Origin of the sequence: Mesorhizobium sp. M0968 (assembly GCF_040319065.1) — a bacterium.
Taxonomy (GTDB): domain Bacteria; phylum Pseudomonadota; class Alphaproteobacteria; order Rhizobiales; family Rhizobiaceae; genus Mesorhizobium.
Genome location: NZ_JAMYNL010000011.1, coordinates 1 through 115,106 on the forward strand (window position 1 = coordinate 1; position 115,106 = coordinate 115,106).

Sequence of the window (115,106 nt, forward strand, 5' to 3'; positions counted from 1 at the left end):
GCCAAGATCGGAAGGGCTAGTGCAGCGCTCGGCGAGATCAAGCTTGAGGGGGCGTGTTAAAACGTTCGAAACGAGGTCGCGATAGTGGAATGCCGAGAACACTCCTCCCTGATCACTGAGCAGTGCGTGCGCAGGCACCGGCAGCGCCAAGCCGGATGGAAGAAAGTTCGTCCCGACAGCGGCAAGGCGCACCAGCGACGAGGAGAGGTTCCTGTCAGCGTTCCAGTCAGCCCAGCCCAACGAGGGAACTTACATGGCGCGACGCGGCGTATCTGACGCCTCCGACGGGGCGTTCGGCGGCAATTCAGGCATTCATGATGCTCAAAATCTCGCGTGGAAGCTTGCCATGGTCATCCGTCGAGAAGCGGGCTCTGCCCTGCCTGACAGCTATGACACCGAGCGTCGGCCCCTTATTCACGGCACCCTCGCACAAGCACTCGCGCGGCTTCAGAAATGGTTCAAAGATCCGGCAAAAGCCTGCCGCCGCAGGTCGATCTGGTCGAGGGATTGCGAGGCCGTCAGGTAGCGCTGGCCCAACACAACGCCTTCCGCAGTCATCGTGAACACCGCAGCCGGGGCGTTGGCGCTGGCCTCGCTTGTTGCGCAGGTTTCGCCATCCACCCGCACCTGACACCCGTCCGTGCACCCGAAACTCAAAGGTCTCGCCCAGCCGTGCCCGTTCGGGCCGGAACCGTGGACGCGCGTTATGCCGATCTGACCTTGCCTTCCACGAGGCGGTCAGCGCGCGGCGTCTTTTGGCGAAAGGCGTCGCGAAGTTGATACTCGCAAAATCGTCTAAATCACGCTCGCGAACTGGTCGATGCAGCGACCAGAAGACGGCAGCTGCCGCCGTAGAAATGCGAGCAGTTTCAAATCGAAGGGTGGCCGATGGCGCTTGCTCCGCGGTGTCGACTCCATCAGGCTTTCAAGCGAGCGATCCTGGCGGTGTCTGCCTTCGAAACATCCGGCAATCTGGCGTTCACTTGACACCAAGGGCGTCCTTGAGTTCTGCCAATTTTTTCATGCAGCCTTGCTCGTCGCCAGCTTGGGACATCTTGTGAGCTTCCGCCATTAGCTGGCTAGGATGTTCGGCATTCTGGGCGTTACGGTTGCCAATCACTTGCTCCTGATGAGGTGTGGTTGGCTTCACATTTCCCGCCGTTGATCCGGTGATTTCAGGATTACCCCCCTGCTGCTTGCCGGCCATGACCTCCTCTTGGTGCTTCGTCGCCGGGATGCCTGATTTATTTGGGCTCGCGCCCGTTTCGGCGGTGATGACGTTCGGCTCAAGCACTTTCAACTCTTGGCCGCAGTCGGCAAAGCCCGGCGACCCGAAAGCAAGGACGAGCGCCGACGCGCTTACTATTCGTATAAACATGTGAACCTCCGATAGGCTTTTCCGTATGTCGAGGAAACGGCCACATATCCAAAGAGTTCCTGGCGGGGCCGGTCCATAACAAGGTAATGAGGATATATTCCATCGACCCTGATAGTGATCCCACAGGTGCTTTCGCATGTCGCCCTGAAGCCGCCCAGCACGGAGGTTAAACATACCGTTGGAAAATACCGCAACCATCTTTCATCTTGCCGCGTATGGTCCGATCATCTGCCGGTGCAAGTTTGAGGACATGCAATGAAGAAGGTCGCTGCTCTCCTGGTACTTTTCCTCGTTACCATGCTGCCCGCCGTGGCAGCCGCGCAGTCCTACGTGCCGGAGCTTGGGCCATCGCCGCCGCAGGATGCTATGCAGCTGTATCCCGGCGGTGTCGAGAAGGCGCTGGCCGCGCTGCCGGACATCGTCAAGAAAGTCAAGGAAGCATCCGACGTTCCCGGCTTCGCCGTGGCGGTGGTGCATGGCGGCAAAATGATCTTTGACGAGGGCTATGGCCTTCGCGACAACCGGGACGACACTTCTAAGGTCAGCAGCACCACCATTTTCCAGGTCGCCTCGGTGTCGAAGTCGATCTCGGCCACGGTGGCCGCGATCGCCATGACGAAGGACCACAGCTTCGACTGGGATACCCCGATCGGCAAGGTCTGGGACGGCTTTCGCCTCAATCTCGACTATGTCTCGGGCAACGCCACCATCGGCGATTTCTTCGCCCATCGCTCGGGCCTGCCGATGGCGGCGGGCGACGAACTCGAGGATCTCGGCTTCCAGCGCAAGCAGATCGTCGGGAGCCTGTGGATGGTGCCGCTCGATCCCTTCCGCATCTCCTATCACTACGCCAATTTCGGCACGACGATCGGCGCCGAGGCAGTGGCCCACGCCGAGAAACAGCCTTGGGAGCCGCTGGCCAAGAGCCTGTTGTTCGATCCGCTCGGCATGCGCTCGAGCAGCTATCGGCACGAGGACTTCATTGCGGCCGGCAAGAACCGCGCCCTGCTGCATGCGCGCGTGGCGGAGAATGTGTTCGAGCCGCTCTATGACCGCGACCCCGACCAGCAGGCGCCGGCGGGCGGCGTCTCCTCCAGCGCCCAGGATCTTGCCAAGTGGATGATCCTGCTGCTTGGCGACGGCATCTATAGCGGCCAGCCCATGATCGACCCCAAGATCCTGCAGCCCGCCATCACACCGCAGAGCGTGACCTACCGCGGCGAGACGCCCGATACGCGGGCCAGCTCCTATGGCTATGGCTTCAATGTGGGGGTGAACGCCAATGGGCGCACCACCATGGGCCATTCCGGCGCCTTCCTGCTCGGCGCCGGCACCACCTTCCAGATCTTGCCCTCGGCCGATGTCGGCATCGTCGTGCTCACCAACGGCTCCCCCGTCGGCGCCGCCGAGGCGGTCGCCGCCAGCTTTATGGACATCGTGCAATATGGCCAGGTCACCCGCGACTGGTATCCCTACATCAAGCCGCGGTTCATGGCCTACTACAAGCCGGTGGGCGATCTCGCCGGCAAGGACAAGCCGACGAACCCCGCCAAGGCGCGCAGTCCATCCTTCTACGAGGGCCAATATACGAGCAACTATTTCGACACCGCCACCGTGCGGGCCGATGGCGACAAGCTGATGCTCGAACTCGGCCCGAAGCCCATCCAGTTCACGCTCGAGCACTGGGACGGCGACACCTACGCCCTCACGCCCCGCGGAGAGAACGCGCCGACCGGCTCGCTGTCATCGGTGAAGTTCGTTGGTTCCCCCGGCGGCATTCGCGCGCGAGTGATGACGGTGGACTATCTCAATGAGAACGGGTTGGGGCATTTTCAGAGGTAGGGGCGGAGGCGTCGGGTGCTCCATACACCCTATGCCGTCGAAAAGGCGAACCGGCCGTCTGCAAGGTGATGCCTGAGATGGCGGATTTGTGACGGTTCGCTTCCGGGCGTGGAAATCAGGAAGCCGGCATTTGCTCGCGAGCTTCCGACAAGCTACGTCGGCTTTGGCCAGCCGCTGATCCGAAGCAGACCGACGGCTCGCGGTCGGTCGTTCCGTTGCTCCGGCTTGGTGGACGCTTCTGGCGCTACAGCCATCTTCGCCAAGCGATACGGATACGTGCTGCATCTTCACACCAACCCTACCCTGAAATCCTCCAGAACCTGAGCCAGCCCTCGCGCGCCGAGAAGGGTCACAACACGCTTCGTCTGAAGCTTCGGTACCGCGCGATCGTAAATGGCAAGATTGGTCGCCTCATTGAGGCGGGAGGAATAAATGATCCCGTCGGGCTCAGATGGATGCTCGTGAAACGCCAGTGACCACCGGCGTGCCAGATTCTGGCGCTGTGCGCGAACGACATCGGTCGGCACGCCCATTCGAACGGCATTGTCGCCTCTGAGATCGACCAGGTGCAGGTCCGCGTTGGTCGTGATCTGCGCATAGCGCCGTCGGGTCAGTTCCACCTCCTCTATTGGAAGATCGTCAAGGATTGCTTCGCGGCGGTCGCGGAGCACGGTCTCGAGGAAGCGCACCTTCAGGGAGTTGCCGAGGTAAAGAATGCCAAACCGATTGGCGTCAAGACGGCGTCGAGGATCGCTGAAGCGGCTCGGCGACTTCCAGTACCCCAATGGATCAGGATAGGTGCTCCAGTAGATCCGACCGAACGTCCGACCGCGCGGTATGGTCTCGATTTCGAGCTTTGCGCGCCCGAAATCGGCTGGAGGTGGAACGCCGGGCATTCAGTCGAAATCGCCCCTGGCCATGCCTTCCGCCGCGGCCAAAACCGAGGCGTCATCGCCTTGCTGAAGGGCTCGAAGGCCGGTCCGGCCATCGAGGGCGCCATGGCGCGACACCAGAAACCGGTAGACGGCCCAGGCACTGTTGCCCAACATGGCATGCAGCGCCTGCAATGCCCCGAACGGACGACCGTCCTTGTCGAGTTGCCAGACAGGAAAGCGGAAGCCGCGTTTGGCGCCATCGATGCCGAGCACCTGCCCACTCTGCCGCCTGGCGTTGACTGTCACGCGCGAGGTGCCAAGCAACTTGGCGAAGGCTTCAGCGCTCAGCATCTCCTCGCCGGCGACAATTTCGGCGACACGCTTGTGGCCACGCGCGCGCGCTTCGGCGAGAGCCGCCTCGAGTTCGGCATCGGGCATGCCTGTATCCTCGACGGGAAACACATCCGAAGCGATCGGTTGCTCTTCGACCGGCGTGATCGTCTGCGCATCGGCCGCCGGATCGACCTCTACCCGGAATGATACGCGGTGGCCGATCTTGCGGCTGCGTGCGATCGCTTCCTGATAGCGTTCGAGCAATACCTTCTTGAAGTCTGCCTGTGCCGGCAGCTTTGTGGTGAAGCTCAGGCCGGCGACTCCCGCATGCGATGCGGTCCCGCTATGATTGATGCGTTTTGGAGCGGCCATGATGAGAACCTCCTGCTGTCACCAATATGGTTACAGAACGAAAGTTCGTAAATTTAGATAATTCCGTAAAGTTCGTGTGGTCGTTTCAGCCAGCTACATCACACGACGCCCCATGCCCGAAACCTTCCCCCTCCCTATGATCTCGCGCTGCCCAAGCTCGCCGACCAGATTGAGCGCCCCTGTTTTTGTCACCTTTAGCCGCTCCTGGATCATGCCTCCCGAGACAAGTGGCCGCGACAGCACGAGTTCGACCACGTCGGACAGTTTGGAGCTGGCGCGGCGATCGCGGAGTTTCGCTCCATCTGGCTTTTCGCCATCACCAGCCGGTCGTGCTCCTTCAGCCCCACGAGTGCGGCGTCATGGATCGCATCGAGGGAGGCCAGCAACCGGTCACTGCGATTGTGTGCTCGCCGACGCTCGCGCGGAATGTTTTTTTGGCACCGAGATGCCGGCAGGCGAGATGGTTGGCGGCAAGACCTTCCTGCCGCAGCAGCGCACCCCGGGCGGCCAGCGCCAAAAAAACCGTCGCGGCTGAGCGCCCAGTCCGGTCGGTGACGTGGTTGCGATCCCGGCCGCGGTACGGAGGGGGGTCACCGACGACCGTATCAGCGATACACGCACTTCCTTAGCAGGCGGCCCAGCAGCTTGGGTTAGGGGGCCGCTGAGCCTGACCAGCGAGCCTTCGGGAATGCCCGACTGGCTGGTTAGTACATTAGATAAATATAATGTATTCGAACAATGTGAACGAAGTACTCGGCGGTAAGAAATTGACTGGCACGATTCACTTACCGCGCGCTTTTGCCTTGGGTTCTGGCGAGCTTTCGGACGGGTTTGCAGCCAATTTTGCAGATCGCCGATCTGTTACCCACAGGGACTTTTTCCTCGCCACCAAATCGTCACGATCGCCCTCAGGGGTCGCTCGGCTATGCATGGCAGCTATGGCGAAGTCGGCTCTGTTGGTTCGATAGTCTTCTTTTTGGACAGTCATCGTTTTCTCCCAGTTTCATAGCCCCTCTTTTGCCCTTGCGGGGAGATTAACTGCCTGTGCATTACGCGAGTCAATCGATGGAACGACCACTCCGCAGTCGCGAGGGCGGGAAGCAGGCCGACAATTTTAACGTTGGAGAGGCTTACAGAGTGCCGGCAACACAGCCGCCCTTTCGTCGGGCTGCGTTGATCGCGTCCATGTTGCCCTTCAGCTCGCCGATCTGGGCTTCACCTGCCTTGATGTCTGTGTTGTCCATCATAGCGATCGAGCACTGCCGCACCGCGACCCTTGGCGGTCACGTGGAGGCCTGCGAGGATGCGGCCAGTGGGTCCCAAGCCAGTCCGCACGATAACAGCGACGCATCGGGAAATTTGGCCAGGCCCTCAAGAATTGTGTCCGTCGCCTTCACCAGGCTCTCGGGCGTGAACTGCCCAAAAAAGAAATTGGATCGAAGCAGAAGTCGTACTCTCCAAGATCCGGTGTGTCCTTTTCCCAGACCTTCTTCTTCGATTTCGATGCCAAGGCTGGTACCGCTTGCCCCGCCTGAGCACGCGCCCGTCTTTGGACACCTTCGCCTTTGAATGGCTGTTATGGCGCGAGGCAGACAGCCGATTTGCACGCGATAGTAGATCGCCGCCCTCTGCGAGTGCCAGGCAGCATGTTCGTTCGAGGCGTGACGCCCAAAAGCGGACGGCCCGCGGTCAGGCCAGCCGCTTGAATGGCGTTTCGGCCCAAAGCACAGGCTCCGTTATGCGGTAGAATTGTCGCGTCGCGATCAAGGCTGACGGGCTGACATCAACCATCAGACCGATGATCGTCATATCACCATGCGCGAGCGCAGGCCCAAGCTGCTTCGGATTCCAGCCAATCGATGCGAGGCGGTCGAACCAGTACTCCTCGCACACGATTGTCAGATTGCTGATATGTCGCTGGATACAGAATTCCAAAATTCCGCAGTAGATCACGCCGGCTGCCTGGCAAGGTCGGCCGGGCTCACGAAGATCCCGCGCCACGAAGAACCTGGTCCATTCAAAGATATTGGGTCGGCGCGGAACGCCGCCCTCGGCGAGTTGCGGAAAGGTTTCGCTCATCAGATGGGGCCGAAGGCTCGGCACGAAACGGGATCCGGCAACGACGCCTCTTCCTGGCTGGATGCCGAGCAGATGAATCGCTTCTGGAGTATCGAACGCGTCGATCTCGCGACCGTCGGGGCGTCTCAGGTCCTGCCATCCACGTTCATCGACATAGATTTCATGCCGCAGGCGGAAGTAGCTGTCGAGATCCCCTCGATAGGCAAAGCTGTTTGACGCGTCGACGACATGGACCTGAATCATTGCGGTTCCTCGAGATGGAACCCCATCCGACCACGCGACGATTGCCCGGGAAATACCCAGATCTGGGGATGGATCAAAGTTCGATTTCGTGCCTGCGAAACGCCTCGACGATCGCGTGCACAACGTTGGCGGTACTGAGCTTCTGCTTGATGTTGCGCAGGTGGGTCGTCACAGTGTTTTCCGAGATGCCAAGTATTCGGGAAACCTCCCACGCGGTCTTTCCTCCCGCGACCCACTGCAGGATTTCACGCTCTCGTTGGGAAAGCTTCTGTCTCGGCCGCCTGCGCGAGTTATCAACGAGGCGTTCGGCAGCCGAATAGGCATGGCGCGCAAGGGCATGAATGGTGCAGCGCACCGTCGGCGCCAAATCAATTTCATTTCCGGCAACCGTTACACAGGCCGGATCGCCAAACGCGGGCTGGATCGGGATACAGATCCCGTCGCAAAGCCCAAACTCTTTCGCTTCATCCATCACCCTCCTGGCATTTCGGTCCGTCAAGCCATGATGGACGTCCCGCCAGAGGAAGGGCCCGATCGCACCACGGCACACAGCAACACAAGGGTCATGGCGATAGTGTCCGGCAGCCATATAGCGGTCGTACCATTCCTGCGGCCAACCGTTAACAAGGATGTGTCCATCCAGTGATCCGGTGTCCTGGCGTGGCAATTCGGTGACGAGACAGGCTGCGTAGCCGTGACATTCGATGCTCTTGCGCAGTTGCCGAATGATCTCGGGGGCGCTGGTTGCACGGTCAATCTGCGCGGTTGCTTCAAAGATTTGTATTAGCTGCTCCTGTAAGACGCCCCCGTGAACCGCCGCCATTGTAGGCCCTTTCAATGTACTGAGACAAAGAAAACAAAATAAATAACTTAGGTCCGACCGCAACGTCCGGCATGACTTTTGCCTACTATAGTAGGTGGCACTAAAGGGCGCGTTCTGACTGCCTCGCTGCATGAGGCTGAGGTCTGTTTTTGCTCGCAATCTGAGGTTGCTTCGCCAAGGCACCGGCTTGTCGCAGGAGCAGCTCGCGGACCTTGCCGGCCTCGACCGCAACTATGTCGGCAAGCTCGAGCGGGAGGAAAACTCACCGACCGTCGATACGCTGGAGGTACTGGCGTTGGCATTGCAAGTTGACGTGGAGCAGCTCATCCGTCGAAACGCGCCGTGATGCGCTGGTCAGCAGGCCGCCGAGAGCATCAGGATTTTCCCTTGCGCCGCTCACGCGGCGCCACAGCACAATCACCAGCTGGGGCTCGGGCGTTTTTGCCGGGCCGTTTCGTCAGCTCCTCAATGTCGACGCTCAAAGCGGTGGCAAGCTTTGCGAGCGACAGGAGTGTGGGATTGCGACGGCCGGCCTCGAGACCACTCAGATAGGCGCGCGTGAATCCTGAACGGAACGACAGTTCCTCTTGAGAGAGGGCCTGTGCGCGCCGAATCCTCTGTACGTTGAGGCCGACAACCAACCGTAGGTCCATGACGACATGGTCGTCGATGGGCACACTTTAGGACGACACACTATAATGAACATTCGTCATTGACAGGCGCGGCCATTGCTGCTTTTCTCATCATATTAAGGAACGCCATTCCGAAATAAGGAACGCCAGTGACAGGAAATCTTTCGTTGGAACGTGGGCTTGCGGTTCTCAATGTCCTCAAGGAAGCGGACGAAGCTGTCGGGGTGCGCGAACTCGCCCGCCGGCTTGAGCAGAGTGCTCCCGCCGTGCAGCGAATTCTGAACACCCTGGCAGAGCAGGGCTATGTCGAGCAGTCGCCAGACTCGCGACGTTACCGGCTGGGTCACTCCGTGCTGGCGCTGGCGCGGAAGGTCCTGGGCAGAGATCGCCTGGTTGGTTTGGCTGAAATCGAACTGCAGGCGCTGGCCTCCCAAGGGTGCTTCAACGCATTCCTCGGTATCAGGCGGGGCAGCTGCGGAATTTATCTTCTGACCGTGCAAAGCAAGAGTCCGGTCGTCATTCGTTCTTCACCTGGCGAGACCTTCCCCTTGCACTCCACCGCATTGGGCAAGGCGCTCCTGATGGAGCTGAGCGGCGAGGCGGTCATTGCGATTCTTGGACGAGGTCCACTGGAGCAGGTTGCCGTACGCACAGTCACCGATCCGCACAAGCTCGTTGGTCAAATCAGAGCGTCCGAGCCCATTGGTTACACAACATCCCTGGACGAGAACTTTACCGGGCTGATTGCGGTCGGCGCACCGCTTCGCGATGCATCAGGCACAATCATCGCGGCTATAAGTGCGGCCTACCCCCGGTCAGTGGGACCGCATGTGGAGATCGCTGAGATTGGGGAGGCAGTAATGGCGGCTGCGGCGCGCATTTCCGCCGGCCTCGGCTTTCTGGAAGCAAAACAGGCCCGGGATTCCCATCATGCTGCTTAACGAAGCGCGCCTGAAACAATGGATGACGGCAGCCGGGCTTGACGCAATTATAGCGACTGCCCCGGAAAACGTGACCTACATGAGCGGCTTCTGGGCTCTGCCGCAATGGATCCGTCGCGGCCCGCAGGCTTATGTGGTGTGGCCGGCTCCTGACAAGGGCACGCCTGAAATCATCGCCAGCTCCAGCACGCTCGACCTCGTAGCCGATCAGGAACTGTGGGTAAGCAAGGTCCGGCGCTACGGCGACTTTTACGCCGATGTCGGTTCCTCGACGACCGTGGACCTCGCCAATGAACGGCACCTCCAGCTTCGAGACCTGCCGAGGCATGGCAATGCCATCGCGGCTTTGGTCGCCGCATTGGAAGAAGCTCAGCTCGGCCGTGGGCGGATCGGCATAGACGAGGCCGGGCTCGCACCAGGATACCAGGAAGCCCTCAGAGCCCATTTTCCCAATGCGTCGTTCCTACCAGCCACCGCATTGCTTCGCGAGGTTCGTGCCGTAAAAACGGCAGATGAAATCGAACGGCTCGGCCAAGTTGCCCAGATTGCCGAACGCTCCATTCAAGCAGCACTCGGCGTTGCTCAGGAAGGCGCCACCGAAGCAGATCTGGCGCGCGCTTTTCATGTCAGGACGGTCGAGGAAGGCGCCCTGCCCGTACTGGGATGCATCGGCTTTGGCGAGCGCAGCGCGCTCATGAACGTCCAGCCGTCTGACCGCAGGTTGCGCGCTGGAGAAATCATCCGCTTCGACGTCGGTGGCCGGTTCCGGCACTACCGCGCCGACATTGCCCGCATCGCCACGCTGGGCGAGCCGCCGCCGCAGGCGCATCGACTTCAGCAAGCGCTGCTGCGCGGCGTTCAGCATGCCTGCGACATTATCCGTCCGGGCATGGCAGCAGCACAGCTCTTCGAGACGGTCGTGCGTGTGGTGAGGCGCGAAGGAATTGCCCGCTACGAGCGCGATCACGTCGGACATGGCATCGGCCTTGATGGTTATGATGCGCCGACGCTCTCGGCGCGCAGTACAGACATCCTTGAAGAAGGAATGGTGCTGTGCGTGGAGACCCCCTACTACGAAATCGGCCGCTGGGGACTCCAGGTGGAGGACATGGTGGTTGTTCGCGAGCGCGGAGTGGAGCGGCTGACGCAGACGCACGATGCAATCACGCGGGTGCCGTTATGAGCCGCGCGGCAGGGTTTTCCTGTATTCGATGCGGCGCCTTGTTCCGGATCGATACCAAAATCGACTCACGCGGCTGCCCGAAATGCTGTGCCGAAGCACCGGCCAATCTTAAGGTCGTCTACGATCCGTCCGGAGCTACATCGGCCGCTTCCGCAGTGGGTGCCGCCCTGCCCTCGCTCTGGCGCTATGCCGACATGCTTCCTTGTGGACTCAGCGATGCAATCTCCTTGGGCGAGGGCCTGACGCCGTTGCTGAGCGCCGAGAAGCTGGGAAAGCAGCTCGGCGTCCCCAAGCTGCTTATCAAGGACGAGGGCGCAAACCCTACCTGGTCCCACAAGGACCGCTTCTCGACGGTGGCGGTGTCGATGGCACGTTTGAGTGGCGCACGCGTGGTGGCGACTGCTTCGTCGGGGAACGCCGGGGCCTCACTTGCCGCCTATGCTGCACGGGCGGGCCTGAAATGCGTCGTTGTCACATTCTCAGGCACCGCCGGCGCAATGTTGGCGCAGATCCGCAAATACGGCGCAAGCGTCGTATCCCTGGCCGACAAGTCCCATCGATGGCCATTGCTTGCCGCTGGTACCGAGCGCCTCGGATGGTTTGCAACATCACCGTTTCACAGCCCCGTGGTGGGCAGTCATCCTGTCGGGATCGAGGGCTACAAGACCCTGGCTTACGAAATCGTCGAACAAATGCACGGTGCAGTGCCGGACTGGTGCGCCTTGCCTGTTTGCTACGGGGACGCGCTTGCCGGGCTGTGGGCCGGATTCAAGGATCTTCTCAGCCAAGGCAAGATCGAGCGGTTGCCGAGACTCGTGGCGGCGGAAGTGCATGGATCTTTGGCCAGAGCCCTTGCCGGCAAGGGAGATCTGGTTGCCGAAGTCCCCGCAAGCTTCGACACGCTTGCCATCTCGATCGGCACCACACGAAGCACGTTTCAGGCGCTCAACGCCCTGCGTGAATCTGGCGGCACGGCAATGCCGGTCGGCAATATCGGCTTGATAGCGATGCAGCAGCAGCTTGCGGCCACCGAGGGTGTTTTTGCCGAGCTAGCCTCGGTGACGCCATTTGCAGCTATCGAATCCTTGAGGCGAGAAGGCACCATCGCGCGGTCGGACAGCGTCGTTGCCATCGTGACAGCGAGCGGCCTCAAGGATTTGGATCGTTCGACCGGTCCGAACAAAGCACAACCATCGTTTCAGTCAGTTGCCGAAGCGTGGGAATACGTTGCCGAGGGCCGTGACTATTTTACGCCCTCACTTGAACGGCGCGCGACCAAGATGTCCTGAAGAGAAGATAGAGGCGATCATGAACGGATGCGATTTTTTCTGATCGATTGATGATCTCGTCCACCATTGGACGGTATTGCGACTTTTCTAAAAGCTATCCAGGAGAGGCAAATTCAACTCGCTTAGCGAGCGGAATCTCGATTCAAACATGATGTAAGGGGAATGTTCATGCTTCGGAAAACGCTCATCGGCTGGCTCGCAGCCCTCAGTGTCGCAATGGCAACTCAGACGATGGCTGAGGAAACGCTCAGAGTCGGCGTCACGCCAACCGGAGTGCCGTTCACGTTTGTCGACACCGCAACCCAAAAGCCGACAGGCGCGATGGTCGATCTGGCAAGTGCGATTGCCGCGAGCCTTGGCACGACCGCCGATTTTCAAATAAACGCTTTTCCAGCCCTGATCCCGGCACTAACGACCGACAAAATCAATCTGATTTCCGCCAGCATGTTCATAACGGACAAACGAAAGCAGGTAATCGATTTCAGCACGCCGGTTTACGCCTATGGCGAGGCGATGTTTGTTGCTGCCGGCGATAGCAAAAACTACACGATCGAGGAACTCAGAGGTGCGACCGTCGGGGCGCAGATCGGCTCGACCTACGCTGATGCTCTGGAAGCGCTTGGCGTCTTCGGTCAAGTCAAGCTCTACGACTCAATCGCTGACATGATGCGCGATGTGGTTCTGGGCCGCATCAAGGCCGGTTTCGGTGACGCCCCGATCGTCGCATATCAGCTTTCAAAGAATCCCGGCCTGGGTGTTCGCCTCGTCGACGGTTATCAGCCGATGAAAAAAGGCGAGGTCGCGTTGGCAGTTGCCAAGGAAAATCCACTGCTTCTCGAAAAGGTGAATGCCTCCATCGCCAAGCTGAAGGAAAGCGGCGAATTAAGCCGAATATTTGCCAAATATGGCCTTTGAGGCCGACCCGCACGGACCTCGACAGAAGCGCCGGCTGGCAGGACCAAAGGATCGCATCGGAATGACCGGCTTTGACGGCCGGGGTACGTGCCAAGAGGAAGCCGGCCATGACCAAATTCATCGCGCATGCAACGGAATATCTGCCGCTTCTTCTTAACGGCGTTTGGCTGACCGTCATGATAACCCTTCTTGCGCTGTGTCTTGCGACGGCGCTCGGCCTTGTTTGGGCGCTGTTCAGGACATCGGGGATACGCTGTCTCGCCGTGCCGACGCGGCTCCTTGTCGACTTCGTGCGCGGCATACCATTGTTGGTGGTTCTCTTTTATATCTACTTCGTCGCGCCCGAGATCGGCATCAACCTGACTGCGCTCCAGGCTGGCACGATCGGGCTGGGGCTGGCGCACTCCTGCTATCTCGGGGAAACCTTCCGGGCTGGCATCGAGGCGGTCGATAAGGGTCAGGTCGAAGCGGCAAAATCGATCGGCATGAAGCGTCCGTTGATGATGCGCCGCGTCGTGCTGCCGCAGGCATTCAAGATCATCCTGCCGCCTTACGCCAACAATATGGTCATGCTGCTGAAGGACTCCTCGCTTGTCTCGGTGATTTCGGTTCAGGAGTTGACCATGCAGGGCAAGATGCTTGCGTCGTCCACATTCGACAACATGACAGTTTTTACCTTGGTGGCACTGCTTTACCTGTGCCTGACGGTTCCGCTGAACCTGTTTATGCGTAGAATCGAAAGCTATCTTGGGGCGGCGGGATGATCACCTTTGAAAACGTGCACAAGTCCTTCGGCTCCCACGAAGTCCTCAAGGGAATCAACGCCGAGATCGCCAAAGGACAGGTCGTATGTCTGATTGGGCCCTCGGGTTCCGGCAAATCGACGCTTCTGCGATGTGTGAACGGGCTTGAGACCTATCAGCGCGGTCGCATCAGTATCGACGGCACCGTGGTCGATGCCGCCTCGCCCCAGGTTCACGCCATCTGCACCCGCGTTTCCATGGTTTTCCAACGTTTCAACCTGTTTCCGCACCGCACAGCCCTGGAAAATGTCATGGAAGGGCCGCTCTACGTGCTGAAGGAAAATAGGAACCAGGTCCGGGAGCGGGCCACGGCATTGCTCAATCGCGTCGGGTTGGCCGAGAAGACGAATGCCTATCCCGCGTCATTGTCGGGGGGTCAACAGCAGCGCGTGGCCATCGCCCGTGCCCTGGCGATGCGCCCACAGGCCATTCTTTTCGACGAGCCCACCTCCGCACTTGACCCGGAAACGGTCGGCGAGGTCCTGCAGGTCATGCGCGCGCTCGCATACGAGAACATGACCATGCTCGTGGTTACGCACGAAATTCAGTTCGCCCGCGAGGTTTCCGACAGCGTCCTCTTTCTCGACGGCGGCCGGATCGTTGAGCAAGGGCCGGCCAAGGAACTGCTTCGAAATCCGAGACACGAACGCACTAAGGACTTTCTTCATCGGGTTATGCACCCCGTCTGAGTGTTGGCCAGCGCTGCCTTGTCGCGTCAAGGCTCCGAATTCAGACCTGTCGCTCCGCAGGGGACGGGCCCTCAAACTCTGCGAGAACGCCGCTTAAAGTTCTGCGGTTCCAAGGGAATCTCGTCCATGCCGTCTCTTCGGCCGGATGAATTTGCGTGAGAACAGTTGGTTCAAGAGGAATTGAAATTGGCCAATCCTTCAAACCGGCGAGCCAGTCGGGGTTGTAGACTGTATCTGAATGACGATGCCCTTCATCTGGCATTATCACGACGGTGGAGGCTTCCGGATTGTGCCTGGCGAACCAGGCGCCGACCAAGGCTGCGGCGCCGCTGGTCGGCCCCATGAACAGCCCGTGATCGCGAAACAGCCCATGCGCCATTGCGTAGGCCGGCAATGCGCCCACCCAATGAATATCGTCGATCATCTCATGACGAACATTTTCCGGCAAAACACTGTTGCCCAGCCCGCGCAACATGCGACGTCCGACAGGCTGGCCAAAGAGCATGCTTCTGTGGGTATCGACTGCAATCATCCTGAGATCAGGAAAGAGCTCACGAAGGAAGCCTCCGGTTCCACAAAGCGATCCCCCAGTGCCCACGCAGCCGACGAGGCAATCGATACGGCCGAATGATCGAACAACGAGGTCGGCCAGGCGCGCGTATGCCAGGCGGTTTTCCGGACTGTCGTATTGCCGAGGCCAATACGTGCCCGGGCTATCTTGCAGCGTCTGCTGAAGATACTGGAGCCGACCGTGCTGATTGCCGTCTCCTTGAGGATCGTCGATGGCCATGACTTTGGCACCAAGCTGTTCCAGTCGTCGCCTGAGTTTCAGGTCGATGAGGCTGGAGGCCGTGACGAGCGTAAGCCCATAGCCACGGGCGGCAGCCAGCATGGCGATGGCCAGGCCGAACGTGCCCGACGTCGTTTCGATGATGTGACCTTCCCGCCTGAGGCGCCCTGACGCTTCCGCCTGATCGACCATGAATCGGGCGGGCATCAGCTTCATAAGGGAAAAGCAGGCGGCGTTGAGGTTAGGTGCGAGTTGGGCAAAACGCGGCGTCTCGTAGGCGCGTAAATAGTCTTGCGCCGCGCTCACTGGATTAGCCTCGTTTCGGCATTAAGGGCAAACGTATGGACGCCTTGGAGACCTGTGCCGCTCACCTGCCTTGCGAGCTCAGCAGCGCGCATGGCCGCCCTGGGCGCAGTCGCATCCAGAAGGATGCCAATCAACGTGCCACTGTGGGCCACCTGCACACCGCACGCGTCATGCGCCCGCGCTATATCCAAAACGGTGTTGAAGGATGCCTTCGGCAGGTGCTTCTGACTGATACTGGCGCTGATGGTTGCGACACGTCCAAGCAAGCGGGGATCTTGTTGCCGGATTGAGCGATACGCCAATCCGCGCAGAACACGGAACAGCCCGATTTCCTCACTATCATAGCGTGCTCGTCGCATGCCTAGCGTGTCGATGGGCCGGGCATTGCCGTCCCTGAAACCCACCACGAGAAAGGGCGGGAACTCGCCTCCGAAATGTTCGATTGTACGGCCTTCCCGGTGAGCGAAGAGGAGAGCTTGATCGCAGTAAGCGATGGCGTCGCTTGCGCTTTCCGCGGCAACGGCCAGTCGCGCAACAGTTGACTGGCGCAGCGTGACGCGCGCCGAAGCCGCGACCGCGCGGATCGAGGCAATGACGTCTGCCGTGGAGGAACCGTAGCCGTGCCCTACCGGGATAGAGCTTTCGATCGTCAATTCTCCCCCTCTTCCAGCTACCCCGACATGCTCGAGCGTGAGGGCCGCCGCGCGCGCCGCTTTGATCCGGTTTGCGGGTCGCGGCCGAATGCCATCTTGTTCATCCGGCCAGAAGGTCGCTAGCGACCCTTGCGACGTCAGCGGAAGCGTGACGAGTCCGCGACAAAGCCGTCCCTTGTCCGCTTCAAAGACGCCTTGGAGGAATTCCCCGTAGTGGGCGTGTGCCCGACCGATTCCTACCACCAGAGGCCATGCGACAGTCTCGTTTTTGATGTTGCTCGAATGTGTCTGCTGGCCGGATCTCGGTGTGCTTGTCTGTGTCACCGCATCATCTCCTCAGCATGGCACTGGGCGATGATGCGTGCGACTGACCCGTGCTGTCACTCGCCAAATCTTGGTAGTGCCATTGGCAAGCACATCATGCAAAGATACGGACAAGATTCCCCCACCAATTGGAGCCTCCAATACTGGAGTAGACACAGCAGCACTCGTTTCGGGAACGGTTGGCCTTGCGGCCAACCATTCCGAAACGAGTGCGGCCATGCACGGTGTTTTCAGTATTTCTCTTGTAAGGAGGGTTGGATTGCTCAGCCTGAGTCAATACTGAGATCTGGCGATAGCCCAGAGCGGCCTCACCCAGGCGTCGGCGCTTTTAGCTCCTTGCCTCTGCGCGTCTTGCCCGCTAGGCTGCGGGTGTCCTTGCAAAACTGGAACTATACTCCATAATTGCAAGGATGATTGAACGTCGCATCAGCACTGAACTGACCGAGATGCTGGACAGCATGCCCGCTGTGGCGACCTTGCCCAGATCTGCCAGAATAGCGTCCATCGGCGTGCTGGCGAGCTCGGGCCAAAGCGGCACGAGTTGATTGCATTCACATAAGCGGCGTGATGACGGTCGTGATGGATCATCGATCGCCACTGCAGACCATACCCTACTCCAGACCCTACTCCAGTTGTACCGGAAATAGCGTCGGTAGACATTGGGCGGCCCGGACGTGTTAGCGCACATCCGGGCCTAATTTCACCACCTAGCGGTGGGCGTCGTGATCACTTGGCGGATTTTGGGAAGTCCTTTCCTCTCAGGCGCAAATGGCTGAGCTTTTTGGTGTTTCGCTGAAGACAATTAGCGAACACCTCCAGAACCTCTTCAAGTCGGGCGAGTTGTCCGAAGAAACAGTTCTCCGGAAATCCCGGATAACTGCGGCAGACGGGAAGGCCTATCTAACGAGCCTCTATGATCTCAATGCCATCATTGCGGTGGGCTACAAGGTCAACAGCAAGAAGGCGGCGGAGTTCCGAAAGTGGTCGGCCACCGTTCTCAAGGGTTACATTCAGGACGGTTACGCGCTTAACGGAAAGCGGCTGAATAGCGATCCGAGGGCGCTTCTGAAGTTGGCCGAGAGGTCCGGGCCATCCGGACTTCCGAAACGAACCTTTACACCCAGGTTCGCGAGACATTCGCGGAGTGCTCTATAGACTACGATCAGGACGATCCGGCGGCGCGGACTTTCTTCGCAACCAGCCAGGACAGTTTTCATTTCGCGGCTTCTGAGCAGACAGCTGTCCAAATTATCATGTCAAGAGCCGACGCGACCAAGCCAAAACATGGGCCTGACAGCCCTAGGCAACCGCAAGCCGACAGCTGCGGATGTGACGATTGCTAAGAACTATTGTTCCCCGGATGAACTCCGCAAGATGGAACTCATAGGAGAGGCTTGGCTGCTCTATGCCGAAGGCATGGCGATCCAAGGCAAGCAGGTATCGATGCTGCGGCTTCTGGAAAGCTGAAGGAACTCGTCGCACAGTACGAATTTCCAGTCTTTCCTGGTTACAAAAGTGGCGGTCCACGTCGGCCAGACGCAGACAAGTTCGCGAAGACGCAACTTGAATTGTTCAAGAAAACCGGCATCCGGTTGCCGCGTCCAACCGCATAACCTGTCGGCCCGCCGCCTTCGGGGTAGCTTTCCTTGAGGCGGCGGTTTCCTCGCCGGTACGACTGCCAAAATGGCTGGACTTAAATTTGCTACGGTCGCATTCTCCCCTTGGGGAGAGGGGCGTGGGCAAACGTCGCTATCAAGACAATGAGTACAATCGCCGAAGGTATGGCAGGCGCCATCGTTCGCGTGACACGCCGTTATGGGCAAAGATCGCGACTGGCGGCACGATCCTGGCTGGCCTGCTTGCCTTTGAATTTGGTTTCGCCGCTGTAGGCTGCGGCATCAAGGGCAACATCAGCTACAACACTGGCGAGAAAATCTATCACGTTCCGGGACAGGAATATTATTGGGAGACGCGCATCAATCTGCTGAAAGGCGAGCGCTGGTTTTGCTCGGAGGAAGCCGCGCGCAAAGCGGGATGGCGGAAATCCAGGGTTTAGACAGGGGTCCAACGCGCGGACGCCCATCATGCAAGGTCACATCTTTGTTGATCTTAAGCGATGCGCTCACCGCACCATACATCAAATGCGTTTCCGCTTTTGTGGGCGCTTCGATGCCCTTTGCGCGGAGTAGGACCAGCGCTATCTCCTCAGCACTCATTGGCGCCGTGGCGGTCCTCAGAACGTCGACGGCGGCACGCATGAAACAGCGGGTTTGGATTGTTGCGACGCTTGACGGAGATGGCGCGGGGCATTGAAGCCAGGTTCCAACAGATGCAAGACCGCCTCGACATGCTTCATCTCTTCAATGAGCTTCGCGGCCTGCTTCTCGTCGCGCCTGATTTTCGCGCCGATCTCACCGTGAAGGCGGATTAGCGCCTAGAGCGCTGGTTTGTGATCCCTGGCCAAAAGGTAGGCCAAGATCGGGGCCAATTCTTGTGGCGGTTGCGCCATAATACCGCAAAACTGTACGCCAACTCCGCCTCGGCAGCCGTAGTGCCCGCGATCAGGAAGCACAACGAGTGGGGCCCAAACGCCCGCGATGGTTTCATTGTTCACAGCACGCCACCTTCACTTGAATATTTTCAGAACATGCGAATCGCTCAACACAGCCGTGTAGGGCCCATCCGTTAGAACTCCCGGAGCGCCATTGATTGCGGACCGCGGATTATAATAGGCGCCGGTACCCTCAGTGATATCGACATCGAACGAGTATGCCCAATCAAGATTCGCAAGCTCGGGAGTTGGGTACTTCTCCACTGACCTCTTGCACAAAAGAGCCGTTCAGTAGGCTAGCGCGGACCCCGTTGTGAACGACCTGGCAGGTCACGCTACTAAATGGCTCGGCACTTTTTTGACCGAGCGCATCACTAACCTCCGGGGCCGCATCTCGCAGCGCGATTACCAGATCGACCAACTCAAATCTTGCCGTTTGATGAAGAAGCGGAGGCGCCGCTGGTTCCCAACATAGGCACCACGGCAGTCGGCGGAAACGACGGGCCGACCCCTGTTGGCAGATAGCAGACCGGCGCAGGCCCAGCACGCAATCGGGCCCGCCGCCCCGGCAAAGGAGCTGTTCGCGGTAGATTATGGGCAAACGTGGACGTCTTTCTACGCGGTCGCGTCCGTCTCACTTCCTCATCGACCTCGCGCACCGAAGAACCTCGACGAGCGGAAGCTCGACCACGACAACCATGCCCAGCACGACGGATCAGGGCACCGGCACGACGAACAGCGGGACCAACATGTCCGGCGATCAGGGCACCGACAAGACGACCACCAGCGGCACTACAAATCCGAACTCGGCCAGGGACTGCGCGCCCGGCCAGCAGACTGGCAGCGCGCAGCAGGCGGCGCCTAGTCAGCGCAGAACACGGCAGCCAACACCGCCGCGCCGGGCCAGGTGAAAAAGACCGGCGAAGGTTGCTGATTGGCACATCGGCTCAGGTTGGAATCACGGGCGTGTGGCTGGCTGGTCTCGGCAGACCACGACCAACTCGGTTGGCGAGCAAGTTGCCGCCAGCCGAGCATCAGTTCAGGAATCTCTACGCTTGAACGCAACGCAGCGGCGAGACCGAACCGCCAGGCTGCTCCTGGCCAAGAGCAGCTCGCTTTAGGTTGTAACCGCCACTGCATAGAGAGCGATTTGTCAACACCCGTTTCGATGTTCCGCATAAACCCGTTCGGTCGTGTGTTCCGCTCACGTAATCCGAGCTCGACCGCAAGCCGGCGCATGATCGCTGGGCTTGTCCCACCACCCGCAATATGCCGAAGGCGTCGTCTTCGGCCTCGACGGCGATGCGGGCGTCCCGGTTTATGGAGGGTGTCGCGGCTTGAGAGTTCGATTGCGACCTCACCGGCCCTGCATATCGTCGCGCACGAATCTCTTGTCGTCGAAGCGGTGGTGATGACGGAGGCACAGGGTGGCGACGCCTTGATCGATGCAGGATCTACCATGGACCGCGACCGTCGGGAGGAGTTCCTCGCCGGGTTCCTCACCCTTGCCGTCTCGTTAGGGCCTGAACTGCACCGCTATTGCTCGCGTCTCATGGGGTCGGTCATCGACGGCGAAGACGTTGTGCAGGATCTTTGCTCGAACCCTCGTTGCGCTCGACCAGGTGTGCAAGATTCCGCAGCTGCGACCCTGGTTCTTCCGGATTGCCCATACCCGTGCGCTGGACCTGCTGCGCAGCCGTGCGATCCGCGCAGCAGAGCCTATCGAGGCGGCCCTTGAAGTCGTTGTCGACGCCGCTCCGGACCCCGTGAAGATTTTGATGCAGCGATCCAAACTGCGGTGTCTCGCTTTACGGAACTCCCGATCCTCCAGCGCAGCGTCTTTATCCTGAAGGATGTGCTTGACGAGCCGCTGGCTGAGATCGCCGGTCTGCTCGATATCAGGGTCGATGCCATGACGGGGCGAATCTCCTGCTGCTCCGCTGACTCGACGTTATATCAGGGGGCGCTAATTATCGGTCCTCGGGTCAAAAACCTGAGAAGGCCGACATGCTGAAACCATCGTGGAACAACGCTCGAGGAAGCCGACTTCTATCTCTTTTTCGCAGCTATGCTGATCGTATCACAACGCGGCGGGTCACACGCAAACTTGATTCGTACGGAGATTGGCTGAGAGCCCTCACCCTGACACTCTTCCCGACGAGGAAGGCTCATCACTGCAATGCCTGCGATCGCGGTGTGGCGGCTTTTTACCGTTTCGGGCGATACACGCTTATTTGCCCGCTTTGTCATGCTCTGGATCGTGAGCGGTTCTTGATTTGTGCTCTAGACCGTAAGCTTCTCCGGCTTCCGGCGGGGCCGCTTAGAATTCTCCAGATTGCGCCGAGCGAGAAGGGGCTTTCAAAGAGACTATCTCAGGCGGGCAACCTCATTAAAGGCGATATCGAGCCCGGACGGTACGGCCCCGATACCGTGCAGGTTGACCTAATGAACATGAACGGCATCAGCGATCTCGATATTGTCGTCTTGTGTCATGTCATGGAGCACGTACCTGACGATCGGCATGCTTTTCGGCAAATTTGGTCATCCCTTAAGCCTCGAGGACAGGTCTGGATCCAAGTACCGCTTATCTATCGTCAAACGCTCGAAGCGCCGCCATTCATGTCACGGAGCGAGCGCGACGAGCGCTTCGGCGGATCAGATCACGTGCGAGCCTACGGACCCGATATCAAGGAACGTATCGAGGACGTGGGTTTTACGGTCGCTCGAATACATTCAGACCGTATACCTGCCGCCGATCGCGAGCGTCTTGGGCTTCTCCCCGATACTCTCTTTATTGCCGAACGGCCCGAGTAACACAATTCGGATTGAGAGCGCGACGTTCCCGACGCCATCCTTGGTGGCGATCATCGCTACTGTGGGCAGGCGCATCACCTGTGACCTCTGCCTTCGGAGGGCAGCTCTCGCCCTCGATGTCGGGCGCTGGCGCAGCGAGTGCAGTGTCATGCTCCACCGCAGGTTGCACAAGCTATCCCCTCCTGGACTTCACTCGACCTGTAGGCTTGGCCGGATAAACGCGGCCGACACCCGGATCAGAGGCCGATGACTTCAACCCCCTGTCGGCCCATTCTTGGGGATTTGCGGGGCATAGACCACGCGACCACCCAACTTTGGATAGGGAGGTCCGGTGCCGTACGTGCCATGCTTTTCAAGCGTCCGGGGGAAAGGCCGACAAGTTTGGCGGCCTCCTCCGTCTTGAGCAGACGAGGGGGAAGGTGTCTGATCGTGACATGTTTTCTCCTTTCTGTTCGCACCAGATGCAGGTGCGCCGAGGAGAGGCTTACAATTTAGCGAATGCTCCAATCGCCGCTGGTTGCGCCCTCTCTGCACACGCCCCCGGACAAGTTTACTCGCCGTCGCACTATGAAGTGGTGCTGCGTGGTCAATTGGCCATGCGGCTGTGACGGGGCACCTACTGCGGCAATCATCGAGTGCTCATCAGGCTTTGGCTCGGTGTTTCGGTGTTTCGACGAAACAGAAACAAAAGAAAAGGTGCAAACCCGTGTGCACGGCATGTGCACATCGCTCGCTAATTATTTGTTTCCGCCCAGTCCATCATCGTCCCGACTCGCTTCCGAGTTTCGTGGTGCTCGATCTCGATTTGCTGTCAGGCCGCTTGGCCGATAGCAAAAGAATGCCTTCTCAATGGGGGCGTCTTGCGATGTAGCGGCCTTCCGCTACCATCTTCAAACCGTGCGGCCCGGAGACATGGGTAACGGTTGTACCTAAGACATGGGTGACACCCTCGTGCCGAAGGGGTTGTCGTAGGTCTGCAAGGTCCTCTGTTCCAAGTCGATATATCTGAGATCATAGTGCATGAAGGAGACGAGCCAAATGCCGTCGTCGACTTCGTGATTCCGAGCCTCTGGCCGGCGAGCACGGTGGAGATGTTGATCTTCTTGCTGTGCATGCAGATGCCGCCGCAGGGCGGCGCTCCTTCTCCTTGTGTCTCGCCGCCGCCACGTCATTGCCAGGCAGCCGGAGGGCAACGGCCCGTGGCCAACTCAGTAGTCCGCGTCCGATCCCACGGCTGATCTCGCAACGCGGTCGACCTTTCCGCGCGCATAGCTAGGCATCTTGACTGCAATGATGGAGAGAATGCCGATGATTACGCCGGCGATTACATCTATTAAATGATGACCGCCTTCAGGCAGAGTGGCCACGATCATGGCGGCATTCACCATAGCCAACACGACAAAGAGTGGCCGGATGGTCCGCGCGGCATAGACCACTGCCAATCCAAGTGCCGTGTGGAACGACGGGAACGTTACGAGCCCTGTGCCTTTAGTCATAATCAGATCAAACGGCTCGCCTGATCGCAGCGCCATAAGCACATGATGGTGCCACATTCCGGCATTAGTGGTGAAGTTCGAAAATTGCCCCGGCGCCGGCTTGAAATAGGCATAAGCGCCTTCTGCTGGCGCCAAAGCCATCATCGCGCCCGTGAAGACCGAAGCAACCGCTAGAAGAGCGACAAACTCCAGTGCTCGTTCTCGTTGGTTTCTCACCGCGAGGAATAACAGAACGAACGGCATTTGGAACGCGAGCGCGTGATAAGCAAAAACCAGGACGGATGCTGTAATTGGCTTGTTGGTCGTGGCGAGGAACCACTGCCAGTCGAAACCGAGGGCGGAATCGATAGAAGCTAGAACCGGGTCCGCCAGAGGCCTTGAGGTGGCCGACGCCAGGTACATGAAGACGGTCGTGGTGATGGCGAGCGGAATGAAAGCTGCTGCGGAAACGACCACAATTCTCAGGCAGCCACAAAGATATTTGATTACGCTCGCAATTGGGCTTGTATCAGATCGCACCCTATGGAGCGCAACTGCGGATGCCATCCAAAATGCACTGAGGACAAGGGCCACCTTGCCTATATCAATCCAGTTCCTCGGTGAAAAATCGACTGTAGAAAGTGGCAGCCACAAAATGTCAATCAACCCGAAAAGAGCTGTAACCAAGGCAATAATTACTAAGTGGTTTCGAGTAGACTGCGGATCAGCATGGGGCACAGTCACTGCCACCAGTACAATGAGGATAAAGATGGAATGAGCATTGGCGTGGTCTGCCCATACGCGTCGTATTCGGGGAACACCGCTCGCAAGACCCTCTCCTCGTTCACGAGCCGCCGATATTGGAAAGCGAGGGCAATGGCGCAGATTGCGACGGTTGCCCATGTCGCATTGCCGAGAAGAATGCCGAGCAGGACGATCGCTTCGCAGACATAGAGCGGGTGGCGCACGATCTGGTAAGGGCCTGCCGTGACGAGCCGTCTGGCCTGCGCAGTGATGCTGAAGGATCTGCCGAGCCACCACAGGCACAAGATGCAAAGCGCGAAACCAACTATGGTGGTCAGGTCCGCAACAAACTCGATCTGCGGAGCTGCCTGGATGCGAGGGACCGCGATCAAAGTTGCGGTGGCAAAGCATCCGATGAGCGCGGAGATTCGCGGTTCAATTCCCTGCGCTGTTCCCAGGGGCGGAAGACGCGCCACTGTCATTCCAACGATGAGCACGAGAAAGCCGGCAGCGGCGACATCTGCGGTGAGATCGATAATCCACGCCACTGTCCATTCTGCGCCGGCAAGAGCTACCAAGAACGTTTCGGCCTTCAAAGTCGCGCAGAACGTGAAGTAGAGTGTCATCGTTGCACGCCCGACGAAATCACGTATCTCTGGTGGAGGGAGCTTCATTGGTTCTGCCCTTCGGGATCACTGGATAGGCGAGTTGCTCGACGTAAGTTGATGGAATCGGATCATCGACGCCATAGCGCTCCGGGACAGCGTTACCGGGCAGGTACATGGTTCCGAGGAGCGCATCGATCAATGAAAGTTGACCTGCGAAGTTCTTGTCGTATGCCGCGCGCTCGTGAGCGTGATGCCAATGATGGAACTGGGGTGACGCGATCAACCACCGAAGCGGGCCGATGTTCAGCCTGACGTTGGCGTGCAGCAAAAGTCCGTGGACGTGAAAAATTATTGCAAACAGGGCGATCGCCGGACTGCTGAAACCCAGCAGATATACAGGCACGAGCGACGCGCTCTTTGTCAGAGCCTGGTCAATAGGATGAATCCTGTGCGCCGCCAACCAGTCCAGTTCTTCAATGCTATGATGAATCGAATGGAAGCGCCACAAAAAGGGAACGGCGTGAAAGGTGCGGTGGGCCAGGTAAAAGCCAACGTCCGCAATGACAATGATCTCTGATACCTGGAGCCAAACAGGTTGCGATGATACTGCGCTGCCGACATAGGCCGGCACCAGCCGCCCCACCGTACTCGTTGCTAGCGTGATAGCCGCGATCAGGCCAAGGCTTATCGGGATGCCATTAAACAGCGCATAGATGAGATCGTTGAAAAAGGCTTTCCTGAGTATCTTTTGATGGGGGCGCAGAGCGAACAGGTATTCGATCGGAACGAAGATCAGAACCGCAATTAAGAGCGCTTTGATATTCAGAATGTCCATACGGCGTCCCGCCGGCAAGACGCAATCCAAGCACTTCGCCAATTTGAGCGCAAGCTAATGGTTCTCGGAGATTAGTTGAAAAGGTAATTTGCGTGCCAAACATGTCAGGCTGAGAGCCCGCCTAGTGGATGGAATCTAACACTTGGTGCCCGCGTTTGACGGCGGCAATGATCTTGTCGGGGTCGGCGATCCAAGAGAAGGGTTTGGGTTGCTGGTTGTGCTCTACGAAGCGGTTGATTGCCGCTTGGAGGTCGAGAACGGAATGGAAGACGCCGCGCTTGAGGCGACGCTTCGACAACTTGGCGAAGAAACCCTCGACCGCGTTGAGCCACCGGTGCGGTCGAGCGCCTGGATCTGGCTCTTCTCGTCGACCGACAGCACGATGCGTGAGCCGGCGGATCGACATAGAGGCCGACGACGTCGCGCAGCTTGTTGACGAACTGGGGATAGTTGGAGAGCTTGAACTGGCGCCAGCGGTTGGGCTGCAGCCCGTGCGCCTTCCAGATGCGACGCACAGCGCTTGCGCTGATGCCAGCCGCTTGCGCCATCATGTCGGCGGTCCAGTGCGTCGTCTCGTCCGGGAGATTGACAAGCGTCAGCGCCACCACGCGCTCGGCCACCTCGGGTCCGAGCGCGTGGTCGGCGTCCTCGGCGATTACGGCGGCTGATGATCCTCGAACCAGAATGATGACTGGCGTCGCGAGATAGTTCCCACCGACGGCAAGGGAAAATGCGATGTCATGACGATACGTCTATTGTCCGAGCAAGCCTCCAGGAATGCCCACCGCGTCCGACGTGCCTGGTCAGGGTCCGTGTCGTAACGAAAGCTCCAGTCGGGGTATATGCATTGCATCGGCCAATGCATGAGATCGCCGGAAAACACTGCCCCTACGCCTCGAGATCTCAGGCCGATGGCTACGTGCCCCGGGGTGTGGCCCGGCGTCGGCTCCAGCCACACTTCGCCATCGAGTTCATAATCCATATCGACAAGCACAGCCCGACCAGCCTCGACGATTGGCAGCACATTGTCCTCATAGGTCCGTTCGTCGGCATCGCCGGAGGCGGCCTGTGCGGCCTCGAACTCGCGCCGCGCCATGATGTAGCGGGCGTTCGGGAATGTCGGTATCCAACGCCCGTCCACCAATCGTGTGTTCCAGCCGCAATGGTCGATATGAAGATGGGTGCACAGCACATAGTCGATCTGCTCGGGAGCAACACCTGCATTCGCCAGGCGCGCCAAAAAGGTGCCGTCATTGCGGCGATGCCAATGCCGGAAGTATGCGCACGTCTTGTCGTTGCCGACGCAACTGTCGACCAGAATGGTGTGGTGGCCGGTACGAACCAGAAAACTCTGGATGGGAAGAATAAGCCGGCCGGTTGCCGGCGATATCAATCGGGGCGTGAGCCAATGAAGATGCGGTTCCAGTGCTTCGTCGGTGCAGTCGGGGAACCATTCCGACGGCGTCCGCAGAGGGTCGCACATCTCCAGAATTCTGGTTACCCAGATATTCCCGATTCTCCAATCGTCCATTGATGCGATCCTTCTTCGATCGAGGACGGATCGCTAGCTATAACATTTGCGGCAAGATGGCGTCAGACCTTTCTTCCGATAGGAAGACGGAGGCGCTCGCGATGTGGCCGGGCTTACGATCGGGTACCAATCGTTAGATCTTAACCACTAGAACCGTGCGTTGCCATAGATCTGTAGCGCCAGCGTGCAGATAGCAGCGATCGAGATCGGCACGCCGAAGGGGACGACGCCTTTGCGGTCCAGATGCTGAACGTAGACGCGGAAGGCCCCTTCGGGCAGCATCAAGGGATTCTTCACGACTAACGCGGTCGCAAAGGCGAAGACCAGCAACAGCACGGAAAACACCAGGAGCCCGCCGCCGCCGATCAGAAACGAAACCACCGCCATCAGTTTGACATCGCCAGCGCCGACCTTGCGCATGGCCCACAACAAGAAAAGCGCCACGAACAGCAGTAGGCCGGCAACCGCGCTCAGGCCCATGTCCCACCACGACCCGCTGAGGATCGACATAACCTGCAGCGAACCCAGCCCAAGACACAAAAGCAGCAGCACGTCACAGTTAGATATTTTTTGGGTCGTGAAGTCGAGCCATGCAATCCTTGCCAGCAAAGGAACCGCTAGCCCCTTCATCAGCAGCGCTCCGGCAAGCAACATGCTAGCGCCTTACCGTTCGAGATTCTTCACGCTGGACGACAGGAGTCGCAAATTGTTGCCGACGGTCGGGTCATTGGGAGCCAGTTCGTATGCTTTGAGGAAATTACTGCGCGCGTCCTGCAGCTTGCCGCGCAGCAGATAGGAATAGCCGACATTGTTGTAATATTCGGGCGTTGGCCCAATGAGCCGGAAGGCCTGGCCATAGGCCCTGTCGGCGAGATCGAAGCGGTGGATGCGGTCGCTGCAGGCGGCGAGGCCCAGCCATGCGGCACCGTCGTTGGGGGCGAGTTGCGTCGCCTTGTAGAACAGGGCGCCCGCATTGCCATAATTTTCCGAGCGGAACTGGTTCTTGGCTTCGGCAACGGCTTGGTCGGAGGCATAATATTCGACGTCGCTGACCGTCTTCAGTCCGTCGAAGGCATCGCCGAAGGCAGTAAGCTCCACTTTCGCCGGCTCGTTAGTGCGGACGACCCCCGTTGGGTCCGTCGCAGTCGACTGACAACCGGAAAGCACGACAACCAGCAAACTGGCAGCGGCAACGAGGCACATTGGCCTTTTCATTTTATCCCCCAGGGATCTTGCCGATCCCGTCCCCTGACCAAAGCACATCCCTGTCTAGAAGAAAATGCCCTTCATTCGAATGATCACCGGAAGCATCACGACCATCATCACAACAGGAAAGATGCATAGCCCCAGCGGTATCATCATCTTGACAGGCAAAGCATTGGCGCGTTCCTCGGCGAAGAGAATTCTTTGTCCCCGCATTTCGTCGCTGTAGACGCGCAAGGCGTCCGTCAAACTGGTACCGAGCTCTTCCGATTGACGGAACAGCACAGCCAGCGCGCGCGCCTCCTCCAGTCCAACGCGGTCGGATAATTCGCGCAGGGCCTCGCGCAACGGCTTGCCCGCGCGCAACTGAAGATTCATGATTGCGAGTTGGATGCCGAGCCATCTATGGGTGCCAGCCAGTTCGCTGCCGACACGCTCGACAGCCGCTTCGAGGCTCATGCCGGCATCGGCACAGGTGATCATCATGTCCATGAAATCCGGAAAGCCGCGACGATATATCTGTTTTTGTCCCTTTTCGAACCGATCGAGAGCGATGCTCGGAATCACGATGCATCCCAGCCCAAGCAGGGCAGAGCCTGCAAAGGCGACAAGACCGGGAAGTTCGGGTGGCAACATCCGCGACAGGAGCGCATACGTCACGGAAAAGCCAAGACAGACCGCGCCAAGGCGTGACAGAGTATAGATAAATGGCGCGCTTGACTGATAGAAGCCGGCGCGAAAGAGTTTTGCGTCCAGCGCGCTGGGCTCGTCACGTTCCTTTTCGATCGATCTGAAATAGGCGTCGACCGGCCGCTGTGCTGAAATCTTGGCCAGTTCTTCCTGGCCCAAAAGCGAGCGGCGGTTGGGAATGCCCTCTGCCAGCAGGCTTTGCGCAACCAGTTTCCTCGTCTGCAGCGCCGGCAAGACGACGAGCGCGCCCACCAGAAACAGCGCTACGGCCGCCAGGAAGACGGCGATGGACACCAGAAGGCTCAGATCCTGGGTCACAACTTCTATAGCTCCGATCGCTCAAAAATCGAAATTGACCATACGGTACATGATGAAGTCGCCGAGCAGCGCCCAGAACCCGAAAACCAAGAACACCGGCATGATCAACGGGCTGCCCCATACATCACCGTAGTAGCTGGGGGCTAGGCCCGTGAGGATGGCGAGCATCAAAAGAGGAAACAGGGAAATGATCCACGCGGACATTCGCCCCTCGGCAGAGAGCGCCCTAATCTTCAACCTGAGTTTCTGCCTTTCGCGCAGCACCACTGAGAGATTCGACAGAATTTCGGTAAGGTTGCCGCCGGTCTTGGCCTGAATCGACAGCGACACCGACAGCAAATGCAGACCTTCGAAACCGACGCGCTGCGAGAGTTTTCGCACCGCGTTTTCAAGGCTGAGGCCAAAGGTGATCTCGTCGGAAACAATGCCGAATTCGGTGCCCAGCGGATCAGGCATTTCTCGTGCGACAAGGCTTATAGCCACGGAAGTCGGATGACCGGCACGCAGCGAACGCACGATCATCTCAAGGGCATCCGGCAATTGCTTGGCGAATTTCTGGATTCGCCTGGCGCGCGCGCGGCGGAGAACCAGAAACGGCAGGAGGAATACGATGAGCAGAAAGATGATAAACGAAGCCACGGCGGAGAAGTGCAGCAGGAACGCAAATACCAGTGCCAGGGCCAGTCCACCGAGAGCAAATGTCGCGACGAACGACAGCGGATTTCCGGTAACGCCGGATTGCGTGTACAGCCTGTTCAGGCCAACCGCATTGAACAGAAAGTCGCCCGAGCTGGTAAGCCCACGTTCTTGCAGCAATCGCTGCAAGGTCTGTTCGGCCGGAGCGTCGTCGGCGAGCCGCTTCAGTCGACGGTTGATCGTGCTGACCGTTGAGCGCCGCTTGGAGTAAGTCACATACAGAGCCTCGGCCGCGAGGATGAGCGACGCAGCCGCCAGTACATAGATGAAGTAGAGCAATGTCTGGCCGGTCAACATTAGAGCGGGACCTGTGGGTTGAACGCGTCCTTGGCGAACTGATGGCCAAGGGTCGCCGCTTCCTGGGCAAAGCGCGGACGAATGCCGGTCGCCCGAAATTCACCAACGATCTGGCCCTCGGCAGTCACATCGCGGCGGACGAAATGGTAAAGTTCCTGAACCTGTACGACATTGCCTTCCATACCGGTGAGTTCTGATATGGAAACAACCCGCCTTCCACCATCGGAAAGCCGTTGCGTCTGCACAATGATGTCGATGGCCGAGGCAATCTGAGCCCGTATTGAATCGTGGCTCATCGGCATGCCGGCCATACCGACCATCTGTTCCAATCGCGATATCGCATCTCGGGGCGTGTTGGCATGAATGGTGGTCATTGAACCTTCATGGCCGGTGTTCATAGCCTGCAGCATGTCGAAGGCTTCCTCGCCGCGCACCTCGCCGACGATGATGCGATCCGGCCGCATGCGAAGCGCATTTTTTAGCAATTCGCGCTGGCGAACTTCGCCCTTTCCCTCAACATTGGGCGGACGCGTCTCGAGACGGCCCACATGCGGCTGCTGCAGTTGCAGTTCCGCTGCGTCCTCGATGGTGATCAGGCGCTCCCTGGCTGGGATGTAGCTCGACAGGGCATTGAGCAGGGTCGTCTTGCCGCTGCCTGTGCCGCCCGAAACCAGGATCGACTTGCGGGCCTGCACGGCAATGCGCAACAGGTCGACCATCGGTTGCCGGATCGAATTAAACGCCATCAGACGTTCGAGCGAATAGGGGTTCTTGGAGAACTTGCGAATCGAGACCAGCGGGCCATCCACCGAGATCGGCCGCACAGCTATATTGACTCGCGACCCATCTTCCAGCCGCGCATCGACCATTGGCGCCGATTCATCGACGCGCCGGCCGATAGCCGAGACGATCTTGTTGATGACACGTAGCAGATGGGCTTCATCGCGAAAGCGGATCGCCGTCTCCTCTATGACTCCACGCCGCTCGATGAAGACTCGCTTATGGGTGTTGATCAGAATATCGGAAATCGAATCATCCTTGAGCAAAGGCTCGATCGGACCCAGCCCGAGCATCTCGTCAGCGGTGTCGCTGGTCAATTGGTCAAGTTCGCGGGCGTTAAGCGGCACGTTGCGAGCACGAACGAATTCCCGCACTATGGGGCGGATCTCGTTCAGGATTTCCTCCTTGGACGCACTTTCAAGGGCCGTCAGGTTGAAGCGATCAATCAAGTGGCGGTGGAGCTCGACCTTGAGCGTAAGGAAATCGTCCCCCGGCGATTCGAATTCCGCAGAACGGGACAGTACGGGGACTGCCGGCACGATCGGATCAAGCTTCGGCTCGACCCGCGGCTCGCTTGGCCCTTTCGTGAATCGGCCCAGCATTTTGCGCTACCCCTTTGGACACGCCTTGGGGGGAATACCCCCGCAAGACGGCAGGCACCGAGCACGTTCCCGAACTCAATACTTCTTGCATATTTAACATCCAGGTCGAAAAAACATCTCATCTATTCGAACGAGGCGTCCGGCCGTAAATATACAAGGGTCCTGCCAAAACATCGCCCTGCGTCTTTTTGGCCACGATGGCCCTTACGGGCCCTGGCAAGCCCTTGGATATAATGGCATATGCCTATCTGCTAATATCGCCTCGCTTCTGCCACAGACGCGGCGAAATTGTGAACGGATGGTCAAAGACGGGCGAAAAGCAGGCAGAATCAACGTCTTGCTGCAGAGAGACCTCGAAACGATATTACCATTTCAGGCATAGCACAGGTATAAATAAGTTAAAGAACCATTAGGATATTTGACTCTGCTTTTTATCGGCCCCTAGGATTAGGTCGACGGAGGATGCTCAGGTATGCGATTTCATCCTTGGCTCGTCTCGTCAGGGTTTGAACCTCCAAAGGGAGAAATTGGCATGAAAAAGCTCATGACGATGACCCGGCAGTTCCGCGACGACGAACACGGCGCCGCCATGGTCGAATATACCATCCTGCTCGGCATCATCACCGTGGCGGTGATCGCCACGATCATTCTTGTCGGTGGCTGGGTCAGCACCCAATGGACGGGGCTTTACGCGTTGTTGCCGTGATAGCTTAGTCCTATCATCGACGCCGGGGAGGTCCCCGGCGTCGATCCAGGTGGTGGGTGAACGGAGTCTGGCGGGAAAAGAAAGTGCGTGCAAACACTGTCATCATGATCGTTCTCGCCGGCGTATTCGGCGTGCTCGCAGTGGTTCTCGCCAATATCTGGCTGACCAGCCAACGCAGCGCTATGGCGAAGACGGACGTGCCGCGCGATACCGTCGTGGTGGCGGCCGTATCTTTGAAATTCGGCGACACGCTGTCGGCCGACAAGCTGCGTGAAATCACATGGCCGGCGGGCGCGGTTCCGGCCGGGGCTTTCAAGACGACAAAAGATCTACTCGCTGGCGAAGGCACAAAGCAGGCGCTGCAGGCGATCGGCGCCAATGAACCCGTTCTCGCCACCAAGATTACCGGCCCCGGCCAGCGCGCCACGCTTTCGGCGGTGCTCGGCGAAGGCATGAAAGCTGTTTCCATCAGAGTCAACGATGTGCTCGGCGTCGCAGGATTCGTTTTCCCAGGTGATCGGGTCGATGTGCTCCTGACGCGCACCGTGCGCAACCCTGGAGATGCAGACCAGAGTTTCGTCGACGTGCTGTTGCAGAGCATGAAGGTGCTCGCCGTCGACCAGGTCGCCGATGAAAGCACCGACAGCCCGACGGTGGTGAAATCGGTGACTGTCGAGGCTAGCACCAAGGACGCCCAGAAGCTGACGCTGGCCGCCGGCGCCGGCCAGTTGTCGCTCGCGCTTCGCCAGGCAGCCGCCGGCAAGGACGAGATCACCCAACGCATCACGCTTTCCGACCTGACCGGCGAAACGCCGGCCGATGTCGCAGCCAGGCAGGCCGAACTCGCCAGGCAGGCAACGGCCGATGCTGCTGCGGCAGCCGAGCGCAAGCGCGCGGACGACAAGATCAATGGCCTGACTCGGGCCGTCGAACAGGTCGGAAACCGGCTCGACGACTTGAGCAAAGCAAAGCCTGCTCCGGCCGTGACCTCGGCACCCGAAGCGCAAGAGGTCGTTAAGGAAGTGATCAAATATGTGCAGCCGGAGCCGTCAGCCCGTGCGACTATCGGCGTTTTTCGGGGCGTGAAGCTCGAAAAATATGACGTACCGCGACAAAGATAACTCTGGTATGTTGGCATAAAGAGCGTCCGAAGAGCCGCCAAAGGGGGGAATGTAGATGCGAACGGTCCGGGAAACACTGGCAGCCGCCGCGCTGGCCTGTTCGGTGATATTACTGCCGATCGGCCTTGAGGCTACGGCAGCCGATCGCCGTATCGACGTGTCGAACCCCAAGGTCCATCGTGTCTTCCTGCCCATGTCGCAATCGCTGACGATTGAGGTGAATGCCACTCTTGGCGATATCGTCGTCGCCGACGAGAAGATCGCAGATGCCCAGCCGATGACCGACAAGACGCTCTACGTCATTGCCAAGGGCGCCGGTACCACAACCGTCAATCTCTTTTCCGAAGACAAGCGCTCGCTTGGCGTAATCCAGATCGAGGTCGGCGTCGACGTCAACGATATGGCGCAGGCAATTCGGCAGGTAGCGCCCAGATCGCGGATCGATATCGGCTCGGTCAATGGCAAGGTCCGGCTCGGCGGGCATGTGAAGGACGGCGCGACGCTGGCGTCGATCCTGGAAGTGGCCCAGCAATACGGTCCCGACGCGATTATCAATGCCGTTACCGTTGATGACAGCCAGCAAGTGAATCTGGAAGTGCGCGTGCTCGAGGCCAAGCGCAATGCCGGTCGCGACCTTGGTGTGTCGATCAGGAGCACGAACAACAGCGGAACGACCCGAACTGGAACGGGCATTGCCGCCGTCGATGAAGATAACGTGGTGCTCGGACCGGGCGGTCTGCTCACTGGCCTGCTCTCGAACACCAATCCGTTCGCGGCGCTGATCACTCGCGTCATCGACAGCAACATCAAGGTCGATCTGATCATCGAGGCGCTTGAGGCAAAGGGTGTCGTGCGCATGTTGGCCGAGCCCAATCTCACCACGCTTTCCGGCGAGCCGGCCAGCTTCAACGCCGGCGGTGAAGTACCCATCCGCAGCCTCGACAGGGACGGCCAGATCAACATTGTGTACAAGCAGTTCGGCGTGAATCTGCAGTTCACGCCGATCGTGCTCAACGACGACAAGATCCATATCAAGCTAGCGCCGGAGGTAAGCGACCTGAACGGCTTCACGCCGGCTGGCGACCCGATCTTCACCACCCGCAAGCTGGCGACCGTCGTCGAGTTGCGCGACGGCCAGAGTTTCGCAGTCGGCGGGCTCTTGTCCAGCAAGAATACCAAAATCCAGAGGCAGGTGCCATGGCTGGGCCAAGTGCCGATCGTCGGCGCGCTGTTCCACAATTCAAGCAATCAGAAGGAAGAGACCGAACTGGTCGTCATCGTCACCCCGCATATCGTGCGCCCGGCGAAACCCGGCGAGCAACTGGCGACCCCATTCGACAAGACACGGCCGGCCAACGACCCGGAGTTTTTCGTGCTCGGCCAACTGGAAGTAACCAAGGACATGGTGCGCAAATATGAACTGGGCGAAGGCGTCGTCGGCCCCTATGGCCACATGCTCGACCTGAAATCCAAGGACAAGATGATCTATGTCAAGAAATAGGGTGTTGATCATGCTTTTGTGTGCCAGCGGGCTGGCGGGCTGCGCCGACTATCTAAACCGCTACGACACGGTGACACTGGCCGCAGGCGACACCCAGAAATACAATTCGCTTCTGCATACGGTCGATCCGCTCAATCCGGCGTCGAAAAAGACCGCCATTGAAGGGGATGGCGCGCGCGCTGCTGCTCTTGCCCAGAGTTACAAGTTTCCACCGCCACCACCGCCGCCGCCGGCCATCACGGTCAATGTCGGGACACCGCAAGACACGGCGGATTGAACAGAAGGATCAGCGCGTCAGGTAAACAAGGGATCCTGGCGTCAAGGAGCAAAAGAGCAAGGCCATGCTGCGTATTATTCGCGCGTTCTGGCACGATCAGAGGGGAATAGCGCTGATACTGGTCAGCGTCATGCTGCCGGCGATCATCGGATTTTCTCTGCTGGTGATCGACATGAGCCGGCTCAACAATCTGCATAACGATCTGCAGAAGGGGGCTGATGCGTTTGCCCTGGCAGGCGCGGCTGAGCTGGACGGCACGTCGGGCTCTATCAGCCGTGCTGATAGGGCGATCGCTACGCTGGTAAGCAATCGATACACCTTCTCGACCGCCGGCCCTCCTCAAACGCTCGCTTCCGCCGGAGTAACACGCCGATATCTTCGCTCATTGCCGGCCACCGACAATCTCCCGATTGTGCCGGCCAATGTGATCACCGACGAGCTGAATGACGCCAAACTTGCCCGTTTTGTTGAAGTCACTGTAGCCCCGGTCGGGTTTGCTGCAATCTTCCCGGCTTCCTTCTTGTCATCCAGCGCCAGCAACAATTTCAATGTCGGCGCAGTCGCTGTGGCGGGCTTCACTTCCGGCGTGTGCGATTTCACGCCGGTCTTTATGTGCAACCCTTACGAGACGGTGAACGGGACGAATGCAGCGGGCGGATACACACTTGAGCAGGCCGTCTCCAACCCGGCTGTACATCGTCGGCTGATCGAACTGAGGAAGGTCGGAAATGGGGCTGCCGCTGGCCCTGGTAACTTCGGCTTCCTCGAACCTCCGGCCGGTGTGGGGAACGGTGCTCAAGCCCTCGCTCAGACGATTGCAACATCAAGGCCGATTGGTTGCTACAGTTCCGCCAACGTTAGCACGAAAACTGGCCAGAACGCCGGCCCAGTGCAAGACGCCTTCAATGTTCGTTTCGGTATTGCAGCCAGCGGCAACCATTTCAATAGTGCTGAATACGGTCCAGCCGCGAACGTCCGCAAAGGGGCAATCAAGACCCGAGGAAGCGCAAACCAATGTCCTTCCATGAATCAACTTTCATTCACCGAAGCTGGAACAATGGGCCTTCCACGCGACGCGACCACTCCATACCTCGGCGGCCGAATGGGCGATGGAAATTGGAATTTCTCTGGTTACTGGAGCACCAACTTTGGTTCCGCTGCCTACCCATCTTCATGGAATACGACCAAGCCGACGCGCTATCAGGTCTACCGTTACGAGATATCGGCCGGGTTGGTAGGCATGGCGTCGACTGGTGGAGAGATCGGAACCCCGTCGGCAGCTTGCCAACCCCCTGTCACGACGGTTGACCGTCGGTTGATTTACGGTGCGATCCTGAACTGCAATGCACTCCAAGCTGCCGGCAGCGATCTGTCCGGCCACAGCACGGATCTGCCGGTGGAAGCTTTTGGAAGCTTTTTACTGACTGAACCGGTTGCGTCGCCATCGGAAGACGCATCCGTGATGGTTGAATTGGTAGACGTTACTGGGGGTGGCGGCCAGGGCACGCTAGACAATTTCCTCCGCGACGAAGCTCAGCTTTACCGGTGATGGCGATGATTGGAATGCTATTGCGTCATCTCGATAGATTTCGATGCGATCAACGCGGTGCAGTGCTCATCGAAATGACGCTGATCACACCGCTGATGCTGATTTTGGCGGGTGGCGTGTTCGAGTTCGGCAATCTGATTCACGAAAAACTCTTGATGGAGGCCGGACTTTCAGATGCAAGCCGCTTCGCCGCGCGCTGCAACAGCCAATTGTATACACAAGCCGGGCTTGCGGCGATCAACTGCGCCGATATCGCTGCAAACATCGCCGTGTTCGGCAATGCCGCGGGAACAGGCAGTGCACGCGTCAGCGGCTGGCAGAAATCGAATGTGACGGTGACAATCGCCGCCTCCGGTTCCTGCCATGACGCTGTGGTTGCCGGCGTCGCGCAATATCGATCAACCACCGCGCAGGTCTGTATCGTCAGGGCTGCGGGCACCTTGGCGTACAGCGAGCTCGGCATGCTATCGATCATCGGCATCGGCCCGATCACGTTGAACGGCTCTCACGAGGAGCGGCTGATCCGGTTCTGACCATGTTCAAGCGTTTTGCGGATTCGGACGACGGCGCGGCGATGGTCGAAATGACCATCGTTTCGACGCTGCTGTTTGCCCTTGTCCTCGGTTTCATCGATTTCGGTCACGCCTTCTACCAATGGAACGCTGCTACCAAGGCGGTCCAACTCGGCGCCCGGCTGGCCTCGATTTCAGACCCAATTGCGACGGCCCTTGCAACTGCGGCGCCGACGACGACACCGGGTGCGCCAGTCGTTGCCGCGGCATATGGCCCCTTCGTCTGCAGATATACTGCTGGCACAGGAGCTTGCACCAACGGCGGCACATTCAATGCCGCCAACTTCAGCCGTATCTTCCGCGGGGACACGGCAAACACCAACGATGATGCCTGTCCCCCACTCGCAGCAAATCAACGGCCGGGGATGTGCCATTTCTTTCCGCGCTTGCGCCGCGATAACGTGGTGGTCACCTACAGCGCCACTGGCTTGAGCTATCAGACCCGGCTGGGCGGACCGGTGCCAACAATCACCGTAAGTCTTCAAAACGTGACCTTTCAGTTCTTCTTTCTGCAAGGGCTGATGGGCTTTGCGAACCTCACCATGCCGTCCATGCTAAGCACGGTTACGGGCGAAGACCTGAAGAGCACATCACCATGAACGCCATCAACACGAAGGTTCTCCCAACCAAACGAAAGCAGGTCGCCCTGTTCTCGTCTGATTCGCAGTTCAAGCATGACGTGGCGACGCGGCTCGATGCGCTGGCGATTTATGACGTCCGGATTTCCGAAACGGATGATTTTCTCAAAGGCCCGACCCCCGACACGCGGCCGGGCATCGTAATCCTCGACCTTGCCATTGGCGAACTGCTTGGCAAGCCTGGCATTGTGGAGGCGCGCGCCCTGTGGGCGGCCGTGCCGCTGATTGCGGTTTCCGACGAACTGACCTCTGAACAGACGCGCATCCTGGTGCGAATGAACGCCTCGGACTGGCTGCACAAACCACTTGATGCCAAGGAGCTTCTGAACGCGGTCACCTTCCACGACACCGGCAACCAGGGCACCAAGAGCCGCATCATCACCTTTATCGGCGCTAGCGGCGGCGCCGGCGCTACGACGCTCGCTTTGTCAGCGGCGGAGTTCCTGGCCTCGAAATCCACCGAACGTGCAGCTTCGACCTGCCTCGTCGACCTCGATTTCCAAAGCGCCAATTGTGGCGCCTATCTCAACCTGTTCAACCAGTTCGACCTTGCCGGCATCATCGGCCAGCCGGAACGGCTCGATGTCGAACTGATGGATGTCATCAAGCTCTCGCGCCCGTCCGGCCTGACGCTGTACGCCTTCGAAAGGCCGCAACTGCCATTCGAGCCGCAGGGCGCGGATTTCGTGTTCCGGCTGCTGGACCTCGTCGCCTATCGCTTCGATGACATCGTCATCGACCTGCCCAACATCGAAACTCCCTGGCAGAATCCTGTGCTTTCCACGAGCGACGCGATCTTCATCGTGTTCGAGCTCAACGTCGCCTCGCTGCGACAGGGCAAGCGGCTCTACAAGAAGATCCGCGATTTGCGCGGCAATTCGGTGAACATCACGCTGGTCGCCAACAAGCACAAGAGCAAATGGTTCGGCAATCACTTTTCGCGCGGCGAACTCGAAAAGATATTCAAGGTACCGCACATCAAATCGGTTGCCTTGGACAATGCGCTGCTGACCGATGCGCTGAACCGAGCCATCATGCCTTCCGAAGTGGACGGGCGGGCACGCTTCAACAAGGATCTGAAGCGGATGTTCAAAGAGCGGCTCGATGACACTGCCCGGTAGATATCGCTTCGTTCCAACGCTTGCGGGCGCCTGCATCATGGGCCTGGCATTGGCGGCATCGTCCTGGGACTGCGCCCATGCCCGATCCGGGCTATCGGACCAGCCGCCGCTGCCAGCCATGGGCCCCAGCCTGCGCAAGTTCGTTTTTTTCCAAACCGCGGAACAGCCGGGCACGATCATTATCCGCAAGCAGGAGAAGGCGCTCTATCTTGTGACCCGAGAGGGTGAGGCGCTGCGCTATCAAATCAGCGTCGGGCGTGACGGATTTGGCTGGACCGGCACCGTGGAAGTGGGGGCGAAGACCGAATGGCCGGAATGGCGCCCACCGAGAGAAATGCGCGCACGCCAGCCGGAGCTGCCGGAGATGGTGCCGGCCGGTCCCTACAATCCGCTCGGCGCACGGGCGCTCTACTTATCCCGAGACGGGCACGACACGCTTTATCGCATACACGGCACCAACGACCCTTCAGGCGTTGGCTTCGACGGCACATCGGGATGCTTTCGTCTTACCAACACCGATGTGATCGATCTTTTCAGGCGCGTCTCGGTCGGTGCAAAGGTGGTGGTCCAATGACGATGATTAGCGACCCGGACATGCCGGCGATCGACATTGGGCCGGCGACCCAAGCTATAGAGCAAGTTGTCGCTGGGAAACCGAGCAATGCCAGGATGATCGGGGTTGTTGCTGCAGGCACCTTGCTGATCACAGCCGCAAATTTAATAGCCGCGGTCTATCTCTTCCGCGGCATCAACGACCTGCGCTCTGTCGAAGGGAGGCTGGAACAGCTCGGATCGTTCGAGCAACGGATTGCGGCCCGGCTCGACATGGTCAATAACGGCTTTCAAAGCCGGTTCGAAAAACTGGACAATCAACTGCAGGGTAGCTTCAGCCAGATCAACGGCAGCATTGCTCGGATAGAACAGAACTTGCCGCTGGTCAACGACGACGTTTCTACCGTGGCGGAGCCTTTTGTTGAGACGACCAGCGCCACGGCGGAGCCGGTCAGCGATCTCGATGGTGAAGAAGCGACCGAACGCAGTATCGTCGAAGCACCACGCCCGCCCAAAAGGAAGATCGCAGCAGCGGTGCCCCCTGCCCCAAGCTCCTCCTACCGGCGCATAGAGCAGCCTGACGGCAAGGTCTATTACCGCAAGATCGATTAGAAGCGGGGTAAGGGGGCGTGGAGAATGCTTGCCAGAGAAGATCGTCCGCCGCTTTGCGCGTCGGCGTCCATATTCGTTCTGGGAGCGCTTTTCGTCGTTTTTGTCGGGTGGACGACGGTGCCTTCGTCCAGCCTGGTGCTCGTGGCTGACATCGTGCCAACCCACGAAACCTTGCTGATCGAAGTGTGGGTCTCGCTACGCGATGTCGTCTATTCGTCCCGACCACCGCGAGGCGCTGACAAAGGTCACCGCTTACGACCTCTCGATCTCCGGCGGCATCGAAGGCAAGGTCTCTAGCATGATCGCCGACAGTTTGGTCGATCAGAAAAACGGGGGAGCCTTTTACCAGGTTCGTGTCGCGGCGGACACGCTCGCGAGGGATGGCGAGACTTATTCAACCATCCCGGGCATAATGTGCTCAGTAGACATCAAGACGCAAGGCGATTCTGAGTTACCTTTTAAAGCCGATCAACAAGGCGCGTCAGGAGACCATGAGTGAGCGCTAGCGCCACCTCTCCTCCCATCAATCGTGATCGGCTGCTTCTAACGATCACAAAAGAGGATTTCGGGCTGGAATTCCGGGTCGTCGCGCGTGGCGGCATACGCCGCGGCATTCGTCTGGAAAAGGCTTTCTGGATATCTCTGAAGCAGATGGCTGAAAGTAGGAAATGCACAATCGGCATGCTGATCGAGGAGATCGCCGACAGCCCGACCAAGACTGGTAACCTGACATCGGCGATTCGGGTGGCTTGCATACACGGGCTGGCGGATGAAAACATGGCCCTGCGGAAGCTTGCATCGATCAGGACGATCAATGCCATATTGCTTGCCTGCCCCTCGCCCGCTTTTGCCTTGGCGTCATCGAAGAAGATCCTGACTTTCAATGCTTCGTTCCAGCAATTCGTCAAGCGTCAGTTGCCGATCGGACCAAACAATGATGCACGACTAGATCTCAAGCTGGCGCTGGATCTCCCTGTCGCCGACATTTTTGCCCAACTCGACGCCAACGGCGAAGTACCGATCGCCAGCGGCTTTGTAATCGGGGCTGGCGAACGCCGGTACCGAGGTCAATTGAATGTAGTACGGGCGCCCGTACCCGAACCGGAATTGCTGATGGCGTTCGTCAACAGCTAGAACTGCGGCCTCCGGTGAGCGAGGCTCAATCCGGGCTGAAGATCCTTCGTGTCATTTAGCGCGAATAGGAACTGTCTGCGAGACTTCGATTAGGCCCGACCGCTATTGCCAGCCGACGGCCCGCGCCGTTTGGCGGGAGCGGCACCATCACCAATCAACCGGATTCATTACAATGAAGGGCGACAATCTCGAAGAGAGAGGGCAAGACGACGTATTGGCGCCAGAGAAGGCTTGGCGAGCAGAAAAACGGGATTGGATCCGAACTGGGCTGATCGCCGCGCAAATCCGCGCGGAAAAGCTGCGGCAAGGTCCAAGAAGAAATTTCGCAGGATCGAACACATGTGTTGGCTGGAAAATAGAAAGCTTATCCGCTCCGCGAAAGTCATTGCCGAGGCTGAGCATGCCGAACGTAGCGAAAAGACAGCAAGATTGAGATCGCTTCGGATGGCAGCTCAGAGTGACCTGAAGGTTCCGTTCCTTGAGGAACTCGATTGCTCTCTACTTATCGCCGCACTGACTCAAGGCGAATTATCGGCTAAACTTCCCGACGGATCGCATTGGCGGGGCCGAGCAAGGGCAACAGGCAAAAACCAGTATTCCTCCGCGCCCGCCAATTCGGACTAACGAGTGTTCTCTCGCCTGATATCGAATTCAGAAGGCGATCTCGAGACCCAGCTTGCCGCTGACAGTTGACTGTCTTGAGACCACTTGCCGCGAATCTCACTGCTGAGCGTTGATCGATTCATTTTCAGGTTGAAGCCAGACGGAGTGCCACTGAGAAGTCTGCGTCTTCAAACTCACACTCTCCCTTCCGTCAACGCATGCCGTGTTGGAATAGCCGAAGCCGAAAGGCGGTAGCGCTCCTCAAACCCACTATCTCATCTCGGGTAGCAGGTGTGGCGATGTAGCCCTCGTCACAGGGCTAACCCTAGTGTTTGCACTGGCCAGGGGCCGCTTTTGATGCCACGCTGCGGAGCGCCGGCGGTCCGAGCACACACCGCCGATCCCTGCGACCCAGAGCATCGCTTCACGAAATTTCCCTAAGGGCAGTCAGACATTGTTCCGATCAGTGTTGAACGAGATAGGTTTCGATCCTGCCGACACCTGCCAGTTCTAGATTACAGCGCGGTTCGAGCTTCCAGGAGGTGCGCAGGGCCTGCTTGGTTGCCTCCGAGATTTGCATGCGGTCGGCCACGCCCTGGGACTCGAGCCGGCTTGCAATATTCACGGTCTCGCCCCAGAGGTCGTAGACGAACCGATGCCGGCCGATCAGGCCCGCGATCACCGGTCCCGTGTGCACGCCAATGCGGATCCGAAAACTATCGTTACCCCAAGCTAAGGGCTTCAACGCGTCCAGCATGGATTTCCCGAGTGCCACGATCCTGTCGGCATGGTCAGCTGCCGGTTCGGGAACACCGCTCGCAGCCATATAGGCGTCTCCGATGGTCTTGATTTTCTCGACGGAATGCTTCTCCGCCAAGACGTCGAACGTGCCGAATAGCCTGTCGAGGCGCTTGATCAGGTCCGACGGCGGCAACCTTGCCGCTATGCTCGAGAAACCGACAATATCGGCAAAAAGAATGGTCACTTCATCGAACCGGTCGGCAATGAACTCTTCGCCCCGATGCAGCCGTGCCACGATCTGACCGGGCAGGATCGCATGAAGAAGCGAGTCAGCCCGCCCCTTCTCCACCTCGATCTGCTGAAGATACTGGTGCTCGCGGTCAAGCCAACGCTTCTTCTCCAAACTCGAGTTGATCCGGGCGCGCAGCAGGACTGGATTGAAAGGTTTAGGCAAGTAGTCGTCGGCCCCCGCCTCGATGCAGCGGACCACTGCATCCACTTCGTCCAACCCCGATATCATGATGACAGGGATATGCCGCCATCGGCGCTCCGCTTTCAATCGTGAGAGCACCTCGATGCCGTTCATGTCCGGCATCAGGAGGTCCAGCAGAACCAGGTCGAACTCGTGTTCCGCAAGGTGAGCCAGCGCTGACAGACCGGACTCGGCAGTGACTACCTGATGACCGTCACGTTGCAAGCGGCGGGAGAGGAGACCGCGGTTACTGCTGATGTCGTCGACGACAAGTATGCGGCCACAGCCGGAGCTTACGGGGTGCTCCGTCTTGATCAGTGCCCGTTCGAGTCCTGCCGCATCGATCTCAGCCTGATCCGTGGTCCGCGGTTCCTCGCTGTCGGGTGCGCGCGAGAGGCCGGCGATTGCATCGACATGCGCCAACAACTCGGCCGCCGCGGCGAGCATCACCGTGACATCCTCTTCCAGCGCGTATTCGTGCAATTCTTCGGCTTCTTCACGAATCATTTCGGAATAGCCGATGATCGCGTTGAGCGGCGTTCGCAAGTCGTGGCGCAGTTTCGCCTCGATCTCGACCCCTGCCCGGTTCTGATTGTCGGCTTTTCCATGGATCAAGCTGTCGATCAGGCCATTCAATTCGCAAGCAGCGGCGCTGACCTTCTCCAGATCCGGTGTCATGTGGATCAGACCGAGGTCCTGCACCTGTTCGGTCAGCAACTGCTGAAATCCTGAGATTGCCCGCGCCGGTCCGGCGAGCTGCTGTGCCAGATGGACGGCGATCGCATGGCGTTGGAACTTGTTTTTGGCAGTCATGTTTTCAAACCATCGGCCTGGGCCTCATCGATTCCCGGCGAGCAATTGTTCAATTTTCTGGACAAGTCGCGACAGGTCCACCGGCTTGCTATCGTAGTCATCGCAGCCGGCCTCGAGCGCCATTTCGCGATCGCTGGCCATCGCGTGCGCAGAAAGCGCAATGATCGGGATCCCGGAGGTGGCCGGATCAGCCTTGATCCGCCTGGTCGCCTCCCACCCGTCCATGACCGGCAAGCTCATATCCATGAGGATGAGATCCGGCCTTTCCGAAAGGGTGAGTTCCACGCCCGACTGTCCGTTTTCCGCAATTAGGACTTCGAACCCACGCCGCGACAACCGCCGCGAGAGCATGTCCCGGTTCAATTCGTTGTCTTCTACGAGAAGGATCCTCGTCATCCTCGGCTTCCTTCAGCCATGGGGGGCGGTTCCGCGATCGGCAATGCTGGCACCTGTCGATCCAAGCGGGAATATCTGGCGCTCGAGGGCCTCGACCAACTGAGACCGACTGTTTGCGCCCTTGGTCACAACCGCGACCGCCCTGTCGCGAAGCCATTTGAGCTCATCGGCCGACAAATCCTTGGAAGTCAGGACGACGACCGGAATGTTCTGCAGCTCGGGCACCTGCTGCATCTCGTTCAAGGTCTCGAATCCGTCCATTTCGGGCATCAGCAGATCAAGCAGGACCAGACGCGGCAACAACCGCTTCATCAGCTTGAGGCCGCGCAGGCCATCGCTTGCCTCGTGAACCCGCCAATCCTTCTTGACCAGAATACGCCGAAGGAAATCGCGCGAGGCTTGATCGTCATCAATAACAAGCACATCGCGGTTGCCACTGCCGCAAGCCTCTATCGTTCGAACAAGCCTCCGCGTGTCGATCGGCTTCGTCAGGTATTCGACCGCACCGAGTGAGAGGCCGAGTTCGCGATCTGCGAGTATCGTCGCAAGGATTACTGGAATCTCGCAGAGCTCCTTGTCGCTTTTCAGCGAGCGCAGCACTGACCAGCCGTCCTGATGCGGCATGATAATGTCGAGAACGATTGCGACGGGGCGATGCGCTCGCGCAGCGGCTATTCCTTCCTCGCCGCTTGCTGCTTCGATCGACACCAGTCCCGCCTCTGCCAAGGCCCTGGCGATGAGGGTTCGGGCGGCAGGTTCGTCATCGATGATCAGAACCGCCTTGTCCGACGGCCGCGACGACAGCGGTTCGGCGGATCGCTGCTCGCTAGGTTCCTCGTTGCACTCGGCTGGAATCTCCATTGTGAAGGTCGAGCCTTTTCCGAGCTCGCTCTTGACCGTTACAACGCCTCCGATCATTCGGCAGAAACTCCGGGTTATGCTAAGGCCCAATCCCGTTCCGCCATAGTTGCGAGTGGTGGACGCGTCTGCTTGCGTAAAAGGGTCAAAGAGCCGTTCTTGCTGCTCTGGCGTCATCCCGATCCCGGTGTCCGACACTATGAATATTAGCCAGTCGCGATCCGATCTCCTGTTGCGTCGAACCGCCAGCGTTACACGGCCCACTTCGGTGAACTTGGCCGCGTTACTGAGTAGATTGAAGAGGTTATGACGCAACTTCGTCTGGTCCGAATGCATTTTCCCAAGGTCGCCCGCGAGGTCCAGCACGAAACTGTTTCTGTTTTTCGCCATCAGTGGCGCGACTGTGGCCTGGACATCGCGCAACAAGTCGGCGACGTCGAAAGTCTCGAGGAAATTTTCCATCTTATTTGCCTCGATCTTCGACAGATCGAGGATGTCGTTGATGAGCGCGAGGAGATGGCGACCGGCCCCTGCGATCTTTTCCACATCTGGGACGAACTCGTTCATTTGCTCGTCACTCGCCTCTTCGATCAGCATCTCGCTGTAGCCAATGATCGCGTTCAATGGAGTGCGTAGCTCGTGGCTCATGGACGCGAGGAAGCTGCTCTTGGCCTCATTTGCCGCTTCAGCATGGCTCTTGGCCCGCTCGAGTTCGACCTCTCTCTGCTTCAGTTCCGTGATGTCGGTGTAAACGGCGACGGTCCCGCCGTCAGGGGTCTTTCGTTTGCTGACGCGGACCCAGCGTTCTCCGAAGCGACCCTCGTGGACGAAGCCTGCCGGATCCTTCTGGATGCGCAGCCTCTCCGCAATCCATTCCTCCGGCGACGCGCCCTCAAGGTCGACGTGCCCGCTCGCCAAGCGTCCTTTCAGAATATCCTGAAGGCTTTGCCCAGGAAGAGTAGCTCGCTCATTGCCGGGAAAGATTTCGCAGTATTTGCTGTTGGCAAGAAGGACCTTGTCCTCCGAATCGAACAGGACAAATCCGTCAGAAATCGCCTCGAGTGCCGCTGCGATCGTCCGTCTTTGCCGCTCCGCCTCATCTTCCAGTCTTTGCTTTTCAATTGCGCTCGCCCGGAAAAGCCGAAGCGTCCGCGCCATCGCGCCGAGCTCGTCGCCTCCCTCTGCCTGTATTTCGACGTCATAGCGTCCTTCCGTCAGATTTCCGATCACCCGGTTCAAGCGCCGCAACGGGCCGACGATCGAGCGAAGAACAAGGATGGTGAGAAGCGACCCGATCATCACCACGATGGCCACCAGCACGGCAGCGGTCGTCGCCGTTTTCTGGGTTTCCGTTACGACCTCGTTGCGAGCGGCTTCTGCCTCGGCGCTCGCTCGTTCGACGAGTTTGTTTAGCGCGGCATCCACATTTGCGCTGTGGGTGCGCGCCTCGGCGAGGAGAGTGTTGCCGATGATGCGGTTGTCTTGAGTATAGCTGTCTGCCGCTCGTAACGCCGTTTTGACATAGGAATCGATCTCAACGCGGATTTCCCTGACCGCATCCGGTGATGATTTCGAAAGGCGGTCCAGATGTGTCAGCAGTCGGTCGCGCGCCTGCTCGGCATTGCGCTGGGAATTCATCAACAAGCTAACCGACAAATCAGTCAGCCAGTAGCGCAATTCGCCGAATGTTACGTGGGCCGCAGCCGCAGTGGATGCGACATCGAAGAATGCCTTGGTCTCCGCGGTTCGATCTGCACTGCGATAAAGTGCCTGCGTGAGAAAGATGGACGATACGATGAGGCTGATAAGGCCGGCCGCTGTCAGCGCAGCTATGCGGGCCGAAATCGGTAGATTGGCGAAGCTACGCGCAAGTGGCCTCGCCGGCGCCGATACGGCCTCCACTTGGTGCGGTGATTGTTCCAAAGCGCTCATTTGAACAAGACGATGCTGATCGCGCCTCCCAGATCGCCCGCTTTGCCGCCCTCCTTAGGATATCCTGTCACGTCGATCTCGCCCTTCGGCTCGCCGTGACAGGAAAGACACGAGCCGGTATAGTATTCGGGCAGCAGCATTCGAAATGCCGGGCGTCCATCCGCCTCTGTGACGTCCGTGTAGGCTCCCTTCGCTCTCTGCGGATCCACCAAGACCTTTTCGATGATCTGTGCTTCCCAGGCGTCCGGAAGCGATTTGCGGTTGCGCACGAGTTGCTCTGGCGCAGTCACGCGCACCCGAGCTTCGTTGCCGGCCTTGGCGCTGAACTTGTCATTCATCAGACGCGCAAACACGGCCGGCACGAAGCCCTTGAATGCGATTCCCGCGCGGTTGATGTTATCTTGCTGTTCGTCCACCACCTCTCGCATCGCCTCAATCTGGACCTCAAGCAGACGCCGGTCGCGCTCGGTCAATTCGCCGGAAAGCGGGTCGTTGCCGGTGTGTTTTGAGTATTCGGCGATGGCCTCTCTCGTAATGCGCTCACCGTCGAGGTGCTTGTCGCCAAGAGCAGGATCATTGATGAGCGTCTGGTAGTTCGAGATGATACGTCGCCCCGCACGGAGCAATTCCGCGAGTCGCGTTCCCGTCGCGACATCCTCGGTAACTCCCGCTCCGATGGCAGACGACACGACGAGCGCGCAGCCGACAAGAACAGCGGCAATGAAAGTCCGCGTCAACGTTGACATGCCGGACATTTCCGTTTCCCTTCCAGGAAGGCCACTAGCAGCATAGCACGATAAAAGCCGGGGAGGCAGCGACAAACTTCGAAGCTCAGGGAAGGAGGGAACGAAATTCGCCATCTGTTCCGAAGCGTCCCTGGCGTGTAACCCATCTCCGCCGAACGTCCCTTACACCCCATTGCCACCCCATTGCCAACCCACAGCCTCGACCAACTGGATGACGGCTTCGGGTGATGGCCGTGAATTGGTCCGGAGCAAGCGAGCTTCCGCTTAGGTCGGAACCGGCATTTCGCTCAGGGTAAAGCCACCAGGACAGCTTCAGGCAGAGCCATCACCTTCAGCGCCGCTTCGCGTCGTGCTGCTGGCTGGAGACGCCGCTCGTTGACGGGCACGGCCGGCCTTCGCCTTACGGCTGCGCCAGCCGCGATCCGAACCGACGAACGCTTCCAGCATGTGCGGAATCAGGGCAGCGGTGTCCACGGGTTCATAGAGCCGGCTGTGCTCGGCCGCATACTGGTCGAGTTCCTCCTTGAGGGGCTCCGGCAGGATGATCGTCATGCGGACGACACCAACCTTCGGCAGCCGACCGAGCCTCAGATCAGGCATTGTTCACCTCCTGCTTGTGAGACAAGGACATGTTGACTGTTCAGATAATCAACATAGGCAACGACGTCGCGATGAACGGCGGCAGGCAGTTCGACGGTGATCTTGACCGGACGGTCATCGGGAATGGCGGAAAGTTTCAGCTTGGTCATGATGAATCCTTTGACGTGCCGTAAGGCACAAGAAGAAGGTCGCGATTGACAATCACGCGAACCGGGAAACCGGGCCGCACGGTGAGCGTAGGCTGGACATTGAGCTGATTGCGCACGAGCTGCTGGCCAATATCGGAGGCCGAATCCTGCGTGCTTTCGCGGATGGCCTTGGCGATTTCGCTTTCGTCGTCGCTGGACCCAAGCGATGTCCCAATGCCCAGTAATGTTGAGAGTGCTGCGGCCCGGAACATCTGGCCCCAATGACGGTCGACCTCGTCCTCCAGCCCGGAAAATCCTTCAGCGTCTGCGCCCTGCTGGCGCTCCAGGACGATCGAGGTGCCGTCAGGCATGATCAGCCGGTTCCAGACCAGCAGCACGCGCGACTGGCCGAAGGCGACGTGGCTGTCGTACTGGCCGATCAGCCTCGCACCCTGCGGGATCAGGAGATGGGATCCTGTCGGGCTGTCATAGACATTTTCCGTGACCTGAGCGGTGATCTCGCCGGGCAGGTCGGAGCGGATGCCGGTGATAAGGGCAGCTGGAATGACGCTGCCGGCTTGCACCACATAGGGCGAGGCCTTCGCGGCGAGCCGATCGGGGCTGACTGTGCGACGGTCTGGCTCGGCATTGACGAAGGCCAGCTTGCGATCCTGCACGTTTTGCTCGGCGCCAGGATCGATCGGTGGCGGCCCTAGCGGCGGAATCAGACCAGATTGGGTGTCCGGTTCTATGACTCTGCCGCCAGGATCCTTTCGTGTGGGACCAGGTCTCGTGTTCGTATCGGTGAAGAGCTTCGCCACGCGTGCGGCCTCGATCTCGGCCAGTCGGCGCTGCTCCTCCGGATCGGCGCGCGGTCCACTGACGTTGGACGCCCCAATCGGCTGGCCGCGCTCCTGCGCGCGCAAGATCGGCCGGCCCAAATCGCCAGGCAGCGCGGGGCCGAGTTGCGGAACACCTGCATAGTCCTTCGGCAGCTTCTGTAGCCCGTCGGCCGTTGAGCGGTTTTCGGTGGTGAAGAGCTCAGGCGGCTGTTCGGTTCCGCGCTGTCTGGTGTCGAGCGCCCAAATCAACGTGCCGAGGATCGCAGCGCTGGCAACTCCACCGACGCCTATCAGCACCTTGCGCGACAGTCGCGTGACCCTGGCCGGTTCGGGCCGAAGGCGCAGTTCCGCTCGAATGTCCTGGTTGGGTGCATTTGCAGGGTCGCTCATCGGAACAGCCTCGTGCTGGGCGAGGTTCGTTTGCCGTCCGTGCGCACGATGCGGACGCGCTTTTCGCTTGTTTTGTCGCCGAGCCTCAATTCAGCGGCGGCAAACAGCCGATCAACGACGTAGTAGTTCTGGCGAGCACGGTAGTTGACCAGCTCCGAGCCGCCCGACGGGCCGATGACAAATAGCGGCGGCATTTCACCTTGCCATATGCCCGACGGGAACTCGATGTAGACTTTTGCACCGTCATCGAAGGCGCGAAGCGGCCGCCAGGGCGCCATGTCGCCCTCGATGCGATAGCGAAAATTCAGTTTCTGGATGTCGACGCCGGACGCGACCGGCTGTGCGGCGGAAGCCTGCGCGTTCTGGCGCCGCAGCGCAATCAGCTGGTCCTGCGGGTACTGCCAGGAGACCGAAGCCATGTAGGTCTTTTCGGTCGAGCGCAGCTCGAGATGATAGGTGCGGCGGTCGCTGTTGATGACGAGATTGGTCTGCAGATCCGGCCGTGTCGGCTTCACAAGAATATGGACCTGCTGGCGCTCCCCTGCCCCACTTTGCGTATCGCCGATGATCCAGCGCACCGTGTCGCCGGCGGCCACAGGCCCGGAGCCGACAAGCTGCTCGCCCGGCTGCAAGGCGATGTCGGTGACCTGGCCGGGCGCGGCATAAATCTGGTAGAGCGCGCCCTCACTCCACGGATAGAGCTGGATGGCATTGACGAACCCGTCGCGAACCGGCTGCATCCTCGCTGCCTCGTTCGCCTGGCTGATACGCTGCTTCGGATCGGGCGGCTCCGGCTCCACCTTCGTAGCGTCGACTGGTTTCAACTGACCAGGCAGCGGAAGCGGTTTCGGCACTTCCACCACTTTGACCGGACCAGGCGGCTCGACCCTGCGCACCGCAGGCACCGCATCGTCGTAGGCGATTTCCGGCGGAATGTATTTCTTCGATGCACAGCCGGCGAGCGCCGTTGCCGACAGCAGTGCCAGGGCAAGCCTACGTGCCTCGGGCGCATTGTGCGTGACCGGTTTCGCCGACGTTCTTGTTGGTGCTGCACGCATCATGAAAACTCCTTCGACCAGCTGATGGCGTTGACATTGACGCCAAGCGGATTGGCTTTGAGCCGGTCAGCGTCGCGGGGTTGCTGAATCACGATTGTGAGGATTGCGGTCCAACGCTCGGTGCCGGCCAGGTTGCCATTCTCATAACGGCGCTCGACCCAGGCGACGCGAAACGAATCGGGGGTAGCACGGATGACGCTGGAAACCTCGATGGCGATCTGGAGTTTGCCCAATTTGGCAAAAGGGTCGTTCAACCGGGCGTAATCATTGAGGGAAATGGCGCCGCGGTCTGTGGTGTAGTCGTAGGCTCGCAGCCAGTTTTGGCGGACGATGACCGGGTCGGCCGGAATGCTTCTGACCTGTTCGATGAAGCGGGCCAGATGCCAGGCGACCTGCGGATCGGTCGGCCGATAGTCGGCAACGGCCGGCGCGACAACCTGCGCTTCACCGAACTTGTCGACCTCCACCACCCAGGGAACCACTGAGCCGCGCGTTGACTGCCACACCAATGCGGATGCAAAACCGCCGGCCAGGACGAGAGAGCCGAAGGCCATCAGCCGCCAGTTTCTCGCCTGGACGCGAGCCGAGCCGATGCGCTCGTCCCAAATCTGGGCTGCACGCTGATATGGCGTCTCGGGGTGGGGCGTTTTTGCGTAGCGAACGAAAGGGCGTCTAAGGGGGGTCATCGGCGGTCGTCCTGATCGAGGGAAACATTCATCGAGCCGCCCCCATCTTCACTCGAGTGAACTGAATGCGCGGCGACGCTGGCGCCATGGCTCATGACCTGGCTACGCTTCATTCGTTTTGCCCATGCGGGCGGGGCGTCGGAACTGGTTTCGGAGGTCGACCAGTCACCCGAGGAAGCCGTTCCCGACGATCGCTCTCCACTCGTCGCACTCCAAGCTGCAAAGCGGCCGGCCTCATAGCTGTCGGACAGCGCCGACGCCGCGCGCGACATGGCCTGCTTCACCGGTCGAACGGCAGCGCTGGCACCGGCCCTGGCGACACCCGCCACGCCGGCGGCGACCGAGCCTGCACCACCTCTTCCAGATGTCGCTGCGCCAAGTTCCCAGGCGGCCGAAGTGCTGCCGGCCAGATGCGCGCCGCGGCGTGCGGCTGCTGCCGACATACGCGCACTGCCATTGAGTGCGCCTGCCGCGCCGCTCAATCCGGCGCGAGCACCCATAGCGCCAGCCACGCCAAGGCCACCAGCGACGAGGCTCGTGCCAACAGCGGCACCTGCGCCCAGTTGCGGGGCACCGGAGACCAGCCCCGTCGCAATGCCGGGACCGAAGATCGACAGTCCCATCAGCGACAGAGCGCCCAGGACAAGCGACAGCGCATCCGTGATTGTGGGCTGTTCGGCGCCGAAGCCTTGGGTGAACTCGCCGAACAGGCCCGAGCCGATGCCGACGATGACGGCAAGGACCAGTATCTTCACGCCGGAGGCAACGATGTTGCCGAGCACTTTTTCGGCAAGGAAGGCGGTCCGGTTGAACAGCGCAAAGGGTATCAGCACAAACCCGGCAAGCGTCGTCAGCTTGAATTCGACCAGCGTGACGAAGATCTGGACGGCCAGAAGAAAGAACGCAATCAGTACGATCGCCCAGGCGATCATCAGCACTACGATCTGGACGAAATTCTCGAAGAACGATACGTAGCCCATCAGCTGGCTGGCGGCCTCGAGGATCGGATTGCCGGCATCGATGCCGACTTGCGCCACGCGGCCCGGCTGCAGCAATGCCGAGCCTGAAAGTGCCGAGCCTCCAGCCTTCAGGCCGAGCCCGGAAAAGCTCTCGAAGACGATCCCGGCAAGACGGTTGAAGTTGCCGATGATGAAGGCAAAGAAGCCGATATAGAGCGTCTTCTTCACCAGTCGGTGCAGCACGTCTTCATCAGCACCCCATGCCCAGAACAGGCCGGCCAGTGTGATGTCGATCACAATCAGGGTCGAAGTGAGAAACGCAACTTCCCCACCGAGCAGACCAAAGCCGGAATCGATGTAGCGAGTGAAAGTCTCGAGGAAGCGGTCGATGACGCCGGTGTCGTTCATGGCGCCACCGTTTCGGGATAGGGCCGGTCTTCCGCGAAAGGCGGCGTTGGCTGTTGGAGCGGCGGCAGCCGGGTCGGGTCCTTTTCGATCGACGGAGCCACGTTTGGCATGATCGGGCGGGATGGCCGCAGGAAGCGTCGGCGGCCTTCCGCCCAGGCTTTCCTGCAGGCGTCGTCATCGATCGCCGCCATGCCGATGTCCCGGCATCGGGCAAGCTCGACACTTGCCGGCTCACCGCCCGGATATGCGGAGCGCGGGGAGGACGCGTCCTGCGAGCCGCCGCCGCGCAGCGCCATGGAGGCGGCGGTCATGGCGGCGCCAAGGGCAAGAACGGCTGTTATCCGGGCGGCGATCTTGAGATTCATGCGGTCTTCGCCTCAGTCGTGGAACATTTTTACGGATGACGCGCTGTAGCTGCTGCCCGTCATGAAACGGCTGAACTGTTCCCGCGCCTGCTCCTGTGCGGCCGCCCGCCTCGCCTGCTCAAGGGCTTCGGCTCGTCCTTGTGCCGCCAGCATCGCGGTGAGGTCGGCAACTTGCTTGGCCTGCACGGCAAGAAGCTGGTTGCCGGCCTGCGTCGCCTGAAGCACGCCGACCGCGGACTGGCTGGCACCAACCAGCGCACTCGTCTGCTCTTGTGTCGCGGCGCTGTTGTCGACCGCGACAGCGCCCGCCTTCAGCGAATGCTCAAAGGCCGACACCGAGGTCTGCCAGCGTTGACGCGCGCCCTCGACAAGCTGCTGGCTGGAGAGTTCCGAACCGAAATTCTCGTAAGCGGAGGTAAACTGGCTCTCGATCTCCTGGACGCTATAGGCCAGCTTGTCGGCCTCGCCGAGCAGGCTCTTCATCTCGGAAAAATTGGCCTCGATCTGGCCAAGCAGCGAGGTTGGCAGGGAGGTGAGATTCTTCGCCTGGTTGATCAGCATCTGCGCTTCGTTCTGAAGCGAGCTGATCTGGTTGTTGATCTGCTCCAGCGCACGCGATGCCGAAAGCAGGTTCTCGGCGTAGTTCTTTGGGTCGAACACGATCAGTGCCGATGCCGGTGCCGATGACAGCGCCGTCGCGACGACGATTGCGCCGGCTGCCGCCATGCGACGGATACGGCGGCCTGCAAGAACGGAATTCATGAGGGAAGCTCCTTTGTGGATTGGTCGATCACGCCAGTGAGATTGGGAATGAGGTCTGCCGCCCAGGAGAGACCACGGTTCGTAAGCCAGGCCTCGAGGAAATGGTCTCGCCCCGCCTCGGCGATTATCCGGTCGATCGCGGCCTGGTCCGATTTGGACGATGCGGCGCAGAGCGCCAGCGCGATCGGACCAAGCCCCAGCTCGAACAGGCGGTTGCCGCGGCGGCTTTGACAGTAATAGTCGCGCTTCGGTGTCGCTCGGGCGACGATCTCGATCTGGCGATCGTTGAGACCAAAGCGTCGGTAGATCTCTGTGATCTGTGGCTCGACGGCGCGCTCGTTCGGCAAGAACAGCCGCGTCGGGCAGCTTTCGACGATTGCCGGTGCGATTGGCGATCCGTCGATGTCCGAAAGCGACTGGGTGGCGAAGACCACGCTGGCGTTCTTCTTCCTCAGCGTCTTCAGCCATTCGCGCAACTGGTCAGCGAAACCGCCGTCGTCGAGCGCGAGCCAGCCCTCGTCGATGAGCAGCAGTGTCGGCCGGCCGTCCATCCTCTGCTCGATGCGGTGGAACAGATAGGCGAGCACGGCGGGCGCTGCACCTGTGCCGATCAGGCCTTCGGTTTCGAACGCCTGGACCGAAGCCTCGCCCAGCCGCTCGTGCTCGGCATCGAGCAGGCCGCCATAAGGGCCACCGATGCAATAGGGAAGGAGCGCCTGCTTCAGCGGCGAAGATTGCAGCAATACGGACAGGCCAGTCAGCGTCCGTTCGTGGACGGGCGCAGAGGCCAGCGACGTCAACGCCGACCACAGATGTTCCTTTATCTGCGGCGTGATGGACACGCCTTCGCGCAGAAGGATGTCGACAATCCAGTCGGCCGCCCAGGCTCGCTCTGGCGTATGATGAATATGGGCGAGCGGCTGTAGCGAAACGGTATGAACGTCGTCCGACAGATCGGCCAAAGTAAGCAAGGGCAACGGATCGTCAGCCCCCTGCCCAGTTCCGGCATTTCTTCCGAGATCATGCCAATCGCCATGCATGGCGAGCATGGCCGCGCGGATTGAGCCGCCGAAGTCGAAGGCAAAAACCTGGCTGTGCTCGTAACGTCGGAACTGCAGCGCGATCATCGCCAACAGGACCGACTTGCCGGCACCGGTCGGGCCGATGACGAGGGTGTGGCCGACATCGCCGACGTGAAGGCTGAACCGGAACGGTGTGGCGCCTTCCGTTCTGGCGAAGAACAGCGGCGGGGCGCCAAAATGCTCGTCCTCAGTCGGTCCAGCCCAGACTGCCGAAAGTGGAATCATGTGGGCGAGGTTCAGAGTCGAGATCGGCGGCTGGCGGACATTGGCGTAGACGTGGCCGGGGATGCTGCCGAGCCAAGCCTCGACCGCGTTGACGCTTTCGGCGATGCAAGTGAAATCCCTGCCCTGAATGACCTTTTCGATCAGGCGCAGCTTTTCGTCGGCAATTGACGGATCAGCATCCCAGACCGTCACGGAGGCGGTGACATAGGCTTCGCCGATCTGATCTGAACCGAGATCCTGCAGGGCCGCGTCCGCATCGGCCGCCTTGTTGGCGGCGTCCGTATCAACGAGGACTGACGCCTCGTTGGTCATCACCTCCTTCAAAATTGCGGCGATCGATTTGCGTTTGGCGAACCACTGGCGACGGATCTTCGTCACCAGCTTCGTCGCGTCGGTCTTGTCGAGCATGATCGCCCGCGTGGACCAGCGGTAGGGGAAGGCAAGCCGATTAAGGTCGTCGAGAATCCCCGGGAAGGTCATGGTCGGAAACCCGGTGATAGTGAGTGTGCGCAGATGCGCATCGCCAAGCCTCGGCTCTAACCCGCCGGCTAACGGCTGATCGACAAGCAAGCCATCGAGATGCATCGGCGTTTCCGGCACGCGAACGCGATGCCGCTTGGTCGAAATTGTTGAGTGCAGGTAACTCAGCGTCTCGCCATCATCGAGCCAGTCAGCTTCGGGAACGAAGCCTTCGATGAGGTGGAGCATGCGGTGCGTGCGATCGACATAACTCTTCAGGAGCTCCCAAGGATCGACGCCGGTCTTTTGCCGGCCTTCGTAGAGCAAGCTCTCCATTCGCGACGCTTCCTCGGCCGGAGGCAGCCACACGAAAGTAAGAAAGTAGCTGCTCTCAAACAGCACGCCGGACTCTTCGAACTGTTCGCGCCGCTCGATGTCGAGAAGTGTGGATGCGCAATCCGGGAAGCGGCTGTCGGGGTAGCCGCTGGCAGGATTGCGCTGCGCTTCGACAAAGATCGCCCAGCCGGAGCCGAGCCGGCGCAGCGCGCCATTGAGGCGCGCGGTCGTGCCGACCAGCTCCGCCGGCGTGGCGGAGTCCAGGTCCGGCCCGCGAAAACGCGCCGTTCTTTGAAAACTGCCGTCCTTGTTGAGCACCACGCCCGGCGCCACCAGGGCGGCCCAAGGCAGATAGTCGACGAGGCTGGCGCTCTTGTTTCGATATTCCGCGAGGTTCATCACGGCGAAAAACCTCAATAGCCGAAATGCGAGGGATAGCGCAGGTGCCGGCGAACCACGTCGACGAACTGCGCATCGCGCTTTGCCGCCCAGACGGCGGCGAGATGCCCGACCGCCCAGATGACGAGCCCCGCGATCCACAGACGAAGACCCAACCCGACCGCGCCTGCCAGCGTGCCGTTGGCGATAGCGACCGCGCGCGGCGCGCCGCCGAGCAGGATCGGTTCAGTAAGCGCGCGATGCACCGGCGCGAAAAAGCCACGGACTTCCTCCTCCATCAGATCAGCGCCCCGCCGCCGAAGGAGAAAAAGGACAGGAAGAACGAACTTGCCGCGAAAGCGATCGACAGCCCGAAGACGATCTGAATCAGCCGGCGAAATCCGCCCGATGTGTCGCCGAAAGCGAGCGACAAGCCAGTGACGATGATGATGATCACCGCCACGATCTTGGCGACTGGCCCCTCGATCGATTCGAGAATTTGCTGAAGCGGCTCCTCCCAGGGCATGGAGGAACCGGCAGCATGGGCGGGCGCAATCGTCATGATCGCGGCGGTCGTCGCATACGACAGCTCCACGGCAAGTTTGCGGATAGCCGATGAATTGAAGCGGATCGGGGTCATTCTGAAGCTCCAAAGGGCGAGTGGTGATTCACGGTCATTGTGGTCTCGAGATTTGCTTCCAGGGTGCGGTAGTCACCGGTGGCCGCATCGAGCCCGTCGACAAAGGCGATTTCGACGAGCCGGCGCGCGGAGCCGCGGCCGGCGAGGACGGCGACGAGGTCTATGGTTTCGGCTATCAGCGCGCGCGGGACCGTGACGACGGCCTCCTGTACGAGCTGTTCCAGTCGCTGCAGTGCGCCAATGGCAGAATTGGCGTGAATGGTGCCGATGCCGCCGGGATGGCCGGTGCCCCAGGCCTTCAGCAAATCGAGCGCTTCGGCGCCTCGTACCTCGCCTATCGGGATGCGGTCGGGCCGAAGCCGCAATGATGACTTCACCAGATCGGACAGCGAGGCGACACCATCCTTTGTGCGCAGCGCTACAAGATTGGGCGCAGCGCACTGCAACTCGCGTGTGTCCTCGATCAGCACGACGCGCTCGGCGGTTTTAGCCACCTCCGCCAAAAGCGCGTTGACCAGCGTGGTCTTGCCCGTCGATGTACCGCCGGCCACCAGCACGTTCTTGCGTGTCTCCACGGCAAGCTGCAGGACGTCAGCCTGGCCTTCGGTCATGATGCCGGCAGCGACATAGTCTTGAAGCGTAAACACCGCGACTGCCGGCTTGCGGATGGCGAAAGTTGGTGCCGTGACGACAGGCGGCAAAAGGCCCTCGAACCGTTCACCGGTCCCGGGCAGTTCAGCCGAAACGCGCGGCGAGCCCGAATGCACCTCCGCACCGACATGGTGCGCGACCAGCCTGACGATCCGTTCGCCGTCTGCCGCGATCAGTGTTTCATTGCTTGCAGCGAGTCCTTCGCTGAGACGGTCAACCCACAGGCGACCGTCGGGATTGAGCATCACCTCGACAATGGCTGGATCGTCAAGGAAGCCTGCGACCGCCGGGCCGAGGGCGGTGCGCAGCATGCGCGCGCCGCGCGATACCGCTCCCTTACTGGCATGATAGTTGGTCGCCATGCGGGTCCCCGTTTCTCGCCACGAACTGGTTCTTGCCGCGGTCGGGGATCATTAGAAAAGGCAGGAGCGCCGGCCTTGCAACAAGCAAAACCGGCGATCGTGGCATGACCTGCAGAGACTTGCGAAATGCGGTGCCGCGACCGCGACAGCTCAGCAACCCGGTGCCCGACTGGCCATCGCCGCTCCAGCAGAACAGGCGGCTATATTCAAGAGGTGGCATCGCGACGGAGGATCAGCGCCTCGTTAGGTGCGTCTGACAGGATGAAGGGACTGCTTTCACGCTCTATGGACCGCTGCCGGAACGCTCTTTACCGCGGCCCCTGTAGAGTTCCTCGCCGGCCGTCGTCGGATTGGAGTCGACAGGCAGCTTCGGGAGACTGCGGTCGCCGCTTGGCAGGCGTCGGCCTGGCGATTGTCGTGGTCAATCCGGCGCGGGTAGGCGAGGCTAGCAGGTATGTTGAAGAGCCTAGAGAACTATGGTAGAAATTGCCAGAAAGGTAGATTTTTGGAGCTTCTCGTGTCCCTGAACATCAAAAATCCAGCCACCGTTGCTCTCGCCGATGAACTCGCACGCCGCCAGGGTATCAGTAAGACAGCAGCCATTCATCAGGCCCTTAGCGAGCGCTTGCACCGCTTGGGCTTTGGAGAGACCGCTCAGGAGCGTCTGCTGGCAGAATTGCGCGCCATCCGAGAAAGAGTGGCACGATTGCCTGAACTGGATAGTCGCAGCGACGAGGAGATCATCGGGTATGACGAGCATGGAATCCCTAACTGATGGTGATCGATACCTCAGCTGTTGTAGCGATCCTTCGGAGCGAGCCTGAGGCAGCAAGGCTGGAACGAGCGCTGGTCTCCGACCCAATCCGTCTGATCCCGGCAACCTGCGTGCTCGAGGTACGCATGGTGCTGGTCAGCAGGCGCGGCGAACACGCGTTGGCTGAGATCGATCTTTGGCTGCGCAAAATCGAGGCCGACATCATTCCTGTCGACTCCGAATTGGTTGATCTTGCGACCCAGGGTTGGCTGACCTACGGCAAGGGCCACCACCCGGCGGCGCTGAATTTTGCCGATTGCCTCTCCTATGCTTTGGCAAAGCGTGCAGACGAACCGCTGCTTTTCATCGGCACAGACTTCTGCCAAACGGATATCGAACCGGCATGAGCACGAGATTGTAAGATGATCGGCTGTCTCCAGCTTGAACCTGTAATAGCACCCAATTAGTTTCGGCTCTGTCGGCTGGGCCTGCATCAAGGGGCGTCATGCCAACTTGGTCCAAAAGCAGAGCAAGCTGGCGTCTTTCGTCCTTCCGATCTGGCGCTGCTGGGCCGCGTCTTGGATGGATTGGAAGTTGAGGGCCAATCCAGCCGGCCAACTTGTAACTCAGACATTCACGGCCGCGACGCTGGCTGCACGAATAAATGATGGGCCTCGTCGAAAACAGCCCTGGGGAGGGCCCGAAGCTCGCTTGCTTCGTAGGTGAGATGCTCGAGATACTGCGTCGTCAGCCGGATAACCACTTGCGCTTGGGCCAAGTCACGACCGCGCTTGACTGGCTCGCGATCAGCTCGTTTTGAGACCCAGAATTGTGAGCAGCAAAAATACGCGGATCGGGAACCACGAGCCCTAACGGTCCGCCTTTTCCATCGATGGCGATTGCTTCGAAAGCAGGGGCGTTTTCCAATTATGCCAGACCAGATCAGCAGTGTGTGGGACCGCGAACCTGTTTTGAGAGGTACTTGAACTCACCTTCGGGCAATTGGCCGCGCAGGTGTTTGGACGACACGCGCGCGGCATCATGGCCCACCAGATTCGGATTCGCGGCCAAGAGGACGACGTCGGCATAACTGTGCCTGAGATTCTGCTCGAGATCGCCGGCGGAACGCAGCCTCAGATGGTCTTTGAAAACGTGCTCTACGGATCGAGCCATGCAACATCTCCATTTGCGGCACCGAAGAGACATTCAGCCGGAGGGTTCTGGCGGTGCCGAAAGGATGCGAGTGCGGTTGTTCCTCTGCTATGAGACAGGGGCGCGGAGGCCCGGAGAGGTGGACATGCCGCATCGACCGACGGATAATTCTCGGGACTCGCCGGTTTGAAAGGCGTACTCTGCTTTGATCGGTGATAAACATTAAGGGCATCGCCGGCTGTGAGCGAGCATCGTGCTTCCGCCCCAATTCGGGAGGGAGCCATGAGCAGCCCCAACACCTCCAAAATTGGCGTCGCAAACTCAGAAGACCGCGATCGGGCGCCACAGCCAATTCCTAGCCCAGAGCCTGTATACAGAAACGAACTGCTGCGGCGCATGTCTCCGGCCGACCTTCAATTGCTCAGGCCTCACCTTCACAGTAGCTTTCTGCCATTGAGGACGCAGCTCGAAACCGCAAACGCCGCTATCGAGGCCGTCTACTTCTTTGAGACGGGGATCGGCTCGATGGTGGCGAAACTCCGGCCGGAGGTCGACGCCGAAGTTATAGTCATTGGTTTCGAGGGCATGACCGGCTCGGCGCTGATCATGGGCGGCGATCGATCGCCGCACGACTGCTACATTCAAGCGAATGCCGAGGTTGCCAGCATGGACGCCGAGCCATTCACAAAGGCGCTTTCCGACAGCCCGACGCTGCGGCTTTTTCTGCTGCGGTACGTGCACTACGCGTGGATCCAGGCAAGCTATACCGCCCTCGCCAATGCGCGTTTGAAACTGGAAGAACGGCTGGCAAGATGGCTGGTCATGTGCAACGACCGCATAGAAGGCGACCGGCTGCCGATTACCCATGAATTCCTGTCGGTCATGTTGGGTGTACGACGGCCGGGCGTCACCCTGGCACTTCAAATGCTGGAAGGCCGCGGTCTGATCAGGTCAAATCGTGGCGAGGTCATCGTCCGTGATCGAATTGGTCTCATCACCTTGGCAAACAGCTCATATGGCCAGCCGGAGGCGGAATATGCGCGCCTGATCGGCGAGCAGGCATCTCCATGATCCGCGCCAATATCGAAGTCCGCCGATGGGATGAGACAAACTACCTAAAGCGGCAGGCCATCGCTAATGCTGGGCGGGGGGTCTCGATTCGCGAAGGGCAACCCCTGCTGGTTGCGACCGTTGAGTGAGGGACGCCGAGTCTCTCCCTTCCCGCAAAGAATTGATATGTTGAGACCGGAGGCTCTGTCAGCGCCGTTGGCGACCAGAGCAGGATATGGCTGCCAGTCCGGCGCGGGAACCACCATCCAGCCGCAGTCGACGTGTTGTCCGGGTCCCGGCCAGCGTCGACGTTACTCCGACCGATCCCACACACTGACCAGGTCGGTGACTGTGGCGGAACAAATCATGATCGTTTCTCATTGTGCTGATCAATCAAGGGAGATTGACCATGGGCGACCGGCACAACCCAAAAATCGAGGCATCGGCAAATGTCGGAAAAGACCCGGAAGATTGGGTCAGCGGAGATGACCCAATGACTCCCGCACAAGCCTCATATCTGAAAACTCTGGCCGAACAGGCCGACGACCCTGAGGCCTATGCCGACGGCCTTAGCAAGGCGGAAGCTTCTAAACGCATTGGTGCACTCCGGGAAAAGTTAGGCCTGTAGCGTCCGCCCGTGGCTTTTCGTCTCTAGCAAAGGACAGCCGATCGGATGGATTGGGACAGTTTTGGTGCAGGTGACCCGCAATGAATCTTCTGAATTCAGTGCATTGTGGCTCGACCGGCGATCGAGACGACAAACGGCGGATGGGAGCGGCTCATAGGGTACAACAGCCCGGCATTCGCCCTAAACCCACCGAGACCTCGCACCCGCCGATCCAATCCTACTGTCGAAACAGATCAGGCCCTTCCGACGAGGGCGATGGTCACCAAAGACACAAACAGGACAAGGGCGATTGCAGCGCCCCAGAAGAAAACTTTTTCGGTGCCGCGTTGCTCTTCCTCGCGAGATATGTCTTTCGCCATTGTATGCATCCTTTGCGAAGGCCAGCGACTGAGCAACGTGCTGTGCCAAGGCTGGGTTCCCGATAAACTACTTGCCCGCTTCGCACTGTGAGACAGTTCTCGGAATGAAACTCCAACCGTCGGTTGGTGGACGCATCGCAGCTGGTGCATCTAAAGTTCGCGTGGTCCGCGCGCACCGGGCATGTCCGACCCCCCGCTCGGTGCAACAGCGTTTGATCGACCCGCCGCATCAACCTGTGCGGCGGGCTTTTTTCCTCACGCGATGGAACACCGGCGCGCAGGAAAAGTTCTGCCCACGCAGCAAACTCTTTCCCTCATATTTTTGCTGCCAGATCGGATATCTCCGATCGGCCCGCGTCGTTCTTATCCTCCGGCGACGCGGGCTCGCCGTCCTGCTATCGGTCGAGGAACCACAGAACAACCGAAAGCACGATGCGTCAGGACCCGGTGCCAATCGGAGCACAAACGTGAAGTTCTCACGCGGATCCTGGTCAACCGTAGCGGCATATGTAAGGCGGGAGCGTCTTCACCGATCGCCTCATCGGCTTCCTCTTGCAGGTCTAACTATACGTTCTGATGTTCTTGGACCCAAATGAGCTGCACCGCGTTGTTTGCGCGCATGCTGTGCTTCGCAATCTGATGGAAAAATCCGACGCCCCTGCTGCACCGCAGACGGCTCCTGGTGCCGAAGCGCGCTTTCCGTACGATCGTGCGGCGGTTGAGCGGTTTCGACAGACATTCCCGCGCGCCAGGTGGAGTGACGAGCGCAGAACCTGGTTCGTGCCAGGAAAGACTGCAGAGCGGCGGATCCAGCGCTGGCTTGTGCAAGAGGCGGATTTGCGAGCAGCACATGATGACAGCAAGGGACGGGATGCCTTCGCCTTCGATCCCCTGTCGAGCCGGTATCTGGAAGTCGCGGACGACCTGCGCATCCGCACGCCTTATTCGCGGACGGTTCTTGAGGAACTACGAGCCGTTCCATGGGCGAGCTGGGACGACGAACTGCGGGCCTGGAGGGTGCCTTTCCGCTCATACGAGGAGTTGAAGCGCCATTGGCCAAGCATCGAAAGGGCCGCAGGCCGCGCAGAACCGGAGGAGAGGAAACGGCGACGAGAAGCGTCCAAAGACTCCGAGGAACATAAAGCCGCCAGATTGCGGTATGCCGAACGCAGGCGACGTCGCTACCCACTGCCCCCGGACGATTTACCCCGGCTTGGCCGTGCCGTGGCAACGGAGCAATACGGTATCGTGGTCTTCACCGAGATTTCGGGTGAACTCGTCGACGCCTCGCAGATAGCAGCGTTCTATCCGCATTTGATCGAGGCGAACGTCGACCACGTCTGGGGCCGATGGCGTCCGGCGACGTTGGCTGAATTGATTAGAACATGGCCCGCTCGGCGTGCTGCCGGATTACCGGAACGGCAGCGAGGCTGGTGGCAACCAACGCTGGCCGAACTCAGGATAGCTCGCCAAATAGCTCGAAGCCTGGCGCGAAGAAGGGCACAAGGCTTATGGCATTGTTCTAGCTTTTGAAGCTGGGGCCGTTTTCCACCGTCTGTCCGATTGCCCTAGTGTTGAGATGTTACCCCGATCGGAGCCTTCCATGTGCAACGATTGCGAACAACATATGGCTTGGCTGAACATTGCTCGATGATGACGTCGCTGGCCTTGAAGCTCCCATGCATGAAACCGAACTTGACGTGGGCGTAGGCGCACGACACCAGCATCGATGATCCGGCTCCAATAACCCGCGTGGCAGTAAAGCCATCGACCGGCTTCTATGACGTTTGGAACGCACCGGCCGGACCTAGACTAACGGTGGGTGGGTGGTCAACTTGCCTTCCGAGGGAGCTTGGGAGCAGCACACGATTCCTGCTTCCGGCGTGGCGTTCCTCGAATTTGCCAGAACGATGTACCTGAACGCGAAAGATTCATGTCCGCTTCACGCTCAGCGTTTATGCCATCGCCGGACTGCGATGAAGTCCGCCGCTCCGCTACCGTGTGGCGGGCGCGCCAAGGTCATCCTGAACGTCAAACCGTTTCTGCAGAATTTTGACGCTCAAGGCCGATCCGAGGCCAACTGGGAGTGCATACCAGCTTGGAATTGTGCGGAACCGTACGAAGTCGATTGCAAGCAACCAACCTGGTTGGCCGGGCATTAATTTAGCAAAGCGTGAATTAGGAAGGCATCGGGAGGAAGACCATGCTGCACGTTAACATGCCTCGCGAATTTGAGGTCGGCGATGAGGTGGCGCTGGCAGGTATCGTGATCGCGATTCTCCCCAGTGGGCGCGCCAGGGTGAGCATTCCTTCGTATGACCATCCTTATACGATTGATCCGCCACCGAAAGTCCGGGCCGGCGACAGAGTGGTTCTTGTTGGGGACGTCACCCGCGTCCATCGCGGGGTGAACAAACTCACTGTGCGGATTGACTGCGGCGGGGTGATCACTGTCGACAATTCGGCGATTACTCGGCTGAGAAAGCGCAACCGGACTTCAGCGGGTTGACGCTCCGGATACACTGCCAGCGTCGGCGCAGGGAAGATGCAAGCGCCTTTGAACAGCCCAAGGGTGCGGCGCCGTCCGATAGATGGGAGCTCGACGGCTAGGGCACGCGTCCAGCGCAGCGCGTCCCTGGCGTCTTCCGGGTTACTGGTGAAGCAAGTCAGATTCGGGCCATCGCAAGCGCGCTTCACCTGCCGTCCGCTCTCGGCAACAGGCGGCCCGCCCGTCCAAGACGCGTAGCATGTGCCTTCGCGTGAAGGCACGCGGGCATCGCGATCGATCGTAACCTTTCTCTGCAACGAGCGCCTGTTCGCCGATCAGCAATTTCAATCGCGATAGGCTCCGGTTGGTGCGCATTATGGAGATCACATGATTGTCCCGGCCGCGATGCCGGCAAAGGCCTGCTTCGGAGCGTCGCGAGGCAACTGGGCGACATGTTGCGGTGGAGCAAGCCCCCTGGGTTAAGAACCCGGCCACTGACGGCCATGCCGGTCAGTGGCGGCCACGACCGCACCGACAACGCCCGCAACGGCAATCAAGTCGTCGCTGAAAGCCCGCAAGGTGTCTGTCACGACATAGCGTGCCGGCGAAGCTCCGCCCTGGCGACCGGGATTCGTTGTAGGCCGACCGGACGGCAACGCCGGCCAGATGAGCGAGAACTCGGTGTTGGTCTCGATCAGGGTTGACGTTCGTCGACGACCGTCGGTAATTGCCGACTACGAGTCGAGGTCGTAGGGCTCGTGGCCCAGCTCGTTGTGATGAAGCGCCTCTGCCATACACCTGATATCGAACGCCTGGCCGCACGCCGGGCAGACGACATAATACTCCTCCTCCCGAAGTGGCGAAGCGTCGTGGTCTTGGGGAAGGACGATATCATCGTCGGCCATTGGGTCCTCCGGCAACCCGCCCGCTATGCTGGAACGCTTGCCGGCAGGATTTGTTTCAAAGTTATTGCGCCTAAGGAAAGGGTCCGATGTCCGGTTTTGACAGCGATGCCGTCCCACCGGGCTGTTCAAAGTGATTATCATCTGCAACCTTTGGTTACGGCACGGGCAAGAAACTTTTCCTCCGGCGGCAAGGCTCGATTCAACCAGCATGCGCGGTCGAAAGACCTCCAATTCGGCAACGCACACTGCTGGCCGAGATCGACTGTGGAGACGAATGCCGAGGGGGTGGAAGCGGTTGAGTGGCCCCGTCCGTTGTGATTCGTTTGAGTTGTCTAGACTTGAACGGGATCACGACATGGGTTGGACGGAGACCGCCCGCCGGCGATATTGCCGCGCGGGGCAGCGAGATGCAAACGCGTTGACGGACAGGGAATGGGCGTTGATCGAGCCGTTCCTGTCGGGAACGAAGACAACGGGACGACCGCGGACGACAGAACTTCGGGCGGTCGTGGACGCGCTTCTCTACATCGCCTGGACCGGCTGCCAATGGCGGGCATTGCCCGACCGGTTCCCGCCGGTTTCGACGGTTCAACGCTAGTTCTATGCCTGGCGGGACAACGGGCTGTGGAGACCATCAACTTGCACTTGGTGGCTGCGGCACGCCTGCGCTGGTCGCGAGGCGAGCCCGAGCGCCGGTGTCATCGACAGCCAATCGGCAAAGACCACGGACGTTGCCGGTTTGCGCGGTAACGACGCCGGCAAGAAGGTCAAAGACTGCAAGGGCCATATCATTACCGACAGCGAGGGACACTTGGTCGGGCTGAGGGTGCACGCAGCCGACTTCCAGGACAGGGATGGGGCAGTCGGCGTCATCGCCTCCATTCGACGGCCTTATCCCTGGTTGCGCCATCTGTTCGCCGACGCCGGCTATGCCGGAGAAAAACTGTCGCAGGCTCTGGCCAATCTCGGCACATGGACCATCGAAATCATCAAGCGCTCCGACGCAGCCAAGGGCTTTGAGATGCTGCCACGACGATGGGTCCTCGAGCGAACCTTCGCCTGGCTGGGACGTTGTCGCCGGCTCGCCAAAGACTTCGAGGCGACCATCGCCAGCGCCGAGGCGTGGATCTTCATCGCCTCGATCGGCCTCATGCTTCGCCGCATGGCAGCTCCGCGTCGTGCGTAACCGAGTTTCGAGTCAGGCTCTTAGAGCTTGTTCTCTGGCTCGACGGCGCAGAAACGACCGAGGATTACTTCCAGACCAGAATTGATCGTTCGGCGCATATGAGCACAAGCCAATACTCCCGGTTGCTCGATGAAAGGTTAAAGCGATCGGTGTTCGGCTCAAGGATTACTGCACGCATTCGCTTGGTGGACCAATGCTTCGATCATTTACAAGGCAACCCGGCAAGTGCAGGAACTTTCAATTATTCGCCGGTTCAAGTACGCTTCCGATTGCCATGTCGAACGCGCGGCCAAGGAGGAGGAAGGCATGCATCGGATCGCCACTCTTGCGACTTTCAGCATAGGGCTTGCCTTTTTTGCAACCATATCAGCGTCACAATCCCAAGCTGCACCTTGCGGTATCGTGCACAAGCAAGCCCGCCAGCCGCTGAGTGATCAAAATTTCTGGTTGCTCGCTGAACATGACGGCAAAGCTTTCGTCGACCAACGCACTTGCCTTGTTGCCCGGCTAGACAGGCTTGATCAACCCGCAACGCTGAGCGATGCGATGGGGTACTGCGCCACGCTCGGGCAAGGCGGGCCGCACGGCGACATGGGCTGGGAGCTTCCGACGATGGCGGAACTGACGAGCCTCGATTCGGCAGACTGGCCAAGTCAGCGCGAGGCGTTCGCGCAATACAAGCTGCCGCCGCTCGCACGTAGCGAAACCGAATACTGGACCCGCACTGAATGGCCGGGCCTGGCAGGGTCCTTTGCGGTCGTTGCCTTCAGTGCCCCCACCACTCTGGTGCGTCCGCTTGAAGCGTCCAAGAAGGCAGGCGTATGGTGCGTTTTTGGGGCGCCCGCCACAGGCTTGGACTAGCTGCCTGGCAGCCCGCGCAGATTGGTTGAGGTTAGGGCCCAAGGCCAGATCGTGACCTCCCGCATTCGAACCGTGGGCGCCGAACGATGCTTGGACGGGGCCAAGAGAGCGGAAAAGACAACTCTTTACGATGCGTTAACTGCATCAACACTTAGGCACGCATTTCCGTAACGGAATGCAAAAAGCCACGTGTATCGACAGACAAACCGTTCTATCTTACTTTAGCAGTGCATTTTAAAGCGAAGCTGAATTTGAATTGGCCACGCCTTCGGCGGCCAATTTCCGCTGTAGCGAACAAATACCAAAAGTAGCCTGCTAGCATATTGCCAGTAAAGAGCAATGAGGCCGCCGTTTCGACGGTGGGGGAGGCTTTTGTGCATTTTCCTTTGGTCGTTATGTTGAAGAGGTACATCTTCAATCGAGCGATCATCGTCGCGGCGTTTCTTGTGCACGGCGAAGGAATTGACCCCGCTGCAGCCCAGCAAATCTGCGGCCCCGCGCTATCGCAGTGCGACCTGCAGACCGACCCCGCATGCCTTGAACGCACCTATGCGTGCGGTGAATACGATACCGTTATCCAGTCGCTCTTCGTCGAGCGGTTCGAACCGACGCCCGACCAGAAATACTTCGTCGGCGCCTCATTCTACGGCCGCCACATTCGCGAACGTGCCGCCGGCGTGCAGTGCGAGATGGTGAAGTTCGCGCGCGAATACCTGACCGACTATCTGTCCGGCGTCGAGACCGAGTTCACCACCAGCGGCTCCTTCGGCACGGTGCGACAGATGGATCAAATCTATCATGCCGCGCAGATGCTGACCGACCTCGGCAGCGTAACCGGTTGCCCGGAATCGGCACTCACACGCGCCGCCGTCGAGGACATCGCCCGCAGTGAGGCCGTACGCTATGCGCGCTCGGTGTTCCTGCAGCCGCCGCCGGAAGCCCGTTCCTCGTTCGAAACGCTGCAAGGCGCGCTGAGTGGCTTCGTCAGTCGGGCGTCAGACCTCGAAACGGGCATCGCGCTGCGCCGCGTCGAGATTAAGTCGGCCGACACGCACTTGAAGGCGATCCGCGCCATTTTCGCGGAGATCTTCGGACCGGTGAGCGGTGCGGGCGCGACGCTGGTCGCCAACACCTCAATCCTCGACGGGTTGGCAGCGAAGACGACGCAGATGCTGCGCTCCGTCGAAGTTTCGGAGGAAGAGTTCAAGCGGGCGCTCGGCAACGTAACGCCTGAGCAATACGCCAATCTTAATCGCAAGACCGTCGCTAGCGCTGAGGACTTTCTCAAAGTCTCCGCCTTCCACATCAATATGATCGGGGTGCTGCTCCCGACAGATCCGGCAAAGCCCTTCTGGCGACTGGATGCCGAGGTTCATGCCGACAACGCGGCACAGGGCGCATTCAATGATCTCACCAAGATTAAGGCGGACTGGAAGGCGCACGGCGCTGCGACCGGCATCTGCGCCCAGGCAGGCGCAGCCGACAGGGTGTGGTACTGCCGATGACAAGCTTCCGAGACATCGCGTTATCCGTCATCGTCAGTTGCGTGTTGGCCAGCGAAGCCGGCGGCGCATCGATTCTGGAGCGCGCTTACACATCGGAAAAACTTGACGGCTTCTGGAACGCCACGCTCTCGAACGCGACGCCCGAAACGACCCGGTTCAGCTTGCTCGCCCCCGGCCCCGTCGCCGTCGAACCGAGTCACGAGGCGACGCAGCCCAATTTCGGCCTGCCCTTCGCCGGCGAGGTGATCGGCGAGGCATCTGCCCCCTCGGGCGGCAGCCGCAGCGTCGGCTTTCCGGTCATCCCGCTTTCGGCCGACGACGCCTCGGTGCTGATGCGCCGCCTCGCCTGGGCGGAGATCTATCTCAGCCGCTACCGCTTCTTCGCCCCGGTCTCGACCGATAACGCTGAAGAACTCGCCGCCCTCGTCGGGCGACAATACGCAGCCGCGATCGAGGCTTACCTGATCACCGGGCGGCTTTACTTTTCCGGGGCCGACTTGCAGGAGAAATGCCGGCATCTGACGCGTATGAACGAGATCGATGCTGGACCTTTGTCGGGCGCAAGCGCGGATGCGCTGCCTGCTGCCTGGCGCCCGCTATTCCCGATCGTTGGGGCGGTGCGTGCACGGCTCGGCTCGGACGCGCTGGCAAAGCTGGTCTGTTCGGCCAAGCCAGTGCGTGGGCGGGCCGAGACGACCGGCCTCATCGAGACGCGGGTGCGCGAACAGATCGTCAAGGCGGTCAGGACGAAGGTCGACGACACGCTCAACCTGATGAACGCCGCTTCGACCCAATATCAGTCGCTGGTCAACGAGATGGACGTGACGATCAAGTCGGCCGAGGTGATGGAGTTGGAGCGAGTACTCGGCAACGCTCAGGCCAACATGGTGCTTGTCAAGGAGGACCAGCTGAAAGCAGCCGAGACGATCGCCACGCTGCAGGCCGTCGATCTCTCCAGCCTCAACCAGCCGGATTCGCTGAAGGAGTTCGAGGACGGTAAGGCAAGGATGGCACAGATCGTCGGACAAATCGAAGGGGTGATGACGGCTCTGTCCGGCCTCGCGCATGTCGTCGACGATCCGACGATCACGTCAGAGCTTTCTTCCTGCGCAGGACTGGCCGGCGCGTATTCGACGCTCGACCTCACGCTGGACACCGGCGCGCTGACTGCGAAGATCAATGGGCCCTACGAAGACTGCATCAATCATGCCCGGGCGGTGGTCGGGCGGTTCCAGAATCCTTCGCTTTCCAAGGCGCAGATGGCCGAACTTGCCCGGCACGTGCGCCAGATTTCCGAGGTTCTTCTGACGACGGGGCAGCCATGAGACGGTTTTTCCTGCTTTGCGGACTGGTTGCCGGCGTCGTCTTCGGCGCTGCGGGAATGGCGCGCGCGCAGGACTGCATGGCGCTCGACGTCGACGCGGCGGCCAGCCATGCCGGCGAGCTGACGACCCTGCTGAAGATCGCTAATTTCCGCGCCGACGTAAAATATATGGGTGAAGTCGCCACCGAACTCGAACAGTTCCTGACGACCTGCGGCGACGAGGCGACCGGACGGCTGGCGATCGTGTGCGATTTCGACTGCCATCTGCAACTCGGGCGCTACCGCCTGTTCCTCGCGGCCGACATGCCCTTCCTGTCGTCGGCGAGCGGTGTCAGCCGAAACGATACGCCGGTTTCGCCGCAGGCGGCGCAGGAATTCGGCCGGCAAGGCATCGAGATCGTCGACAGGGGTCTTCGCATTCTCGCGCGGCAACAAGGCAACGACCAGGGAGCCGCGGCGGGAGCGGATGCGAGTTACCGCAGCTTCGTGCGGCAGTTGACGGCGCTGTCCTCGCTGAAGATCCAGTTGCTTATGAACACCGGCGACGTCTGGTACCAGACCCTCTCGGAGGCGCGCGTCAAGGCGCTCGACTTCCTGGTCTACGATACGTTGGGCGCTGTCGGAGGCGCCGGCCTCGACAGCCAACCCAACCTCTCCAAGGCCTACACCAATTACGAGGCCGCAATGTGGGTGCTGGTCGAGACGCAGATGGATATTCCGGGCGAGTCCACCTACGACGACTTGCGCGCCGACCTGCTGCTGCAGCACAGCGACCTCGATGCCCGCATGGACAGCGTGCACAAGGGTTTCCTGTTCCTCAACATCGACCCCATGCAGTTCACCACGATCCCGTTCGAAGAACTGCAGCAGGCCCTGGCCGAAAGCGAACAGCGACTGACCGAGGTCGAGCGCAATGTCGAGGCGCTGGTTGAGCGGTGGTACGCGAACAAGGAAGGCCAAGCGACCCGCGCGATCGATGAGGAGCGGACGATCCGCAGCCAGGAAGTCAACCTGATCGCCCACAAAATCGGCAAGCTGGAGCACGAGGCGCAGACCTTCGCCACCACCGTCCAGCAAGAGATCAACGCGGTCGACGCCGAGAAGGACACGTTCGGCTATCGCCAGCAGATCAGGTCGCTGGAGATCGAGCTCGGCACCAAGATCGCCGAGTTCGAGAACCAGCGCCGTCAGATCAATGACAGGCAGGAACTCGATCTCATCGTCCTCTCCAAGGAGGCCGAAGTCGAGCGGCGCAACGAACTGCGCTGGCTGCTGAATTGGGAAATGACTCAGATGAACCTCGATCTGCAGATTTCCTCGCTCGAGAGCCAGATCACCGAATATGCCCGCCAGACCGAGCGCAACGCCAACCAGCTCGAACAGGCGGTTCGCCAGCGGCAGATCCTCCAAACCCAGATCACCAACAACCAGGGTGCGATCGCCCGCGCCAACGACGCAATCACCGAACTGCAACTGCGCCAGACCGATCTCTATCAGCGCCGCCGGGCCGTCGACCGCGAACAGCTTTGCGGCATCGAGAACCAGCTCGCCCTGATCGGAGAGGCGCCGGCCCATCCATTCACCCCGCTGCTTGCGGGCGAACAGCCGTGCCAGACAGTGACGCCGGCCTTCACGCGCAACCAGTATGTCGCCCAGATGTGCGGCCCTGATGGACAGTCGGGCCTCAGGGCTCAGCTCTTGGCCACACAGACCCAGGCCAGGGCTTTCCTGATGAAGTGCGTCATCGGTGACGCCGATTTCGCCGACGTCGAGCCGCTGATGTCCGACCAGCAGATGATCACGTCGAACGTCTCGCTGCCGCAGGAACTGGCGAACGTCAGTTGCGGCTCGTTCACACAGACGGAAACCGACTTCGCCAAGAAGCTCTATGAAGCCGAGCGTGACGCCTATGCCAAGAAAAAGGCGGACCTTGAGGAAGCCCGCGACCAGGTCGACGGCCAGTTGACCGAAGTGATCGCCTGGTTCGCTGCGTTCAACGGCACGACGCAGGCCGCGCAGATCACGCTCACCGCCATCCAGGCCGCCTACGCGATCTCCGCGGCGATACCCGAGGTCAACGTCTGCGCCTGCGGGCTCGCCAGCGGCGCGGCGACCAAGATCGACACCTCCAAGGTCGTCAAGGCGTCGCTCGAAGCGGCACAGTCGATCTTGTCGACGATCATCGCGACCGGGCGGGTGACGCAGGAGAACATCAACCAGATCAACGGCCTGCAGCAGCGGATCACGCAGCTGCGCCAAGCGAATGAGGAACTCGACCTCGACAAGGCGCTCAAGGCCCGGGCGCTGATCGACACGCATTTCCAACTCGCCGGCCGGCTGGCGCAAGGGGCCGAAGAGATCAAGGAGCTGACACTGCAGGGCTCGATGGCGGCGGTCGACTGCCAGAGCCAGGATCTCGGCATCGACGAACAGGTGGCGCGGCTCACGTCCGACCATGAACGAATACTTGCCGGACTCGATCTTCAGGCGCGCGAAAACGACATGCTCAGTTTCCAGATCACCGACCAGCAGCGCACGATCGACCGGCTGACCAATGAGATCGCGATCCTCAATCTCGAACTCGACAAGCTGTCCTTGTCGGAAGCTCAGCTCAACGAGGACAATGCACGTGTTGCCGAACTGGTCGCGGCAACCAACGGCCGCATCGAGCGCGTTCGCGCTGCGCAGACGACCGTTACCGGCCTCGCCGAGAAATCAAATGCCTCGACCAACCTGATCAACGAACTACGCGACAGGCAGAGGGACAAGATGCTGGCACTGAACGATGCCGAACTCGCCTTCGTCGAGCAGCGCATCACGCAGTCGCGCGGCAACACCGAGGAACTCGTCGCGGGCCTGAACCAGGCCAAGGATCTCGGTCTCAAGAGCCGCGCGCTCCAGGACAGCATCCTGAAGTTCCAGGGCAATATTCAGGCGGAGGTGACAAAGCAGCAAGAAGACATGACCAAGCTCGTTACCCAAATCGACGATCCGGCGACGGGCAAGAATCTGTTCATCGCGACCCAGGACACCGTAGCCGACCTGATGAAGGGCATTCCCGAATATCTGGTGACCAAGCGGCGCGTGCTTGAGACCGCCAACCGACTGATGCACCTGATGCGCCGGCGCTTTGAAGTGGTGCAGGCCTTCACCGGCGACGCCGCGACTGTGCCCGAGGTCTATGTGCGCAACGCAACCCAGCTGCAGGCAATGATCGACGACATTGTCGCCAAGCGCTTTTTCGACGAGCGGCAGATCAATATCGATGTCGCCCAGATCGTAGTGCCCGCCAATTCCGGTTTCGCCCGCAAGCTGGCGCTCGACGAGAATGTCGAGTTCGAGGTTTCGCCCTTCGCATCGACCGACGGGCTGATGAAAGCGAACGGCTATTTCGCGCTATGGGCGCCCAACAAATTCCGCGACCGCAAGAATCTGACACTGATCGATGTCTTCGTCGGCACCGACTACCAGTGCACTGGCGCGCAGTGGAACCGCTTCGCCTTGCAACACCGCGGCAGCGGCTTCGTGTTCAAGCCGCTGACCAAGGGGTCGAACGAGGTCCGCGCCGACATTTCGGTCGGGCCGGAGCGGGTCGCCTTGCAGACCTTTTTCAACCAAGCCGACAGCGGCGACGAGATCAGCCGGATCATCCGCTATTGGGTTCAGGATCGCTACCAGGCGCGCAAGTTCCCCCGCGCACCCGGACCGTCGAACGACACCAGCCTGATCCTGCCCTATCTCGGCGCGCCGCTGATCGGCTCATACCGGCTGTCGCTGCAGCCGAGCGACTGCCCCTTCGACGGCGCTGTGTTCACCCTCTATTTCATCTTCGCGAGCGCGCCATGAGAGCGACCATCGCCACAGCGGCGCTCGGCATGGCGCTTGGCGCGACGGGAGCGGCCGCGCGCGACCTCTTCGTCGACAATCTTGCCGGCTATAGCATCGAATCGCGTGTTCTCGACGCTCCAAACTGCGAGGGGCCGGCCATTCCGGACGGCACGCTGAAAACCTTCGAGCAAGGCCTCTGCGTCTTCCACCGCCCGGCCCGCAGTCCCGAAGACAGCCAACGCGCCGCCAATCTAATGCGGGAGGCGCAGACACGCGGACTGCCGCCCGTCCACCAGCAGCTTGCCGGGCTGATTTCAGGTCTGGCGACCTGCGCCGAGGCGACGCGTCACCTCGACGCCTACCGCGCTTCGGGGAACCAGAGCCGGATGGAGCAGACGCTGTTCTGCCGCGACCGGCGGCACAGCCAGGCTGACTTGAATGCAATCGAATGGAACCATGCGCTGTTCGAGTATGCCGACGGGCTCGCTTCGAACCGGACGCTCGATCAGAGACTGGCGGAGATGAGCGCCTGCCAGGCCGGGCCATTGAGCGCCGATTTCGACGCCCAGTGCGGCCTGATCTCCAATCTGTCTGACACCGAGATAAATGCTTTCGCCGACGGAGCGGCCGGGAAGGTGATCGAAAACTACTTCGCCAGCGTCGAGAGCCCGATTACGGCGATGTTTTCCCGCAAGCTGAAGCGTGCCGAGGGTCTGGTGCAGAGTTCGCGCGCCGGCATCGACGGTATCAAGGCGGGCGCCGACGCGGTGAACAAGGAATACGCTGCGCTAAACCAGGTTTACGAGGCGGCGCGCGACACCAAGATGGGGCCGATCTACAACGCCTACCGCCAAGCGATCCTGAGGGCGACCTCGATCCTCGACGAGTTCGACCGCTGGAAAGGCGGCCTGTTCATAACCTCGGAAAACATCAACCTGATGCCGAAGATCACCGAACGGTCGGGCGAGATCGCGGGCGAGAAAACTCGCGTCGAAGGCCTAGCATTCGCAGCCAAGGCGAGCGGCCTGATCACCGACATCAAGCGAATCATCAATGCCGACGCCGAGAACCGCGCCGCAGTCGCCGCGCTTTGCCGCATCTACTTCTGCGAACTGACCAACCGCCGGGCAATGGCCGACGTCATCCGCACCTGCCGTCGGCCGGCGCTCGCCAACAATCCGCTGTGCATCGGCCAGAACGGGCAGATGAGCAATGGAACTCTCAAGGTCGATTTCCAGGGGCCGCACTCGATCTCGGTCAAGGAGCTGTGCCAGTCGGCCGGCCTCGATCCGTTGATGACCGAAGTCAATATGGAGCCCACCCGTGCGGCAAGCTGCCTGAGCGAACTGAGATGAGACAGGCGGCCGCATTGCTCACCCTGTTTCTCGCCAGCACTTCGGTGGCCCCCGCCGAGCCGCAGCTTGACGCTTTCGTCACCGATCAGAACAAGGACGTCTATGTCGCGCTTTTCGACGGCAAGGCGGTGGAGCTTGCCGGCTGCGCCAGCGCCGGCCAGGCGAAGCGGCTGCTGCACCTGCCTGACACCGCTATCGTCTCGGAGGCAACGTTCGCCAAGCTTCAGACCGAAAACGGCTTCGGCGCGCAGCCGCGCTTGCCATGCCCCGGCACGGCCTTCGATATCGACTGGCCGGCGACGACCGCCATCTGGGCCGATGTCGAGGCATCGGGCAACTACTATCTCCCCGCCGTCTCGGGCAGCGGTTATTTCGCCGTCCCCGCCGCCTGCGCGGAGATCAAGGCAGCGCTCGCCATCCGCGAGCGGTTGCAACTCCCTGGCGTACTGCAGGGCTTCGTCGCGCCGCCCGATGTCGGGACACCCTTCGTGTTCGATTGCGGGCGCGCCGATCTTGGCGGCACATCGAATGTAGCGGTGGCGAGTGCGGCGCGCTGGAGTCTGCACCGGTTTGAAACCTTCCTCAGCGCCGAAAGCATTGGCGACACGATCTATGTCGTGCGCTACGCGCCGCCGGGCGAAGGTGCGCAGCCCTCCTACCTGCCGATTGTGCGCCTTGACGGCAAGGCGACGCGCGACATCATTGCCGATGCAGCCGGAGCGGAAGCGGCGGAGAAGAAGCTGCGATCATTCTTCGGCATCGCTGAGGCCGAGGCCGTAACCCTGCTCGGCGCCGACGCGGTGGCGGCGCTTCGTTCGGCGCCCTTCGTCGACCTGTGTCTGTCGAATTGCGATGGCTATCAGCGCGAGCACTCGACCTTCGCGCAGCCGGGTATCGACCTCGGCCTGACGCCGCTGTCAGCCGGCCTGTCCATCACCTCGCTTGACTCCCTCGGCAATGCGCGGCTGGATTGGATCTTCGCGGAGGGGCGAAGCCTGTCATTTACGGGTTGCCCGCGTCTGACGTTGGCGCTCGGCCTCTCCGCCCCCGGCATTGGCGACTGGATGGGCGAGACGGATCGCGCGCTGACAGCCGCTCCGGCGCCGGGTACCGGGTTCGACTGTCGGGGTTCGGCCGGCGATACGTGCCTTCGCCGCATCAATGATGGCGGCACGCTGACGCTGGCGCAATTCTCTGCCGAGGGCGATTGCGCCGGGCGGGCGAATCTCAGGCTCGAACTGCCCGCATCGGTCCAGATGCCGCAGACGCTAATCCTGAAGGGATTGCCGTTCAAGACCGTGCACATGGCGCCGGCCCCCGGCGTTGCCCGCACGCGGCTCGTCGGCACCGCCAACCGAGTGCCTGCCGGCACGTCGTCATGCATCCTGTCAGCCACAGGCGTGATCATCGTCGCCGATGGATTGCCGCGGCTCGAACTCGAGCGGATCGATCTGGCGCGGGCAGCCGCTCAAACGACCGACGAGGTCGTCGCCGTGATCGCGCAGAATGGCGCGGTCGCGCTCGACGATGTGACTATCGGCACCGTGGCGGACGGACTGTCGCCGATCGCGCGGGGCGCGTCGCTGTGCCTGGCGGACCTTTATGCGCGCGGGCTCAGGGTCGAAGCAGACATGCTGGCGATCCAAGGCGTTCGGGCACGGCTGCTGATCTCGGCCCAAGCGCCTGCCCGCTCCAGCATTGTGCGCGCACGCTTCGGCGCGGTGCTCACCTCCGACAGCCTGATGCGGATGGCCTTCACCGACATCGCCGCCGCTAATCCGCTAGTTCTGCGCGGCGCGGTCGTGGCGGGTCGCTCGGACGGGCTCGCGCCCATGGCCGCTGGCCTTACGGTCGGCTCCGCCATCCAGCTCGAGCGCGGTTCGTCGGCGAATTTCACCACCTCGACGGTGTCCGGCTTCCGCTGCGCGGTCAGTTTCGCCGACAGCGCCTCCAGCGCCAGTTTCCTGCTGCCGGGCAACGACATTGCACACGACAATACCAGCCGGGCCTGCGGGCCAGGCCGCTTCAGCCTGGTCGAATAGAGCGGAAAGGAGAAACCAGATGACCCGCATAGCCCGATCGCTGCTCCTGCTGGCGCTGCTTGCGGTGATCGGCGCCGGTCGGGCCCGAGCCGAGGAACCGAAGCTCGTTCTGTTGGAGGACCCGACGCTGAACGCCACTCGCTTGCACTATCCCCTGCTCATCTCCGAAGGACGCGGCTACCGCATTCGCTGCAGTGTTCAGGCGGACGAGGAAGCAGTGATCCGCGGACTGGGCTTAGTAACCGTCCCGTCGCAAATGCTGAGCGCCGTCGACAATGCGGTCATCGCGGCCGACCCAGCCGCCAATCCGCTGTTGTGCCCATCCGACGAGCACTACCCGATCAAGGTCTTTGCGCATGATAGCGGCAGCGGGCTCGTCTACTACCTGCAGTTCCCGACCGATTTCGGGTCAACATCCTTTTCCGACCAAATCTACATTCCCGGCTGCGCGCCGTTGGTCGAAGGGTTAAAGCTCAAGCTCAATCAGGCGATCGAGGCCGACCCTACCCCTTTCTTTGCCGGAAAGGTCCATACCATCGCATGCCTGGCGGGCCCGCCGCTTGTCGGACGGCCGACGACCTTTGCCAGTTGGTGCATCAAGAACGACCTTGATCCTGCCCAGCAGACGACGGTCGAGGAGCTGCTCGAGCTGACACCCGGCGGTGCCTCCGCGTTGGGCAATCCGGCGGCGTGCGCAAGCGCGCAGGACTTTCTCGCGTCGAGCACGACGCTCGACCTTGCCGGGCGACGGCTGACAAATCTCGAGCCGCTGGCGACACTTACCCATCTGACGCGCCTGACCTTGTCCGGCAATGAAATAGCCGACACGCGCGATCTGGAAAAGCTGACCAAGCTTACCTTTCTCGATCTGTCGCGAAACAGGATCAGCAGCATCAACGTGACTGGCGTGATGAAGGATTTGGCCGACGCCGACCTCAGTTCCAACCAGATCGCCGACCTGCGGCCGCTCGCCTCGGCGCGGGCGCTGACGCGACTGGTTCTGGCCAGCAACAAGATCGCCGACGTGTCGCCGTTGCGGTTTCTGCAAGAGCTCACGGCGCTCGACCTGTCGAAAAACCGCGTCACGGATGCGCGCGCCTTGATGGGCCTTACCGAACTCACCTCTCTTAACCTGCGCGCGAACCGTCTGGCCACGGTGCAGTCCGTCAGCGCCATCCTGCCATTCAAGCCTTCGCTGGACGGCAATCCGGTCTGCATCAGTCGACCGGAGCAATCGACCGCGGCCACCGGGAAAATTTTCGAAGCCTGCATCACGGCGATCAAGGAGGGAGACGTGGTGCTGGCAAACATGCAGACCGGCAAATGCCTGGCAGTTTCCGAGGGGCGCCTCGACAACAACGCGCCGGCCGTACAGTTCAACTGCGACGGCGACCAGTGGCGCCGCTGGAAGCTGGTCGAGACGAATGACGGTTTTCAGTTACAGAACGTGCGGACCGGAAAATGCCTGACGATTGCCGGCGGTGTCAGCACCGACAACAACATCCCGGCCCTTCAATTCGACTGCGACCGAGATCCGTCGCGGCGCTGGAAGCTGACCGCAACCGGCGACGGCTTCCAGGCTGAAAACATGCAGACGAGCAAATGCCTGACCATTGCCGGCGGGGTGAGCACCGATGACAACGTCCCTGCCCTCCAATTCAACTGCGACCGCGATCCGTCGCGGTTCTGGAGCATCCGGGCGGCCGACCCGGAAGTGTTGCTGGTGAACCGGCAAACCGAAAGGTGCCTTTCGGTCGCGGAAGGACGAACCGACAACAATGCACCGACGGTGCAATTCGACTGCGACGGCAGTCAATGGCAGCGCTGGAGGCTGGTCGAGACGGGCGATGGCTTCCAGGTGGCCAACGTCCGGACAAGCAAGTGCCTGACGATTGCCGGCGGAGTCAGTACCGAAGACAACATCCCGGCCTTGCAGTTCAACTGTGACAGCGATCCTTCGCGTCGTTGGAACCTTGTCGAGACGCGCGACGGAGTTCAGGCGGAAAACGTCCAGACAGGCAAGTGCCTGATCATTGCCGGCGGGGTTAGCAACTTGAACAACATCCCAGCCCTTCAGTTCACTTGCGATCGCGAGCCGTCGAGCTTTTGGACCATCAAGACCGCGGACGAGATGTAGCGCTGCCATTGGTTCGGGCTGATTGAGCCGCATCGATCAGCCTGAGCCTCGAAAGGAGAAACCAGATGAACCGCATCGGCCAATCGCTGCTCCTTGTTCTGGTCATGCTCGTGGCCGCCGCCGCCGGCCCGGCCCGCGCGGACGAGCCGAAGGTTGTGCTGTTCGAGGATCCGGCGCTGGAGGCGAACCGGCTGCATTATCCGTTGCTTATCTCCGACGGGCGCGGCTACCGCATCCGCTGCAAGGACCAGGCGGACGAGGAAGCAGTGATCCGCGGACTTGGCTTCGCGACGGTTCCCTCGGAGGTGTTGACCGCCGTCGACAGCGCGATCGTCGCCGCGGATCCGGCCGCCAATCCGCTGCTGTGCCCCTCGGGCGAGACATACCCAATAAAGGTGTTCGCGTACGATAATGGCAGCGGCCTCATCTACTACTTGCAATTTCCCTCAGACTTCGGCGCGACGACATTTTCCGACCGGCTCTACATTCCATCCTGCGCACCGCTGGTCACCGAGTTGAAGCTCAATCTCGACCAGGCGCTGAACGCCGACCCCACGCCGTTCTTCGCCGGCAAGATCCACACCATCACGTGCCTCTCGGGCGCGCCGCTGGTCAACAAGCCGACCACCTTCGCGAAATGGTGCATCAAGGGCGACCGCACGCCGGCTGAAACGGCGAGCGTGATGGCGGTGCTCGATTCAACGCCCGGCGGAGTCTCCGCGCTCGGCAACCCGGCCGCCTGCGCCACCGCACAGACCTTCCTGGAATCGATCACGACGCTGAACCTGAGCGGCAAGGGCGTGCAATCACTCGAGCCGATTGCGGTGCTGACGAACCTCACCAGCCTGTCGATCGCCGGCAACAACTCGATCGCCGAACTCGGGCCGCTGGCCAAGCTCAAGACACTGACCTTTCTTGATATTTCCGGCAATCACGTCAGCAACATCAACGCCCTGGCGCCACTGATCGCGCTGACGCGGGCCGACGTCTCCGACAACGACATCACCGACATCCGCGCGCTGTCGGCGCTGGCGTTGCTGACGAACCTCACACTCGACGACAACAAGATCGCCAGCCTTGAGCCGCTGCAATTCCTGCAGGCGCTCTCGATCCTGTCCATCGCCAACAATGGCCTCACGGGCGACATGCTCGATCCGCTCAGCGCGCTCGGCGGCCTGACCAGTCTCAACCTCGCCAACAACAAGATCGAAACCTTCGCCAATCTCGGCAGCTTCCCCTCGACGCTGGCCATCAATCTCAGCGGCAATCCAATCGTGGCGAATGGCGGGCAGAGCTTCGTTGACCTGTGCGTGCTGCACCGCGACGCGGCGACCCCGCTTGGGCAAACCATACGAGCCATGGTCGAACTGGAGGGTGGCGGGACGTGCTTGGTGGTCGGCAACAAGCTGCTGGCGACCACCGCACTCGATTTGTCGTCGAAGATCGTCAGCGATCTGCGTCCGCTCGCCACCTTACCGCAACTCACCTCGCTCAACCTGTCCAACAATGCCATCACGGACGTCTCGCCGCTTGCCGGCCTGACCAATCTCGGCACACTCAACCTGTCGAAGAATTCGATCGCCAATGTCAGACCGCTGGCAGCGCTGTCGGGCCTGATCAGTCTCGATCTTTCCGACAATCCCGTGCAGGCGAGCGACTTCCTGTCGGCATGCCTGATGCGGAACCAGACCGACTTTCTAACGCCCGCGCAAACCGCGGAAGTGAACGCGCTGCTATCGATCTCGGGCAAGACTGTTTGCGGCAGAGCCTATGACGATCTCAGTTCGCGCCAGTTCGCCGATGCGAAGAACCGCGGGTTGACCAGCGTCTCGCTCTTCCCGGTGATGGGAAATCTGACCTCCATCGACCTGTCCGACAACCAGTTGTCCGACGTCTCGGCGCTGTCGGCGGTACCGGGGCTGACGAAGCTTTGGATCCGCAACAACCAGATCCCCTCGATCCAGGGCATCCTCCAGCTGCGCCGCCTCGAACAACTGAACATCGACGGCAATCCCCTGTCGAACCTGATCGGCATCGGAATGCTCAACAAGCTGACAAAGCTCTATTTCTCGAACACACACGTACAATCCGTGACGCCGTTGGCAGACCTGCCGCTGCTCGAGGATGCCGGCATGCGCAATCTGCCACTGCAATACGCCAGCTTCGCTGAATACTGCATCGTCTACCGGTTCGATTCTATTGCGCTCGGCGACGCCCGCGGCTTCATGGCGGCGCTCGACAGCCGCATGCAGGCCGACCACGTCGACAGCGCAGATTGCAGTGCAGCGCAGAACTGGGCGCAGTCACTGACCAGCCTGACTCTGAACAAGAAGTCGATCATCGCCGTCAACCCCGTGGTCCATTTCCGGGCGCTGGGCGAACTTAACCTCTTCGACAATGTGATCACCGACGCGTCGCCGATCGCTTCGCTGACAGGACTTCAGAAACTGAACCTCGCCACCAACCGGCTATCCGCGATCCCGCGCTTCGGATCGAGCGGGCTCAAATACATCTACCTGAACGACAACCAGATCACCAATGTCGGCAATCTATCGAACATGCCGGCGTTGTCGGATATCGATCTGCGCAACAACCGGGTCTTCGATGCGCTGCCCCTTGGCTCGCTTCCGGCGCTGTCAGTCGTCGATCTGAGAGGCAATCGGATCGAGAACTTCGCTAGCGTCCATCCGGTGATCGGAAAGACCTATCTGGGCAACAATCCGGTCTGCTCCTTCCCGCAGCCGCTCCTCCCTCAAGTCGCCGAAGCCTGCAACCGCGAGCCGTGGCGCATCTTCGATGGAAACATTCACTTGCACGACGCGATCGCCGTCCAGCCCTCGGTCATCTGTCCGCGCCCGAACTGCTTACAGCTCATCATCGTGGGTCCGCAAATTCATCAGTAGTGCCTGCATCCGGAGAGGTAGTCCCATGTTCATAAAGACCCTTACCGCCCTCGCAGCCCTGGCCGCTGGCGCCGCAGTACTCGGCTCACCGGCCCGCGCCGAAGACAAATCTGCGACGTCGATTGTGCAGTTGCCCGCTGCGGGCGGCACTGTCACGCAGGAGGAAGGCAGCTTCACGCTGAACAACAATACGGGATCGGCGAACTTCACCGTGCCGCTACCCACCCTGCCGACGCGCGGCCAGTTCGGGCCGCAACTGAGCCTCACCTACAGCCAGTTCGCGGGCGATACCGGCAACGGGCTCGGTATCGGCTGGCAGTTCAATACCCAGGCGATCGCCGTCAATGACGATCTCGGCACGGCCGTGCCCGGCACCAAGCCAGGCGGCGATTTCTTCTCCCGCCTGTCGTATATGGGCGCGCGGCTCATCTTCCTCGGCAACCAGAACGGCGTCTGGGAGTACAAGCCCGAATATGCCGAGGATTTCGTCAAGATCCTCTACCACACTGGCGCGTTCGACGTCCTTTCGCTCGACCTGACGGGCGGCCTACACACCGACACCATCTCCTCTGGTTTCGAGGTGATCAACGCCAACGGAACACGGCTGATCTTCAGCGGCGATTCCTCCGTGGCGGAGGGCAATTTCGATGTAGCCGCGCCCTATGTCACGAAATGGCCGCTGGTGCTGCAGCTCAATGCCAACCGCGAAGCCATCCGCTACGAGTACCAGCGTTTCGGTGGACGCAGCTACCTGACAAAGGCCAGCTTCGCCGGCGGTCAGAGCAGCTATCAGTTCGAGCTGATCGAGACGCAATCGACGCTCGTAAGCCACACCAATGGCAGCAAACAGGAGAACGCCCGGCTCTACGGCAAGGTGACGGCCAAGTTCAAAGACACCGTCTACGCCCAATGGTGCATGGGATATGTCGGCCGTGATACCAGTGACACGTCAAAGTTCGTCGTCCGGGCGCATCCGGACTGCCTGGCGAAGGCTCAGGCCGACCTCACGCCGCTCATCGACGCGCAGTCGGTCAATGTGCTCGACCAGCTGCGCGTGCTCTACCGGTATGGTGACACCGGCGGCGAGGCGCTGGCGCAATCGACGCTGAAGTTCCCGGACATCCATTTCGGCTATTCGTCGTGGACAAGCGCCGAACTGGCGTCGCGCCCCGTCGTGTTCGAAGCGCCGAAAATGGCGTTCGCCGGCGACATCCCGCCGCAGAATTTCGAATTGGCCGACCTCAACATGGATGCACTGGTCGACATCGTGCAGACCAAGGATGACGGCGCGAGCGTGCATCTCGGAAGCGGCGACCTGAACAGCGCCTTCGGCGACACCAGCCAACTCGTGCTGTCGCGTCCGACCGAGGCTGGACTAATGCGCCAGATCGCCCCCCGGCTCACCGACAATCGCTTCGCTTTTGCCGACATCCTGGGCGACAGCTTCGTCGATATCGTCGAAATCGAAGACGGGCTGATGCACGTCTATGACGGCAAAGCCGACGGGACCTTCCCTTATCTCGGCCGCTCGATCCCGCTGCCCGGCGTCTCGCCAACGACATTCGCGGGCGGCAACGGCCGCTTCGCCGACGTTAATATGGACAGCCTGTCCGACATCGTCACGACGCGCCTCAATGCTGATGGCCGCACGGAATGGCGGATATTTCTCAATCTCACCCGGCGGCAGGCCGATGGGGGTTACAACGTCAATTTCGGAGCGCTTACCAAAGCGTTCCCATTCAACAGTCAGGACGGCCAGATACTCGGCCGCAACAATGTGCGGATGGTCGACATCAATGGCGACCGGCTGCCCGATCTCGTCGTCATCCGCCCGGCTGACCAGGGCTTCTGCCTCTATGAGAACCAGGGCAACATGTTCTCGAAGGACCCGAATGCGCTGCTGTTTGGCGACGCCGCGATTAACGATCCGGTCTGCGGTCACGGCAGCTTCTCGAAGATAGGCGGCATGCAGCCCGGCGATAACCTCGCCACAATGTGGTACATCGACGCCAACGGCGACGGCATCATCGATTTCGCGTCGATGGGCGAGCGCACTGACCAGATGCGCGTCTGGCTCGGCTTCGGCGACGGGACCTACCTGAAGGATCCGCTCAGCATCGCGCTCAATCTGCGGGTTCAACTGGGCGCGTCGACGCAGACCTTCGCTTCGCGCGTCGCAGACATCGACGGCGACGGCCAGAGCGAAATCATCGTGTTCCAGAAGCCGTCCGGCGACGAGGTGAAGCCCGTCGTCGTGATTGACTTCAACCGCACCGACACGGTGCAGTTGGTCAAGGCCAACCTGCTCACGGTCGTCGACTTCGATTCCGGCCGCCGGCACGACATTCGCTATGCGACTTCGATCGACGAGATGCTGCGCGACCGCGCCAACGGCCAGCCGACGCGCAACCTGCATTTTCCCGTTGTCGTTGCCAAGCAACTCGTCACGTCGCAGGGCATACCCGGCCAGGTTCGCGCCCAAGTGCAGACGGACGAATATTTCTACCACAATCCATTTTACGATGTGATCAATCGCCGTTTTATCGGCTTCTCGGACGTCGAGAGGATCGCGTACGGCGACGAGAACGCGGCCGGCCAGCGGGTCACGCAGCGCTCAAGCCTCGATCGCGAACAGTATTACACCTTCGCGGAAACGGCGGCTGACCTGAACCTCGCCGGCAAACTGAAGATCCGCAAGACCTATGAAGTGAAGCCCGAGGCGACGCTCGTCGCGAGCGCGGAGACGACCGAGACGCTCGATCCGTCGGCGGCGGCGCTGCACTCGCTGTCGACCGCCACGCGCACCCAGAAGCTGCCGACGACCGGGATGATGTTGAAGTGCGAGTCGTCGGTGTGGGAGACGTTTTCGCGTGGCGACGGCTCGTCCTATCTCAGAAAGGTCAAGGAGACGCTGACCGGTTCCGCCGGCGACGCCGAACAGCAGGACCCGGCCGATCCCGAATGTAAGGACCCGGTGAAGGTCCAGACGTATGCCGATTTCGACGAATTCAATATGCCCGCCTCGGAAACTGTGCAGGTTCGCGATATCCCGGGACCCGCGGATTTGACCATTCAGGGCTTTAGCCGCACCACCCAGACCGGGTATGCGCAGTCGCGTGCCGATCTCGCCGCGCTCAGCATTGTCAACGCCGCATCCGAGCGCCGTATCCTAACCGGAACGCGACTGCTCAGCCGTGAAAGCTTCACCTATCTAGCCGACGCGGGCGGTCGCATGGGCACCCGGACACTCGAAGTCTTTTCCGGCCTCAGCAACTTGCCGGCGTCGCTCGAGCAGTTCCGCAACGCCACCCGCACCCTCACCAAGAGAATGGGCTATGACGTCTTCGGCAACACCACCGCGCTGTCGGACGACCTTGGGCAGACAGAGGCCGTTCTCTACGAAGAGACCGGCACCTTGCCGATGAGCCACACCAAGATGGCGGGTGGTGCGCCTGAGCTCAACCAGATCACGTCAATGACCTACGACGGGCCACGGGCCGGAGCTGTGCGAACGATGACGACTCCCCTCGGCATGGTCGTCACCAACGACTATGACGCGCTCGGCCGTAGGATCCATGAGGTGGCAGCCGACGGTGCGGAGAAATTCTACAGCTACAAGATCGGCGAGAGCGGCCTGCCCTCACTGATCTTGACATCGAAGCGCCGTTACGCAAGCGCTGCCCAAACTCCGGAAAGCGAGAGCGAATTCATTGCCGAGCTCGCCGCCTACAACGCCCGCGGCAACCAGATCGCCGACCTGGAAAGCGTTGCCGAGGGGGGCGTGCGGGTCCGCAACTTCGCGCTCTACAATCGCAACGAGAAACTGGTCTTCCGCTGGACCCCATTCGTCGTCAGGAGCTTCGGCGGTATCGACGATCTGAACCTGCAGAAGGTCTTCGAGCTGGGCGACGTTCCGCGTCCGGATCACGAAATCGGCAACACATATACCTACGACGCAACGGGCCGCATGGTGCGTGAGTCTTACCCGTCGGGCAAGGTTTCCGAGATGACCTTCGGGCCTTGGGGCACGCACACAATAACGACCTATGCCGATCAGTTCGACGGTACGGTGCGGAGCGAGGAATATTCGCTCAGCAACGAGAACGGGGTGACCGGCTTCATCGCCGCCAATGGCGACGGCGTGATGCAAATTTCCCGCTTCGTGCGCGATTCCTTCGGCTATTTGAGCGAGATTTGGCTGCCGGGCGAAACTGCGCCTCGACGGTTGATCTACAATTCGGTCGGCGACATCGAATTCCAGTCGATCCCCGGAATGGGCGACCGGTACGCCTTCTACGACGCGCGCGGGCGGCAATCAGCGATCGCGCGCGTCGGCGTGAACGGCGAAGCTTCCGTGCAGACGTCCACCTACGACTTCCTTAACCGCAAGCTCACAGAGGTTGACGACGGTGTCCTCCATCTCGAATACCGCTACGACCGGGGCGTCGAGATAGCCTCTGCGGCCGGGTTCGAAGTGCCGATCGCGTTGCCGCTCGATAAAATAACCGAGGTCATCATCCACGATCCCAACGGCCTGTTCGATGCGGCCGAACGCTACGCCTACAACGCGAACGGCCGCATGACCGCCAACGAGGTGGAGATCAACCACGCAAAGTATGCCGATCGCTTCCATCACACGCTTGATGGCCGGATCGATTCATCGATCGGCCCACGCGGCCTGACGTCGAAATTCGCGCTTGGACCGGACAAGAATCTCCGCTCCGTGACGGTATCCCATCCGGACTTCGCCGGCCCGCAGAAAGTGATCGAGAACATCACGTACAATCCGGAAGGACGGGTCGAGCGCGTCAACTACCGGCTCGGCGCCTTCACGCAGATGACCTACGATCCGACGACGCTGTTCCTGACGCATATCGTCTCGCAAGCGGGAGGCGTTCCGCTGCAGGACTTGACCATGGCTTTCAACTCGAACGGCTCCATCACACAGATCGTCGATGCGCTGGGCAGTGGCGCCGGCGACGCGACCCATGTCGACCGTTCCGGCACCTTTCACTATGACTTCAAGAACGAGCTCGTGAGTATCGATCGCTATGGCAAACATGCCGAATTCGGCTATTCGCCTGCCGGCACCTTCGCCCGCAATGACGAGCTCGATCCCGGAGCACGGATTGTCCCGGCGGCAGCCAGCGCGACCGGCCTCATTCCGACCGGCAGCGCGTCCAAGCCATATGGTTTCGATGGCTTCGGCCAGCTGGCGACGTCGCCGAACCTTACCGGCACTGTCTTTGACATCAACGGCCGGCTCATCCGAGCGCAAACCGCGACCAACGACGTCTTCTACGGCTACGACCAGACCGGTCGACGCCTATACAAGAAGATTGTCGCTCCGGACGGATCGAAGCCAGACCAGCTTTATCTCTATCCAGTGGAGACATTCGAGGTCGGCCCAAAGGGCGAAGAGAGCTATGTCAACATTGCCTCGACCAAGTTGGTGCGGCTCGAGCACGGCACCGGTAAATGGTTCTATTACCTCAAGGATCATATCGAGAGCAGCGACTATGTGATCGCCTCGGGCGGCGCCCCGGTCGAGCAAATGCTCTATCGGGCATACGGAACCGAGCACAAGCCAGAAGTACTGGCTCCTGCCTGGGCCGATCACTTGACAGACATTTCGGGCGAGTTGCCGCGCGAAAAAACCCACCATCGGTTCACCGGCAAATATCTCGACGACGATACCGGGCTCTACTACTTCGGTGCCCGCTACTACGATCCGGCCCTTGGCCGCTTCGTGTCACCCGACCCGCTGTATGTCGGCGATCCTGAGCGCTGCACCGGCAACCCCACATCATGCAATCTCTTCGCCTATGCCAACAATAATCCGATGGCCTATATCGACCCGACAGGTCTCAAGGAGATCGTGGCCGGCGATGCCGCCTATCGGCGGCAAGTTGAGGAGGATATCCAACGCACAGACCCGACTGCCCGAGTCGACAGCAAGACCGGCGAAGTTTCGCAAAGCTGGCTCCACGGGGCCTGGCTCGACGTCAAGGACTTCTTCGTACCCGGTACCGGGATGGATACAGGGCGCGAACTCACCAAGAGGATTGTCGACAGCCCAGAAACGGTGACGATCCAGAACGTGGCCGGCCGCACCGGAACCGATCTCGCCGATCATACGAAGGATCCGACGACGACACCGGGAGGGGCGGTCATCTCTTACGATCCGGCGGCAGCCCGTATCCGCACGTCGAGCGAGTTCGACAAATCGACCGGCACGGTCGCGACAAACCCGGCCGATCCTGGCATCGTGCTCGCCCATGAGCAGATCCACGCCTCCCACATCCAGGCGGGACAGATTTCCGGCATGGGTCCAGCCACCTACAACGGGCTTGATGGAAAGCCACATACCTCCATGGACGAGGAAGCGCGGACCGTCGGTGTCGGCGGAACGCCGCGGCCTGACGACATAACGGAGAACCAATTGCGCGACATGCTCGGTATCAAGCCGCGCAACCACTACAACTGATTCGCGGCAACGCAGAAGGACGGAGGCATGACATGCGTAACTTCCCTCTCTCTACGGCAGCGCTGGCCGGGCTGGCGATGCTCATCACTGCGGCGGCCCTCGCTCAATCCATGAACCCGCAGATGAAGGAGCCGCAAGCGATGCCACTCGATTTCCTGACCTGGATCGATCGTGACGCAGACTGGCTGCAGAAGCAAATTGCCGCACTTGGCGGGTCGGGAAAGCTCACCATCGATGGCGGCATTCTGGAGACGACCGACCTTGATACGTTGAAGGCAGCCAATCGCATTCGTGCCTTTGCCTACCTCGCGACCAAGGGGCTGAGGCCTCCCTATTTCGATCTGACGATCGCTGCGGGTGACGCGACGAAGCGGTGCGTCACGCAATTCCCCCGCAGCATTGCTCCAGGCATCGGTCCCATGGATTTCGCAAGGAAGAGTTTCCCGGCGGACGCTGCCGACCAAACCGAACTGAAATCCTGCACGGTCGCAGGTCAGGGTAAAGACTATGCCGGGCTTGACCGGGCGACCTTTCGAGATCGCTACTTCGATGCATCAGGCACATTGAAGCCGGAATTTCGCAACCTCGGCGACGATCCCGCTTTCAGAGCCAAGGCGATCGACGAGGGCTTCTTCCTGGCGACGGAGGATTATAGCGGGCTGTTGCAGCTGGACCTGCGGTAGGCCAGCCGCGAGGTAGCAAGCAACACCTGGCGCCGACGAAACGCTAGACTTGTATTGTCCACGTGCTTTGTGGGGCCGACCAGCGCCAGCACCAGGCGGGGCCGGTCCTTGTCGCCTTCTCCGCGCCCTCCCGGTGTGCCAATGCCAGAGATAGGAATATCGGAAGACCTGTGCGACCTTGGACTTTGGTTTTGGCTCAGAGAGCTCGTCGTGAGATGGTCGAGACTGGGCTCCATGCGGAGACTTCGACCGCAGCGATATCGTCCTTGTTGAGCTCCGCTATCAACTCGACCCGCCTATCGCGCTTCAACAGCCGGACAAAAACCTCGTAGGCCAGCAGCACGGTGCGTGCGATGACGACCGGATTGCGGACGGAGGTATCTTCATAAGCGCCGAAGTTTTTCTCGAGAGGGCGGCGGCGGTGACGGTGGCGGTCATCGGCGTCACGGGTTTAACCCGGAATAGAGGCGCTTTTCGCGCTTTCCGCGAGTGCCTGGCGCCAACCAAATGGAAACGAGCCCGTGACAAGGCTGCTTGCAAGATCCAGCTGAAATCGCGGCGAGACGGGCTGAAGCCGTCTACGCGCTCAACTGCTTGCCGTCCTTCGACCGCCGGGATCTAGCCGGAGTTTTGACCGACGACGACCACGCCGGCTCGCTCACAAAAACAACAAGGCCCACTCCCGGGCCTTGTCGTATCACCTCTGCTGTCGGCCCTGCCCTCAGTTTCCCATCATCTGCTTGGCATTTTCCGGCGTGATCGCGGTCGTGTCCACCGTAACCGTCGGCTCCACCGACGAAGCACACTCAAGCAGGATCTTTTTCGACATCTCGATCGCTTCCTTGGCGCCGGTCGGGTAGGTGAAGGTTGCCGCCCAGTCGCCCTTGGCCACGGCCTCGATGCCGCCGGCCGGACCCGGCAGGCCATCAGTGCCGATGATCTTGACCTGCTTGCCCGCGCCCTTGGCTGCGAGCAGCGCACCCGCCGCCATCATGTCGTTCGAGGCATAGAGCACCTTGATGTCCGGGTGCGCTTGCAGCATGGCGGAAAAGGCGGTCTGAGCTTTGTCGGGCACCCAGTCGGCGGCCTGCTCGGCCACCACTTGGATTTTGGCATTCTCCTTCACACCGTCCTTGAAGCCGTTGAGCCGCTCCACCGCTGGCGTCGAACTCGGCAGCCCTTCAAGCACCGCCGCCTCGCCGCCTTCCGGGAGCAGGGTCTTTGCGGTGTATTTGCCCGCTTCGAGCGCGATCTTGTAATTGTCGCCGCCGATGAAGGCGGTGTAGTCCTTGCCGGGGTCGCCTACCGTTTTGCGGTCTAGTTCGATGACGGGAATGCCGGCATCCATCGCGCGCTTCACCGCCGGGGTTATGGGTGCTGCCTCGAAGGGCGAGATCAACAGCAGATCAACTTTCTGGGTTATGAAGTTGTCCACCTGCGAGGTCTGCGTGTTGACGTTGCCGGCGCCGTCGGCGATCTGCAGCGTGAACTGCGGCACATCCTTGACCGCCGCGGTCAGCTCGTCATTGACATGCTGGCGGTAGGGCTCGGCATTGTTCGCCTGCGAAAAGCCGATGATGAACTGGCCGTCCTTGGCGCAGGCCTTGACCATCGGGTCGGCCGCTTGGGCAGCACCCGCCATGCACAGGCAAGAGCCTGCCAGAAAGGCGACCTGCAGGGCGCGCCTCGATCCTTTTTCCATCGTTGTCATGCTTGCTCTCCTCCTCGTCGGGCCTATGGCCAGACCTTGGTTTCATGGTCTTCCAAATGCTGCCGCCGGCCTCCTATCGTCCCAAACCCTCGCGGCGGCGAACGAGGGATTGAAGCACTGCCGCCACAACGATGATCGCGGCGGTCGCGAGCAGCTGCATGGCGGGGGTAATGTTGTTGAGCTGAAGGATGTTGGCGAGCGCGCCGAGCATGATGGTGCCGGCAACGGTGCCGACCATCGAGCCGGCGCCGCCGAACAGGCTGGTGCCGCCGATGACCACGGCCGCGATGGCCGTGAGCTCATAGCCCATACCGTCATTGGCGCTGCCGAAGTTGAACTGACCCGCATGCACGATGCCGGCAAGGGCGGCGGCAAATCCGGTAATGGCATAGACCGAGATCTTGACCATAGAGACAGGAACGCCCGAAATGCGCGCCGCTCGCTCGTTGCCGCCGACGGCAAAGACATAGCGGCCGAAGCGCGTGGTATTCAGTACCAGGGTAGCAATAGCGGCGAAGACGATGAAGACGATGGTCGCCACCGGCACTGTGTTGTTGAACAGGCGCTCGCCCAGTACCGCGAAGACAGGTGGCGCCAGGCCGGGCCCCTCGCCATAGGAAATATTAATGTACTGGTTGCCGGAAACGACCAGCGCGAGACCCCGCGCCGCCTGCAGGCCGGCGAGCGTGACGATGAACGGCTCAAGCCGAAAGCGGCTGGAAATGGTGCCCTGGATCACGCCGAAGACGGTGCCCATTACCAGCACCGCGAGAATGGTCGGGATAAGCCCGAAGCCGCCGGAGATCATCATCGTCGCGGTGACGACGCTGGAGAGACCAAGCACTGCCCCCACCGAAAGGTCGATGCCGGCGGTGATAATGACGAAGGTCATGCCGATGGCGATAATGCCGGTCTCCGACACGGCGCGCACGATGTTGGCCATGTTGTCGGGCGCAAGGAATAGTATCTCGCCATGGCGCCTGGGCGAGAAGATGACGCCGCCGATCGCCACCAGCACCAGGCCGATCAAGCTTTGGAAGCGCACGATCAGCGCGAGTGGATCGCGATGCTTTGCGGCCGGTGCGGCTAGCACCGGACCGCTGGCAACCGAAATCTTCTGTTCGGACATCACGCCTCCCTGCCATTTGCCGCTGCCATCACGGTGTGCTCGTCAACGCCACCGGTGAATTCCGCTACATTGCGCCCCTGGCGCAGCACCACGATGCGATCGCACAGGCCAATCAGCTCCGGCATTTCGCTGGAGGCAACTAGGATGCCCAGGCCTTGTGCAGCCAACTGCCGCAGCCGCTGATAGATCTCGCCCTTGGCGCCGACATCGACGCCGCGAGTCGGCTCGTCGAGCAGCAAGAGCCGGGGATTGCCAAGCATCTCCTTGGCCAGCACCACCTTCTGCTGGTTGCCGCCGGACAGCGCGCCGACCGCGATGTCGGGATTCTTCGGCCGAATGTCGAACTGGCCGAACGATTGTTTCACCGCCTCGGCCTGGCGGCCCGGTGACATCAGTCCGCCCGGCGATATTCGCCGGATCACCGACATGACGAGGTTGAGGCCAACCGCCATCCTCAGCATTAGGCCACTGCCACGGCGGTCGTCCGTGACGAAGGCGATGCCGGCAAGGCGCGCGGCTCTGATCGAATCAAGCTTGACCGGACGGCCGGAAATGACCACGCCGCCCTCCCATTGGCCGGAAAGGCCGGTGCCGTAAAGCGCGCTCAGGAGCTCGGTGCGCCCTGCCCCCATGATGCCAGCCAGCCCGACGATCTCGCCTTCATGCACCTCGAGTGAAAGCCCTGTCGGGGCCTGCCAGCCGGCGCTGTCGCGCGCTAGCTGGAAGCTGGCATTGCGCAGGCTGAGCAGAGCCCGGCCGACGGCCGTGGTGCGCTGGGGATAGAGTTCGTCCAGTGGGCGCCCGACGAGCAGCCGCACCAGTTCGGCCTGCGGTGTGTGCGGATCGGTGATGCCAGCTACACGTCCGTCCCGCATCACCGTCACCCGGTCCGCGATCTGCGGCACTTCCTCCAGACGGTGGGAGATATAGACGATGCCGACGCCACTGACGGCGAGCTTGCGCATGATGTCGAACAGCCTCTCGACCTCGCCCACCGTTAGGGCCGCCGTCGGCTCGTCCATGATCAGGACCCGCGTCGCATAGGACAACGCTTTGACGATCGCAACGACCTGGCGTTGCCCTATCGAGAGGTCGCCGACTAGCCCGGCGGGATCGATAGCCAGTTCGATAGCTTGCAGACGCTTGCGAGCTTCGCGGCGCATCCCCGCCACATCGAGCAGTCCGCCCGAGCGCATCAATTCGCGGCCAAGGAAGAGGTTTGACGCCACATCGAGCGTTGGAACGAGATCAAGCTCCTGAAAAATGGTCGCAATTCCGGCCGTCTGCGCCTCGCGCGGGTTGTTGAACCGCACCGGCTTGCCGTCAATCTGGATTGTACCTTCGTCGGGTGCGTAAACTCCCGACAGCAGATTCATCAATGTCGATTTGCCGGCGCCGTTCTCGCCCAGCAGGGCGTGGATCTCGCCTGGCTTGAGATCAAAATCGACACCGCGTAGTGCCTGAACGCCGCCGAAGCGTTTCACGGCCCCTGTCACCGATAGAAGCGGCGCGCTCATGCCGGCCTCCCGCAGGATTGACGGGCATGCAGCGTCGCCTGAAGCCGCACCGAGCGGGGCTCTGTATCCGTTGATGCAATTCGGGCGCTAAGCAGCGATGCGGCCTGCCGCCCGATTTCGGCGCAAGGCTGCGCAATAAGGGTCAGTTGCGGCTCAAAACAATCGGCCCATTCGAAGTCGTCAAAGCCGACAAGTGAAAGATCCCGAGGTATTTCGAGAGCTTTTTCGCGAACCGCTCGGACCGCTCCGATCGTCGCCATATTGTTGCCGGTGACCAAGGCCGTAGGCGGCGAAGGCAACGACAACATCGCGCGGGTCGATGCCGTAGCGCTCGCCGTGTCGACGTTCCCTGGCTGCAGATATTCCGACACGTAGGCAAGTCCGTTAGCCATCAAAGCTGACTTGAACGCATCGATACGTTCGCGAGTCGTAGCAAGGCCCGGCTGCCCTGCAATGAACCCAATCCGCTGATGGCCGAAGGATGCGACGTGATCGATAAGAGCGCGCATCGCAGATTGGTTCTCAACGCCGATCTGGTCAAATCGTTCGTCGGCAAACCGGTCGATCAGAACGCAGGGAACCATTTTCTCGGCAAGGTAATTGGTGGCTCGCTCTGGGGCACCCGAGGGCGCCAAAATAACGCCGTCAACACGTCGTTGATGGAAGGCGCGAACGACCGCAAGCTCCCGATCAGGATCGTCCTGCGTGTCGGAAAGGAAAACCATGAGGCCAAGACGCGCGCATTCCGCTTCCACGGCACAGATGATGTCAGTGAAATACGGGTTCGAGATCGCCGAAATCGCCAAGCCGACGCTGTTGGTTGAAGCGACCTTGAGGGAACGCGCCAGCCCATTGGGCTGATATCCAAGCAAAGCAATCGCTTCGTTAATGGCTCTCGATTTCGCAGGCGAGACAAAGCGCGTGCGGTTGATCACATGTGACACCGTTGAGACCGACACCCCGGCACGACGGGCTACCTCAACCATCGTTGCCATTGCGGCTCAAACGGAGTGCTACACGCAAGCGCTCCTCCCTGATGTTGCGCTTTAAACCCGCTCTGTCCTGGCGGATACAATAACCATAGTGCCATCGAAACGTTTGCGCAATCGATTCGATAGTCGTTTTGATCTAATTAGACTAATGTTGTCTGGAATGGAGCAAAGCAGACATACGACGTCCGCTCGCTCACCACCCGAACTTTGTGGGCACGTTTAGGAACGGTGCGCGAGCAGATACCAACCCGTCGGAAAGATCACGGTCCCGAGAGACGCTTCAATCTGGCGTCACGCACCTTATCGGCTCGCTGGCGGCACTGGCGGGACATCGTCGGCTATTTCCTGCCTGAGCCTTGGTCCTTTGCTGAGCCGGCGACCGAGCGCATCGACGAAATTGTCGTAGCGCTGCAAGCCCTTGGCGCGCGCCTCCGCTTGCGCCGATTCCGGCAAGGCTGGAGTCGAGTTGAGCCAAAACCGGACGAACAATGCTAACGTCTCAATAGCAATTCCGACGTCACGCTCGACCCGCTGCACGCGTCGATCGATCTGGTCGAGGCGGCGAGTGATCGCCGCTTGCTTTCGTTCTTCGGCGTCCGGCGACAGGAACGACGCGAGCGCAGCCTCGGCGACCAGTGACAGCGAGACCTCGCGCCGCCCAGCGTAATCCGCCAGTGCCCTCATTATGTCAGGGTCGAGATAGGCAGACAGACGTCTTTTCTTGGCGTTCTTCATGCGCTCAAAGCTCAATGCCATCATTGGGGTCAAGGGCGGCCTGACGAGCTGCGCGTCTCATGGCTTGATCGACACTGCGGCGACGAACGGCGTCATCATCGGGCTCGTCCCTGTCGAGGTCGAACTCATCGTCGCAGCGTGCCGTTCGTTCCGGCGCGATGTCTTCGTGTTCGGGAAGCTCGGGCTGGCGGCGAATGCCGCCATTGGCCGGATCCTCGTCCTGCTGATCCCTGGCAAGCCTCAGCTTGCGAGATTTGCCTTCCGGCTCAGCAAGAAGTGTCGTGTCGGTCCAGTCGTCAGGGCGAGCGTTCTGCGTTGTCCCTCCGGTCCTTGGTGGCGGCAAGACGCGCTCGGCAAGACGCGGGTCGGCAAAGTAGCGTGCCTTCTTCGCACGGACTGGGAACTGGCCCGAGATCATAATGATCGCCTCGGTCGGCGGCAGCTGCATGATCTCGCCCGGCGTCATCAGTGCACGCGCCGTTTCCTGCCGCGACACCATCAGATGCCCGAGCCAGGGCGACAATCTGTGCCCCGCATAGTTCTTCATGGCGCGCAACTCGGTCGCGGTCCCCAGAGAGTCTGAGACGCGCTTGGCCGTCCTCTCGTCATTCGTGGCGAAGCTCACCCGCACATGACAATTGTCGAGGATGGAATTGTTCGGTCCGTAGGCCTTCTCGATCTGATTGAGCGATTGTGCAATCAGGAACGACTTGATGCCATACCCGGCCATGAAGGCCAGCGCGCTTTCGAAGAAATCGAGCCTGCCAAGCGCGGGAAACTCGTCCAGCAGCATCAAAAGACGCTGCCGGTGATCCTTCGCGTGAAGATCTTCGGCGAGCCTGCGGCCGATCTGGTTAAGCACGAGTCGGATCAGCGGCTTTGTGCGACTGATGTCCGATGGCGGCACGACCAGATAAAGCGTCGTCGGCCGTGCCTCCTCGACAAGGTCTGCGATCCGCCAGTCACAGCATGACGTCACCTTGGCCACAACTGGATCGCGGTAGAGGCCCAGAAAACTCATGGCCGTCGAGAGCACGCCGGAACGCTCGTTCTCGGACTTGTTAAGCAGTTCCCGAGCAGCCGACGCCACGACGGGATGCGGGCCTGCATCACCCAAATGCCGCGTCAGCATCATGGCGCGCAGCGTTGCCTCGATTGGCCGCTCTGGATCGGAAAGGAAGTTCGCCACGCCTGCGAGGGTCTTGTCTTTCTCCGCATAGAGCGCGTGCAGTATTGCGCCGACCAGCAACGAATGGCTGGTCTTCTCCCAGTGGTTGCGGCGTTCCAATGTGCCTTCTGGGTCGACCAGGACATCCGCCACGTTCTGCACATCTCGAACTTCCCACTCGCCCCGTCGCACCTCCAGCAGAGGATTGTAGGCTGCTGATCCAGCATTGGTCGGGTCGAACAGAAGCACCTGGCCGAAACGGGCCCGCCATCCGGCCGTCAGTTCCCAGTTTTCGCCTTTGATGTCGTGGACGATTGCCGAACCCGGCCAGGTCAGTAGTGACGGCACGACCAGGCCGACGCCTTTGCCGCTTCGGGTCGGTGCGAAACATAGCACGTGTTCCGGACCGTCGTGGCGCAGATAGTGTCGGCCCAACATACCCAGGATCACCCCATCCTGACCGATCATCCCAGCGGCCTTGATTTCGTCTCGCGTCGCCCAGCGCGCCGAGCCGTAAGTCGTGGTGTCCTTTGCCTCGCGCCCCCGCCACAGCGACATCCCGATCGCTGCGACGATAGCCATGAGGCTTCCGCTCGCCGCAATCGCCGCGCCCTCCAGGAAGACCTTCGGCGCGTAGGCGTCGTAGAAAAACCACCACCAGAAAAAGGCTGGCGGCGGATAAACGGGCTGTCCAGCCAATTCGAACCACGGCGGACCGAGTTGGCTTTGAAAGCCGAGCCGCCCTGCCGTCCACTGTGTTGCTCCCCATGTCGTCGCGACGACGATCAGAAAGGCGGTGAGTATCTGGCCCCATAAAACCTTGCTTGCCGGCATCGATCGTTTCCCAAATGGATGATCGGAACAACCGAAAAGCTCGAATTCCTAAATCCGCAAGAAGAAAGGGGCGGTCGAAGCAGCATGGCGTACCCGGACGTGGAAAGACTTGCCCGATGCGGGCTCGAATGTTGAACGAGCATCGGGGGGCTGCTTTCTTCTGGAGCCGTTGAGCCGCTACTTTGCCCAATGATAATCAGTTGTCTCGGCTCAGATGGCATTTGACGAGATGGACGGGTTCTTGGAGAACCGCGGATTGCCCACGACCAAATGAACAAGAGCCCTCAGCGGCGCGCCGAGCCGGAGAACGCTCTAGTCCCGGCAAGTGGTGGTCAGCCGGAATTGCCGTTCTGCTGAGCTCGAATCTTACCGCCTCCCTGATCGGTAGCGCGATAGGTCCAGAGCCGACTCGATGAGCAGACCCATCAAGTCTGTTCAATTTTGTTAATCAATTCAGTCACATCAACTATTGCCATGGACTTTCGTTGGAACTGTTGCGCGCGCCGGCCTCACGGGTCGCGGAATCTAGTGGGCCGCACCAAAGTTCCAGATGTCCCGATGCAGGCGCCACGTCCCGTCGTCCCCTTTTTTCCAAACGACAATGTACTTGCCCGCAACGGTGGAAGGGGCACCGCCTTTGCTCGGCACACCGAGCGTAAATGCGCCAACTTCGTAGGCGAGATTCCCGCTCTCTTCCACTTCCAGCGCCTTCAGGGTGAGATTCTTCATCCCGGCCTTGATTGCGCCCTGCCAGAATTCTTCCACGCCCTTGCGGTCATCGACGCGTTTGCCGTCGGGTGGCAGCAGGGCGGCATCTTCGGTATACATTTGACCTACCGCTGCTGCGTTTCCGCTGTTGAAGGCGTCCATGAATTTTACCAACGCCGCTTCGATGTCCTCACGAGCCGAGTGGGCGGCCGCAGACAATGCAGACGAAAGAAGCAGCACAGCAGCAAATGCAAATGACTGAACCAGTCTCATTTCGTCCTCCCTTGCGTGCCCGACATGCCCACCCGATGAATAGCGCCGACCCAAGGGCGCCGCGGCGCGTTCGATGGCCAGGCGCGTATTTTATTAGACTTATCTGATATGACGGCGCAACCGCAACTGCGACCCTCGGAATGACCAGCGTAGCAGCTGCCGGAGAACTTCAAAGCGGCGGCTACCGCCTCACTGCCCTCCTCGTCTCGACGAAAGAGTTCGTTCGAATGATGCTTTTCCGTGGCTTTGCTCGCAAGTTTTCGTCAGCCAGCACAGGGCCTCCTCTTACGGTCGCTGGTCGTCAAGGCCCAGCGGCCACTAGCTGACAGTCCCCCCCGTAGCCAAGCCGCTGGGCCCCTCGACGTGGGGAACGAGCATTGGAGACGATGTCGCGCTTTCCGTTACAGCCCGAAGGCGGGTGACAGATGACCGCGTCAGCCTCTCCACTCCGAGCTACGATTTCACGCATTCGATCAGGCACAGCCCTCTCGGGCACCAAGCATGAGTCAGCTCCCGAATGAGCAGGTGCCGCCCAGTTCAGCTTCGGCCCTTGCGCGCGCAAAGTATTGGGCGAGATCGATCGGCAGTCCGATCGGCAAATTGGGGCAGCGATGGCGAGAATGAATGCCAGGAACTTCCCTTCGGTGCCGCTTCGTCGATCTGTTTGCCGAGAAGACGCGCGCTGCGTGCCGCCCCCCATACCGCAGAGAACTCACTTCAGGTCACACACACACGACGCCACCGAGATCCTGCATCACTTTTCTACTCCGACGCCGCCACGTCACCAAGATCAGTCGCGAGCGTGATCGCGGCTATCAAATCGGGATCGCGCACCGGAGCGCTCTATGAGTGAGCCCCGAACGGCGCGCTCGAGCAATCCGGCTCGACGTAAGGCGGGCCATCCGTGCCGGCCTCGTGACTAAGACGGGCGAATGGCGGTTCCTGGACTCACCTTTTTGGTCTGAAGTCGCTTCCTTGAGCCGGTGGCGGAGTTCTTGCTTGATCGACCTCAGCACTGTTTTAGAATCGGTTTTCGGAAAATTTGTCTTGTGGCATCAATTTTCATGGGATAGGATCATTTTTCATAGGTTTTGCCGACTAAACCAAAATTCAATGGAGGGATTCGCGTTTCATGCCTGCGGTGCAACAGCACCAATTTTCAGGTCCTGTTACCGTTTTTCAGGAAATCCGCCTTCCTGAAACGGCGACCCCGGCCGGGTACAGCGCCCTGATCGGAGCCTACAGGCTCGCCGCGCCCTTGCCCCGTAGGTTGTTCGCCACTGGCGAGCATCATCGCATTACCGAACGGGATGGCTGGCGGATCATGACCCCCCGCCATGCCCCAAATCCTACCCTCGAAGGCCACCTGACCTTTGCGCTCAAGTACGAGGGACTGGACCTTGCCGTCCTCAAGCGGCTGTTCCAAGTGACCGGTCCCGCGCCGATCGAGGCGCTGGTCCGTGAAAGCCCGACCGGCAGTTATGCCCGCCGCATCTGGTTTTTATATGAATGGCTGAGGGACGCGCGTATCGATCTGCCGGACGCGGAGGCCGGACGATACATTCCGGTTGTCGATCCCGAGCTGCAGTGGCCCGGACCCGACAAGACCGCTTCGCGCTATCGCGTAAGGGACAATCTCCCCGGCACGCGTGAGTTCTGCCCTCTGGTGTTCCGCACCAAGATTCTCGAAAAATTCATCGGCCTTGAACTACCGCGGCGCGCGGAGGCAATCGTAGCGGACGTGCCGCGCGACCTCCTTGCTCGGACCGCCGCCTTTCTTTTGCTCAAAGACTCGCGATCAAGCTATGCGATCGAGGGCGAGCACCCGCCGCAAGATCGCATCCAGCGCTGGGGCCGCGCCATCGGCGAAGCCGGCCGCTGGCCGATCGATCGCGATGAGCTGCTGCGTCTGCAAAGAATTGTACTTGGTGACGCTCGTTTCGTAAGACTTGGCTTCCGAAAAGAAGGAGGTTTCGTCGGTGAGCATGATCGAGACAACGGTACGCCCTTGCCCGATCACATCAGCGCTCGGCCCGAGGACCTGCCGCGGCTAATCGATGGAATGGCGGCGTTCGATCAGGGCCCCGCGCAAAAGCTTGATGCAGTCGTAGCCGCCGCAATCCTCGCCTTCGGCTTTGTCTATATTCACCCGTTCGAGGACGGAAACGGCCGCATTCACCGCTACCTAATCCACCACGTCCTTGCCATGCGCGGCTTCAATCCGCCGGGAGTGGTCTTTCCCGTCTCGGCCGCGATCCTGGACCAGATCAACGAGTACAGGGGCGTGCTCGAGAGCTATTCGCAGCGCCTTCTGCCGTTGGTGGAATGGGAACCGACGCCGCAATTCAACGTCCGGGTGCTGAATGACACCGGTGATTTCTACCGGTTCTTCGATGCAACCCCGCACGCCGAATTCCTCTATGCTTGCGTTCAGCGGACGATCGAACGGGACCTTCCCGAGGAAACCGCATTTCTGCAGCGCTACGATCAGTTCCGGCAGCAGGTGGACGCCTTTATCGACATGCCCGAGCGGTTGACCGATCTGCTCTTCCGTTTTCTTCACCAGAATGATGGCCATCTATCGAACCGCGCGCGCGAGAAGGAATTCGCCGCGCTGACCAGTGACGAGGCAGGAAGAATCGAGGCGATCTACGCGCAAACCTTTGGTGCCCATTGAAGGTGTGATCATCAGGATCGATTTTAGTCCGACGGTTTGCGATTCCCTTGTCCCTGCCTTCATCTCCGACGCTTGACTTGTCGCCGAGACATGCACGATTTTTTCCGCACGGTCTGACCGGCCACCGATCAGCCGCGGCCAGAACGCGCTTGACAAACCGGAGCGGTCCCGTCCAACCTCACGCATTCACCAGGGGAGTCCCGGCAAGGGGCTGAGATACTGCTGGCTTTCGCGGCGCAGTGACCCGTTGAACCTGATCCAGTTCATACTGGCGTAGGGACGGTGCAAGCGCTTTGCGGGAGTTTACGCCCGAGGTCCTGTTTCGGCAGGTCGACAGAAGCGTCTTTTCATCCTTCCGGCACAGAACTGGGTCTCCAATGCAACGAGCAAAGGAGCCTCAAGATGAATGCCCTCACCCCCGCCGTCTCGACGGGACCGCTGCCTGCCTCACGCAAAATCCACAAATCCGGTACCATCCACCCGCAGCTCAGGGTGCCGATGCGCGAAATCTCCGTCCATCCGACGGCAGGCGAGCCGCCGGTGACCGCTTACGATCCGTCCGGCCCCTATACCGACCCGACTGTCGAAACCAGCATCGAAAACGGCCTTGCACGGCTTCGCCATGAATGGGTCACCGCGCGCGGCGATGTCGAAGCCTATGACGGCCGCCACGTCCGGCCAGAAGACAATGGGTTTGCGGCGGGCGAGCGCCTAACACCGGAATTTCCAGTCCGCAACCGGCCACTCCGGGCCCAGACCGGCAAGGCGGTGACACAGCTTGCCTATGCGCGCGCTGGCATCATCACGCCCGAAATGGAGTTCGTCGCCATCCGCGAGAACCTTGGTCGCGAGATCCTGCACGGCAAGCTTGAGCGCGACGGCGAGGCCTTCGGCGCGGCGATCCCCGACTTCGTCACGCCTGAATTCGTCCGCCACGAGGTGGCGCGCGGACGCGCGATCATTCCCGCCAACATCAATCATCCCGAGAGCGAACCGATGATCATCGGCCGCAATTTCCTGGTCAAGATCAACGCCAATATCGGTAACTCCGCCGTCACATCGTCGATGGCTGAAGAGGTCGAAAAGATGGTGTGGGCGATCCGCTGGGGCGCCGATACGGTGATGGACCTGTCGACCGGCCGCAACATCCACAACATCCGCGAATGGATCGTGCGCAACTCGCCGGTGCCGATCGGCACGGTGCCGCTCTACCAGGCGCTCGAAAAGGTTGGTGGCATCGCCGAGGACCTGACCTGGGAGGTCTACCGCGACACGTTGATCGAGCAGGCCGAGCAAGGCGTTGACTATTTCACCATCCACGCCGGCGTGCGGCTGCATTACATCCCGCTGACCGTTGACCGGGTCACGGGTATCGTCTCGCGCGGTGGCTCGATCATGGCAAAATGGTGCCTGCACCATCACCGGGAAAGCTTCCTCTACGAGCACTTTGCGGAGATCTGCGACATCTGCCGCGCTTATGACGTCTCCTTCTCGCTCGGCGACGGCCTTCGTCCCGGCTCGATCGCCGATGCCAACGACGCGGCGCAATTCGCCGAGCTGGAAACGCTCGGCGAGCTGACGCAGATCGCCTGGGCGAAAGATTGCCAGGTGATGATCGAGGGGCCCGGCCACGTGCCGATGCACAAGATCAAGGCGAACATGGACAAGCAGCTCGCCGTCTGTGGCGAGGCGCCGTTCTATACGCTTGGACCGCTGACGACCGACATCGCGCCGGGCTACGACCACATCACTTCCGGCATCGGCGCGGCGATGATCGGCTGGTTCGGAACGGCCATGCTCTGCTACGTCACGCCCAAGGAGCATCTCGGCCTTCCCGACCGCGATGACGTCAAGACCGGCGTGATCACCTACAAGATCGCAGCGCACGCGGCCGACCTGGCGAAGGGCCACCCGGCGGCGAAAGTCAGGGATGACGCCCTTTCCCGCGCGCGCTTCGAGTTCCGCTGGGAGGACCAGTTCAACCTGTCGCTCGACCCCGAAACCGCACGGTCCTTCCACGACCAGACCTTGCCCAAGGAGGCGCACAAGCTGGCGCATTTCTGCTCGATGTGCGGACCGAAATTCTGCTCGATGCGTATCTCTCACGACATCCGCGCCGAGGCACAGAAAGAGGGCATGGCGGCGATGGCGGCGAAATACCGCGAGGGCGGCGATCTCTACGTGCCAGCGGACGAGACCGTCGCACCGCTCACGCCTCAGCCAGGTAAGCCGTCATGAAGGTGCTGATAAAGGGGGCCGGCGTCGCCGGCCTCACCGCCGCCTTCGAACTCGCCGCCCGCGGCGCGACGGTCACGGTCGCCGAGATCCGGCATGGCCTTGGAGGCAATGCGTCGTGGTTCGCCGGCGGCATGCTGGCGCCATGGTGCGAGCGTGAAAGCGCCGAGCAGCCGGTGCTGGACCTTGGACGTGACGCTGCCGACTGGTGGGATGCGGTGCTGCCGGGTCAGGTGACACGGGGCGGAACACTTGTCGTGGCCGCCCCGCGTGATGCCGGCGAGCTCGACCGCCTCGCCAGCCGCACGTCGGGCCATCGGCGTGTCGACGAAGACGAAATTGCGCTCCTGGAGCCCGACTTAGCCGGCCGCTTTCGCCGCGGATTGCTCTTTCCCGATGAGGGCCATCTCGATCCGCGCCAGGCGATGGCAGCACTTCATGACAAGCTCGCAGCCATGGGTGTCAAATTCCACTTCGGCACCGACGCCCGGCATGTTTCCGGTTTCGATCGTCAGATCGATTGCACGGGAATGGCAGCCGCCGATGACAGGCTTCGCGGCGTTCGCGGCGAAATGCTGATCCTAAACACGCCAGACTTCTCGCTGTCGCGCCCGGTCCGGTTGCTGCATCCGCGCTTTCCGCTCTATGCGGTACCGCGTGCCGACGCCCAGTTCATGATCGGTGCGACGATGATTGAAAGCCGGTCCGCCAGACCGGTCACGGCGCGCTCCATGATGGAGCTTCTGGGTACCGCCTATGCCCTCCATCCGGCCTTTGGCGAGGCCGAGATCGTTGAAACCGGTGTCGGCGTCCGTCCAGCCTTTCCCGACAATCTGCCGCGCGTCGAAATGAGCGGAGACACCGTCGCGATCAACGGGCTCTATCGCCATGGCTTTCTTCTCGCCCCCGCCATGGCGCGCCTGGCGGGCGAAATTGTCTTCAATCACGACAAACCCGTGGAGCTTGCTCATGAAACTGATGGTCAACGGCAAAGTGCATGAGGTTGCCGCCACCACGCTGGCCGAGCTGCTTGCCGCGCTTGACTATGAGGGCGATTGGCTCGCGACCGCCGTCAACAACGACCTCGTGCACAAAGCCAGCCGGGCGGAATTCCAATTGAACGACGGCGACCGGATCGAAATCCTCTCGCCCATGCAGGGAGGCTAGCATGTTCGATCTTCTCGGGACGACGCTTCCCTCCCGCCTGCTTCTCGGCACCGCTCAATATCCTTCGCCGGCCATCCTTGCCGATGCAGTCAGGGCATCGGGCACCTCGGTGGTGACCGTCTCGTTGCGCCGTGAAATGGCAGGCGGCAGGGCTGGCGAAAAATTCTGGTCGTTGATCCGGTCGCTTGGTGTCAGAATCCTGCCCAACACTGCTGGCTGCCACTCCGTCAACGAAGCGGTCACGACCGCACAAATGGCGCGCGAAGTCTTCGGCACGCCCTGGATCAAGCTCGAAGTGATCGGCAACCACGACACGCTGCAGCCGGACGTGTTCGGTCTGCTCGAAGCCGCCCGCATCCTGTGCGAGGACGGTTTTGCGGTGTTCCCGTATACTACCGACGACCTTGTCGTCGCCGAGCGGCTGCTTGCGGCGGGCTGCAAGGTCTTGATGCCCTGGTGCGCACCGATCGGTTCCGCCCTCGGGCCGGTCAACATCATGGCGCTGCGCTCGATGCGCGGACATTTCCCTGATGTCCCGCTGATCGTGGATGCTGGTCTCGGACGGCCATCGCACGCGGCAACAGTCATGGAGTTCGGCTTTGATGCCGTGCTCCTGAACACAGCGGTCGCCAAGGCGGCCGATCCGGTCGGCATGGCGCGTGCGTTCGGCAAGGCGGTCGACGCCGGTCGAGAAGCTTTCAGCTCGGGGATGCTCGAACCCCGCGACGTCGCGGTGCCATCGACACCAACATTCGGCAGGGCGGTTTTCTCATGAAGCTCGATCCCTTCTACCTGATCGTCGACAGCGCCGCCTGGATCGAACGGCTGGTGCCACTTGGCGTCAAGCTGGTTCAGTTGCGCATCAAGGATAGGGACGAGGCCACGCTGCGGACGGAAATCCGCCGCGCGAACGGCGTCTGCGCGGTCCATGGTTGCCAACTGATCGTCAACGATTATTGGCGGCTCGCCATTGAGGAAGGCTGCGACTTCGTCCATCTCGGCCAAGAGGATTTGGCTGCGGCCGACCTGCTGGCGATTAAGTACGCCGGATTGAAGCTCGGGCTCAGCACGCACGATCATCTCGAACTGGAAACGGCCATCGCTGCCGAGCCCGACTATATCGCGCTCGGCCCCATCTATCCCACCATCCTGAAGCAGATGAAATGGGCGCCGCAAGGGCTCGAGCGGATCAGCGAGTGGAAGCATCGAGTGGCGCCGATCCCATTGGTCTCCATCGGCGGCCTCAACCCCGACCGGCTCGACGGTGTCTTCGAGGCTGGTGCGGACAGCGCGGCGGTGGTCACCGACATCACGTTGAATGCCGATCCCGAAGCGCGCACGCGAGAATGGATCGAAAAGACAAAGCCATGGCGCTGAGGCGAGAACCGCATGTGCTCGTGGTCGGCGGATCAGACCCCAGCGGTGGGGCTGGAATTGCACGTGATATCGAGACGATCTCTTCCATTGGCGTGCGCACCTGCCTGGCTGTCACAGCGCTGACGGTGCAGACGCACGAAGCCGTAATGGAAATCCATCCTTCGCAGCCCGATCTTGTGGCCGATCAGATGTGCGCCGCGCTACAGGCCAACAAGGTGGCGGCAATTAAGATCGGCATGCTCGCAACGGATGAGATCGTCGTTGCCATTGCCGGCGTGCTGCGCGAAAATCCGCAGGTGCCGGCAGTGCTCGATCCGGTGCTGGCCTCGAGCTCCGGCCGGGGGCTTCTGGAAGCAGGTGCCATCGCTGCCATGAGGCGCGACCTGATGCCGCTTTGCTGCCTTGTGACCCCCAATCTCCTGGAGCTGGCGCTCCTTGTTGGTGCGGAACCGCCAGCCGACGAGAGCGACGCGGTGAGACTGGGACGGAAATTGCTGGCAGCCGGCGTGCCGGGCCTGCTGATCAAAGGGGGCCACGCATCAGGACCTCGATCAACCGATATTCTGTTGCGTTCCGATCAAGAACCAATCCGCTTCGACGCACCTCGTCTTGTCGCATCAATGCGCGGGACGGGTTGCATGCTGGCTAGCGCGATTGCGGCGCATCTGGCGAAGGCGAAGCCGCTCGAAGACAGTGTGCGCGAAGGCAAGCGGCTTGTCTTGGCCATGTTTAAGAAGAATGCAGCAGACCGACGAAACTTGTAAAATTTTCCAACTCTCGAAAGAAACGCCTGCCTCTCGCGGGTCCGGGCTGGTAATTTCCCCTCGTAATTCACCTCACTCGACAGGAGTAGTTTGACGGCCTCGCCAGGCGGCGACCGCGAGATCAACGATGGCGAGGCGGCCGTCGTGCGCCGTATCTAGTGCGTTGTGTGGCATCCTTTCCCCCCATCCGACTGCGATCCTGGAATTCACCTTGGTCGCGAGCTCCTGCTAAACGATGCCCCTCGACGGGAGCGGTCGATCCCGCGTCTCGGCTGCGGCGGCGCTAGGCTGACGCTCCTTATGCCGTCCTGTTGAACCGGACTTGGGATCACGAACTGCTCCATGCGGCACTCGTTGACAAGCCTGCCGTGATATGAACAGGATTATACAGGATCACTGAACAGGTACCCATATGAAGCGGCGCTTGGTTCAACTGTCTCCCGGCACGGGCAAGCCCGAACAGATCGCCACCGTTCTCGAACATGAAATCCGCTCCGGTGTTCTCGGCTTCGGCGACCGGCTGCAAAGCGAGAACAAGCTCGTCCAGCGTTTCTCCGTCAGCCGCAACACCGTCCGCAAAGGCCTCGAGGAACTGTCCAACCGCGGGCTGATCACCACCAAGGTCGGCATCGGCTCTTTCGTCACCTTCGATGGCAAGCCCGTTGATGACTCCATCGGTTGGTCGCGGGCGCTCGCCAACGCCGGCGCCAACGCCGAGACGCGGACGCTGCGGCTCGAGGTGATCGAGGACCCCGGTCTTGCCGCACTGCTTGGTATAGAAAACCCGTTTTTCATCGCTGTCGACCGGGTGCGCACCAATGCCAGCGACGGCCACGCCATCTCCATCGAGCGCAGCCGCCTGCCATTGTCGCCGGAACTGGAGGACGTGCCGTTGCGCGGCCTGCGCGAAGGCTCGCTGCACCAGACGCTGCGCGGCGCGGGCCTCATTCCCGACCATGGCGAGGAATGGGTCGGCATCGAAATGCTCAACGCCGAGGACTCTGCAATCCTCGGTTGCCCGCAAGGCACGCCGTTCCTTCGCGGTCGCCGGTTGACCCGCGCCGCCGATGACCGGCCGATCGAATATGTGACCAGCCTGCTCAACCCGGCGCATTTTGCGCTGCATATGAGGTTCTGAGTGATGCCGGACGACAACACCGGGAATATGATTGATCGGGCCATGGGGGCGCTTGTCGGCGGGGCACTGGGGGATGCGCTGGGCATGCCGACGCAGCTTTTGTCGCCGGCCCGGATTGCCGAACTCTACGCCCATGTAGAGGGCTTCATTGCTCCTTTCGCCGACCATCCGGTGTCGAAGGGGCTTCCCGCTGGAACGATCACCGACGACACCGAACAGGCGCTTCTGCTTGGCCGTATCCTGGTCGAATCCGGTAACCGCTTCGATCATGCGCGGTGGGTCAACGCGCTGCTCGACTGGGAGCGCGACGTCAAAGCGCGCGGCAGCTACGATCTGCTGGGACCATCGACCAAACGCGCCATCGACGCCATCAACAATGGCGTGCCGGCCGAGGAAGCGGGGCGCAGCGGCGACACAAATGGTGCGGCCATGCGCATTGCGCCGGTCGGCATCATGATGCCGCCAGAGCCGCTGGACGCGCTGGTCGCCAAAGTTGCCGAGACCTGCCGGGCCACGCACAACACCTCGGTTGCCATTGCGGCCGCAGCCGCCGTTGCGGCGGCCGTCAGCCGCGGCGTCGCCGGCGGCGACTGGCGCGCCGCTTCCGACAGCGCCATCGCCGCGGCGAGGTGCGGAGCAACGCTCGGCCATTGGGTGACCGGCGGTGACATTGCCGCGCGCATTGGGTGGGGGCAGGAGCTTGTGCGCGGCAAGGCGACGAAGGACGCGATCCGGCTGATCACCGATCTGGTCGGCACCGGCGTCGCCAGTCAGGAGTCCGTTCCGGCTGCATTCGCCGTGCTGGAAGTCGCCGGCGGTAATCCCTGGCAAGCGGCGGTGATCAGTGCCAATCTCGGTGGCGACACTGATACGATCGGCGCCATCGCGACCGGCGTGGCCGGCGCCTGCACCGGCTTTTCCCGACTGCCTCAGAACCGCATTGCAGACCTCAAGGGCATCGACATTGCGGCGGTTGGCGCGCTCACCGCCGACCTTGTTGCGGCCCGTATATCCAAGCGCCGTGCCGACAGGACGGGTCCCGGCAAGGATGCGGCGGCATGAGTGGGCGTCTCGTCCATGTCGGCAGCGCGGTGGTCGACTATGTCTACCGCATCGACGCCTTGCCGGCGCCGGGTACGGAGAAGACGGCGTCGAGCTACACGCAAGTCGCCGGCGGCGGCTTCAACATGATGGTCGCGGCCAGCCGCACCGGCATGAAGGTGGTGTTCGGCGGCCAGCTCGGCAGCGGACCCAATGGCGACTTCCTGCGCACGGCCTTAGCCAATGAGGGGATCGAGACGCTGACGACGCCATCGCCCGTCATGGACAGCGGCAATTGCGTCGCCATGATCAGCAGCGATGCCGAGCGCACCTTCGTCTCGTGGCCTGGTGCGGAGAGCTTGCTCAGCCTTGACATGATGGCGCCCGTCTCGGTCGCCCCGGGGGATTGGGTGTTCACCTCCGGCTATACGCTTAGCTATCCGGGAAGCCGAAACGCGCTTGTCGACTGGATCGAGGCACTTCCGGCCGACACACCGCTTGTCCTCGACCCGACACCTGTCGTCGTCGACATTCCCCGCCCTATCCTGCCTCGGATACTCGCCCGCACCACCTGGTTGAGCTGCAACAGGATGGAAGCGGCCGCGATTGCCGGTCCGGGCGACGTCGAGGCACTCGCGTCACGGCTTCTTAGCGACCACTCCCCGAAGGCCGTCGGCGTCGTTATTCGCGCCGGAGCGAAAGGCTGCCACATACGGCTGGCCGATGGCTCGGCGCAAACGAGTGCCGGCTTCGAGGTCGACGCCATCGACACCAATGGCGCCGGCGACACCCATATCGGCGCTTTCGTCAGTGCGCTGGCGCGCGGCGCGCCGCCTTTTGAAGCAGCGCGCTACGCCAATGCGGCGGCGGCCATTTCCGTCACCCGCCACGGTGGTTCATCAGCGCCGACCGACCACGAAATCCAGACATTCCTAAGCCATGCCGGCGGTCCGCCGATCGGCCTCCATGGCCGGAAGCAAGAGGCCAAACGCCCGACAGCCTGACAAAGCCCGGGAAGCGGGCAAACACAGAGAGGAACGAACATGCGCATGCCCGACTTGACTGCCCTGCTGACGGCGACCGCCGTCTTCACCTCCGCACTCGCATTTGCCGCCAAGGCCGACGAGGTGCACGTACTCAACTGGAAGGGCTACGGCGCCGACGAGCCGTGGGCCATCGAAGCCTTCGAGAAGGCGACCGGCCACAAGGTCGTCAACGATTTTTTCAATTCCGAACAGGAGATGCTGACCAAGCTCAGGACCAATCCCGGCCTTTACGATGTGGTCATGATCAACGCCGCTTTCAACGACCAGGCGATGGCGGAAAAGCTGATCCAGCCGATCGACACGTCCAAGCTGCCGAACTTTCCCGACATCAGCAAGGACAAGGCCGGATCGCCGATGCTCGTCCATGACGGCAAGGTCTATGGCGTGCCGTGGGTCTGGGGGCTGACGGCGCTCGCCATCAATGAAAAATCCTTCGATAAGCCGCCGACGAGCATCGCCGAAATGTGGGATCCCGCTCACAAGGGCCGCGTCACCATCCGTGATGATGCCGTCGAGGCGGTTCAGTTCGGCGCCATTGCCACCGGCCAGAACATCAACGACATCAAGGATATCGAGGCGGTCAAGGCGAAGCTCACCTCGCTGATGCCGCAGATCAAGACGTTCTGGAGCTCGGAGAACGACTGGAACCAGATGGCTGCCTCTAACCAGATCGACATCGGCACCTATTGGAGCGGCTCGGCCGATCGCGCCAAGACCCATTTCAAGCTGCCGGTCTCGCTCGTGATCCCGCAGGAGGGCGCTGTCGCCTGGCTCGACGCCTTCTCAATTCCGGTCGGTTCCAAGAATGTCGCCGGCGCCGAGGCCTTCATCAACTACATGATCGACCCGAAGTTCTATGTCGAATGGGTCACCAAGGTCGGAGCCCCGGTATCCGCCAACACCAAGGCTGTAGAAGCACTTCCCGGGGATGCGTTCAACCGCAAGGTGATGGGTGACCCGGCAGTCGCCAAGCGCATTCAGTTCCAGGCGCCGATCACAGACGCCCAGCGCGAAACCTATCTGTCGCTCTGGCAGCAGCTCAAGGTCGACGTGAAGTAACAGCAGAAGCCGGGATCAGCCGACCATCCATGTCGGCTGATGCTTCCCCATCCTGGGAGGTGGATGTCATGGCAGCACAGGTTGCGGCCGCGTCGCGCAGCGGATTGAGATCGGCCTTGCCACTGCTGGCGCCTGCCTATCTCTGGCTGACGGTTGCGATCTTCCTGCCGCTCTCAGCCATGGTCTTCTTCTCCTTCATGACCGACCTGCCGCTGTCGGGAAAGCCGTGGGCGTTCACGCTCGAAAACTATGCCGCCTTCTTTTCACAAAGCCTTTATCTGACATTGCTTTTGGCCTCGCTGCGCCTCGGCCTCGAGGTGACGCTGTGGTGCATCGTCATCGGTTATCCCGCCGCTTATGTGCTGGCCAAGGTGCTGAAAGGCCGCACCCGAGAGGCGATTTTCCTGCTCGTCATCCTGCCGTTCTGGTCGAACGGGCTGGTGCGTATCTTCTCCTGGGCGATGGTGTTGCGTGAAGGCGGCATTCTCGACACTGCGCTCAACGCCGTCCTGCCGTTCAAGATCAACATCGACCTAATGTATTCCTATCCGGCCGTAATCATCGGGCTGGTGCACTCCTACGTGCCTTACATGGTGCTGACCTGCTATCTGACCCTGCAGGCCATCGATGACTCGCTAATCGAAGCCGGGCGCTCGCTCGGCGCCTCGCGGCTGCAGGTGCTGAATCGAGTCATCATTCCGCTGTCGATGCCGGGGCTGGTGGCGGGCGCAGCGCTCGTCTTCGTCCCGGTTGTTGGTTCGTTCATGGAACCGCGCATCCTCGGCGGCCGTACCGGCACCTTTTACGGCACTGTCATCGAGGACCAGTTCGTCGCCGTGTTCAACTGGCCGCTGGGTGCTGCGCTCTCCTTTATCCTGTTGGCCGTCGTGCTGGTCATCCTGGCGGTTGCCTCGCCGGTGCTGCGGAGGGCTACGTGATGGCGACGACACGTGTTCTCGAATGGCTCGGCCGCCTTTACATCTGGCTATTGCTCGCCTTCCTCTATGTGCCAATCATCATCATGGCGCTAATGTCTTTCAACGTTTCGCCCTTCTACCAGCTGCCGTTCGAATGGACGGCGGAATGGTATGTCTCGCTGTGGCAGAACGACCAGCTTATCTCAGCCACCTGGAACAGTGTCGAAATCGCAGTCATCACTACCATCATCTGCGTCGTGCTTGGCTCGGCGGCGTCACTTGCGCTCTACCGCTATGAGTTTCGCGGCAAGAAATTCCTGCAGGCGCTGCTGTTTCCGCCAATCGCCATTCCGTGGCTGATAACCGGCACGGCGATGTTGATCTTCTTCTTCGGCGTCGGCATTGGGCGCGGCCTGTTCGCCATCCTGCTTGGCCACGTCGCGCTTGCGCTTCCCTACGTCATTGTCGTCGTGTCGGCCCGACTGCAGACCTTCGCGCACGAGCTGGAAGAGGCGGCGCGCTCGCTCGGCGCCAATCAATGGCAGTTGACGAACCGCGTCACGCTGCCCTGGATCATGCCGGGCGTCATTGCCGGTGGGCTGTTCGCCTTCGCCGTGTCCTTCGACCAGTTCGTCGTATCCTACTTCTTGTCGACGCCCGGCCAGACGACGCTGCCGGTCGAAATCTATGCCGCGATCCGCAAAGGTTTCACGCCCGAGATCAATGCTGTCTCGACGATCATCATTGTCGTGTCGATGGCGCTGATGCTGCTGACAGCGCGCTTCTTCAAATTCGGCGGAGAGAAATAATGGCGGGCGTGCAGGTATCGAATGTATCGCGCAGTTTTGGCACGCACAAGGCGCTGGACGATGTGTCTATCGATTTCGCCGATGGCGGCTTCTATGCCCTGCTCGGGCCGTCAGGCAGCGGCAAGACCACGCTGCTGCGACAAATCGCGGGCTTCGACTTTCCCGATTCCGGCCGCATCACCATAGGTGGTGAGAGCGTCGAACGGGTGCCAGTCGAAAAACGGCGCATCGGCATGGTGTTCCAGAACTACGCCCTATTTCCCAACATGAGCGTTGCTGGCAATGTCGCCTTTGGCCTGTCGGTGCGCGGCGAGCCCAAGGCGGTGATTGCCAGCGAGGTACAGCGCGCACTCGACCTTGTGCAACTCGGCAGGCTCGGCGGCCGCCGGCCGCATCAGCTGTCCGGCGGCCAGCGCCAACGGGTTGCGCTCGCTCGCGCGATCGTCATCCGGCCGCGCGTGCTATTGCTTGACGAGCCACTCGGCGCGCTGGACAAGGCGCTGCGCGTCGACATGCAGATCGAGCTCAAGCGCATCCAGCGCGAGATCGGCATCACCACCATCTTCGTCACCCACGACCAGGAAGAAGCGCTGACGATGAGCGACCGCATCGGCATTCTGCGCGATGGCAAGCTGGTGCAGGAAGGCTCGCCCGAGGAGATCTACGATCGGCCGACGAGTGAGTTTGCCGCCACCTTCCTGGGCGACGCCAACATCCTTCGCGGCGACAGCACGGGCAACGGCATCCGGCTGCCGGACGGCACAGCGATTGCCGTCGGCTCGGGTACCAAGCTTGCCGCTGGGGCCAAGGCAAGCTGCGCCGTGCGGCCCGAACGCATCCGCATCTTCACCGATGCCGAGGCTCCGGATGCGGCCAACGCGAATCTGCTGCGAGGCCAGGTATCGAAGCGCATCTTCGCCGGAAATAGCAGCACCTACTTTGTCGAGCGTGCTGGCCAGACGCTCAAGGTGATTGTGCAGAATACCGGCGCTGTCAGGCTGGCGGAAGGTCAGGATGTCGTGCTGCATTGGTCGCCGGAAAGCACAGTCTTGATCGTCGCGGGGTAGCAGGCCAGAGATGGACCACTGACCGACTCAGATGGGGCTTTTGTGATGGCAAAAGATTGCGACCTCCTGGTTGAGGTCCGCGCCAGAAACGCCGATACGTCCCGCCTACGAGACCATGCCAGTTTTTTGGTGGTCTTGCGGCCCGGAGCAACCGATCCCGGCAATGATGATGGACAACGACATGGTTGGCATGGCCAAGGTCTTGCCGATTGACAGTTTCACTCAGAAGCGGTGCGCCGGGCTTGCGGCTAGTGCGCCGTTTGCTGCTGTTTTGAGATTTGGCCAGGCGCGTATTCATTGGCCTCGAAGACAAGCCTCCGTCAAGCCAGGCATCACGATCTTTGCCTCTAATCCTCCCACATTCAATGTCGCTTTCGGGACCCGGCAAACCGATCCAAGGCACGGCTGCGAGCACGCGCCCTGGGGAGCCGGAGTAGACCTTTGAGCGGGGTGCGGATGGCAGTTTTGAACGTGCGATCCCATCGTCCCGAACGATGTGGGTTTACCAGCAAGTCGTTATTGTTCCTGGGCTCCTTCGCCACGTTCGCTCACGACTGGTCGCGTTTCCTTTCGCCGTTTCTGTGGGAAACCTGTGGGATGAGCACACCGCGTTCGTGTCTTGCGATTTGAGTTATACTCGGAACGGTTTGCGGCGACTTGGAGAAAACTGGCTTCTTCGTGATCTTCTCGGCGGCGTCTGCCAAGAAATTAGGATGATGATGGCCGTAAGTTTCGATCAGGACATCCACTGTAATGCCAAGAAAGCCCGCAGCCTGCCACATATCGGTGCCGGCTTGCATCATCCA

General features: G+C 60.6%; 104 protein-coding genes, 6 pseudogenes and 1 riboswitch (1 of these 111 running past the window's edge). Of the genes and pseudogenes, 59 read left to right on the plus strand and 51 right to left on the minus strand.

Going from position 1 to position 115,106, the window contains the following annotated elements; all coding sequences use genetic code 11:
* The coding region (locus tag NKH67_RS19645) for a hypothetical protein (RefSeq protein ID WP_353031636.1) at nt 1–240 on the minus strand (240 nt) is incomplete at its 3' end.
* A 13-nt stretch (nt 241–253) separates the two neighbouring features.
* Here NKH67_RS19645 and NKH67_RS19650 point away from each other — a divergent pair.
* Entirely contained in the window at nt 254–526 is a 273-nt protein-coding gene (locus NKH67_RS19650) for an FAD-dependent monooxygenase (protein ID WP_353031638.1), read from the plus strand.
* A 453-nt stretch (nt 527–979) separates the two neighbouring features.
* Here NKH67_RS19650 and NKH67_RS19655 read toward each other — a convergent pair whose 3' ends face one another.
* The gene (locus NKH67_RS19655; RefSeq protein WP_353031640.1) at nt 980–1,378 is read right to left on the minus strand and encodes a hypothetical protein; all 399 of its coding nucleotides are present in this window, start codon (nt 1,376–1,378) and stop codon (nt 980–982) included.
* Nucleotides 1,379–1,633: 255 nt separating this feature from the next.
* Between NKH67_RS19655 and NKH67_RS19660 the strand changes: the two genes are divergently transcribed.
* Nucleotides 1,634–3,220, plus strand: coding sequence for a serine hydrolase (locus tag NKH67_RS19660; RefSeq protein WP_353031642.1), 1,587 nt, complete (start codon nt 1,634–1,636; stop codon nt 3,218–3,220).
* Between the two features lie 287 nt (nt 3,221–3,507).
* Here the strand turns inward: NKH67_RS19660 and NKH67_RS19665 are convergent, their stop codons facing one another.
* The 6 genes from NKH67_RS19665 to NKH67_RS19690 all read right to left on the minus strand — a co-directional run bounded on the left by NKH67_RS19665 (nt 3,508) and on the right by NKH67_RS19690 (nt 7,945).
* The gene (locus tag NKH67_RS19665) at nt 3,508–4,116 is read right to left on the minus strand and encodes an RES family NAD+ phosphorylase (protein ID WP_353031644.1); all 609 of its coding nucleotides are present in this window, start codon (nt 4,114–4,116) and stop codon (nt 3,508–3,510) included.
* Nucleotides 4,117–4,800: an XRE family transcriptional regulator gene (locus NKH67_RS19670; protein ID WP_353031646.1), complete on the minus strand. Its 684-nt coding sequence runs from the start codon at nt 4,798–4,800 to the stop codon at nt 4,117–4,119. It lies immediately after the preceding gene.
* A gap of 93 nt (nt 4,801–4,893) precedes the next feature.
* Entirely contained in the window at nt 4,894–5,013 is a 120-nt protein-coding gene (locus tag NKH67_RS19675; protein WP_352980791.1) for a helix-turn-helix domain-containing protein, read from the minus strand.
* Nucleotides 5,010–5,255, minus strand: coding sequence for a DUF1612 domain-containing protein (locus tag NKH67_RS19680; RefSeq protein WP_353031737.1), 246 nt, complete (start codon nt 5,253–5,255; stop codon nt 5,010–5,012). The genes NKH67_RS19675 and NKH67_RS19680 overlap by 4 nt, the downstream gene beginning before the upstream one ends.
* Before the next feature lie 1,234 nt (nt 5,256–6,489).
* On the minus strand, nt 6,490–7,122 hold the full coding sequence (locus NKH67_RS19685; protein WP_352503485.1) for an acyl-homoserine-lactone synthase: 633 nt from the start codon (nt 7,120–7,122) through the stop codon (nt 6,490–6,492).
* A gap of 73 nt (nt 7,123–7,195) precedes the next feature.
* On the minus strand, nt 7,196–7,945 hold the full coding sequence (locus tag NKH67_RS19690) for an autoinducer binding domain-containing protein (protein WP_352542324.1): 750 nt from the start codon (nt 7,943–7,945) through the stop codon (nt 7,196–7,198).
* 130 nt (nt 7,946–8,075) lie between these two features.
* Between NKH67_RS19690 and NKH67_RS19695 the strand changes: the two genes are divergently transcribed.
* A complete protein-coding gene (locus NKH67_RS19695) occupies nt 8,076–8,291 on the plus strand; it encodes a helix-turn-helix domain-containing protein (RefSeq protein WP_292654544.1) in 216 nt (71 codons plus the stop codon).
* Between the two features lie 28 nt (nt 8,292–8,319).
* Here NKH67_RS19695 and NKH67_RS19700 read toward each other — a convergent pair whose 3' ends face one another.
* Nucleotides 8,320–8,598: a helix-turn-helix domain-containing protein gene (locus tag NKH67_RS19700; protein WP_352515859.1), complete on the minus strand. Its 279-nt coding sequence runs from the start codon at nt 8,596–8,598 to the stop codon at nt 8,320–8,322.
* A 128-nt stretch (nt 8,599–8,726) separates the two neighbouring features.
* Here NKH67_RS19700 and NKH67_RS19705 point away from each other — a divergent pair, with 128 nt between their 5' ends.
* The 6 genes from NKH67_RS19705 to NKH67_RS19730 all read left to right on the plus strand — a co-directional run bounded on the left by NKH67_RS19705 (nt 8,727) and on the right by NKH67_RS19730 (nt 14,397).
* Complete coding sequence (locus NKH67_RS19705) at nt 8,727–9,518, plus strand: IclR family transcriptional regulator (protein ID WP_353031648.1); 792 nt, start codon at nt 8,727–8,729, stop codon at nt 9,516–9,518.
* Nucleotides 9,508–10,701: a M24 family metallopeptidase gene (locus NKH67_RS19710; protein ID WP_352503482.1), complete on the plus strand. Its 1,194-nt coding sequence runs from the start codon at nt 9,508–9,510 to the stop codon at nt 10,699–10,701. The genes NKH67_RS19705 and NKH67_RS19710 overlap by 11 nt, the downstream gene beginning before the upstream one ends.
* The gene (locus tag NKH67_RS19715; protein ID WP_353031650.1) at nt 10,698–11,990 is read left to right on the plus strand and encodes a threonine synthase; all 1,293 of its coding nucleotides are present in this window, start codon (nt 10,698–10,700) and stop codon (nt 11,988–11,990) included. The genes NKH67_RS19710 and NKH67_RS19715 overlap by 4 nt, the downstream gene beginning before the upstream one ends.
* Before the next feature lie 168 nt (nt 11,991–12,158).
* Complete coding sequence (locus tag NKH67_RS19720) at nt 12,159–12,905, plus strand: substrate-binding periplasmic protein (protein ID WP_352472981.1); 747 nt, start codon at nt 12,159–12,161, stop codon at nt 12,903–12,905.
* A 107-nt stretch (nt 12,906–13,012) separates the two neighbouring features.
* Complete coding sequence (locus NKH67_RS19725) at nt 13,013–13,669, plus strand: amino acid ABC transporter permease (RefSeq protein WP_352542328.1); 657 nt, start codon at nt 13,013–13,015, stop codon at nt 13,667–13,669.
* Nucleotides 13,666–14,397 carry an amino acid ABC transporter ATP-binding protein gene (locus tag NKH67_RS19730; protein WP_353031652.1) on the plus strand — a complete coding sequence of 244 codons (732 nt, stop codon included), beginning with the start codon at nt 13,666–13,668 and terminating at the stop codon, nt 14,395–14,397. The genes NKH67_RS19725 and NKH67_RS19730 overlap by 4 nt, the downstream gene beginning before the upstream one ends.
* Before the next feature lie 40 nt (nt 14,398–14,437).
* Here the strand turns inward: NKH67_RS19730 and NKH67_RS19735 are convergent, their stop codons facing one another.
* Entirely contained in the window at nt 14,438–15,493 is a 1,056-nt protein-coding gene (locus NKH67_RS19735; protein ID WP_353031654.1) for a cysteine synthase family protein, read from the minus strand.
* Nucleotides 15,490–16,470, minus strand: a complete 981-nt coding sequence (locus tag NKH67_RS19740) for a GHMP family kinase ATP-binding protein (protein WP_353031656.1) — start codon at nt 16,468–16,470, stop codon at nt 15,490–15,492. The genes NKH67_RS19735 and NKH67_RS19740 overlap by 4 nt, the downstream gene beginning before the upstream one ends.
* Nucleotides 16,471–17,238: 768 nt before the next feature.
* On the opposite strand from NKH67_RS19740, the gene rhuM (NKH67_RS19745) reads away from it, so the two are divergent.
* The 6 genes and pseudogenes from rhuM (NKH67_RS19745) (at nt 17,239) to NKH67_RS19770 (ending at nt 21,835) form a co-directional block, all read left to right on the plus strand.
* Nucleotides 17,239–17,625, plus strand: a complete 387-nt coding sequence (gene rhuM, locus NKH67_RS19745) for a RhuM family protein (RefSeq protein ID WP_353031658.1) — start codon at nt 17,239–17,241, stop codon at nt 17,623–17,625.
* Complete coding sequence (rhuM, locus tag NKH67_RS19750; RefSeq protein WP_353031739.1) at nt 17,562–17,813, plus strand: RhuM family protein; 252 nt, start codon at nt 17,562–17,564, stop codon at nt 17,811–17,813. Before rhuM (NKH67_RS19745) ends, rhuM (NKH67_RS19750) begins: the two co-directional genes overlap by 64 nt.
* Complete coding sequence (rhuM, locus tag NKH67_RS19755; protein WP_353031660.1) at nt 17,755–17,937, plus strand: RhuM family protein; 183 nt, start codon at nt 17,755–17,757, stop codon at nt 17,935–17,937. Before rhuM (NKH67_RS19750) ends, rhuM (NKH67_RS19755) begins: the two co-directional genes overlap by 59 nt.
* A 268-nt stretch (nt 17,938–18,205) precedes the next feature.
* Nucleotides 18,206–18,526, plus strand: coding sequence for a sunset domain-containing protein (locus NKH67_RS19760; protein ID WP_353031662.1), 321 nt, complete (start codon nt 18,206–18,208; stop codon nt 18,524–18,526).
* A 1,933-nt stretch (nt 18,527–20,459) separates the two neighbouring features.
* A pseudogene (locus NKH67_RS19765) lies at nt 20,460–20,951 on the plus strand (RNA polymerase sigma factor); the annotation flags it as partial.
* Nucleotides 20,952–21,028: 77 nt separating this feature from the next.
* Nucleotides 21,029–21,835 (plus strand): methyltransferase domain-containing protein, encoded by an 807-nt coding sequence (locus NKH67_RS19770; RefSeq protein WP_352472985.1) that lies wholly within the window; start codon nt 21,029–21,031, stop codon nt 21,833–21,835.
* 172 nt (nt 21,836–22,007) lie between these two features.
* Here the strand turns inward: NKH67_RS19770 and NKH67_RS19775 are convergent.
* From NKH67_RS19775 to NKH67_RS19825, 12 genes and pseudogenes are all read right to left on the minus strand, one after another.
* Nucleotides 22,008–22,263, minus strand: a pseudogene (locus NKH67_RS19775) (helix-turn-helix transcriptional regulator).
* 501 nt (nt 22,264–22,764) lie between these two features.
* Nucleotides 22,765–22,964: pseudogene (locus NKH67_RS34200) on the minus strand (hypothetical protein); the annotation flags it as partial.
* A gap of 79 nt (nt 22,965–23,043) precedes the next feature.
* Nucleotides 23,044–23,787, minus strand: coding sequence for a phosphatase PAP2 family protein (locus NKH67_RS19780; RefSeq protein ID WP_352472987.1), 744 nt, complete (start codon nt 23,785–23,787; stop codon nt 23,044–23,046).
* A gap of 263 nt (nt 23,788–24,050) precedes the next feature.
* The gene (locus NKH67_RS19785) at nt 24,051–24,680 is read right to left on the minus strand and encodes a methyltransferase family protein (RefSeq protein WP_353031664.1); all 630 of its coding nucleotides are present in this window, start codon (nt 24,678–24,680) and stop codon (nt 24,051–24,053) included.
* 19 nt (nt 24,681–24,699) lie between these two features.
* Nucleotides 24,700–25,497 (minus strand): sterol desaturase family protein, encoded by a 798-nt coding sequence (locus NKH67_RS19790; RefSeq protein ID WP_353031666.1) that lies wholly within the window; start codon nt 25,495–25,497, stop codon nt 24,700–24,702.
* Between the two features lie 121 nt (nt 25,498–25,618).
* A pseudogene (locus NKH67_RS19795) lies at nt 25,619–26,129 on the minus strand (IS630 family transposase); the annotation flags it as partial.
* 23 nt (nt 26,130–26,152) lie between these two features.
* Nucleotides 26,153–27,028 carry an MBL fold metallo-hydrolase gene (locus NKH67_RS19800; protein ID WP_352472990.1) on the minus strand — a complete coding sequence of 292 codons (876 nt, stop codon included), beginning with the start codon at nt 27,026–27,028 and terminating at the stop codon, nt 26,153–26,155.
* Between the two features lie 147 nt (nt 27,029–27,175).
* Nucleotides 27,176–27,682 carry a prepilin peptidase gene (locus tag NKH67_RS19805; RefSeq protein WP_353031668.1) on the minus strand — a complete coding sequence of 169 codons (507 nt, stop codon included), beginning with the start codon at nt 27,680–27,682 and terminating at the stop codon, nt 27,176–27,178.
* A gap of 9 nt (nt 27,683–27,691) precedes the next feature.
* Nucleotides 27,692–28,243 (minus strand): tetratricopeptide repeat protein, encoded by a 552-nt coding sequence (locus NKH67_RS19810; RefSeq protein WP_352472992.1) that lies wholly within the window; start codon nt 28,241–28,243, stop codon nt 27,692–27,694.
* Between the two features lie 54 nt (nt 28,244–28,297).
* Nucleotides 28,298–29,215, minus strand: coding sequence for a type II secretion system F family protein (locus NKH67_RS19815; protein WP_502893779.1), 918 nt, complete (start codon nt 29,213–29,215; stop codon nt 28,298–28,300).
* Between the two features lie 45 nt (nt 29,216–29,260).
* Nucleotides 29,261–30,232, minus strand: coding sequence for a type II secretion system F family protein (locus NKH67_RS19820; protein WP_352472993.1), 972 nt, complete (start codon nt 30,230–30,232; stop codon nt 29,261–29,263).
* Nucleotides 30,232–31,614 carry a TadA family conjugal transfer-associated ATPase gene (locus tag NKH67_RS19825; protein WP_352472994.1) on the minus strand — a complete coding sequence of 461 codons (1,383 nt, stop codon included), beginning with the start codon at nt 31,612–31,614 and terminating at the stop codon, nt 30,232–30,234. The genes NKH67_RS19820 and NKH67_RS19825 overlap by 1 nt, the downstream gene beginning before the upstream one ends.
* Before the next feature lie 532 nt (nt 31,615–32,146).
* On the opposite strand from NKH67_RS19825, the gene NKH67_RS19830 reads away from it, so the two are divergent.
* The 13 genes from NKH67_RS19830 (at nt 32,147) to NKH67_RS19890 (ending at nt 42,021) form a co-directional block, all read left to right on the plus strand.
* A complete protein-coding gene (locus tag NKH67_RS19830; protein ID WP_352472996.1) occupies nt 32,147–32,320 on the plus strand; it encodes a Flp family type IVb pilin in 174 nt (57 codons plus the stop codon).
* Nucleotides 32,321–32,403: 83 nt separating this feature from the next.
* Nucleotides 32,404–33,441: a Flp pilus assembly protein CpaB gene (cpaB, locus tag NKH67_RS19835; RefSeq protein WP_352502861.1), complete on the plus strand. Its 1,038-nt coding sequence runs from the start codon at nt 32,404–32,406 to the stop codon at nt 33,439–33,441.
* Between the two features lie 55 nt (nt 33,442–33,496).
* Nucleotides 33,497–34,942, plus strand: coding sequence for a type II and III secretion system protein family protein (locus NKH67_RS19840; RefSeq protein ID WP_352472998.1), 1,446 nt, complete (start codon nt 33,497–33,499; stop codon nt 34,940–34,942).
* Nucleotides 34,929–35,219, plus strand: a complete 291-nt coding sequence (locus NKH67_RS19845) for a hypothetical protein (RefSeq protein WP_353031670.1) — start codon at nt 34,929–34,931, stop codon at nt 35,217–35,219. The genes NKH67_RS19840 and NKH67_RS19845 overlap by 14 nt, the downstream gene beginning before the upstream one ends.
* Nucleotides 35,220–35,283: 64 nt before the next feature.
* Nucleotides 35,284–36,768 (plus strand): TadE/TadG family type IV pilus assembly protein, encoded by a 1,485-nt coding sequence (locus tag NKH67_RS19850; protein ID WP_353031672.1) that lies wholly within the window; start codon nt 35,284–35,286, stop codon nt 36,766–36,768.
* 14 nt (nt 36,769–36,782) lie between these two features.
* Complete coding sequence (locus NKH67_RS19855; protein WP_353031742.1) at nt 36,783–37,301, plus strand: TadE/TadG family type IV pilus assembly protein; 519 nt, start codon at nt 36,783–36,785, stop codon at nt 37,299–37,301.
* Between the two features lie 2 nt (nt 37,302–37,303).
* Complete coding sequence (locus NKH67_RS19860; RefSeq protein WP_352473002.1) at nt 37,304–37,939, plus strand: TadE/TadG family type IV pilus assembly protein; 636 nt, start codon at nt 37,304–37,306, stop codon at nt 37,937–37,939.
* Nucleotides 37,936–39,099: a CpaE/TadZ family protein gene (locus NKH67_RS19865; protein WP_353031674.1), complete on the plus strand. Its 1,164-nt coding sequence runs from the start codon at nt 37,936–37,938 to the stop codon at nt 39,097–39,099. The genes NKH67_RS19860 and NKH67_RS19865 overlap by 4 nt, the downstream gene beginning before the upstream one ends.
* Nucleotides 39,083–39,673, plus strand: a complete 591-nt coding sequence (locus tag NKH67_RS19870; RefSeq protein WP_352473004.1) for a L,D-transpeptidase — start codon at nt 39,083–39,085, stop codon at nt 39,671–39,673. Before NKH67_RS19865 ends, NKH67_RS19870 begins: the two co-directional genes overlap by 17 nt.
* Nucleotides 39,670–40,263 carry a hypothetical protein gene (locus NKH67_RS19875; RefSeq protein ID WP_353031676.1) on the plus strand — a complete coding sequence of 198 codons (594 nt, stop codon included), beginning with the start codon at nt 39,670–39,672 and terminating at the stop codon, nt 40,261–40,263. The genes NKH67_RS19870 and NKH67_RS19875 overlap by 4 nt, the downstream gene beginning before the upstream one ends.
* 202 nt (nt 40,264–40,465) lie before the next feature.
* Nucleotides 40,466–40,762: a beta-barrel domain-containing protein gene (locus NKH67_RS19880; RefSeq protein ID WP_353031678.1), complete on the plus strand. Its 297-nt coding sequence runs from the start codon at nt 40,466–40,468 to the stop codon at nt 40,760–40,762.
* The gene (locus NKH67_RS19885) at nt 40,759–41,397 is read left to right on the plus strand and encodes a ribbon-helix-helix domain-containing protein (RefSeq protein WP_352542689.1); all 639 of its coding nucleotides are present in this window, start codon (nt 40,759–40,761) and stop codon (nt 41,395–41,397) included. The genes NKH67_RS19880 and NKH67_RS19885 overlap by 4 nt, the downstream gene beginning before the upstream one ends.
* Nucleotides 41,398–41,628: 231 nt before the next feature.
* A complete protein-coding gene (locus NKH67_RS19890; RefSeq protein ID WP_352473010.1) occupies nt 41,629–42,021 on the plus strand; it encodes a hypothetical protein in 393 nt (130 codons plus the stop codon).
* A 442-nt stretch (nt 42,022–42,463) separates the two neighbouring features.
* Here the strand turns inward: NKH67_RS19890 and NKH67_RS19895 are convergent, their stop codons facing one another.
* The 16 genes and pseudogenes from NKH67_RS19895 to trbB form a co-directional block, all read right to left on the minus strand.
* Nucleotides 42,464–44,026 carry an adenylate/guanylate cyclase domain-containing protein gene (locus tag NKH67_RS19895; protein WP_353031680.1) on the minus strand — a complete coding sequence of 521 codons (1,563 nt, stop codon included), beginning with the start codon at nt 44,024–44,026 and terminating at the stop codon, nt 42,464–42,466.
* Between the two features lie 24 nt (nt 44,027–44,050).
* Entirely contained in the window at nt 44,051–44,422 is a 372-nt protein-coding gene (locus NKH67_RS19900) for a response regulator (RefSeq protein ID WP_352502866.1), read from the minus strand.
* Nucleotides 44,423–44,434: 12 nt separating this feature from the next.
* Nucleotides 44,435–47,212 (minus strand): ATP-binding response regulator, encoded by a 2,778-nt coding sequence (locus tag NKH67_RS19905; RefSeq protein WP_353031682.1) that lies wholly within the window; start codon nt 47,210–47,212, stop codon nt 44,435–44,437.
* Entirely contained in the window at nt 47,209–47,967 is a 759-nt protein-coding gene (locus NKH67_RS19910) for a Tll0287-like domain-containing protein (protein ID WP_352771837.1), read from the minus strand. The genes NKH67_RS19905 and NKH67_RS19910 overlap by 4 nt, the downstream gene beginning before the upstream one ends.
* Nucleotides 47,968–48,270: 303 nt before the next feature.
* Nucleotides 48,271–48,558, minus strand: a complete 288-nt coding sequence (locus NKH67_RS19915) for a DUF2274 domain-containing protein (protein WP_352502869.1) — start codon at nt 48,556–48,558, stop codon at nt 48,271–48,273.
* Between the two features lie 41 nt (nt 48,559–48,599).
* Nucleotides 48,600–48,707: pseudogene (locus NKH67_RS19920) on the minus strand (DUF2274 domain-containing protein); the annotation flags it as partial.
* Nucleotides 48,704–49,918, minus strand: coding sequence for a TraB/TrbI/VirB10 family type IV secretion system protein (locus NKH67_RS19925; protein ID WP_353031684.1), 1,215 nt, complete (start codon nt 49,916–49,918; stop codon nt 48,704–48,706). The gene NKH67_RS19925 and the pseudogene NKH67_RS19920, both read right to left, overlap by 4 nt.
* Nucleotides 49,915–50,979, minus strand: a complete 1,065-nt coding sequence (gene trbG, locus NKH67_RS19930; protein WP_502893776.1) for a P-type conjugative transfer protein TrbG — start codon at nt 50,977–50,979, stop codon at nt 49,915–49,917. Before trbG ends, NKH67_RS19925 begins: the two co-directional genes overlap by 4 nt.
* Nucleotides 50,976–51,662 carry a conjugal transfer protein TrbF gene (trbF, locus tag NKH67_RS19935; protein ID WP_353031686.1) on the minus strand — a complete coding sequence of 229 codons (687 nt, stop codon included), beginning with the start codon at nt 51,660–51,662 and terminating at the stop codon, nt 50,976–50,978. The genes trbG and trbF overlap by 4 nt, the downstream gene beginning before the upstream one ends.
* On the minus strand, nt 51,659–53,029 hold the full coding sequence (gene trbL / locus NKH67_RS19940) for a P-type conjugative transfer protein TrbL (protein ID WP_353031688.1): 1,371 nt from the start codon (nt 53,027–53,029) through the stop codon (nt 51,659–51,661). Before trbL ends, trbF begins: the two co-directional genes overlap by 4 nt.
* Nucleotides 53,026–53,394, minus strand: coding sequence for a putative entry exclusion protein TrbK-alt (trbK-alt, locus tag NKH67_RS19945; RefSeq protein ID WP_353031690.1), 369 nt, complete (start codon nt 53,392–53,394; stop codon nt 53,026–53,028). The genes trbL and trbK-alt overlap by 4 nt, the downstream gene beginning before the upstream one ends.
* Before the next feature lie 12 nt (nt 53,395–53,406).
* Nucleotides 53,407–54,156, minus strand: coding sequence for a P-type conjugative transfer protein TrbJ (gene trbJ / locus NKH67_RS19950; RefSeq protein WP_502893777.1), 750 nt, complete (start codon nt 54,154–54,156; stop codon nt 53,407–53,409).
* Nucleotides 54,153–56,660 (minus strand): conjugal transfer protein TrbE, encoded by a 2,508-nt coding sequence (trbE, locus tag NKH67_RS19955; protein ID WP_353031692.1) that lies wholly within the window; start codon nt 56,658–56,660, stop codon nt 54,153–54,155. Before trbE ends, trbJ begins: the two co-directional genes overlap by 4 nt.
* Before the next feature lie 11 nt (nt 56,661–56,671).
* Complete coding sequence (locus NKH67_RS19960; protein WP_352772995.1) at nt 56,672–56,935, minus strand: VirB3 family type IV secretion system protein; 264 nt, start codon at nt 56,933–56,935, stop codon at nt 56,672–56,674.
* Complete coding sequence (locus tag NKH67_RS19965) at nt 56,935–57,198, minus strand: TrbC/VirB2 family type IV secretion system protein (protein ID WP_352474837.1); 264 nt, start codon at nt 57,196–57,198, stop codon at nt 56,935–56,937. The genes NKH67_RS19960 and NKH67_RS19965 overlap by 1 nt, the downstream gene beginning before the upstream one ends.
* A 74-nt stretch (nt 57,199–57,272) precedes the next feature.
* Nucleotides 57,273–58,289 (minus strand): P-type conjugative transfer ATPase TrbB, encoded by a 1,017-nt coding sequence (gene trbB, locus NKH67_RS19970; RefSeq protein WP_352685421.1) that lies wholly within the window; start codon nt 58,287–58,289, stop codon nt 57,273–57,275.
* A 517-nt stretch (nt 58,290–58,806) separates the two neighbouring features.
* On the opposite strand from trbB, the gene NKH67_RS19975 reads away from it, so the two are divergent.
* Both NKH67_RS19975 and NKH67_RS19980 read left to right on the plus strand, forming a co-directional pair.
* Entirely contained in the window at nt 58,807–59,064 is a 258-nt protein-coding gene (locus tag NKH67_RS19975) for a type II toxin-antitoxin system VapB family antitoxin (protein WP_031195575.1), read from the plus strand.
* Nucleotides 59,064–59,450: a type II toxin-antitoxin system VapC family toxin gene (locus NKH67_RS19980; protein ID WP_353031695.1), complete on the plus strand. Its 387-nt coding sequence runs from the start codon at nt 59,064–59,066 to the stop codon at nt 59,448–59,450. The genes NKH67_RS19975 and NKH67_RS19980 overlap by 1 nt, the downstream gene beginning before the upstream one ends.
* Nucleotides 59,451–59,677: 227 nt before the next feature.
* Here NKH67_RS19980 and NKH67_RS19985 read toward each other — a convergent pair whose 3' ends face one another.
* Both NKH67_RS19985 and NKH67_RS19990 read right to left on the minus strand, forming a co-directional pair.
* Nucleotides 59,678–59,992 carry a GSU2403 family nucleotidyltransferase fold protein gene (locus NKH67_RS19985; protein WP_353031745.1) on the minus strand — a complete coding sequence of 105 codons (315 nt, stop codon included), beginning with the start codon at nt 59,990–59,992 and terminating at the stop codon, nt 59,678–59,680.
* Nucleotides 59,986–60,216 (minus strand): hypothetical protein, encoded by a 231-nt coding sequence (locus tag NKH67_RS19990; RefSeq protein WP_352502878.1) that lies wholly within the window; start codon nt 60,214–60,216, stop codon nt 59,986–59,988. The genes NKH67_RS19985 and NKH67_RS19990 overlap by 7 nt, the downstream gene beginning before the upstream one ends.
* 375 nt (nt 60,217–60,591) lie before the next feature.
* Between NKH67_RS19990 and NKH67_RS19995 the strand changes: the two genes are divergently transcribed.
* Both NKH67_RS19995 and NKH67_RS20000 read left to right on the plus strand, forming a co-directional pair.
* Entirely contained in the window at nt 60,592–61,266 is a 675-nt protein-coding gene (locus tag NKH67_RS19995) for a Crp/Fnr family transcriptional regulator (RefSeq protein WP_353031746.1), read from the plus strand.
* Nucleotides 61,267–61,654: 388 nt separating this feature from the next.
* Complete coding sequence (locus NKH67_RS20000) at nt 61,655–61,873, plus strand: DUF3072 domain-containing protein (protein WP_352502879.1); 219 nt, start codon at nt 61,655–61,657, stop codon at nt 61,871–61,873.
* A gap of 233 nt (nt 61,874–62,106) precedes the next feature.
* On the opposite strand, the gene NKH67_RS20005 is transcribed toward NKH67_RS20000, so the two are convergent.
* A complete protein-coding gene (locus tag NKH67_RS20005) occupies nt 62,107–62,232 on the minus strand; it encodes a hypothetical protein (RefSeq protein WP_352612592.1) in 126 nt (41 codons plus the stop codon).
* A gap of 639 nt (nt 62,233–62,871) precedes the next feature.
* Between NKH67_RS20005 and NKH67_RS20010 the strand changes: the two genes are divergently transcribed.
* Together NKH67_RS20010 and NKH67_RS20015 are read left to right on the plus strand one after the other, a co-directional pair.
* On the plus strand, nt 62,872–63,765 hold the full coding sequence (locus NKH67_RS20010) for a hypothetical protein (RefSeq protein WP_353031697.1): 894 nt from the start codon (nt 62,872–62,874) through the stop codon (nt 63,763–63,765).
* A 670-nt stretch (nt 63,766–64,435) separates the two neighbouring features.
* Nucleotides 64,436–64,741, plus strand: coding sequence for a hypothetical protein (locus tag NKH67_RS20015; protein WP_353031699.1), 306 nt, complete (start codon nt 64,436–64,438; stop codon nt 64,739–64,741).
* Between the two features lie 713 nt (nt 64,742–65,454).
* Here NKH67_RS20015 and NKH67_RS20020 read toward each other — a convergent pair.
* Nucleotides 65,455–65,625 carry a hypothetical protein gene (locus tag NKH67_RS20020; RefSeq protein ID WP_353031701.1) on the minus strand — a complete coding sequence of 57 codons (171 nt, stop codon included), beginning with the start codon at nt 65,623–65,625 and terminating at the stop codon, nt 65,455–65,457.
* 355 nt (nt 65,626–65,980) lie between these two features.
* Here NKH67_RS20020 and NKH67_RS20025 point away from each other — a divergent pair.
* The 11 genes and pseudogenes from NKH67_RS20025 (at nt 65,981) to NKH67_RS20075 (ending at nt 89,936) form a co-directional block, all read left to right on the plus strand.
* Nucleotides 65,981–66,811, plus strand: a pseudogene (locus NKH67_RS20025) (IS5 family transposase).
* A 225-nt stretch (nt 66,812–67,036) separates the two neighbouring features.
* Nucleotides 67,037–67,672 (plus strand): Lcl C-terminal domain-containing protein, encoded by a 636-nt coding sequence (locus tag NKH67_RS20030; protein WP_352771857.1) that lies wholly within the window; start codon nt 67,037–67,039, stop codon nt 67,670–67,672.
* A 374-nt stretch (nt 67,673–68,046) separates the two neighbouring features.
* Nucleotides 68,047–69,177, plus strand: coding sequence for a hypothetical protein (locus tag NKH67_RS20035; RefSeq protein WP_352502898.1), 1,131 nt, complete (start codon nt 68,047–68,049; stop codon nt 69,175–69,177).
* Nucleotides 69,174–70,502, plus strand: coding sequence for a hypothetical protein (locus NKH67_RS20040; protein ID WP_352502899.1), 1,329 nt, complete (start codon nt 69,174–69,176; stop codon nt 70,500–70,502). The genes NKH67_RS20035 and NKH67_RS20040 overlap by 4 nt, the downstream gene beginning before the upstream one ends.
* Nucleotides 70,499–74,347: a coiled-coil domain-containing protein gene (locus tag NKH67_RS20045; protein ID WP_353031703.1), complete on the plus strand. Its 3,849-nt coding sequence runs from the start codon at nt 70,499–70,501 to the stop codon at nt 74,345–74,347. The genes NKH67_RS20040 and NKH67_RS20045 overlap by 4 nt, the downstream gene beginning before the upstream one ends.
* The gene (locus NKH67_RS20050) at nt 74,344–75,684 is read left to right on the plus strand and encodes a hypothetical protein (RefSeq protein ID WP_353031705.1); all 1,341 of its coding nucleotides are present in this window, start codon (nt 74,344–74,346) and stop codon (nt 75,682–75,684) included. The genes NKH67_RS20045 and NKH67_RS20050 overlap by 4 nt, the downstream gene beginning before the upstream one ends.
* The gene (locus NKH67_RS20055; RefSeq protein WP_352612577.1) at nt 75,681–77,726 is read left to right on the plus strand and encodes a hypothetical protein; all 2,046 of its coding nucleotides are present in this window, start codon (nt 75,681–75,683) and stop codon (nt 77,724–77,726) included. Before NKH67_RS20050 ends, NKH67_RS20055 begins: the two co-directional genes overlap by 4 nt.
* Nucleotides 77,727–77,745: 19 nt before the next feature.
* Nucleotides 77,746–79,863: an RICIN domain-containing protein gene (locus tag NKH67_RS20060; RefSeq protein WP_353031707.1), complete on the plus strand. Its 2,118-nt coding sequence runs from the start codon at nt 77,746–77,748 to the stop codon at nt 79,861–79,863.
* 65 nt (nt 79,864–79,928) lie between these two features.
* Nucleotides 79,929–82,766, plus strand: a complete 2,838-nt coding sequence (locus NKH67_RS20065; RefSeq protein ID WP_352470515.1) for a leucine-rich repeat domain-containing protein — start codon at nt 79,929–79,931, stop codon at nt 82,764–82,766.
* Nucleotides 82,767–82,791: 25 nt separating this feature from the next.
* Nucleotides 82,792–89,253 carry an RHS repeat-associated core domain-containing protein gene (locus NKH67_RS20070; protein ID WP_353031709.1) on the plus strand — a complete coding sequence of 2,154 codons (6,462 nt, stop codon included), beginning with the start codon at nt 82,792–82,794 and terminating at the stop codon, nt 89,251–89,253.
* A 32-nt stretch (nt 89,254–89,285) separates the two neighbouring features.
* On the plus strand, nt 89,286–89,936 hold the full coding sequence (locus NKH67_RS20075) for a hypothetical protein (RefSeq protein WP_352502906.1): 651 nt from the start codon (nt 89,286–89,288) through the stop codon (nt 89,934–89,936).
* Nucleotides 89,937–90,657: 721 nt separating this feature from the next.
* Here NKH67_RS20075 and NKH67_RS20080 read toward each other — a convergent pair.
* The 7 genes from NKH67_RS20080 to NKH67_RS20110 form a co-directional block, all read right to left on the minus strand.
* Nucleotides 90,658–91,647: a substrate-binding domain-containing protein gene (locus NKH67_RS20080; RefSeq protein WP_353031711.1), complete on the minus strand. Its 990-nt coding sequence runs from the start codon at nt 91,645–91,647 to the stop codon at nt 90,658–90,660.
* Between the two features lie 73 nt (nt 91,648–91,720).
* Nucleotides 91,721–92,776, minus strand: coding sequence for an ABC transporter permease (locus NKH67_RS20085; protein WP_353031713.1), 1,056 nt, complete (start codon nt 92,774–92,776; stop codon nt 91,721–91,723).
* Nucleotides 92,776–94,293 (minus strand): sugar ABC transporter ATP-binding protein, encoded by a 1,518-nt coding sequence (locus tag NKH67_RS20090; RefSeq protein WP_353031715.1) that lies wholly within the window; start codon nt 94,291–94,293, stop codon nt 92,776–92,778. Before NKH67_RS20090 ends, NKH67_RS20085 begins: the two co-directional genes overlap by 1 nt.
* On the minus strand, nt 94,290–95,288 hold the full coding sequence (locus NKH67_RS20095) for a LacI family DNA-binding transcriptional regulator (RefSeq protein WP_353031717.1): 999 nt from the start codon (nt 95,286–95,288) through the stop codon (nt 94,290–94,292). Before NKH67_RS20095 ends, NKH67_RS20090 begins: the two co-directional genes overlap by 4 nt.
* Nucleotides 95,289–95,585: 297 nt before the next feature.
* Complete coding sequence (locus tag NKH67_RS20100) at nt 95,586–96,020, minus strand: CopG family transcriptional regulator (protein ID WP_352502910.1); 435 nt, start codon at nt 96,018–96,020, stop codon at nt 95,586–95,588.
* Between the two features lie 4 nt (nt 96,021–96,024).
* Nucleotides 96,025–98,022, minus strand: a complete 1,998-nt coding sequence (locus NKH67_RS20105; RefSeq protein ID WP_353031719.1) for a conjugal transfer protein TraG — start codon at nt 98,020–98,022, stop codon at nt 96,025–96,027.
* 525 nt (nt 98,023–98,547) lie between these two features.
* Complete coding sequence (locus NKH67_RS20110) at nt 98,548–99,003, minus strand: YybH family protein (RefSeq protein ID WP_353031721.1); 456 nt, start codon at nt 99,001–99,003, stop codon at nt 98,548–98,550.
* A 1,132-nt stretch (nt 99,004–100,135) separates the two neighbouring features.
* On the opposite strand from NKH67_RS20110, the gene NKH67_RS20115 reads away from it, so the two are divergent.
* The 14 genes from NKH67_RS20115 to NKH67_RS20180 all read left to right on the plus strand — a co-directional run bounded on the left by NKH67_RS20115 (nt 100,136) and on the right by NKH67_RS20180 (nt 114,300).
* Nucleotides 100,136–101,680: a Fic family protein gene (locus NKH67_RS20115; RefSeq protein ID WP_352470527.1), complete on the plus strand. Its 1,545-nt coding sequence runs from the start codon at nt 100,136–100,138 to the stop codon at nt 101,678–101,680.
* 181 nt (nt 101,681–101,861) lie between these two features.
* Nucleotides 101,862–101,978, plus strand: a riboswitch (TPP riboswitch).
* Nucleotides 101,979–102,082: 104 nt separating this feature from the next.
* Entirely contained in the window at nt 102,083–103,918 is a 1,836-nt protein-coding gene (gene thiC, locus NKH67_RS20120; RefSeq protein ID WP_352517564.1) for a phosphomethylpyrimidine synthase ThiC, read from the plus strand.
* Nucleotides 103,915–104,916, plus strand: coding sequence for a glycine oxidase ThiO (thiO, locus tag NKH67_RS20125; RefSeq protein ID WP_352470529.1), 1,002 nt, complete (start codon nt 103,915–103,917; stop codon nt 104,914–104,916). Before thiC ends, thiO begins: the two co-directional genes overlap by 4 nt.
* Complete coding sequence (gene thiS, locus NKH67_RS20130) at nt 104,885–105,082, plus strand: sulfur carrier protein ThiS (RefSeq protein WP_023679205.1); 198 nt, start codon at nt 104,885–104,887, stop codon at nt 105,080–105,082. The genes thiO and thiS overlap by 32 nt, the downstream gene beginning before the upstream one ends.
* A gap of 1 nt (nt 105,083) precedes the next feature.
* Entirely contained in the window at nt 105,084–105,857 is a 774-nt protein-coding gene (locus NKH67_RS20135; RefSeq protein ID WP_352470531.1) for a thiazole synthase, read from the plus strand.
* Nucleotides 105,854–106,459 carry a thiamine phosphate synthase gene (locus NKH67_RS20140; RefSeq protein ID WP_352470532.1) on the plus strand — a complete coding sequence of 202 codons (606 nt, stop codon included), beginning with the start codon at nt 105,854–105,856 and terminating at the stop codon, nt 106,457–106,459. Before NKH67_RS20135 ends, NKH67_RS20140 begins: the two co-directional genes overlap by 4 nt.
* Nucleotides 106,450–107,223, plus strand: a complete 774-nt coding sequence (locus NKH67_RS20145; protein WP_352470695.1) for a hydroxymethylpyrimidine/phosphomethylpyrimidine kinase — start codon at nt 106,450–106,452, stop codon at nt 107,221–107,223. Before NKH67_RS20140 ends, NKH67_RS20145 begins: the two co-directional genes overlap by 10 nt.
* 412 nt (nt 107,224–107,635) lie before the next feature.
* Nucleotides 107,636–108,361: a GntR family transcriptional regulator gene (locus tag NKH67_RS20150; RefSeq protein ID WP_352470533.1), complete on the plus strand. Its 726-nt coding sequence runs from the start codon at nt 107,636–107,638 to the stop codon at nt 108,359–108,361.
* A gap of 3 nt (nt 108,362–108,364) precedes the next feature.
* Complete coding sequence (locus NKH67_RS20155) at nt 108,365–109,423, plus strand: ADP-ribosylglycohydrolase family protein (RefSeq protein WP_352470534.1); 1,059 nt, start codon at nt 108,365–108,367, stop codon at nt 109,421–109,423.
* Nucleotides 109,420–110,406, plus strand: coding sequence for a PfkB family carbohydrate kinase (locus NKH67_RS20160; protein WP_352470535.1), 987 nt, complete (start codon nt 109,420–109,422; stop codon nt 110,404–110,406). The genes NKH67_RS20155 and NKH67_RS20160 overlap by 4 nt, the downstream gene beginning before the upstream one ends.
* A 39-nt stretch (nt 110,407–110,445) precedes the next feature.
* Nucleotides 110,446–111,507, plus strand: coding sequence for an ABC transporter substrate-binding protein (locus NKH67_RS20165; protein WP_352470536.1), 1,062 nt, complete (start codon nt 110,446–110,448; stop codon nt 111,505–111,507).
* Nucleotides 111,508–111,575: 68 nt separating this feature from the next.
* Complete coding sequence (locus NKH67_RS20170; protein ID WP_352470537.1) at nt 111,576–112,445, plus strand: ABC transporter permease; 870 nt, start codon at nt 111,576–111,578, stop codon at nt 112,443–112,445.
* A complete protein-coding gene (locus NKH67_RS20175; protein ID WP_352470538.1) occupies nt 112,445–113,233 on the plus strand; it encodes an ABC transporter permease in 789 nt (262 codons plus the stop codon). Before NKH67_RS20170 ends, NKH67_RS20175 begins: the two co-directional genes overlap by 1 nt.
* On the plus strand, nt 113,233–114,300 hold the full coding sequence (locus tag NKH67_RS20180) for an ABC transporter ATP-binding protein (protein WP_352470539.1): 1,068 nt from the start codon (nt 113,233–113,235) through the stop codon (nt 114,298–114,300). Before NKH67_RS20175 ends, NKH67_RS20180 begins: the two co-directional genes overlap by 1 nt.
* A 548-nt stretch (nt 114,301–114,848) precedes the next feature.
* Here the strand turns inward: NKH67_RS20180 and NKH67_RS20185 are convergent.
* On the minus strand, nt 114,849–115,106 hold the 3' portion of the coding sequence (locus NKH67_RS20185; RefSeq protein ID WP_352470540.1) for a tyrosine-type recombinase/integrase. The gene runs 783 nt beyond the window's last position; 258 of the gene's 1,041 nt are visible here — the last part of the coding sequence; its start codon lies off the right edge, out of view; its stop codon occupies nt 114,849–114,851.

What these genes read in the sequence shown, in the direction of transcription:
- trbL (WP_353031688.1), bottom strand. Translation starts at nt 53,029, where the DNA reads ATGAACGACACCGGCGTCATCGACCGCTTCCTCGAGACTTTCACTCGC.
- NKH67_RS19690 (WP_352542324.1), bottom strand. Translation starts at nt 7,945, where the DNA reads ATGGCGGCGGTTCACGGGGGCGTCTTACAGGAGCAGCTAATACAAATC.
- NKH67_RS20180 (WP_352470539.1), top strand. Translation starts at nt 113,233, where the DNA reads ATGGCGGGCGTGCAGGTATCGAATGTATCGCGCAGTTTTGGCACGCAC.
- thiO (WP_352470529.1), top strand. Translation starts at nt 103,915, where the DNA reads ATGAAGGTGCTGATAAAGGGGGCCGGCGTCGCCGGCCTCACCGCCGCC.
- NKH67_RS20165 (WP_352470536.1), top strand. Translation starts at nt 110,446, where the DNA reads ATGCGCATGCCCGACTTGACTGCCCTGCTGACGGCGACCGCCGTCTTC.
- NKH67_RS19965 (WP_352474837.1), bottom strand. Translation starts at nt 57,198, where the DNA reads ATGACGATTGCGCCCGCCCATGCTGCCGGTTCCTCCATGCCCTGGGAG.
- NKH67_RS19865 (WP_353031674.1), top strand. Translation starts at nt 37,936, where the DNA reads ATGAACGCCATCAACACGAAGGTTCTCCCAACCAAACGAAAGCAGGTC.
- NKH67_RS19730 (WP_353031652.1), top strand. Translation starts at nt 13,666, where the DNA reads ATGATCACCTTTGAAAACGTGCACAAGTCCTTCGGCTCCCACGAAGTC.
- NKH67_RS19840 (WP_352472998.1), top strand. Translation starts at nt 33,497, where the DNA reads ATGCGAACGGTCCGGGAAACACTGGCAGCCGCCGCGCTGGCCTGTTCG.
- NKH67_RS20145 (WP_352470695.1), top strand. Translation starts at nt 106,450, where the DNA reads ATGGCGCTGAGGCGAGAACCGCATGTGCTCGTGGTCGGCGGATCAGAC.
- NKH67_RS20015 (WP_353031699.1), top strand. Translation starts at nt 64,436, where the DNA reads ATGCTGCACGTTAACATGCCTCGCGAATTTGAGGTCGGCGATGAGGTG.
- NKH67_RS19790 (WP_353031666.1), bottom strand. Translation starts at nt 25,497, where the DNA reads ATGGACATTCTGAATATCAAAGCGCTCTTAATTGCGGTTCTGATCTTC.
- NKH67_RS20160 (WP_352470535.1), top strand. Translation starts at nt 109,420, where the DNA reads ATGAGTGGGCGTCTCGTCCATGTCGGCAGCGCGGTGGTCGACTATGTC.
- NKH67_RS19900 (WP_352502866.1), bottom strand. Translation starts at nt 44,422, where the DNA reads ATGACGAGGATCCTTCTCGTAGAAGACAACGAATTGAACCGGGACATG.
- NKH67_RS19895 (WP_353031680.1), bottom strand. Translation starts at nt 44,026, where the DNA reads ATGACTGCCAAAAACAAGTTCCAACGCCATGCGATCGCCGTCCATCTG.
- NKH67_RS20055 (WP_352612577.1), top strand. Translation starts at nt 75,681, where the DNA reads ATGAGACAGGCGGCCGCATTGCTCACCCTGTTTCTCGCCAGCACTTCG.
- NKH67_RS20045 (WP_353031703.1), top strand. Translation starts at nt 70,499, where the DNA reads ATGAGACGGTTTTTCCTGCTTTGCGGACTGGTTGCCGGCGTCGTCTTC.
- NKH67_RS19665 (WP_353031644.1), bottom strand. Translation starts at nt 4,116, where the DNA reads ATGCCCGGCGTTCCACCTCCAGCCGATTTCGGGCGCGCAAAGCTCGAA.
- NKH67_RS19820 (WP_352472993.1), bottom strand. Translation starts at nt 30,232, where the DNA reads ATGTTGACCGGCCAGACATTGCTCTACTTCATCTATGTACTGGCGGCT.
- NKH67_RS19960 (WP_352772995.1), bottom strand. Translation starts at nt 56,935, where the DNA reads ATGGAGGAGGAAGTCCGTGGCTTTTTCGCGCCGGTGCATCGCGCGCTT.
- NKH67_RS20040 (WP_352502899.1), top strand. Translation starts at nt 69,174, where the DNA reads ATGACAAGCTTCCGAGACATCGCGTTATCCGTCATCGTCAGTTGCGTG.
- NKH67_RS20175 (WP_352470538.1), top strand. Translation starts at nt 112,445, where the DNA reads ATGGCGACGACACGTGTTCTCGAATGGCTCGGCCGCCTTTACATCTGG.
- NKH67_RS20115 (WP_352470527.1), top strand. Translation starts at nt 100,136, where the DNA reads ATGCCTGCGGTGCAACAGCACCAATTTTCAGGTCCTGTTACCGTTTTT.
- NKH67_RS20005 (WP_352612592.1), bottom strand. Translation starts at nt 62,232, where the DNA reads ATGGCGAAAGACATATCTCGCGAGGAAGAGCAACGCGGCACCGAAAAA.
- NKH67_RS20050 (WP_353031705.1), top strand. Translation starts at nt 74,344, where the DNA reads ATGAGAGCGACCATCGCCACAGCGGCGCTCGGCATGGCGCTTGGCGCG.
- NKH67_RS20155 (WP_352470534.1), top strand. Translation starts at nt 108,365, where the DNA reads ATGCCGGACGACAACACCGGGAATATGATTGATCGGGCCATGGGGGCG.
- trbJ (WP_502893777.1), bottom strand. Translation starts at nt 54,156, where the DNA reads ATGAATTCCGTTCTTGCAGGCCGCCGTATCCGTCGCATGGCGGCAGCC.
- NKH67_RS20135 (WP_352470531.1), top strand. Translation starts at nt 105,084, where the DNA reads ATGTTCGATCTTCTCGGGACGACGCTTCCCTCCCGCCTGCTTCTCGGC.
- NKH67_RS20170 (WP_352470537.1), top strand. Translation starts at nt 111,576, where the DNA reads ATGGCAGCACAGGTTGCGGCCGCGTCGCGCAGCGGATTGAGATCGGCC.
- thiC (WP_352517564.1), top strand. Translation starts at nt 102,083, where the DNA reads ATGAATGCCCTCACCCCCGCCGTCTCGACGGGACCGCTGCCTGCCTCA.
- trbK-alt (WP_353031690.1), bottom strand. Translation starts at nt 53,394, where the DNA reads ATGAATCTCAAGATCGCCGCCCGGATAACAGCCGTTCTTGCCCTTGGC.
- NKH67_RS20090 (WP_353031715.1), bottom strand. Translation starts at nt 94,293, where the DNA reads ATGAGCGCGCCGCTTCTATCGGTGACAGGGGCCGTGAAACGCTTCGGC.
- NKH67_RS19660 (WP_353031642.1), top strand. Translation starts at nt 1,634, where the DNA reads ATGAAGAAGGTCGCTGCTCTCCTGGTACTTTTCCTCGTTACCATGCTG.
- NKH67_RS19715 (WP_353031650.1), top strand. Translation starts at nt 10,698, where the DNA reads ATGAGCCGCGCGGCAGGGTTTTCCTGTATTCGATGCGGCGCCTTGTTC.
- NKH67_RS19685 (WP_352503485.1), bottom strand. Translation starts at nt 7,122, where the DNA reads ATGATTCAGGTCCATGTCGTCGACGCGTCAAACAGCTTTGCCTATCGA.
- NKH67_RS19850 (WP_353031672.1), top strand. Translation starts at nt 35,284, where the DNA reads ATGCTGCGTATTATTCGCGCGTTCTGGCACGATCAGAGGGGAATAGCG.
- NKH67_RS19805 (WP_353031668.1), bottom strand. Translation starts at nt 27,682, where the DNA reads ATGTTGCTTGCCGGAGCGCTGCTGATGAAGGGGCTAGCGGTTCCTTTG.
- NKH67_RS20010 (WP_353031697.1), top strand. Translation starts at nt 62,872, where the DNA reads ATGGAAAAATCCGACGCCCCTGCTGCACCGCAGACGGCTCCTGGTGCC.
- NKH67_RS20110 (WP_353031721.1), bottom strand. Translation starts at nt 99,003, where the DNA reads ATGAGACTGGTTCAGTCATTTGCATTTGCTGCTGTGCTGCTTCTTTCG.
- NKH67_RS19915 (WP_352502869.1), bottom strand. Translation starts at nt 48,558, where the DNA reads ATGCCTGATCTGAGGCTCGGTCGGCTGCCGAAGGTTGGTGTCGTCCGC.
- NKH67_RS20065 (WP_352470515.1), top strand. Translation starts at nt 79,929, where the DNA reads ATGAACCGCATCGGCCAATCGCTGCTCCTTGTTCTGGTCATGCTCGTG.
- rhuM (WP_353031658.1), top strand. Translation starts at nt 17,239, where the DNA reads ATGGCTGAGCTTTTTGGTGTTTCGCTGAAGACAATTAGCGAACACCTC.
- NKH67_RS19655 (WP_353031640.1), bottom strand. Translation starts at nt 1,378, where the DNA reads ATGTTTATACGAATAGTAAGCGCGTCGGCGCTCGTCCTTGCTTTCGGG.
- NKH67_RS19825 (WP_352472994.1), bottom strand. Translation starts at nt 31,614, where the DNA reads ATGCTGGGCCGATTCACGAAAGGGCCAAGCGAGCCGCGGGTCGAGCCG.
- NKH67_RS20105 (WP_353031719.1), bottom strand. Translation starts at nt 98,022, where the DNA reads ATGCCGGCAAGCAAGGTTTTATGGGGCCAGATACTCACCGCCTTTCTG.
- trbG (WP_502893776.1), bottom strand. Translation starts at nt 50,979, where the DNA reads ATGATGCGTGCAGCACCAACAAGAACGTCGGCGAAACCGGTCACGCAC.
- trbF (WP_353031686.1), bottom strand. Translation starts at nt 51,662, where the DNA reads ATGACCCCCCTTAGACGCCCTTTCGTTCGCTACGCAAAAACGCCCCAC.
- NKH67_RS19710 (WP_352503482.1), top strand. Translation starts at nt 9,508, where the DNA reads ATGCTGCTTAACGAAGCGCGCCTGAAACAATGGATGACGGCAGCCGGG.
- NKH67_RS19845 (WP_353031670.1), top strand. Translation starts at nt 34,929, where the DNA reads ATGTCAAGAAATAGGGTGTTGATCATGCTTTTGTGTGCCAGCGGGCTG.
- thiS (WP_023679205.1), top strand. Translation starts at nt 104,885, where the DNA reads ATGAAACTGATGGTCAACGGCAAAGTGCATGAGGTTGCCGCCACCACG.
- NKH67_RS19670 (WP_353031646.1), bottom strand. Translation starts at nt 4,800, where the DNA reads ATGGCCGCTCCAAAACGCATCAATCATAGCGGGACCGCATCGCATGCG.
- NKH67_RS20020 (WP_353031701.1), bottom strand. Translation starts at nt 65,625, where the DNA reads ATGGCCGACGATGATATCGTCCTTCCCCAAGACCACGACGCTTCGCCA.
- NKH67_RS19870 (WP_352473004.1), top strand. Translation starts at nt 39,083, where the DNA reads ATGACACTGCCCGGTAGATATCGCTTCGTTCCAACGCTTGCGGGCGCC.
- NKH67_RS19800 (WP_352472990.1), bottom strand. Translation starts at nt 27,028, where the DNA reads ATGGACGATTGGAGAATCGGGAATATCTGGGTAACCAGAATTCTGGAG.
- NKH67_RS20150 (WP_352470533.1), top strand. Translation starts at nt 107,636, where the DNA reads ATGAAGCGGCGCTTGGTTCAACTGTCTCCCGGCACGGGCAAGCCCGAA.
- NKH67_RS20085 (WP_353031713.1), bottom strand. Translation starts at nt 92,776, where the DNA reads ATGTCCGAACAGAAGATTTCGGTTGCCAGCGGTCCGGTGCTAGCCGCA.
- NKH67_RS19995 (WP_353031746.1), top strand. Translation starts at nt 60,592, where the DNA reads ATGTCTCCGGCCGACCTTCAATTGCTCAGGCCTCACCTTCACAGTAGC.
- NKH67_RS19785 (WP_353031664.1), bottom strand. Translation starts at nt 24,680, where the DNA reads ATGACACTCTACTTCACGTTCTGCGCGACTTTGAAGGCCGAAACGTTC.
- NKH67_RS19700 (WP_352515859.1), bottom strand. Translation starts at nt 8,598, where the DNA reads ATGGACCTACGGTTGGTTGTCGGCCTCAACGTACAGAGGATTCGGCGC.
- NKH67_RS20140 (WP_352470532.1), top strand. Translation starts at nt 105,854, where the DNA reads ATGAAGCTCGATCCCTTCTACCTGATCGTCGACAGCGCCGCCTGGATC.
- NKH67_RS19725 (WP_352542328.1), top strand. Translation starts at nt 13,013, where the DNA reads ATGACCAAATTCATCGCGCATGCAACGGAATATCTGCCGCTTCTTCTT.
- NKH67_RS19925 (WP_353031684.1), bottom strand. Translation starts at nt 49,918, where the DNA reads ATGAGCGACCCTGCAAATGCACCCAACCAGGACATTCGAGCGGAACTG.
- rhuM (WP_353031660.1), top strand. Translation starts at nt 17,755, where the DNA reads ATGGGCCTGACAGCCCTAGGCAACCGCAAGCCGACAGCTGCGGATGTG.
- trbB (WP_352685421.1), bottom strand. Translation starts at nt 58,289, where the DNA reads ATGGCGACCAACTATCATGCCAGTAAGGGAGCGGTATCGCGCGGCGCG.
- NKH67_RS19810 (WP_352472992.1), bottom strand. Translation starts at nt 28,243, where the DNA reads ATGAAAAGGCCAATGTGCCTCGTTGCCGCTGCCAGTTTGCTGGTTGTC.
- NKH67_RS19770 (WP_352472985.1), top strand. Translation starts at nt 21,029, where the DNA reads ATGCTGAAACCATCGTGGAACAACGCTCGAGGAAGCCGACTTCTATCT.
- NKH67_RS19650 (WP_353031638.1), top strand. Translation starts at nt 254, where the DNA reads ATGGCGCGACGCGGCGTATCTGACGCCTCCGACGGGGCGTTCGGCGGC.
- NKH67_RS19905 (WP_353031682.1), bottom strand. Translation starts at nt 47,212, where the DNA reads ATGAGCGCTTTGGAACAATCACCGCACCAAGTGGAGGCCGTATCGGCG.
- NKH67_RS19860 (WP_352473002.1), top strand. Translation starts at nt 37,304, where the DNA reads ATGTTCAAGCGTTTTGCGGATTCGGACGACGGCGCGGCGATGGTCGAA.
- NKH67_RS20060 (WP_353031707.1), top strand. Translation starts at nt 77,746, where the DNA reads ATGACCCGCATAGCCCGATCGCTGCTCCTGCTGGCGCTGCTTGCGGTG.
- NKH67_RS19830 (WP_352472996.1), top strand. Translation starts at nt 32,147, where the DNA reads ATGAAAAAGCTCATGACGATGACCCGGCAGTTCCGCGACGACGAACAC.
- NKH67_RS20070 (WP_353031709.1), top strand. Translation starts at nt 82,792, where the DNA reads ATGTTCATAAAGACCCTTACCGCCCTCGCAGCCCTGGCCGCTGGCGCC.
- NKH67_RS19910 (WP_352771837.1), bottom strand. Translation starts at nt 47,967, where the DNA reads ATGTCCGGCATGTCAACGTTGACGCGGACTTTCATTGCCGCTGTTCTT.
- NKH67_RS20100 (WP_352502910.1), bottom strand. Translation starts at nt 96,020, where the DNA reads ATGAAGAACGCCAAGAAAAGACGTCTGTCTGCCTATCTCGACCCTGAC.
- NKH67_RS19980 (WP_353031695.1), top strand. Translation starts at nt 59,064, where the DNA reads ATGGTGATCGATACCTCAGCTGTTGTAGCGATCCTTCGGAGCGAGCCT.
- NKH67_RS20080 (WP_353031711.1), bottom strand. Translation starts at nt 91,647, where the DNA reads ATGACAACGATGGAAAAAGGATCGAGGCGCGCCCTGCAGGTCGCCTTT.
- NKH67_RS19990 (WP_352502878.1), bottom strand. Translation starts at nt 60,216, where the DNA reads ATGGCTCGATCCGTAGAGCACGTTTTCAAAGACCATCTGAGGCTGCGT.
- NKH67_RS19695 (WP_292654544.1), top strand. Translation starts at nt 8,076, where the DNA reads ATGAGGCTGAGGTCTGTTTTTGCTCGCAATCTGAGGTTGCTTCGCCAA.
- NKH67_RS20000 (WP_352502879.1), top strand. Translation starts at nt 61,655, where the DNA reads ATGGGCGACCGGCACAACCCAAAAATCGAGGCATCGGCAAATGTCGGA.
- NKH67_RS19675 (WP_352980791.1), bottom strand. Translation starts at nt 5,013, where the DNA reads ATGATCCAGGAGCGGCTAAAGGTGACAAAAACAGGGGCGCTCAATCTG.
- NKH67_RS19720 (WP_352472981.1), top strand. Translation starts at nt 12,159, where the DNA reads ATGCTTCGGAAAACGCTCATCGGCTGGCTCGCAGCCCTCAGTGTCGCA.
- NKH67_RS19880 (WP_353031678.1), top strand. Translation starts at nt 40,466, where the DNA reads ATGTCGTCTATTCGTCCCGACCACCGCGAGGCGCTGACAAAGGTCACC.
- NKH67_RS19855 (WP_353031742.1), top strand. Translation starts at nt 36,783, where the DNA reads ATGCTATTGCGTCATCTCGATAGATTTCGATGCGATCAACGCGGTGCA.
- NKH67_RS19875 (WP_353031676.1), top strand. Translation starts at nt 39,670, where the DNA reads ATGACGATGATTAGCGACCCGGACATGCCGGCGATCGACATTGGGCCG.
- NKH67_RS20095 (WP_353031717.1), bottom strand. Translation starts at nt 95,288, where the DNA reads ATGGCAACGATGGTTGAGGTAGCCCGTCGTGCCGGGGTGTCGGTCTCA.
- NKH67_RS20075 (WP_352502906.1), top strand. Translation starts at nt 89,286, where the DNA reads ATGCGTAACTTCCCTCTCTCTACGGCAGCGCTGGCCGGGCTGGCGATG.